The organism is Clostridium sp. 1001275B_160808_H3 (assembly GCF_015550425.1).
Classification (GTDB): domain Bacteria; phylum Bacillota; class Clostridia; order Clostridiales; family Clostridiaceae; genus Clostridium.
On record NZ_JADNAT010000001.1, the window covers coordinates 1 to 115343 of the forward strand.

The 115343-nt window shown below is 26.6% G+C and carries 102 protein-coding genes, 1 pseudogene, 1 riboswitch and 1 other annotated feature; of the genes and pseudogenes, 14 read left to right on the forward strand and 89 right to left on the reverse strand.

The window, feature by feature from the left end; translation table 11 throughout:
- The 17 genes from I2A75_RS00005 to I2A75_RS00085 form a co-directional block, all read right to left on the reverse strand.
- Positions 1-72 (reverse strand): rubredoxin-like domain-containing protein (locus tag I2A75_RS00005; protein ID WP_347707743.1); only part of this gene is annotated, 72 nt, incomplete at its 3' end.
- Positions 73-288: 216 nt separating this feature from the next.
- The gene (locus tag I2A75_RS00010; protein WP_195262432.1) at positions 289-996 is read right to left on the reverse strand and encodes a phosphatase PAP2 family protein; all 708 of its coding nucleotides are present in this window, start codon (positions 994-996) and stop codon (positions 289-291) included.
- Between the two features lie 438 nt (positions 997-1434).
- Complete coding sequence (locus I2A75_RS00015; protein WP_195262433.1) at positions 1435-2928, reverse strand: cobyric acid synthase; 1494 nt, start codon at positions 2926-2928, stop codon at positions 1435-1437.
- On the reverse strand, positions 2921-3586 hold the full coding sequence (locus tag I2A75_RS00020) for a diphthine--ammonia ligase (protein ID WP_195262434.1): 666 nt from the start codon (positions 3584-3586) through the stop codon (positions 2921-2923). Before I2A75_RS00020 ends, I2A75_RS00015 begins: the two co-directional genes overlap by 8 nt.
- Positions 3587-3601: 15 nt before the next feature.
- Positions 3602-4357 carry an ABC transporter ATP-binding protein gene (locus I2A75_RS00025; protein WP_195262435.1) on the reverse strand — a complete coding sequence of 252 codons (756 nt, stop codon included), beginning with the start codon at positions 4355-4357 and terminating at the stop codon, positions 3602-3604.
- A gap of 10 nt (positions 4358-4367) precedes the next feature.
- Entirely contained in the window at positions 4368-5402 is a 1035-nt protein-coding gene (locus tag I2A75_RS00030) for an iron ABC transporter permease (protein ID WP_195262436.1), read from the reverse strand.
- The gene (locus tag I2A75_RS00035; protein WP_195262437.1) at positions 5389-6306 is read right to left on the reverse strand and encodes an ABC transporter substrate-binding protein; all 918 of its coding nucleotides are present in this window, start codon (positions 6304-6306) and stop codon (positions 5389-5391) included. The genes I2A75_RS00030 and I2A75_RS00035 overlap by 14 nt, the downstream gene beginning before the upstream one ends.
- Before the next feature lie 203 nt (positions 6307-6509).
- Positions 6510-6687, reverse strand: a riboswitch (cobalamin riboswitch).
- Between the two features lie 55 nt (positions 6688-6742).
- Positions 6743-7816 carry a threonine-phosphate decarboxylase CobD gene (gene cobD, locus I2A75_RS00040; protein ID WP_195262438.1) on the reverse strand — a complete coding sequence of 358 codons (1074 nt, stop codon included), beginning with the start codon at positions 7814-7816 and terminating at the stop codon, positions 6743-6745.
- Entirely contained in the window at positions 7816-8760 is a 945-nt protein-coding gene (locus tag I2A75_RS00045) for a cobalamin biosynthesis protein (RefSeq protein ID WP_195262439.1), read from the reverse strand. The genes cobD and I2A75_RS00045 overlap by 1 nt, the downstream gene beginning before the upstream one ends.
- Positions 8761-8797: 37 nt before the next feature.
- Positions 8798-9406: a histidine phosphatase family protein gene (locus tag I2A75_RS00050; RefSeq protein WP_195262440.1), complete on the reverse strand. Its 609-nt coding sequence runs from the start codon at positions 9404-9406 to the stop codon at positions 8798-8800.
- The gene (locus I2A75_RS00055) at positions 9399-9788 is read right to left on the reverse strand and encodes a bifunctional adenosylcobinamide kinase/adenosylcobinamide-phosphate guanylyltransferase (protein ID WP_195262441.1); all 390 of its coding nucleotides are present in this window, start codon (positions 9786-9788) and stop codon (positions 9399-9401) included. Before I2A75_RS00055 ends, I2A75_RS00050 begins: the two co-directional genes overlap by 8 nt.
- 114 nt (positions 9789-9902) lie before the next feature.
- On the reverse strand, positions 9903-10661 hold the full coding sequence (locus I2A75_RS00060) for an adenosylcobinamide-GDP ribazoletransferase (protein WP_195262442.1): 759 nt from the start codon (positions 10659-10661) through the stop codon (positions 9903-9905).
- Positions 10658-11209, reverse strand: coding sequence for a bifunctional adenosylcobinamide kinase/adenosylcobinamide-phosphate guanylyltransferase (locus I2A75_RS00065; protein ID WP_195262443.1), 552 nt, complete (start codon positions 11207-11209; stop codon positions 10658-10660). The genes I2A75_RS00060 and I2A75_RS00065 overlap by 4 nt, the downstream gene beginning before the upstream one ends.
- Positions 11206-11358, reverse strand: coding sequence for a cob(I)yrinic acid a,c-diamide adenosyltransferase (locus I2A75_RS00070; RefSeq protein WP_195262444.1), 153 nt, complete (start codon positions 11356-11358; stop codon positions 11206-11208). Before I2A75_RS00070 ends, I2A75_RS00065 begins: the two co-directional genes overlap by 4 nt.
- Positions 11359-12468 (reverse strand): nicotinate-nucleotide--dimethylbenzimidazole phosphoribosyltransferase, encoded by a 1110-nt coding sequence (gene cobT, locus I2A75_RS00075; protein ID WP_195262445.1) that lies wholly within the window; start codon positions 12466-12468, stop codon positions 11359-11361. It lies immediately after the preceding gene.
- Between the two features lie 156 nt (positions 12469-12624).
- Entirely contained in the window at positions 12625-13104 is a 480-nt protein-coding gene (locus I2A75_RS00080) for a hypothetical protein (RefSeq protein WP_195262446.1), read from the reverse strand.
- Between the two features lie 185 nt (positions 13105-13289).
- Complete coding sequence (locus tag I2A75_RS00085) at positions 13290-13973, reverse strand: pseudouridine synthase (protein WP_195262447.1); 684 nt, start codon at positions 13971-13973, stop codon at positions 13290-13292.
- 296 nt (positions 13974-14269) lie between these two features.
- Between I2A75_RS00085 and I2A75_RS00090 the strand changes: the two genes are divergently transcribed.
- The gene (locus I2A75_RS00090) at positions 14270-16054 is read left to right on the forward strand and encodes an alpha-amylase family glycosyl hydrolase (RefSeq protein ID WP_195262448.1); all 1785 of its coding nucleotides are present in this window, start codon (positions 14270-14272) and stop codon (positions 16052-16054) included.
- 277 nt (positions 16055-16331) lie between these two features.
- Here I2A75_RS00090 and I2A75_RS00095 read toward each other — a convergent pair whose 3' ends face one another.
- From I2A75_RS00095 to I2A75_RS00105, 3 genes are all read right to left on the reverse strand, one after another.
- On the reverse strand, positions 16332-17117 hold the full coding sequence (locus I2A75_RS00095; RefSeq protein ID WP_195262449.1) for an HAD family hydrolase: 786 nt from the start codon (positions 17115-17117) through the stop codon (positions 16332-16334).
- Positions 17118-17144: 27 nt separating this feature from the next.
- Positions 17145-17903 carry a DeoR/GlpR family DNA-binding transcription regulator gene (locus I2A75_RS00100; protein ID WP_243241924.1) on the reverse strand — a complete coding sequence of 253 codons (759 nt, stop codon included), beginning with the start codon at positions 17901-17903 and terminating at the stop codon, positions 17145-17147.
- A 269-nt stretch (positions 17904-18172) separates the two neighbouring features.
- Positions 18173-19048, reverse strand: coding sequence for a type II CAAX endopeptidase family protein (locus I2A75_RS00105; protein WP_195262451.1), 876 nt, complete (start codon positions 19046-19048; stop codon positions 18173-18175).
- A gap of 612 nt (positions 19049-19660) precedes the next feature.
- On the opposite strand from I2A75_RS00105, the gene I2A75_RS00110 reads away from it, so the two are divergent.
- Complete coding sequence (locus I2A75_RS00110; protein ID WP_195262452.1) at positions 19661-21325, forward strand: glutamine--tRNA ligase/YqeY domain fusion protein; 1665 nt, start codon at positions 19661-19663, stop codon at positions 21323-21325.
- A 387-nt stretch (positions 21326-21712) separates the two neighbouring features.
- Positions 21713-22315 (forward strand): DUF445 family protein, encoded by a 603-nt coding sequence (locus tag I2A75_RS00115; RefSeq protein ID WP_195262453.1) that lies wholly within the window; start codon positions 21713-21715, stop codon positions 22313-22315.
- Positions 22316-22505: 190 nt separating this feature from the next.
- On the opposite strand, the gene rsgA is transcribed toward I2A75_RS00115, so the two are convergent.
- Positions 22506-23564: a ribosome small subunit-dependent GTPase A gene (gene rsgA / locus I2A75_RS00120; RefSeq protein WP_195262454.1), complete on the reverse strand. Its 1059-nt coding sequence runs from the start codon at positions 23562-23564 to the stop codon at positions 22506-22508.
- Positions 23565-23876: 312 nt separating this feature from the next.
- Between rsgA and I2A75_RS00125 the strand changes: the two genes are divergently transcribed.
- Positions 23877-24017 carry a hypothetical protein gene (locus tag I2A75_RS00125; protein WP_243241896.1) on the forward strand — a complete coding sequence of 47 codons (141 nt, stop codon included), beginning with the start codon at positions 23877-23879 and terminating at the stop codon, positions 24015-24017.
- A 149-nt stretch (positions 24018-24166) separates the two neighbouring features.
- On the forward strand, positions 24167-24553 hold the full coding sequence (locus tag I2A75_RS00130) for a VOC family protein (RefSeq protein WP_195262455.1): 387 nt from the start codon (positions 24167-24169) through the stop codon (positions 24551-24553).
- A 64-nt stretch (positions 24554-24617) separates the two neighbouring features.
- On the opposite strand, the gene I2A75_RS00135 is transcribed toward I2A75_RS00130, so the two are convergent.
- The gene (locus tag I2A75_RS00135; RefSeq protein ID WP_195262456.1) at positions 24618-25019 is read right to left on the reverse strand and encodes a hypothetical protein; all 402 of its coding nucleotides are present in this window, start codon (positions 25017-25019) and stop codon (positions 24618-24620) included.
- A 493-nt stretch (positions 25020-25512) separates the two neighbouring features.
- Here I2A75_RS00135 and arr point away from each other — a divergent pair, with 493 nt between their 5' ends.
- Positions 25513-26262 (forward strand): NAD(+)--rifampin ADP-ribosyltransferase, encoded by a 750-nt coding sequence (gene arr, locus I2A75_RS00140; protein ID WP_195262457.1) that lies wholly within the window; start codon positions 25513-25515, stop codon positions 26260-26262.
- Positions 26263-26501: 239 nt separating this feature from the next.
- On the opposite strand, the gene I2A75_RS00145 is transcribed toward arr, so the two are convergent.
- From I2A75_RS00145 to I2A75_RS00160, 4 genes are all read right to left on the reverse strand, one after another.
- Complete coding sequence (locus tag I2A75_RS00145; RefSeq protein WP_195262458.1) at positions 26502-26681, reverse strand: MarR family transcriptional regulator; 180 nt, start codon at positions 26679-26681, stop codon at positions 26502-26504.
- A 353-nt stretch (positions 26682-27034) separates the two neighbouring features.
- Complete coding sequence (gltX, locus tag I2A75_RS00150) at positions 27035-28696, reverse strand: glutamate--tRNA ligase (RefSeq protein WP_195262459.1); 1662 nt, start codon at positions 28694-28696, stop codon at positions 27035-27037.
- Between the two features lie 206 nt (positions 28697-28902).
- Positions 28903-29134 (reverse strand) — a binding site (T-box leader).
- 82 nt (positions 29135-29216) lie between these two features.
- On the reverse strand, positions 29217-29750 hold the full coding sequence (locus tag I2A75_RS00155; protein ID WP_195262460.1) for a permease: 534 nt from the start codon (positions 29748-29750) through the stop codon (positions 29217-29219).
- Positions 29747-30232, reverse strand: a complete 486-nt coding sequence (locus tag I2A75_RS00160) for a permease (protein WP_195262461.1) — start codon at positions 30230-30232, stop codon at positions 29747-29749. The genes I2A75_RS00155 and I2A75_RS00160 overlap by 4 nt, the downstream gene beginning before the upstream one ends.
- Before the next feature lie 341 nt (positions 30233-30573).
- Between I2A75_RS00160 and I2A75_RS00165 the strand changes: the two genes are divergently transcribed.
- Complete coding sequence (locus I2A75_RS00165) at positions 30574-31770, forward strand: glycoside hydrolase family 3 N-terminal domain-containing protein (RefSeq protein WP_195262462.1); 1197 nt, start codon at positions 30574-30576, stop codon at positions 31768-31770.
- 175 nt (positions 31771-31945) lie between these two features.
- On the opposite strand, the gene I2A75_RS00170 is transcribed toward I2A75_RS00165, so the two are convergent.
- The 6 genes from I2A75_RS00170 to I2A75_RS00195 form a co-directional block, all read right to left on the reverse strand.
- Positions 31946-32626: a hypothetical protein gene (locus I2A75_RS00170; RefSeq protein ID WP_195262463.1), complete on the reverse strand. Its 681-nt coding sequence runs from the start codon at positions 32624-32626 to the stop codon at positions 31946-31948.
- Between the two features lie 179 nt (positions 32627-32805).
- Complete coding sequence (locus I2A75_RS00175; protein WP_195262464.1) at positions 32806-34659, reverse strand: DUF4173 domain-containing protein; 1854 nt, start codon at positions 34657-34659, stop codon at positions 32806-32808.
- 16 nt (positions 34660-34675) lie between these two features.
- Positions 34676-34882: a helix-turn-helix transcriptional regulator gene (locus I2A75_RS00180; protein ID WP_195262465.1), complete on the reverse strand. Its 207-nt coding sequence runs from the start codon at positions 34880-34882 to the stop codon at positions 34676-34678.
- A gap of 14 nt (positions 34883-34896) precedes the next feature.
- On the reverse strand, positions 34897-35391 hold the full coding sequence (locus tag I2A75_RS00185) for a DUF2975 domain-containing protein (protein ID WP_195262466.1): 495 nt from the start codon (positions 35389-35391) through the stop codon (positions 34897-34899).
- 395 nt (positions 35392-35786) lie between these two features.
- Complete coding sequence (locus I2A75_RS00190) at positions 35787-36974, reverse strand: pentapeptide repeat-containing protein (RefSeq protein ID WP_195262467.1); 1188 nt, start codon at positions 36972-36974, stop codon at positions 35787-35789.
- Positions 36975-37052: 78 nt separating this feature from the next.
- Complete coding sequence (locus I2A75_RS00195) at positions 37053-38447, reverse strand: PLP-dependent aminotransferase family protein (RefSeq protein WP_195262468.1); 1395 nt, start codon at positions 38445-38447, stop codon at positions 37053-37055.
- A gap of 310 nt (positions 38448-38757) precedes the next feature.
- Here I2A75_RS00195 and alr point away from each other — a divergent pair, with 310 nt between their 5' ends.
- Positions 38758-39915, forward strand: a complete 1158-nt coding sequence (alr, locus tag I2A75_RS00200; protein ID WP_195262469.1) for an alanine racemase — start codon at positions 38758-38760, stop codon at positions 39913-39915.
- Between the two features lie 181 nt (positions 39916-40096).
- On the opposite strand, the gene I2A75_RS00205 is transcribed toward alr, so the two are convergent.
- The 11 genes from I2A75_RS00205 to asnB all read right to left on the reverse strand — a co-directional run bounded on the left by I2A75_RS00205 (position 40097) and on the right by asnB (position 52994).
- The gene (locus I2A75_RS00205) at positions 40097-41227 is read right to left on the reverse strand and encodes a hypothetical protein (RefSeq protein ID WP_195262470.1); all 1131 of its coding nucleotides are present in this window, start codon (positions 41225-41227) and stop codon (positions 40097-40099) included.
- Entirely contained in the window at positions 41217-42632 is a 1416-nt protein-coding gene (locus I2A75_RS00210; RefSeq protein WP_195262471.1) for a glycosyltransferase, read from the reverse strand. The genes I2A75_RS00205 and I2A75_RS00210 overlap by 11 nt, the downstream gene beginning before the upstream one ends.
- On the reverse strand, positions 42629-43780 hold the full coding sequence (locus tag I2A75_RS00215; protein ID WP_195262472.1) for a hypothetical protein: 1152 nt from the start codon (positions 43778-43780) through the stop codon (positions 42629-42631). The genes I2A75_RS00210 and I2A75_RS00215 overlap by 4 nt, the downstream gene beginning before the upstream one ends.
- Positions 43781-43803: 23 nt before the next feature.
- Positions 43804-45954 (reverse strand): family 2 glycosyl transferase, encoded by a 2151-nt coding sequence (locus I2A75_RS00220; RefSeq protein WP_195262473.1) that lies wholly within the window; start codon positions 45952-45954, stop codon positions 43804-43806.
- A 12-nt stretch (positions 45955-45966) separates the two neighbouring features.
- A complete protein-coding gene (locus tag I2A75_RS00225) occupies positions 45967-47406 on the reverse strand; it encodes a CotH kinase family protein (RefSeq protein WP_195262474.1) in 1440 nt (479 codons plus the stop codon).
- 2 nt (positions 47407-47408) lie between these two features.
- Positions 47409-48077: a DUF4956 domain-containing protein gene (locus I2A75_RS00230; protein ID WP_195262475.1), complete on the reverse strand. Its 669-nt coding sequence runs from the start codon at positions 48075-48077 to the stop codon at positions 47409-47411.
- A 15-nt stretch (positions 48078-48092) separates the two neighbouring features.
- Positions 48093-48797 (reverse strand): polyphosphate polymerase domain-containing protein, encoded by a 705-nt coding sequence (locus tag I2A75_RS00235; protein ID WP_195262476.1) that lies wholly within the window; start codon positions 48795-48797, stop codon positions 48093-48095.
- A gap of 30 nt (positions 48798-48827) precedes the next feature.
- Positions 48828-49646 carry an MBL fold metallo-hydrolase gene (locus I2A75_RS00240; RefSeq protein WP_195262477.1) on the reverse strand — a complete coding sequence of 273 codons (819 nt, stop codon included), beginning with the start codon at positions 49644-49646 and terminating at the stop codon, positions 48828-48830.
- A gap of 175 nt (positions 49647-49821) precedes the next feature.
- Entirely contained in the window at positions 49822-50109 is a 288-nt protein-coding gene (locus I2A75_RS00245; RefSeq protein ID WP_195262478.1) for a CorA family divalent cation transporter, read from the reverse strand.
- An 84-nt stretch (positions 50110-50193) separates the two neighbouring features.
- Positions 50194-50991, reverse strand: a complete 798-nt coding sequence (locus I2A75_RS00250; protein ID WP_195262479.1) for a DUF4037 domain-containing protein — start codon at positions 50989-50991, stop codon at positions 50194-50196.
- 164 nt (positions 50992-51155) lie between these two features.
- Positions 51156-52994, reverse strand: coding sequence for an asparagine synthase (glutamine-hydrolyzing) (asnB, locus tag I2A75_RS00255; RefSeq protein WP_195262480.1), 1839 nt, complete (start codon positions 52992-52994; stop codon positions 51156-51158).
- Positions 52995-53372: 378 nt separating this feature from the next.
- On the opposite strand from asnB, the gene I2A75_RS00260 reads away from it, so the two are divergent.
- Positions 53373-54404: an IS1 family transposase gene (locus I2A75_RS00260; RefSeq protein ID WP_195262481.1), complete on the forward strand. Its 1032-nt coding sequence runs from the start codon at positions 53373-53375 to the stop codon at positions 54402-54404.
- Between the two features lie 355 nt (positions 54405-54759).
- Here the strand turns inward: I2A75_RS00260 and yidA are convergent, their stop codons facing one another.
- The 8 genes from yidA to I2A75_RS00300 all read right to left on the reverse strand — a co-directional run bounded on the left by yidA (position 54760) and on the right by I2A75_RS00300 (position 65070).
- A complete protein-coding gene (yidA, locus tag I2A75_RS00265) occupies positions 54760-55572 on the reverse strand; it encodes a sugar-phosphatase (RefSeq protein WP_195262482.1) in 813 nt (270 codons plus the stop codon).
- A gap of 100 nt (positions 55573-55672) precedes the next feature.
- Entirely contained in the window at positions 55673-55942 is a 270-nt protein-coding gene (locus tag I2A75_RS00270; protein WP_195262483.1) for an ATP cone domain-containing protein, read from the reverse strand.
- 62 nt (positions 55943-56004) lie between these two features.
- Complete coding sequence (locus I2A75_RS00275; protein ID WP_195262484.1) at positions 56005-58065, reverse strand: bifunctional diguanylate cyclase/phosphodiesterase; 2061 nt, start codon at positions 58063-58065, stop codon at positions 56005-56007.
- A 255-nt stretch (positions 58066-58320) separates the two neighbouring features.
- Positions 58321-59766 carry a DEAD/DEAH box helicase gene (locus I2A75_RS00280; protein ID WP_195262485.1) on the reverse strand — a complete coding sequence of 482 codons (1446 nt, stop codon included), beginning with the start codon at positions 59764-59766 and terminating at the stop codon, positions 58321-58323.
- A 184-nt stretch (positions 59767-59950) separates the two neighbouring features.
- The gene (locus tag I2A75_RS00285) at positions 59951-61612 is read right to left on the reverse strand and encodes a multicopper oxidase (protein ID WP_243241899.1); all 1662 of its coding nucleotides are present in this window, start codon (positions 61610-61612) and stop codon (positions 59951-59953) included.
- An 84-nt stretch (positions 61613-61696) separates the two neighbouring features.
- Complete coding sequence (locus tag I2A75_RS00290; RefSeq protein ID WP_195262486.1) at positions 61697-62197, reverse strand: DedA family protein; 501 nt, start codon at positions 62195-62197, stop codon at positions 61697-61699.
- A 109-nt stretch (positions 62198-62306) separates the two neighbouring features.
- Positions 62307-63344, reverse strand: a complete 1038-nt coding sequence (locus tag I2A75_RS00295; protein ID WP_195262778.1) for a M42 family metallopeptidase — start codon at positions 63342-63344, stop codon at positions 62307-62309.
- A 328-nt stretch (positions 63345-63672) separates the two neighbouring features.
- Positions 63673-65070 (reverse strand): glycoside hydrolase family 1 protein, encoded by a 1398-nt coding sequence (locus I2A75_RS00300; protein ID WP_195262487.1) that lies wholly within the window; start codon positions 65068-65070, stop codon positions 63673-63675.
- Positions 65071-65273: 203 nt separating this feature from the next.
- On the opposite strand from I2A75_RS00300, the gene I2A75_RS00305 reads away from it, so the two are divergent.
- Positions 65274-65600 (forward strand): PTS lactose/cellobiose transporter subunit IIA, encoded by a 327-nt coding sequence (locus tag I2A75_RS00305; RefSeq protein ID WP_243241901.1) that lies wholly within the window; start codon positions 65274-65276, stop codon positions 65598-65600.
- A 139-nt stretch (positions 65601-65739) separates the two neighbouring features.
- On the opposite strand, the gene I2A75_RS00310 is transcribed toward I2A75_RS00305, so the two are convergent.
- The 10 genes and pseudogenes from I2A75_RS00310 to I2A75_RS00355 form a co-directional block, all read right to left on the reverse strand.
- On the reverse strand, positions 65740-66054 hold the full coding sequence (locus I2A75_RS00310; protein ID WP_195262488.1) for a PTS sugar transporter subunit IIB: 315 nt from the start codon (positions 66052-66054) through the stop codon (positions 65740-65742).
- Positions 66055-66113: 59 nt separating this feature from the next.
- Positions 66114-67472, reverse strand: coding sequence for a PTS cellobiose transporter subunit IIC (celB, locus tag I2A75_RS00315; RefSeq protein ID WP_195262489.1), 1359 nt, complete (start codon positions 67470-67472; stop codon positions 66114-66116).
- Positions 67473-67678: 206 nt separating this feature from the next.
- Positions 67679-68389, reverse strand: coding sequence for a GntR family transcriptional regulator (locus I2A75_RS00320; RefSeq protein WP_195262490.1), 711 nt, complete (start codon positions 68387-68389; stop codon positions 67679-67681).
- 244 nt (positions 68390-68633) lie between these two features.
- Positions 68634-70943 (reverse strand): bifunctional glutamate--cysteine ligase GshA/glutathione synthetase GshB, encoded by a 2310-nt coding sequence (gshAB, locus tag I2A75_RS00325; RefSeq protein ID WP_195262491.1) that lies wholly within the window; start codon positions 70941-70943, stop codon positions 68634-68636.
- A complete protein-coding gene (locus I2A75_RS00330; RefSeq protein ID WP_195262492.1) occupies positions 70927-72255 on the reverse strand; it encodes an MATE family efflux transporter in 1329 nt (442 codons plus the stop codon). The genes gshAB and I2A75_RS00330 overlap by 17 nt, the downstream gene beginning before the upstream one ends.
- A 20-nt stretch (positions 72256-72275) precedes the next feature.
- Positions 72276-72599, reverse strand: coding sequence for a metalloregulator ArsR/SmtB family transcription factor (locus tag I2A75_RS00335; protein WP_195262493.1), 324 nt, complete (start codon positions 72597-72599; stop codon positions 72276-72278).
- 635 nt (positions 72600-73234) lie between these two features.
- Positions 73235-73483 (reverse strand): annotated as a pseudogene (locus tag I2A75_RS17895) (HI0074 family nucleotidyltransferase substrate-binding subunit); the annotation flags it as partial.
- 12 nt (positions 73484-73495) lie between these two features.
- Positions 73496-73624: a hypothetical protein gene (locus I2A75_RS18070; RefSeq protein WP_279325018.1), complete on the reverse strand. Its 129-nt coding sequence runs from the start codon at positions 73622-73624 to the stop codon at positions 73496-73498.
- A gap of 25 nt (positions 73625-73649) precedes the next feature.
- Positions 73650-74447 (reverse strand): RelA/SpoT domain-containing protein, encoded by a 798-nt coding sequence (locus I2A75_RS00350; protein ID WP_195262494.1) that lies wholly within the window; start codon positions 74445-74447, stop codon positions 73650-73652.
- 45 nt (positions 74448-74492) lie between these two features.
- Positions 74493-76526, reverse strand: coding sequence for a YgiQ family radical SAM protein (locus tag I2A75_RS00355; protein WP_195262495.1), 2034 nt, complete (start codon positions 76524-76526; stop codon positions 74493-74495).
- A 592-nt stretch (positions 76527-77118) separates the two neighbouring features.
- On the opposite strand from I2A75_RS00355, the gene I2A75_RS00360 reads away from it, so the two are divergent.
- Positions 77119-77274 carry a hypothetical protein gene (locus tag I2A75_RS00360; protein ID WP_195262496.1) on the forward strand — a complete coding sequence of 52 codons (156 nt, stop codon included), beginning with the start codon at positions 77119-77121 and terminating at the stop codon, positions 77272-77274.
- A gap of 179 nt (positions 77275-77453) precedes the next feature.
- Here I2A75_RS00360 and I2A75_RS00365 read toward each other — a convergent pair whose 3' ends face one another.
- The 17 genes from I2A75_RS00365 to I2A75_RS00445 all read right to left on the reverse strand — a co-directional run bounded on the left by I2A75_RS00365 (position 77454) and on the right by I2A75_RS00445 (position 100813).
- Positions 77454-78443 carry an Rpn family recombination-promoting nuclease/putative transposase gene (locus I2A75_RS00365; protein WP_195262497.1) on the reverse strand — a complete coding sequence of 330 codons (990 nt, stop codon included), beginning with the start codon at positions 78441-78443 and terminating at the stop codon, positions 77454-77456.
- Positions 78444-78715: 272 nt separating this feature from the next.
- Positions 78716-80044: an MATE family efflux transporter gene (locus I2A75_RS00370; protein WP_195262780.1), complete on the reverse strand. Its 1329-nt coding sequence runs from the start codon at positions 80042-80044 to the stop codon at positions 78716-78718.
- Between the two features lie 198 nt (positions 80045-80242).
- On the reverse strand, positions 80243-80932 hold the full coding sequence (locus I2A75_RS00375; RefSeq protein ID WP_195262498.1) for a hypothetical protein: 690 nt from the start codon (positions 80930-80932) through the stop codon (positions 80243-80245).
- Positions 80933-81175: 243 nt separating this feature from the next.
- Positions 81176-82903 carry an FUSC family protein gene (locus tag I2A75_RS00380; protein ID WP_195262499.1) on the reverse strand — a complete coding sequence of 576 codons (1728 nt, stop codon included), beginning with the start codon at positions 82901-82903 and terminating at the stop codon, positions 81176-81178.
- Positions 82904-83153: 250 nt separating this feature from the next.
- Entirely contained in the window at positions 83154-86036 is a 2883-nt protein-coding gene (locus I2A75_RS00385) for a VWA domain-containing protein (RefSeq protein WP_195262500.1), read from the reverse strand.
- A 14-nt stretch (positions 86037-86050) separates the two neighbouring features.
- Positions 86051-87838 (reverse strand): BatA and WFA domain-containing protein, encoded by a 1788-nt coding sequence (locus I2A75_RS00390; protein WP_195262501.1) that lies wholly within the window; start codon positions 87836-87838, stop codon positions 86051-86053.
- A gap of 12 nt (positions 87839-87850) precedes the next feature.
- Entirely contained in the window at positions 87851-88735 is an 885-nt protein-coding gene (locus tag I2A75_RS00395) for a DUF58 domain-containing protein (RefSeq protein WP_195262502.1), read from the reverse strand.
- Positions 88736-88738: 3 nt separating this feature from the next.
- Positions 88739-89722: a MoxR family ATPase gene (locus tag I2A75_RS00400; RefSeq protein ID WP_195262503.1), complete on the reverse strand. Its 984-nt coding sequence runs from the start codon at positions 89720-89722 to the stop codon at positions 88739-88741.
- 12 nt (positions 89723-89734) lie between these two features.
- Positions 89735-91294 carry a pectinesterase gene (locus tag I2A75_RS00405; RefSeq protein WP_195262504.1) on the reverse strand — a complete coding sequence of 520 codons (1560 nt, stop codon included), beginning with the start codon at positions 91292-91294 and terminating at the stop codon, positions 89735-89737.
- A 4-nt stretch (positions 91295-91298) separates the two neighbouring features.
- Positions 91299-92192: an ABC transporter permease gene (locus tag I2A75_RS00410; protein WP_195262505.1), complete on the reverse strand. Its 894-nt coding sequence runs from the start codon at positions 92190-92192 to the stop codon at positions 91299-91301.
- 15 nt (positions 92193-92207) lie between these two features.
- Positions 92208-93131, reverse strand: a complete 924-nt coding sequence (locus I2A75_RS00415) for an ABC transporter ATP-binding protein (protein WP_195262506.1) — start codon at positions 93129-93131, stop codon at positions 92208-92210.
- The gene (locus I2A75_RS00420; RefSeq protein ID WP_195262507.1) at positions 93131-95527 is read right to left on the reverse strand and encodes a hypothetical protein; all 2397 of its coding nucleotides are present in this window, start codon (positions 95525-95527) and stop codon (positions 93131-93133) included. The genes I2A75_RS00415 and I2A75_RS00420 overlap by 1 nt, the downstream gene beginning before the upstream one ends.
- Positions 95528-95932: 405 nt before the next feature.
- Positions 95933-97132, reverse strand: a complete 1200-nt coding sequence (locus tag I2A75_RS00425) for a cyclopropane-fatty-acyl-phospholipid synthase family protein (protein WP_195262508.1) — start codon at positions 97130-97132, stop codon at positions 95933-95935.
- A 436-nt stretch (positions 97133-97568) separates the two neighbouring features.
- On the reverse strand, positions 97569-97787 hold the full coding sequence (locus tag I2A75_RS00430) for a hypothetical protein (protein WP_195262509.1): 219 nt from the start codon (positions 97785-97787) through the stop codon (positions 97569-97571).
- A 158-nt stretch (positions 97788-97945) separates the two neighbouring features.
- Entirely contained in the window at positions 97946-98653 is a 708-nt protein-coding gene (locus tag I2A75_RS00435) for a hypothetical protein (protein WP_195262510.1), read from the reverse strand.
- Positions 98654-98906: 253 nt separating this feature from the next.
- Positions 98907-99824, reverse strand: a complete 918-nt coding sequence (locus I2A75_RS00440) for a DUF2935 domain-containing protein (protein WP_195262511.1) — start codon at positions 99822-99824, stop codon at positions 98907-98909.
- Between the two features lie 176 nt (positions 99825-100000).
- Positions 100001-100813, reverse strand: coding sequence for an arginine deiminase family protein (locus I2A75_RS00445; protein ID WP_195262512.1), 813 nt, complete (start codon positions 100811-100813; stop codon positions 100001-100003).
- Between the two features lie 184 nt (positions 100814-100997).
- On the opposite strand from I2A75_RS00445, the gene I2A75_RS00450 reads away from it, so the two are divergent.
- Complete coding sequence (locus I2A75_RS00450; protein ID WP_195262513.1) at positions 100998-101813, forward strand: alpha/beta hydrolase; 816 nt, start codon at positions 100998-101000, stop codon at positions 101811-101813.
- Positions 101814-102009: 196 nt separating this feature from the next.
- Here the strand turns inward: I2A75_RS00450 and I2A75_RS00455 are convergent, their stop codons facing one another.
- On the reverse strand, positions 102010-102834 hold the full coding sequence (locus I2A75_RS00455) for a MerR family transcriptional regulator (RefSeq protein WP_195262514.1): 825 nt from the start codon (positions 102832-102834) through the stop codon (positions 102010-102012).
- A gap of 89 nt (positions 102835-102923) precedes the next feature.
- Here I2A75_RS00455 and I2A75_RS00460 point away from each other — a divergent pair, with 89 nt between their 5' ends.
- Positions 102924-104276 (forward strand): MATE family efflux transporter, encoded by a 1353-nt coding sequence (locus I2A75_RS00460; protein WP_195262515.1) that lies wholly within the window; start codon positions 102924-102926, stop codon positions 104274-104276.
- 73 nt (positions 104277-104349) lie between these two features.
- On the opposite strand, the gene I2A75_RS00465 is transcribed toward I2A75_RS00460, so the two are convergent.
- The 5 genes from I2A75_RS00465 to I2A75_RS00485 form a co-directional block, all read right to left on the reverse strand.
- The gene (locus I2A75_RS00465; protein WP_195262516.1) at positions 104350-105075 is read right to left on the reverse strand and encodes a glycerophosphodiester phosphodiesterase; all 726 of its coding nucleotides are present in this window, start codon (positions 105073-105075) and stop codon (positions 104350-104352) included.
- A gap of 30 nt (positions 105076-105105) precedes the next feature.
- On the reverse strand, positions 105106-105537 hold the full coding sequence (locus tag I2A75_RS00470) for a DUF2809 domain-containing protein (protein ID WP_195262517.1): 432 nt from the start codon (positions 105535-105537) through the stop codon (positions 105106-105108).
- Positions 105534-106634, reverse strand: coding sequence for a peptidase S41 (locus I2A75_RS00475; protein WP_195262518.1), 1101 nt, complete (start codon positions 106632-106634; stop codon positions 105534-105536). Before I2A75_RS00475 ends, I2A75_RS00470 begins: the two co-directional genes overlap by 4 nt.
- A gap of 265 nt (positions 106635-106899) precedes the next feature.
- Positions 106900-108369, reverse strand: coding sequence for a multicopper oxidase domain-containing protein (locus tag I2A75_RS00480; protein ID WP_195262519.1), 1470 nt, complete (start codon positions 108367-108369; stop codon positions 106900-106902).
- Between the two features lie 255 nt (positions 108370-108624).
- On the reverse strand, positions 108625-109242 hold the full coding sequence (locus tag I2A75_RS00485; RefSeq protein ID WP_195262520.1) for a superoxide dismutase: 618 nt from the start codon (positions 109240-109242) through the stop codon (positions 108625-108627).
- A 375-nt stretch (positions 109243-109617) separates the two neighbouring features.
- Here I2A75_RS00485 and I2A75_RS00490 point away from each other — a divergent pair, with 375 nt between their 5' ends.
- The gene (locus I2A75_RS00490) at positions 109618-111384 is read left to right on the forward strand and encodes a sulfite exporter TauE/SafE family protein (RefSeq protein ID WP_195262521.1); all 1767 of its coding nucleotides are present in this window, start codon (positions 109618-109620) and stop codon (positions 111382-111384) included.
- A 190-nt stretch (positions 111385-111574) separates the two neighbouring features.
- Here I2A75_RS00490 and I2A75_RS00495 read toward each other — a convergent pair whose 3' ends face one another.
- The 5 genes from I2A75_RS00495 to I2A75_RS00515 form a co-directional block, all read right to left on the reverse strand.
- The gene (locus I2A75_RS00495) at positions 111575-112948 is read right to left on the reverse strand and encodes a HAMP domain-containing sensor histidine kinase (protein WP_195262522.1); all 1374 of its coding nucleotides are present in this window, start codon (positions 112946-112948) and stop codon (positions 111575-111577) included.
- Positions 112949-113632 (reverse strand): response regulator transcription factor, encoded by a 684-nt coding sequence (locus tag I2A75_RS00500; protein WP_195262523.1) that lies wholly within the window; start codon positions 113630-113632, stop codon positions 112949-112951. It abuts the gene before it with no gap.
- 89 nt (positions 113633-113721) lie between these two features.
- Positions 113722-114111: a zinc-ribbon domain-containing protein gene (locus I2A75_RS00505; RefSeq protein ID WP_195262524.1), complete on the reverse strand. Its 390-nt coding sequence runs from the start codon at positions 114109-114111 to the stop codon at positions 113722-113724.
- Between the two features lie 328 nt (positions 114112-114439).
- Positions 114440-114637: a hypothetical protein gene (locus I2A75_RS00510; RefSeq protein WP_195262525.1), complete on the reverse strand. Its 198-nt coding sequence runs from the start codon at positions 114635-114637 to the stop codon at positions 114440-114442.
- 273 nt (positions 114638-114910) lie between these two features.
- Positions 114911-115084: a (2Fe-2S)-binding protein gene (locus I2A75_RS00515; RefSeq protein WP_008677056.1), complete on the reverse strand. Its 174-nt coding sequence runs from the start codon at positions 115082-115084 to the stop codon at positions 114911-114913.
- Positions 115085-115343: the final 259 nt, after the last annotated feature.

Consider the following 115343-nt stretch of genomic DNA (forward strand, 5'->3'; position numbering starts at 1 on the left):
TACTGGACATACTTCTGGTGCTGCATCTCCTTCATGAACGTATCCACATACTGTACAAACAAATTTCTTCATAATTTAAACTCCTCCTAAATTCCACATTATTTATATACTTGATTTATGTATAACTTAATTTGATGTTTTTATTATATAATAATAATTATTAGTTGTAAATAGTTTTTTATAATTTATTTTAAAATTATTTATAGCTAATAATAAAAAAAATAAGAATGAGAGTTTATAATAAAAAATCCTCATTCTTATTTATTTTAAAAGTAAACTTCAAAAAAATTAGTTTATAGGAATATCATTTTTACCTTTTATTCTATCGATTAATTTATACGGTAATAATAAAATATTATCTATATGCTTGTCTTCTATTTTCTTAGAAATTAATATTGCTATTTCTCCTAATATCATAGCCGCTATTCCATCTAATATAAAGTGTTGTTTTATAAATAGAGTAGATAAAATTATCATAACACCAACTATTATAGTATAGTAAAACCATGATTTGCTTTCTTTTCTATTTGTGTATCTCATAACTATATAAGTGTTTAATACATGTATAGATGGAAAACAGTTAAATGGTCTATCATTTTGATAAATAATATTAACAAGCTTATTAGGTAAATTATTGTTAACAACTGTTGGTCGTACTATTTCTACAGGAAATAAATAATAAATAAAATAGCATACAAACATTCCCACATACACTGCTAAAAGAGCCCTTATATATTTTCTACGGTCTTTTAATAAAATAAATATTAATCCTATAAAAATATAAACATACCAATATATATATGGAAAAATAAACATAGCTACAAACGGAATTTCTTTATCTAAAAACAAACTAAGGTCTTTTCCTTTTTCTGCTATTGACCCTGCAATGACATAGTTTATATTTATTATTGGAAATAAAGCAAGCCATGCTAAATCTAGCCACCTTAATTCATTTAACTTGTATTTTAATATAAACCTTTTTAATGCATCCCTCACTTTTAATCACACCCCTATAAAACATAGTTTATATAAAATATGTTATTATATATATTCTTCAATTAATTATCTACATAACACAAAATAATATAATATTAAATAGTTACTTAATTTATTTATTAAAAACGTTAAATTGAAATTATATATACTATTTGGATCTTTATATAATTAAAAAACTATTTTTCTTAAATATTATCAATTGTTTTTTATAATAAATATACTATTATTACTATAAATTATATAAATTTATTCCTTACTAACTATTTTACAATATTTAAATTATATTGTGCATTTAAGTAAGGAAGTTTAAGAATTTTATAAGGTTTCCTTTAGATATTCTTTAAAAAAAGATGATGTAACAAACATCTCCTTAATTTAATGATCGATTTTTAATTATATGATTTTTAATTATACGAGAGTAATATCTTTAAATATACATTATATATTTATTATTTTTTCTACCATTTTCATATCTATATTATTCTCTAAAATTTTAGAAAGCTCATCAAACTGCTTTAGTTTATATTCATCATAACTTGTTGTATCTTCAATGATATCTTCCATGTTATTTAATTCTAATAAATACTTTATAAAATAATTTAGAAATTCTCCGTTATCAAATATACCATGAAGATAGGTTCCAAAAACTGTAGAATCTTTATTTGTAACACCTGCTATTTCTCCATTATTTAGCTTAATGAATGGAATCGCATTTTTATTTACATTACTAATGCCATTATGAATTTCGTATCCAAATACTTTTATATCTTTAATAAGACTAATTTTATCTAAAACTACCTTTCCTTCAGATTGTTTTGTTATTTTAGTTTTATTAAATCTAGTACATATATCTAAAAATCCAAATCCAGTTTCTGATGTTATATATCCTTCTACTCCTAAATCATCTTCAATAATGTTACCAAGCATTTGGTATCCACCACAAATCCCTAAAATCAAAGTTCCACTTTTTTCAAGTTCCATGATCTTATTAAATATTCCATTTTTCTTTATGGCTCTTAAATCTTCTATTGTGTTTTTACTACCTGGTATTATTAAAAGATCAGGGTTCCCAATATCCTTTGCACTTTCTACATATCTTAGCGATACTTGATTTAATCTTCCTAATGAATTAAAATCTGTAAAGTTTGACATATAATGTAGTCTTACTACCGCAATATCTAACTTTCCATTATTATTATCTTTATTTTTTATTCTTTCTGTTACACTATCTTCATCTTCTATATCTAAATCAAAATAAGGCATAGCTCCAAGTACAGGTATTTTTATAATATCTTCTAGCTGCTTCATTGCAGACTTAAAATATTCTACATTTCCTCTAAATTTATTTATTATTACACCTTTAATTCTCTTTCTTTCATCTTCACCTAAAAGCATTATAGTTCCTACTACTGATGCAAATACCCCTCCCCTATCAATATCAGCAATTAATATGACAGGTGAGTCACTTATCTTCGCCATAGACATATTTGCTATATCAGTATCTTTTAAATTTATTTCTGCGCAACTTCCTGAACCTTCAAGAATTATTAAATCATAACTTTTAGATGAATTATTAAAAGTCTCTTTAATTATATCTTTTAATTCTACATTTAAATCTTTATATTTATATGAATCCATATCACATTTTACTTTCCCGTTTACTATAACTTGTGTTTTAATATTTCCACTTGGCTTTAAAAGAATTGGATTCATCCAAGCTTTTGGTTTTATTTCACAAGCCTCAGCTTGAACAACCTGTGCCCTTCCCATTTCAAGACCTTCTTCTGTTACATATGAATTTAAAGAAATATTTAATGCCTTAAATGGAGCTACCTTTAAACCTTTATTTTTAAAATATCTACAAAATGCTGTTGCAATTGTACTTTTACCTACTGATGATGCTGTTCCAAGCAACATAATACTTTTACTCATTAATAACACCTACTATATCTAAAAATCCATGAGTTTCATTAGTAATTATACCATTTTCTTTAAATTTAATTGGATATTTAAATATTGGTCCATCAAACACAAAAGTATGATACTCACCATTTTCTCCACATGCATCTGACCCTGTTTTAATTATATTTTCAACTACTTTATGCGTTAGTTCTTTTCCTAAAAAGTCAGTTGATAATGCATCTAACCTAACATTTTTTATAACTGTTTTAAATCCAGTATCTATAAATTCATAGGTTAACTTTTCTCTATCTTCAAGCCAAAGTGGAAATATAGCTTCTATTCCTGCTTCATTACATCTATCTGTACACCATGTTCTATGTTCTTCTAAATCTATATCTCCAAAAACACAAGCTTCTGCCCCTAATTCATTTTTAGCTTTATGTAATGCTTTTTTAAAAGCTTCTGAATATTCTTCTCCCTCACATTTCACTAATAAAAGAGGAATACCTAAAGATTGAGATACCTCATTTAATAAATCATTTGTTACTCCATGAAACCAGGATCTTAAAACCTTTTTATCAATAGTGATAAGTAAGGCAACTGGCTTATGTCCATTCTTTATCATTCTGTATAAAGATAATGTGCTGTCTTTTCCGCAACTATATGACATAACAAACTCTTTCTTCATTTAAATTACTCCTTTCTACTTCCACTTTTCTAATGTTCTTACCATAAAAGTTTTTATATCTATTCCATAAACTTCTTCTAAATCATTACTATTTAATACTTCTTTTGTGTTTCCATTCCCTTTTATGACTCCATCATTAAGCATCAATACTCTATCTCCATAATTTTGAACTAAATTTAAATCATGCAATACAGCTATAACAATCTTATTTTTTTCTTTAGCCCAGTTTTTAAGATAATCTAATATTTCAATTTGATATCTTAAATCTAAATGATTTGTTGGCTCATCTAAAAGTATAACTTCTGGGTCTTGCGCAAAAGCTCTTGCTAAAAATACTCTTTGAAGCTGTCCTCCAGATAACTCACTTATAAGTTTATCTTTTATATCTAATATTCCAACCATCTTTAAGCTTTCATTTATAATTACTTCATCTTTTTTAGTTAATCTTGAAAAAATACTATTTAAATGAGCATATCTTCCTAATGCCACTGTTTCATAAATAGTATAAGGAAATTGTATGTTCGAACTTTGTGTCATTAATGCAATCTTAGTTGCAAGTTCTTTTCTTTTTAAAGTATTTATATTTTTTCCATCTAGCTTAATTTCTCCATTAAAAGAAATCAAATTAGATATAGCTTTTAACAAAGTACTCTTGCCACATCCATTAGGACCAACTATACATAAGTTTTCTCCCCTATTTATGTTAAAACTAACTTGTTTTACAATGTCTATTCCATTATAGCCACAATAAACATTTTTAACTTCTAGCATATTAAATCACCTACTTTGATTTTTTAAAGTATAAATAAGCAAAAAATGGAGCTCCTATTATAGCTGTTACTGCACCTACTGGAAGTTCTGATGGCACAATTATAGTTCTTGAGATTAAATCAGTAACCACCATAAGACATCCCCCAAATACAATTGACATAGGAATAACATATGAATGCTTTGATCCAAATATCTTTCTCACTATATGCGGAGCAATTAAGTCCACAAATCCTATAGTTCCACTTATTGATACTGCTGCTCCTGTTAATACTGCCACAAATAAAAAAAGATACTTCTTAACTTTTTCAGCTTCAACACCAATAGCTTTTGCTTGTTCTTCTCCAAATGTTAATACATCCATTTCTTTAGAAAATACCATTACTCCAATTATTCCAATTAGAAAAAATGGAATTCCTGCTTTAAGATAGCTCCATCCTCTCATAGAAAATGATCCCATTTGCCACATTGTTATAGATTCTATCTTATCAGTAAATAAAGCCGTTATAGTTGTTAGTGCAGCATTAAAGAATAAAGAAAAAACCATTCCCGATAATATAATTGTACTATTTGATAATTCCTTATCTACTTTACTTGCAAATAGTAATACTATTATCATTGTTAATAAACTACTTATAAACCCCACTAGAGGTAGTGAAAAGTTTCCAAGGAAAGGGATAGATATTCCTGAAACTATTAACAATCCTACTCCTAAAGATGCTCCTGATGATACCCCTAAAGTATAAGGTGATGCTAATGGATTTTTTAAAACCGATTGTACTACAGCCCCACTTGCTGCAAGTGCTCCTCCAACAGTAAATGCTAATAGTACTCTTGGCAATCTAATACTCCAAATTATTGCAACATCCTTTGATTCAATACCTTCTAGTAAATTTGTATTAAATATTTTATGAAGTATTATCGAAATAATATCCATAATACTAATATTGGAACTTCCAATGGAAGTTCCAATACAAATTATTAATATAACTATCGGTATTGATAGTATCATCAATGTTTTACTTTTTTTATCTTTACTTATATTCATTTGGATAAATAGCCTTAGCCATTTCTTTCAAAGCTTTTATAACATTTTGAGACGGTCTTGATGATTCGTTTGTATCTATCCCATAAACTTGACCTTCCCTTATAGCTGTTATACTATCCCATCCATCACGGCTCTTTATATCATCAACAGCTTTTACTCCATTTATATCTGGCATATTTGTTAATATAACATCTGGATTAGCTGAAATTATTGATTCTGGTGCTGGTGATATCCATGATTTTTCATTAGCAAATATGTTTTCTGCTCCAATTATTTCAATCATTTCATTTAAGAAAGTATCTTGACCAAAACTACTTAATTGAGCACCTGATCCTACTTCAAAATATACTTTCTTCTTATCTGTTATTTTATCTCCAATAGCTTTTATAGCCTCAACTTCCTTTTTCATGTTATCAACAATTTCTTTACCTTTATTTTGAGTTTTAGTTATTTCAGCTATAAACTCTATATCTCCATATATTCCATCCATGCTAAAACTACTTGGAATATAAACAACTGGAATTCCAGCATCTTTAACTAATTGGAATGAATCATTATCTCCTGCTTTATTATGTCCTGATGCAATTATTATATCTGGCTCTAATGCTATTATAGTTTCTGCATCTGGATTTCTAAAATCTATCTTAGGTAGATCTTGATTTATTCCTTCTACATCTACTGAATAATTATCTACTGCGACCAATTTATCTGCCAGTCCTAACTCCACCAATACTTCTGTATTAGATGGTGCAGTGGATATAATTTTTTCTATTTTCTTTGGTAGAGTGAATTCATTTCCCTCTCTGTCTGTCATAGTTTTTGTAGTTTCTGAACATCCCGCAAATAATGCTAAAGAAAATAACATTGCAAAAACTAATGAAAGAATTTTACTTCTCTTTTTCATAATAATCTCCTCCTAATTTTTATTAGGGCTCATTTTATAGAAATTAATTTTTATTTTTCTATAAAATAAAAAGACATACTAAGAGTATGTCTAAAATACATATTTAATAATCTTAAGTTATTGAAAATAGAAATAGCTTGTATTATCTATTAAAAACAACTTAAGACTATGATAGTATTCCTATTATCTCACCCTCAGAAGATAACAGTCCGTCTATAAAAGGCAGGTCTCCCGGCTTTACTTCATCCTACTTTCTAACCTTCCCGCGCATTTTGCAGTGGTGTTAATAGATTTCGTCCATTTCACGGTTACTGGGGTAGCTCAGGCATTGCACCTGATTCCCTATTAAGCTTTAAAAGCACCTTATATAGCTAATATAGTCTAAATTTCAAATAGAATTATATTATTAATGATATAATATGTCAATTAAAATATGCTATTTTATTATCTCTTTTAAAGTACTTATGAACTTTTCATTTTCCTCTCTAGTTCTAACTGCAATCCTAAAATAATTTTTATCTAACCCTTTATAGTTACTACAACTTCTAATAATTATATTTTTACTTAACATTTTTTCCTTTAAATCTATAAGCTCTGTAGTCTTAAACATTATAAAATTTACCGTAGGTCTAAATATATTTATTTGTTCTATTTTACTTAGCTCATTAAATAAAAAGTTTTTTTCCTCTTCTATGTATTTTATTGTATCTTCCATATATTCTTTTTCTTCTAAAGCAACTATAGCTGCCCTTTCAGCAATAACATTAACATTCCATGGAACAGATATATCATTTATCTTTTTCATAATATCTTGATTTTTTGATATCCCATATCCTATTCTAATTCCAGGTATAGCAAAAAATTTGGTCATAGACTTCAAGATAAATATATTTTTGTATTCATTTAATGACTCTACTATTGTATAGTTTTTACTATCTTTAACGAAATCTAAAAAGGATTCATCTATAACTACTATTGTATTAGTTTTCAAAGCTTTCTTTGCAATCTCTAATATTATATCTTTATTTGTTAAATTTCCTGTTGGATTATTTGGATTGCATATAAAAACCATGTCTATATCTTCAGTAATGTAATTTAATATATCTTCGTCTATATTCCATTTATTATTTTCTCTTAAATAATAATATTCTATTCTACCTTTAACACTTAAAACTGCTTCTTCGTATTCTCCAAATGTTGGTACTGGAATAAGAACCTTTCTAGGATTTAAAGCTCTAACTAAATTAAATATAACTTCAGCTGCCCCATTTCCTAATACTAAATCTTCAATTTCTATACCTTCAAACTTGCTTATTGATGATTTTAAATCATAATATGTTATATCTGGATACCTTTCAATCTTATCTATAGCTTTCATAATCTCCATCTTAACATTTTTATTTATTCCAATAGGGTTTATATTTGCTGAAAAATCTATAAGTTTTTCCTTATTTAAATTATATTTTCTTGATAATTCATCTATATTTCCACCATGAACTACTTTGCTCATTATAAAAGCCCTCCAATCAAAGATAAAAGCATTGCTACTAAATAACTAAGAAATGATACTAAATATAAAATATTATTAGTTTTATAAACATCTAAAACCTCTATTTTTTTAATTTCATCTCCTATAGTTGGCTTTTTTACTAACTTTCCAAAATAATAATTTGCTCCGCCTAACTTAAGCCCTATGGCCCCTGCAACTGCAGCTTCTGGATGTGCGCTATTGGGACTACTATGATTACTCTTATCTCTTATGTAAATTTTAAAACTATTTTTATAATTTAATTTTAATATCCAAGATGCAATTACTATGAGAATACCACTTAACCTAGCTGGTATATAATTAAATAAATCATCTAACTTTGCTGGAAAAAATCCAAAATCTTTATATTTTTCATTTTTATATCCAAACATTGAATCCATTGTATTAACTGCTTTATATACCATTGCAAATGGAGCACCTAAAACTCCTGCATAAAATATAGGCGCTACTATACCATCAGACATATTTTCTGCAATTGTCTCAACTACTGCTCGTAAAATTGCTTCTTTATCTAACTCTTTAGTATCTCTACCAACAATATATGAAAGTTGATTTCTTGCTCCTTCTATATCGTTTTTTAATATATATGATACTACCTTCAATCCTTCTACTTTTAAAGCTTTTGTTGAGATACAAAAATATACTATTACACCGCTTATAATAATCCCTAAAATATAATTAATATTAAAACTAATTTTAATTATATAGACATTAACAAAGTACACTATTAAAATACTAAATATCCATGTTAGTAATCCAGCTATCTTTAAAGTATTTTTGCATAGTTTTCTAAATATATTTTCTAAAAATCTACAAGTATTACCTATTAATCTTATTGGATGAATGGGGTTTTGAGGATCTCCTATTATTAAATCCAAAATATATCCTATAGTTAGTTGTATCATCTTATTACCTCTTTGATAATTTTACCTTTATCTATTTTTAACTCTTTATTTTTGAAACTTCTTTTATTGTAAAGTTTTGCTCCTGAAATTCTATTTTAAGCTTATATCCTTCTCCACATTTAGGTTGCCAGCTATAAAAATTTTTACTATCATCATAAAAGCATTCTAATATACTTCCTATTGTTCCGCCATGTGAAATTAACAAAACTGATTTATAGTTGTTTTTCTTTATATATTTTATAAAACTAATAAACTCTTCTTTAATACGGTTTTTATATTGATTTTTACTTTCACCATTTGGACATCTTACCTCTCCAATTTCATCCATTATCCAATTTATATAGAGCTTATCCTCTTTCAAATCTTCATATGATTTCATTTCAAAGTCTCCAAAATCATATTCAAAAAATCCTGATAATTCTTCATAAGCTTCATCCTTATAAATAATATTAAAAGTTTCATTAGCCCTAGCTGCACCACTAGTAAAATATTTATCACACTTAGGATAGTTAATTCTAGATTTCAAATAATTTAACTCTTCTATTCCTCTATCACTTAAACTTATATCAGTTTTACCACAATATAATCTTTTTTCATTACAAATAGTCTTACCATGCCTAAATAAATAAACTTCCATACTACTCATTTTTAATCACCATTGGAATTCCACAGAAAACTCTATATACTTCTTTAGAATTATTACTTAAGTACTGAAGACATCTTCCTGTGCTTTCTCGCCATATTCTATCTTCTTTCTTTAATGGAACTATCCCTTCACATATATCATCACTAATAATTATCTTATCTTTAAATAAACTTTCATTTTCTAAAATATATTTTAATGGATCTTTATTTTCTAAAGACATCTTATAAGTAAACTTATGAAATTTATTTATTACCTTTTTTGAAAAATCTATTTCTAAATTATCTATATTATTTAAATTTAATACCTCTTCATCAGAAATATTAAACTTCTCTTTAACAAAGCTTAACTTTCCACTATAAGCTCCACCAAATACAAGAATCAAAATTAAACACACCCTCCGTAATAAATTGCGAAGCAATTCAAATTGATAATATACAATTGATAATGGATAATTATTGTCCATTGTGCATTATCCATTATAAAAATGTTCGCATTTTTATATTATTATTGCTAAACATAGTATTCCTATTAACTCTGAGATCACAAGGCCATACCCAGCACTGTCTCCTGACATACCACCCAATTCTTTCGAACTCTTATTAACTGAAATTATTGCTGAAATTATCATAGCTAATGAAACTATCAGCCCCTTAGCGCCAATAAAATATATGAAGCTTAAACTTGTTATAAGTAAAAATAAATATAAAACAAGTATATCAATTTTTCCTGTTCCTTTTTTAAAGTATGATCCAAGTGAACTTTCTTTCATTGATTCCTTTTTTAATAACATAAGTCCCATTAAACTTCTTGAAATAATAGGTATAATAATTAATCCAATTATGTTTTCTTTTTTATCTACTAATGTGTAAATAGCTGAAAAATCAATTATAAATAAAATTGCTAATGATATTACTGCAAAGGCTCCTGTATTAGGATCTTTTAATATCCTTACTTTTTCCTTTTGATCTCTTCTTGATAATAAAGCATCACATACGTCCATATAACCATCTAAATGTAACATCCCCGTTATAATAAATGGAGTTATCATAGTAATTGCTGCTGTTAAAATGGTAGATATATTAAAAATGCTAACAATTTTATAGACAGTATAATGTATTAATCCTACAACAAGTCCTACTAATGGATAAAGCTTCATCATATGCTTTACTCCATTATCATCCCACTTCTTATAAGGCATAGGTAATATTGTAAACATACTTAAAGCCATTATAAAAGCATTTATTAATTTAATCATATTAAATCACCTATATATTTTCTTCCTTTATGAATTATCTTATTATTATAACAACACTCTATAACAACATCTGAAATTTTAGCTAAACTTATATTTATTTTTCCCATCTCTCTTCTAAAAGCTTCTGTAAAATCATCATATACTATAGAATCACTAAACAAATAATCTGTTACTATGACTAAGTTTATATCTTTACTAGATAAATTTCTTATTCCATCAAATATTTTCCCACTCACATCCATTATAACTTGCTCTTCAATAAACATTTCATTAGTAACTATTGATGTAACACTATCTAATAGAAGTGTATCTCCTTTTTTTACTTTTGCTGCTACTTCTTCTATATTCCTACTTTGCTCAATTGTTTTAAAACCCCAGCCATCCCTTTCCATTAAATGATTATTAATTCTTTTTATATCTTCTTTATCGTAAGGCTGCATTGTAGCAATGTAGTATAAATCACAATCTTTATCTTCTAATTTTTTCGATAGATGCTGCCCAAGCATTGACTTTCCACTTTTTGATCCGCCAACTATTAATATAATCATTTTTCTATTCCAATCCTTACTAGAACTTTTTTATCTATAAATTTAGTAAGCAATGCCTTATTTCCTCTATCGGCGTCCTTTACTCCTACTCCCATTGCGGCAGTTGTTTTTCCACTTCCACAATACATATGAATAAATCCTAAATTCATTTAATTTCTCCTATCTACAATATAATTCTTTTTATTTTTAACTTTTTCTAAATAACTTGGATCTATTTCAGCTTCACTAAAGGTTGCCATATTATTCATCATAGCACATGAATATTGAACTATGGAAAAAGCTATTGGGCACCCACTGCCTTCTCCAAGTCGCATATCTAAATTAAGCATAGGTTCTAATCCTATATTACCCATTGCAATATTGTATCCAATTTCCTTTGAGCAATGAGATGATATAAGATAATCTTTAACATCTTTATTTAGCTTAGTAGCTACTAAGGCTGCAACAGCTGATATAAAGCCATCTATTACAACTGGTATTTTATAATATGAAGCTCCTAAAAAAACTCCTACCATTCCAGCTAAATCAAATCCACCAACTTTAGCTACAACATCAATTGGATCATTAAAATTTGGCTTATTTACCTCTATAGCCTGCTTTACTACTTTCTTCTTCTTTTCAAAAGCATCATCTGTTAAACCTGCACCTTTTCCTACAACATCTTCAATTTCACAGTTTATTAAAGCTGCCAAAACAGCACTACTAGTAGTTGTATTACCTATTCCCATTTCTCCAACACCAACTATGTCATATCCATTTTGCTTAGCTTCTTTAACCATATCAATCCCTATGTAAATACCTTCAATACACTCTTCATAAGTCATTGCCTCTTCTTTAGCTATGTTATTGGTCCCTCTTCTAATTTTTCTACTTATTGCCCCTGGTATATCTCCCTCACAATCAACACCAATATCGACTACTAATAAATCAGTTTTATTTTCTTTTGCAAGAACAGCAACACCTGTTAGTCCTTTTGAAAAATTGATAGTTTGTGCTAAAGTAACATATTTAGGGGCAGATGCAACTCCCTCTTCCACAACTCCATTATCTGACGAAAAAATTATTATGCATTTTTTATCTATTCTATTTTTTATTTTTCCTGTTATACCAGCCAATTGAATAGCAATCTCCTCAAGTTTACCTAAACTTCCTAAAGGCTTTGCTAAAGAATCTACTCTTCCCCTTGCTTCATCTTTAACCTTATAATCTATTTCTTCAATATTTCTTATTACTTCCTCAACTACTTCTCTGTGACCCACTGCCCTTCCCCCTTAATCTACTTCTTTTTTTGTTATAATATATTAAAATTTATCTAAAAGTCAATAAAGGCATATTTCTTTATAAAACAAAAAAATCCACAGTTAAATATATTTAATCTGTGAATTCATCTTTAATAGCCTCTAATAGTATAAATCTTATATATGTTTTTCAAAAATAATTTCTGAAGAGTTTGGCCAAATATTAGTTTTATTTGCAAGCTTTATTTTTATATTCTTTAAACTAACGCCATTTAAAAATATTTCTATAAAATCCTCATTATTTCCTGTATATGAACCAAATAGTATTAATTTATCAATTTCATTTTCAAAATCTATTATTTCATAAACCTCATAATACATAAGCTCTCTTCCTTGTGAAGAATATTTTATTTTATCAATTGAAATATACTCATTAAACTTATATATAAATTCTCTTGAAAATGAATCTCCAATACTTTTTAAATATACTTCATTTTTATTTAAGTCCAAATCACTACAATGACTTTTATACTTATTAGCTATATATAAAATCTTATTTATACTCTCTTTCGATATTTTAAAAAATTCATTATAATTAAAAAAACCTTCATACAACACTGTAGTTGATAGAATTTCATCTATTCCAATACAATCCATATTAAGCCTCCTTTAATTTAAAATATAGTTATAGCAAATGCTTTGTATTGAATAATATTATCTACTTATATTCTTATACTTTTTTATTTAATTTAAAAGTCCTATTTTCTTCAAAAATAGTCATAAAAAAAATAGGACCATAGTCCCATTTTGGAAATATTTTTTAAAATTAATTAAATATTACATTAAACTTCTTCTATAATCTTATTTATAATTTTCTTATCTATAAGTTTCCATTGCCCTATCCCTATATCATCTAGCGCAATATTCATTATTCTTATTCGCTCTAACTTGGTAACATTATATCCAAAAACTTTGCTCATTCTTCTTATTTGTCTATTCAATCCTTGAGTTAAAATAATACTAAACACATTTCTATCTATTCTTCTTAATTTACATGGTCTAGTAACAGTCCCTAATATCTCAACACCTTTAGACATGCCTTCAATGAAGCTATCATCAAAATCTTTATCTAAAGTTACAATATATTCTTTTTCATGATAACTTTCTGAAGATAATATTTTATTTGCTAACTCTCCATCGTTTGTCATTAAGATTAGCCCCTGAGAGTCCTTATCTAATCTTCCAACTGGAAAAACATAATCCTTATAATTTAAAAAGTCAATTATATTATTATCTATTTCTCTTGCAGAGGTACAAACTATTCCTGGTGGCTTATTTAATGCTATATATACCTTTTCCTTTGGCTTTACCTTTTCACCGTCTAATAATATCTCATCATTTTCCTCAACCCATTGACCTTGTTCACATAGTTTTCCATTAACAATTATTCTTTTATCTTCAATCCATCTACTTACTTCTTTTCTTGAGCAATATCCATAGTTACTTAGTAGCTTATTTATCCTCAATGTACAAATTATCCTTTCTGTTTCTTATTTCTATATTATATATTTGTTTCAATTAATAATCCATATTTATATTTTGCAAATATAAAGGCTACGCTAACTAGATATGTATTAAATTGGAGATATTATATGAAAATCGGAAAGTTAATACATATCATTAAGTTTAATTCGAAAATACTACAAAATTGAATTTATATTTTTGTACTCCCGTACAAATATATCTAATACTCAACATTTGTAATTGTTGTCATAAATGAACTGTGTTAAATTCAACTTATGAAACTTCTAGGAGGGGTAAAATGAAGAAGAAAAAAATATTTTATTTATCTATATCAATAATTTTAGCTTTAACTGCTATAATAGTTTCCTTTAATCTATTGACAAAAAATAATAATAAACTTGAAAACAAACCATTCTCATGGGATAATGTTAGTCTTTATTTTGTAATGACTGATAGGTTTTATGATGGTGATAAATCTAATAATAATTCATATGGAAGAGTTAGTGTAGATTCTAAAGGATCAACCGTTGGAACTTTTCATGGTGGAGATATTAAGGGTTTAACTAAAAAATTGAAGGAAGGATATTTTGATGATTTAGGAATCAATGCAATTTGGCTTACATCTCCAGTAGAACAAATACATGGATTTATATCTGGAGACTCAAACGGTTCCTTTGCTCATTATGGTTATCACGGCTACTATGCTTTGGATTGGACTTCAATAGATAAGAATATGGGGACTGCTCAAGAAATGAGAGAATTTGTTGACTTAGCTCATTCAAAGGGAATAAGAATTGTTTTAGATGTTGTAATGAATCATACTGGATTTTCTACTTTAAAAGATATGTCTGACTATGATTTTTATCCAATAAAAAATGATACAGTTGATATTTCTAATTGGATTCCTGATGAAAATGAAAACTTTGATACTTATAATAAAACCATAGTTGATTATACTGCTCATAAAGAGGAGTGGTCCAAATGGTGGGGACCTGATTGGATAAGAGCTGGTATCCCTGGATACACTCCTGGTGGTTCAAATGATATAACAATGAATCTTTCGGGGTTACCCGATATAAAAACAGAATCTACAAATCCTGTAGATATTCCTCCAATACTTAAAGTAAAGTGGGGAAAAGATGCCACAGAAAAAAATGATAAATGGATAATTCCAGCTGCTGAAAAATATAGAGAAAACTTAAATATAGCACCTTCAGAGTATATAATAAAATGGCTATCAGCTTGGGTAGAGGAATTTGGAATAGATGGCTTTAGATGTGATACTGCTAAACATATAGATATGTACAGATGGCAAGAATTAAAAGAAGAATCAAATAAAGCTCTAACAATTTGGAGAGAAAAAAATCCTAATAAACCTGGTGCTAAATGGACAGATGATTTTTGGATGACAGGTGAAGTTTTCGGACAAGGTCTTGATAAAAATGAATACTATAATAATGGCTTTGATTCAATAATAAACTTTAAATTTCCAAAAGGTGATAGTATAGATTCATTAGAGGAAATTTATTCTGAATATGCTAATAAAATAAATTCTGACTCTTCATTTAATGTCTTAAGTTATATATCCTCACATGATACTGGATTAACTAGAGGAAATATGATTAATTTAGGGACAAAGCTTATTTTGTCTCCTGGTGGTATAGAAATTTATTATGGTGATGAATCAAATCGTAAACCTTCAACTAATACTATAACTACCGCTAAAGATCAACCTTCAAGATCAGATATGAATTGGGATAATATAGATAAGGATGTGTTATCTCACTGGCAAAAACTTGGTAAGTTTAGGTCAAACCATATTTCAATAGGTGCAGGAGAACATAAAGAAATCCAAACTTGTCCTTATGCTTTTAGTAGAATTTATAATAAAAATGATTTTAATGATAAAGTTGTTGTTGCAACTGGCGTTTCTAATGAAGCTACTATAGATGTATCATCTATATGGGAAAACTCCACATCTATAAGAGATTTTTATACTGGAAAGAAATATACAGTTAAGGATGGTAAAGTTGCTGTCAAAGCTAATAGTAATGGTATTGTATTATTAGAAGAAGTAAAGTAAAAAGTATCGTAGTCTCAGAAATCTATTTAATATAAAATTTATTCAATTTTAAGTAAGCTTTATTACCTTTAAAAGTTAATTTCTTATTTTTATAAAGGGTCTCACGAAACGTGAGATCCTTTTAAACCATTGATTTTACTTACTTAAAGGCGTTTTTAAACTTAAATAGAGATTTTGTCTATTATTTACATACATGCAAAAATGTAAGCTCTAATTAGAACTTACATTTTTACTAGCTAATATAAAAATTTATTTTGATACAAACCCTGTATAAATTTTATACACCTACAACTTCTTTTATTGCTTCTACTACTCCATTATCATTATTACTTTTTGCAATAAATCTTGATACCTTCTTTAAATCATCATGTGCATTTTCCATTGCAAAGCTATAATAAGCGCTACCCATCATTTCTAAATCATTAAGATAATCTCCAAATACCATTGTTTCTTTATGATCTATCTCTAGCATATCTTGAATTTTATTTATTGCAACTCCTTTATTAACACCTTTAGCAGTTATATCAAGCCAAATTTCTCCTGATACTGTTACTTGAAGCTTGTCTTTATATTCATTATAGTAATTATTACTATTAAATTCAGAACCAGAAAAATCACATATTGTTACTTTTAATATATCATCTTCAACTTTAGTTAAATCATCAATTATTTCATATCTCTCATAATATTTCTTTGTTTCTTTTACTAATCTCTCTTCATTACTTTCTATATAAGCCGATTTTTTACCACATACTATAACATGAGCATTTTCTATAGTTCTACCTATTTTAATAAGCTCTATTGCAACATTTTTATCTAAAGAATTAACTAAAATTTCTTCACCTTTATATACTACAAATGTTCCATTCTCGGCTATAAACATCATATTATCTTTTATTTTTTCAAATCTTTTTAATAAGTTATAATATTGTCTTCCACTTGCAGCTGCAAATATTATGTCCTTTTCAACAAGCTTATGAAAAATATCAAAAAACTCCTTGTTTATTTCATTATTCCCATTTAGCAATGTTCCATCCATATCTGATGCTATAAATTTTATCATATGCTTGATCACTCCTAATTATTATATTTAATATATCACTTTAACATTATATTTTGATAATCCGTCAACTATATTTTCTTCTGGTTTCTTATCTGTAATTATATAATCAATATCTCCTAATTCACAAAACTTATATGATCCATCATTATAAAACTTGTCATTAATAGTAATTAAATATTTCTTTTTACTCATTTTAATAATTGATTCTTTTGTACTAACTTCATCTAGGTTAAAATTGCTGACAAAATTATCTTCTATATTAATTCCACCAGCTCCAATAAAAGCTTTATCAATTTTAAATTTTTTAATTTCATTTGAAGTAAATGCTCCAACAGTTCCACCTATTTTTTTATTATACATACCTCCTATTTGGATTATGTCTATATTAGGTATTGAATCAAAAGCCATTGCAATTCTATTCATATTTGTTATTAATGTTATATTCTTTTTAAATCCTGCCATCATTGTTGCAACAGTATAATTAGTACTTGAAATATCCATAAATATTACATCATTTTCTTCAATTTCATCCATAACTAAACTTGCAATTTTTTCTTTTTCATTAATATTGCTTATTATTCTTGAAGTTGTATTGTCATTATGAATTATTTTTCTTTCTAAAATTGCCCCGCCATATGTTCTTTTGATATTACCACATTGTTCTAGCTTACTTAAATCTTTACGAATCATACCTTCAGAAACATTAAATTTTTCACTTAAGTCTCTTACTCTTACTTTACCATCTCTCTTAAGCATTTCTAATATATCTTCTAGCCTTTCTTCCATAAACAAACAAATCCCCTCCTTTACCCTACAAGACTAATCTCATTTATTATCGTTTGTTATCACTCATTATCTTTTAATATCATTTTATAACATTTATTATTATTATTCAAGGATAATAAATTGGATTTATAGTTTATAAAGAAAAGTGGATATATATATTTGCTTACTATATGACTTCTCTCCAAGTCAATACCACATACATAGTCACTTAAAAACTTAAGAAAGAAAATTATAAAAGGAGCTATTTAAAAAATAACTCCTACTAGATACTAATTTAAATCTCTATAATCATTAAAATTAATTGTTACATCTTCATAGCTAATATTTTTCTTTTTAACAAAGTAAAGTGATGTTATTAACCCTATAGCTCCAACTACTACAAAGCCTATAAGAATACTTGTTAAATCTGGAACATTTTTTAAGATATATGGTGATAAAGTAGCTATACTATTATTAATCATATGCATAATTATAGATGGCCATAATGATTTTGTTTTGTATGTTATATAACCAAATACCAAACCTAATAGTGTAGCGTATGTCCCTTGAATTAAATTTCCGTGGAAAATACCAAAGAATAATGCTTGTATAATTATTGTCCATAAAATAGATATATTCTTATTTAAAGTCTTAAATATAACACCTCTAAACATAAATTCTTCTGTAAATGGTGCTATTATTCCTACTGTTAATAAAGCAATAAATATATTACCTTGGTTTAATGGTGCAAGAAGATTTTCCATCATAGAAAAATTATCTTTGAATAATCCTGCTTCTTGAACTAAACTTAATGCACCAGAGTTGAATAACCACGCACTTATACCTAAAGTAATTCCAATTATAAGATTTACTTTAGCAGTCTTAACTATTTGTAACTCTTCCTTAAAGTTCTTCTTTCTTATCTTGTATATTAATAAAAATACTAGCACCGTTATTATTGAAGATGCTAATAGAATATAATTTGTTAATCCTAATATCTTATTAGTTAGCTCTTCAGGATTAAATCCATTTAATTCATTTAAATTATTCATTGCATATATAACTCCAATTATTCCCCCTCCCACTATTGATACTATTAACTGAATTCCAAATGTTAAAAATAAATACCCAACTGCTGCAAAAAAACTTTTTAATTTTTCTTTCATTTTCATACCCTCTTTCTAATAAACTTTTATACCATATTTTCCCTAATATAATTATATATTACATTTGTACATTTAACTATAATCATATAAGAAAATAAGATTTTTGCATAAATAAAAAAACATATTTTTATAAATTTATACTACTCTTATCATAAATTTATTTATATACTTTATAAATTCTTTAACTTTTTGGTTAAATACTCATAAAAAACTCATTTTTACCATACTTATATCTTTATTTTTTTTCATCCTTAGTTTAAAATTAGAAGTAAAACTAACATATTATTATCTAGATATATACATAAATTTATTAAAATCACGAATATATAAGTTATAGTAATAATTTAACTTATTAATAAAAAATATCAGTAATTGATAGAATATAGATAAGTTAATATTTTAGTAACTTATATAAAAATTACATACTATATATAGTTTCAATTTTGCTATTTTAATTAACTAAGAATATAATCTCTTTAATGCACTTATAATCTCAATTGTTTTATTATTAATTGAAACATATATATGATAAATTGATTTAAAAGTAAAAAAATAGTATATAACTAATATATAAGCATTAAAAAGATAAATTTATATAGGAGAGGTATTCGTATGTCAAATGAAATTAATTCATCAAATTTTATAAGAAATATAATAATTGAAGATTTAGAAAACAAAAAACACGATGAGATTATAACTCGTTTTCCACCTGAACCAAATGGATATTTACACATAGGTCATGCTAAATCAATAGTTTTAAATTCAGGTCTTGCAAAAGAATTTAACGGAAAGTTCAACTTAAGATTTGATGATACAAATCCAACTAAAGAAGATACTGAGTATGTTGAATCTATTAAAGAAGATGTTAAATGGCTTGGCGGAGATTGGGATAGTATTTACTTTGCTTCAAACTACTTTGATATAATGTATGATAAAGCAAAACTTTTAATAAGAAAAGGATTAGCTTACGTATGTGATTTAACAGCTGAAGAAATAAAAGAATATAGAGGAACTTTAACTGAACCAGGAAAAGAAAGTCCTTATAGAAATAGATCGGTTGAAGAAAATCTAGATTTATTAGAAAGAATGAAAAAAGGTGAATTTAAAGATGGAGAAAAAGTATTAAGAGCTAAAATTGATATGTCTTCTCCTAATATAAATATGAGAGATCCTATTATATATAGAATTGCACATGCTACTCATCATAATACTGGTGATAATTGGTGTATATATCCTATGTATGATTTTGCTCATCCACTTGAGGATGCAATAGAAGGTATAACTCATTCAATTTGTACTTTAGAATTCGAAGATCACAGACCTCTTTATGATTGGTTTGTAAGAGAATGTGAAATGGAAAGCACTCCAAGACAAATAGAATTTGCTAGACTTAACATGACTAACACTGTTATGAGTAAGAGAAAACTTAAACAACTAGTAGATGAAAATATAGTTGATGGTTGGGATGACCCAAGAATGCCTACTGTATCTGGTTTGAGAAGAAAGGGATATACTCCTGAAGCTATCAGAAATTTCTGTAGTGCAATTGGTGTTTCTAAAGCTAATTCAGTTGTAGATTCTCAAATGCTTGAATATTTTATAAGAGAAGATTTACAACTTAAAGCAAATGCTGCTATGGCTGTTATGAGACCATTAAAAGTTGTTATTACTAACTATCCAGAAGGTCAAACTGAAATGCTACCAGTTCCAAACAATGCTAAAAATGAAGATGCTGGTACAAGAGAAGTTCCATTCTCAAGAGAAATATATATAGAACAAGATGACTTTATGGAAGTACCTGTTAAAAAGTATTTCAGATTATTCCCAGGTAACGAAGTTAGATTAATCGGTGCTTATTTTATAAAATGTAACGATGTTATAAAAGATGAAAATGGAAATGTAGTTGAATTACATTGCACTTATGATCCAGAAACTAAGAGTGGTTCTGGATTTACTGGAAGAAAAGTTAAAGGAACTATTCACTGGGTAGATGCAAAAACTGCTAAACCTGCTGAATTTAGACTTTATGAACCATTAATATTAGATGATGCTCCTGAAAATGAAGGTAAGCACTTCTTAGAACAAATAAATCCTAATTCATTAGAAGTATTACAAGGATTTATTGAAGAAACTACTGCTAAGATTGCAAAACCACAAGATAAATTCCAATTAGTAAGAAATGGTTTCTTTAATGTAGATCCTAAGTACACTACTGATGATAAATTAGTATTTAATAGAATAGTATCTTTAAAGAGTTCATTTAAAATTAATAATTAAAGAATGAAAAAGTGAAAAATTATGGATATAATTCAGCTATGCTGAATTAATTTAAAAGAGTTGCATCGCAACTCTTTTTCTATTTTATATAAATTATATTTTAAATATCTTCAAACTTTTTATCTTTTTTAAACTTTTTATCTATTTTAAACTTTTTATCTATTTTAAACTTTTTATCTATTTTAAATTCTTTATTCTTTTTAAATTCTTTATTCTTTAAAATATTTTTGTTTCTTATATAATTTTATACTAATTAGTCAATTTTCTATTGAAATAATTCTATATTCCTTATAAAATTATGTATGAATTTAAATACTCTTTATATTAAATCTAATTATAAACTTTTATAAATTATGCTATTATACTTTACATAACTAGGAGGTACTTATGAATAATTTTATTACTATTTTAATATTAACGATTGTTGGTGGGCTTATTGGATGGATAACTAATATCTTGGCAATAAAGCTTTTGTTTAGACCAATTAAACCTGTTAAAATTCCTATTTTAAATATTGAAATATTAGGATTAATTCCTAAAAGGAAAAATGAAATTGCTGCTAATATTGGTGAAGTAATTTCTAATGAGTTACTTTCAATAGATGACATATTAGATCAAGCTTTAAGTAGTTCAAATGGAGAAAATTTCAACTCTTACATAATAGATAAAATAAAAAACATTATAAATGAAAAGCTAAATATAATTCCTATGCCGTTTAGAATGATGGCTTCTCCGTATATTGATGATATTTTAAACAAGGAAGTACCTAATGCAGTTGATGAAATTAGCGTTGACCTATTAGATAAAGCTAAAGAAAATGTTAATATTCAAGAAATTGTTGAAGAAAAAATTAATCAATTAGATTTGGAAAAACTAGAAGATATAATAATTAGTGTTGCTAAAAAAGAGCTAAAGCATATTGAAATTCTAGGCCTTGTACTAGGTGCTATTATTGGAGTACTTCAAGGTGTTTTAGTTATTTTTCTTTAATAAAAAAAAGAGCATATCATATTATAGTTGAGAGAATAGATAATTACACAGAATTATCTATTCTCTCATCACGGGACAGTAGTTAGTTTTGTTTTACAAAAAACTAACTACTGTCCCTTATGATTTGCTCTCTTCTATAATTAACTTAATCTATAGTTAATTTAAATAATTATTCATTTGCCTCTTACCTCTAATTATATTTCTTTCTTTTATCTTCAGACTTACTTCCATGCATATTTTTTAGTTTTTGTTTTTCTTGTCGCTTAGATTTTAATAAATTATAAGCTTCTTCTTTTTTAAGCTTTCTATATCTTTCTAGCCTTTCTGGATCTAAATTTCCATTTTCTATAGCTTCTCTTACTGCGCATTTAGGTTCATTTTTATGAGTACAATCAGAAAATTTACATTGTTTTTCTAACTCTTCAATATTACTAAAGGATTTATCTACATCTGCTGATATTAATCCAAGTTCTCTCATTCCAGGTGTATCAATAATTACTCCACCAGACTCTATAACAAAGAGTTCTCTATGTGTTGTAGTATGTCTCCCTTTATCATTTTCACTAATTGAATTGGTCTTTAAAACTTCTTTATTCATTATCTTATTAATAAGAGTTGACTTCCCTACCCCTGATGATCCTATAAATGCTATTGTTACTCCAGTTTTTATATATTTTCTTATTTCATCATATCCATCTTCATTAATACTTGATGTTACCACTATATCTATTCCTATAGCTATCTCTTCTATTTGTTTTACTTTATCATTTATATCTTCGCATAAATCTGATTTAGTCAATATTATAACTGGAGTAGCCATACTATCCCAAGCTACTGCAATATATCTTTCTAGCCTTTTTATATTAAAATCATTATTTAATGACATACATATAAAAACAAAATCTATATTAGATGCAACTATTTGCTTATCATACCTAGTACCTGCTACCTTTCTTGAAAAATAGCTTTTTCTATTTAATATATTATGAATTATTGCATCTCCATTTTTATTATTTATCCTATCTAATAGTACCCAATCTCCAACAACAGGATAATCAAAAGTACTATTTGAAGAATATGATAATTTCCCAGATACTCTTGCAAGTACTTCTCCTTCTTCAGTAAAAACCTTATAAATATCTTTATATTGTACTGAAACTCTCCCTAAATAAAAGTTTTCATTATAAATACTTGCTTCCTTTACGTATCCTTCATTTACTCCTAATTCTAGTAAGTTTTTATTATTCATTTTTCCTCCCGAAACTAAAACATATTGGGAAGGATATCTAATTCATTACTATACTGTAGTCACCTTCCCATTAACAACAATATAGGTTTTATTTTTTCTTACTAAACTCATCATAAAACATCACATCCTTTCAGATAATTAATGGTAAAACAAAACTTACCATTATATTCATTATATATTAATATTCATAATTTTTGCATAATTTATTAAATATTTTTGTAATTTCAACCTCTAATTAATGTATGATAAAAATATACATTAATTAACAATATTATTAATAGTGTAAGTAAATTTTATTGGAAGAATAAACTTATGGTTAATACTTTAAATTGGTTTAAATCCTATTCAATAACTGATATACAAATAAATGTAGTATATGCAAATGATGAAGCAATACCATTTTATAACCGTTATGGATTTTATATTGGAAATTATATCTTAAAAAGAACTTGATACTTAAGACTCAATTTAAAATTATTATGAATTAATAAAAATATCAATTAGAACTTTATTAATAAAATACTATGCTAAATACTGTAATCTCTTTGTAATGGCATGATAAGTTAAATTATATGTTAAATTAGTAAAGTGGGAAATATACGATGAAAGCACAAATTAATCTTATTACTATTTTGACAAATGGTATAGATAAAATGAAAGCATTCTATAATAAAGTCCTAGGATTTAGAATTGAAAATGACCTTGGTAATTATGTTGAATTTGAAAATGATGGAATAAGATTTGCTATTTGCATGAGAGACGTTATGTATGATCAAAGTAGTGAATATAGGAAAGAGTCATCTGGACAAGGGTTCGAACTTGCTTTTCCATGTGAAAGTCCTAAGGATGTTGAGGAATTATTTAATATGTTAATCAGCAAAAGAACAACTTCTGTTCATGAACCACAAGATATGACTTGGAATCAAAGAACAGCATTATTTGCTGACCCCGATGTAAATATACATGAAATTTTTGCAGAAATTAAATAGTTAATAGTTTTAAACTATTACAAATTAAAAGTTGATAAATTTAATTATCAACTTTTATACTTTATTAGTTAGATATAACCTCACCATTTTCATCTAATAAATATATTGCAAAAACTATCTCAATTTTCATTGGATCTTCTTTAACACTTTCACCATTATAAACAATTCTTATTCTATCACCCTTATTTAATTGTGGAAGATTCCCAATAGATATGTTATTTAAATCTATGATAATACTATCTGCATCAATAATATCTTTATCTGAATTAACACTTTCATTATCTATGGGACTAACATCAAGACTTTCCTCTGTAATATCATTAACCACTGCATTCATATAGTTTTCTGCTTTACACTTACTACATCCTGTTATTAATAGAATTAAACAAAAAGCCCTAATAAAGAAAATTAATTTTTTCATAGGATACTTATACTGACTCCTACTATTGACTAAATTATTTAACATGATAATTCCCCCACTCACTTAAAAATAATTAATACCTAATAGAATAAATGCTTCTTATAAGACTATATTATGCTTACTAATATAAATATACAATTATTTACTTTTGAATGTATAGGAATTTAATGAAGATGCACTTAAATTTTACGAGTCAATTGGGATGTGTACAAGAAAGCGAAAAATAGAATTTAACTTATAATAGTTTGTTACTTAATCTTAAATCTATTATGAGGTTATTAATTTATTCGAATTGAATAATTGTATTATAATACAAATTGAATAAGAGTTAGATTAGCGTACACACCTAGAAAAGTGGAAGCCATTACCTAATGAGCTGCTTTGTTAAAAATAACAAAAAAGAGAGTAATCCTATTTAGTAAAAATCACTCCCTATAATTTAATTATACCATGTATAAAATGAAAATATAAGTATACATTTATTATTATATATATGTTAAGATAATGTACCTATAATAATAAGAGGAGGGTACATTAAATGAGCACTAAATTTGATCCAAAAAACAAAATTATAAGACTATGTATGTTGGGAATGAATATGGAAGATCAAGGTAACTCTGAAGAAGCAAGTGCATTATTTCTTCAAGCTTTGAATGAATCAGTAAATGACTTTGAAAGATTTATTGCAGCCTACCAAGTAGCTAAACATAAAAAAGATATTTCAGATAAATTAAAATGGATGGAAAAAGCTTTAGAGTATGCCATAAAATCAAATGATGATAGTGTTAAGAGTGCTTTTCCCACAATATATTTAAGCATTTCAAAATGCTATGAAGAATTAGGTGATTCTGATAAGGCGAAAGCAAATTATGAATTGTCAAATTCATCTAATACTGAACCTTATGATAAAGGACCTTTTTATCATGGAACTAGAGCAGATTTAAAGATTGGTGATTTGCTTGTAGCAGGTCGAAATTCAAATTATAATTCTGAAGTTAAGATGAATCACATTTATTTCACATCCAATCTTAATGGTGCAGGACTTGCAGCTGGATTAGCAAAAGGAGAAGGTAGAGAACATGTTTATATTGTAGAGCCAACAGGAGCCTTTGAAAATGATCCAAATGTAACTGATAAGAAATTTCCAGGAAACTTAACATGTTCTTATCGCTCTCAAGCACCTTTAAGAATTGTAGGTGAAAAAACAGACTGGATGGAACAGACACCTGAAGAACTTAGCCAATGGAGTAAAAAATTAGCTAATACCAAAGGTGAAATTATTAATTAAAGATATCTTTAGTTGATATTCTCCTATCTACTGGCTACATTTTTCGTGAAGAAATCTATTATGTAATAAAAAAAGAAATTCCACCAAAAGTGGAATTTCAATCTAATCTCTTCTCTTTAACTTTCTCACTAAAAATAGAGAATCATATCTAACTAATTTTACACTATAACTTTCAAAACTACTTCTAGTAGTTTTCACTATAATTATGCATTATCAATTATGCATTGTTATAGCACCTCTTATCTTTTTATTTGCCAATAACATCTTTTTGGTGAATAAATTTTTTCTTCCTTTTTAAGTTTATCCATAACTTTTGAAACTTCTTTTTTGTCTACCCCTGTTCCTTCTGCAACTGCAGTAGCATTTAGTGGTTTATCATTTTTAGTAAAGAAATCTAAAACTAAATCATAATTTTCCATATGTTCATCTCCTTTTGTATTTGTTACTATAATTTTACATAATACTATATATCAATTTCAATAATTATTTTTAATTTTTTTAAATTATTAACTAATATTTAATATCTGTAATTGAAATCTTATAAAATTAATTGTTTTATACTCCATTTTAATATTTCTGATAACCTTTTATATTTCATAATATTAATATTTAAATTATATACAAATAAAAACATTTTTAAACTTCATTGTAAAATTATTTTTATATCTACTTTAGTCTATATAGAATATTCAAAAAGGACGTCGCGTAACGCGACGTCCTTTTTATTATAATCAGAAATCAAAATATCTTGATCCCTTTTCAAGTATTTATTTTATAGGTTTAAAAATGCTTCAAATCTAGCTCTTACTTTATCTTCACCTAATATTTGCATAATAGTATAAAGATCTGGAGTATTGCTTCTATGAGATAGAGCGGCTCTTACAGCTCCAGCAACATCAGAAATCATTCCCTTAAATGCATCTGGATTTGCTTTATATTCTTTTCTATTTGCACAGTATCCAAGTTCTGCTCCAATAACCTTTAACTCTTCAAACCAATTTTCTTGGCTTCCAGAATTGAAGTTGAATTTATCTTTATATACTTTAATTATTTCTTTGGCATTTTCTAAGCTTAAAGTCTTTGGAAGTTCAACATTTTCTGCTGTTTCCTTATTGAATAATTCATCAAAGAAGTAATCCACTTTTCCTCTTACTTCATCCCACTTAGCAAAATCTTTTCTTGGCTTTGGACCTTCCTTATCTATATTGAAGATTTCTTTTGACATCTTTTCATTAGATGTTACTAAATCGTACATTTCCTTATCGAACTCTTTAGCCCAAGCTGTATAGTAATCATAAACTACATCTGCTTTCATTTTGCAAATAACTTCTTTACTTACATCATTTAACTTAACTATATCAAATAATGCTCCTGACTTACTCATCTTGTCTAAAGCAACTTTAAATTCATGATAATCTACAGTTGGATTTTCTGCTCTCCAATCTTCAAATGTAGAGTTTATTATATTTAATAAGTATTCTATTACTGATACCATTGGATATCCAACTTCTTTGTAATATGAAACTGCTGCTTCAGCATCTTTTCTCTTTGATAATTTTCTCTTAGAACCATTATCATTTTTCATTATTGTTGGGATATGTGCATAGTTTGGTCTATCTAATCCTAATACATCAAATAATTGAACATGTATTGGAAGTGATGATAACCATTCTTCACCTCTTATAACATGAGTAGTTCTCATTAAAGCATCATCTACAACGTGTGCAAAATGATATGTTGGAAGTCCATCACCCTTTATGATAACTATATCTTGATTATTTTCTGGGAAACTTATATCTCCTTTTATTAAATCATGGAACTCTACTCTATTTTCTATATTACCTGGTGACTTGAATCTAATTATGTAGCTTTCACCATTATTTATTTTTTCCATAGCTTCCTCAGGAGTTAAGTTTCTATCCTTAGCAAATTCTCCATAATATCCTGGTGTTATTTTAGCTGCTGTTTGCTTTTCTCTAAGTTCTGCTAATTCTTCTGGTGTATCAAATGCTGGATATGCTAATCCTTTTTTAATTAAATCTTTTGCAAAAGTTCTATAAATATCAGCTCTCTCACTTTGTCTATATGGACCATATTCACCCTTAGATGTTTTATCTCCAGTCATTCCTTCATTAAAGTCCATTCCAAAGTTATGCATTGTTTGAATTGTATCTGCTATAGCACCTTCAACTTCTCTTTTTTGATCAGTATCTTCTATTCTTAAGAAGAAAACACCTTCACTTTGACTTGCTAATCTTTCATTTATTAATGCTGCAAAAACACCTCCAATATGTTGGAAACCTGTTGGTGATGGTGCATATCTTGAAACAACAGCACCTTCTTTTAAATTTCTTTTTGGATACTTTGCAATATAATATTCTGGTGTTTTATCAACATTTGGAAATATTAATTCTGCTAATTTTTCAAAACTCATATTCATCTTCCTTCCGTAGTTTAAAATTTTATATAAATAAAAAAGTTGGCATATGTAAATTTACTTATTCCGTCGCTTCTCTCCAAGTCAACGCAAACTTACATATGCCAACTTGAAAACTAAAGGATGGAAATTATAAAATGTTATTAATACGGGTAACATTTTTATAATTTCCTATACATAAAAAAAGCCCTTCATCCTATAAATATTAGGACGAAAGACAAAATTCCGCGTTACCACCTAAATTGATTAATTAAAATTAATCCACTCATTCTCTTTAAGGGGAGAATCCCACAAACTTACTTGCAATTTTTTTAATATGCTGTTTCAGTTTATAGCTCTAGAGCTTCTTCAATAGGATCAAATTTTAAGCTTCCACCTATACTTAAATCTCTGTTAAATGACTATCTATCTACTTTTCTCTTTCATTGCTTATTATTTATAGTTTATCATAAACATTATAACTATACATTTAGCATTTGTAAATAATTTTATACTATTCACTTCATTAGGATAATTTTCAATCTAAATTCTCACTATAAAGTCTATCTAATTCATCCTTTGGCATTAAAACTTGAACTAAATATCCCATTATTATTACTCCAGGTATGTCAATCAAAAGCCTTGCTAAAGTAAATTCATAACCAAGTGACGAGAACTCAAACATCAATGTAGATATTTTAGTTACGCACCAAGCATTCATAAATATTATTATATTACTAAATTTAACACCTTTTTTAAGGAGGACTTTTGTAAATGGGAAAGCTGCATACATTGGTCCTGCCGCTATTGATCCTATTAATATTGCAAGAGAAATTCCTTTTATTCCTGAATCGTCTCCCATGTATTTCATCATAGTTTCTCTTGGAATCCAAACATCCATAAGCCCAAGCATTATCATTATTGGTGGTACCACCTCAATCATTTGTTTAAAACTTGAAAAAGCTGTGCTAAATGATTTTAAACCTAACTCTTTATTAAAAATTGTTACAATTACTGTTACTATAAGTAATATAATAAAAAAGGAATATCTTTTAACTAAAGCTTTTATCATATCATTGTCACCACCATTTCAACAAAAAATGCTACTATTATTGAAAAAACAAAAGCTATTATATTCCTATAAATAGCTGCTTTTTTACCTATATGTTTAGCTTCTAATGGAATAGTAATTATGCCAATTAAAGTAAGAGTTGATATAAGTGCTGCAACTTGTGCTATCCCTGCTCCACTTTTAAGTAGCATATCTCCAGTAGAAAATGCAACAAAAGTAGGCATCATTGCAATACTTCCTAAAACTGCAGATAAAATCACTCCAAATATACCACTATTACTTCCTATTATATTTGATATTGTCTCTGGTTTTAATATTGAAAGAGTCAACCCAACAACTAAGATTATTCCTAAGAATTGAGGCAGTATATTTTCTATTGACTTCCACCCTTTTAATAATGCCTTCTTAGTTTTTTTCTTATCTTTTCTATATGATATTAAAAACAATATAGCTATTGCTAAATAAAGAATTATACTACTCATACTACTTCACTTCTAAAAAATTATTATTAATATTATTATATAATTCAAACTTAATTAGGTGAAAACTCTGATTTTGAATTAAAATTTAAAATATTAATTTTATAAATAGTTAATAAAAATTGCCTAATTGTGTATAGATACATATAATATAGCTATAATTATTAATATATAAGTTACACTAAGGATTTAACAGTAATTAAACTATATAAATTAATAAAACTTAAATAAAACTAGTACTCTAGCAACTTATATTAAAATTATCACTTATTTATATGTTTAGGATAAAGTTAAAATCTTTATTAAAAACTTTTTTAAAACTTTATTTGTATTGGAGACTTATTATGAAAAAATTAATTTTAATAATTTCTATTATTTTATTGTTTATAGCTTCTTTTGCTCTAAGTTATAGATATTTTAATTCTAAAAAAATTAATGAAACTCCAGGAGGAGAAAGTTCTGATTCAATTATAGACAATAGCAATTCAAATAATGACTCAAATAATAATTCAAATAAACCATCTACTGAAGAAATTAATTCAAAAAAGGCAAAGGATTTATTATCTAATATGACCTTAGAAGAAAAAGTTGGACAAATGTTCTTTATTAGATGCCGAAAAGAAACTGCACTTGAAGATTTACAAAATTATAAAGTTGGTGGATTTATTCTATTTGATAATAATATAAAGGATGAAACTAAAGAATCCTTAACTCAAACATTATTAAGCTATCAAAACAATTCTAAAATAAAACTTCTAATTGGAATAGATGAAGAAGGCGGTATTGTTAATAGATTAAGCTGGTATCCTGAATTTAGGGCTGTTCCTTTTTATTCACCTCAAGAATTATATAATGAAGGTGGATATCCATTAATAGCTAGCGATACTAAAGAAAAAGCAGAGCTATTAAAAAGTATGGGAATTAATATGAATTTAGCCCCAGTATGTGATGTATCAGTAGATCCAAACGATTTTATTTACCCTAGAACCTTTGGAATGAATGCTTTAGAAACATCTGAATATATAAAAACAGTAGTGAATACTATGAACGAAAATAAAATAGGGTCTGCATTAAAACACTTTCCTGGCTATGGAAATAATGTAGATACTCATACTGGAATATCTATTGATGAGAGAAGTTATGAAAGCTTTCAAAAATCCGATTTTCTACCATTTAAAGCTGGGATAGAGGCTGGTGCTAGTAGCATATTAGTATCTCATAATATAGTAAAGTCTATGGATGCAAATCTTCCTGCATCACTTTCTCCAAGTGTTAATAAAATCATTAGAGATGAATTAAGATTTGATGGAGTAATAATGACTGATGACTTACAAATGAGTGCCATAAAAGAATATATAGGTGATTCTACATCAGCAGTACTTGCTATAATTGCTGGTAATGATTTAATAATAGCATCTGATTTTGATATACAAATACCATCTGTATTAGAAGCTATAAGAAATGGAGAAATTAAAGAAGATCGTATAAATGAATCTGTATTAAGAATTCTTAAACTAAAACTTGATTTAGGTATAATTTAAGAATATATTTCTACACTTTGGCAGATATTACTTCTTACTATAACAATAAAATGATAAATAAAAAGTGGGCATATATAAGCTTGATTTCATCCCTTCCTTGAAGGTAAATGCAACCTTACATATGTCCACTTAAAAATTATAAGAAAAGAAAATAACTTCGTAAATAATGCATTTTTTATTCTTCTCTGTTTTTATCTTTAAAAGCTTCTTTATCTTTATAATTATCATTAGATTCTTTATTAGCTGTTCCTACTTCATATAAGATTCTATTTTCTAATCCTTTTATTCCTTTAGTTAATTTAGCGTATTGCTTATCAACAAAAGAGTTTTCTTTCCCAGTAATCTCTAGATGTCCCCTTTCTACTTCCATTGCTGCTTTAGTTTTTCCAAAATCATTTGTATTTCTTAATTTATTATTAGCTGAAATTAACTTCTTCAGACTATCTTCAACTATTATTCCGCCACTATTTTCATAAAAGTTTATTTTATTTTTAGAGTTAATGCTTTCATCCTTTTTATTTTTTTCTTCTAGCTTACGCTGATTTTCTAAAGCTTCTTTCTCTTTTTCCACTAATTTCATTTGTTGTATTTCAGCTTCTACTTCAGCTATTTTTTTATTTATCTCTTCAAGCTTCATTCTTTTTTCCTTAGGATCCATTTCAGTTTCTTGAAGCTTTATTTTTTGTTCCTTAAAATTTTCTTTTAGTTGCTGTAAGTTTTTTATTATTTGATTCGAACTTTTTTCTACAGTTATACTTTTTTCTTTTTCTGCTTTTTCTTTCTTTTGATTTTCTGAAGCTTCTTTAAGCCTATTATATATTGGATTATCCCAATTATTTATTCTTTGAATCTGCATAAGATCTCCCCCTTAACTTAATTAGATTATCGTTTCAATTGGGAAGTTCTTTATCGTTTATTCATCGTTTATATCTTCTAACTAAGTTTTCAACTCATTATATTTAACTTTAAAACTCAATAACTTTAAAACTTAGTAAATTCAAAACTTAATAAATTTAATTTAAAATAATTAACTTTTTATTTAAATATTCTATTATTAAAGTAATTATATTCGTACCAGTGCTTAGTAATAACCCTTTTATTATACCAATCATAATAATACTTACTTTCTATTAAGCCTTTATCATAACCATCTTTTACTGCATCTTGAGCATCTAATGATAATCTAGTCAAATATCTATCATCCATTTCATGTTTAGTATTAATTATATTTATATTTTGTTTTGCTATATAATTATCTATATTAATATAATTTAAAAATAAATATATAGTTAATCCTACAATTGCCATTGGCTTAAGTAAGTACTTCCCTCTCCATATAAATACAAGTAATATAATTAAAGAAATAAATAAAAAAACTGTAAATGCTTGAACTAAAATTCTTAGTCTAGTATATCCAAACTCCCCTATATATAAGTTCATTTTATATATAGCAGAAGCTCCCATATTCATTGTTAATACTGTTATTACGCTATATAAAGTATTTAATGAATTTTTAACGTTTTTACTATTTGTTGCTGTTTTGAAATTCATTATTGTTATCATTGATAAGTTTACTATTACAAGTGCAACTAGTTGGAAAAATCCAGTTCTAGCATAATCCGCAAAATTAAATCCAGCTGGTAAAGCTTTATTTAGATATAAATATGAAATCTGTATTTTAGTAAATACTAAATAAAGTATAGTTATTGAAATTAATATTGTGATTATTGTTGTTGAATTAAAATCTTTTTTTATTAAATTACTTTCTACATCTCTTACCTCTGTGCAATTTAAACTATAGTATAAACCAAATACTAAAAACATTACTATTATTGCTATAAAGGCTTTTAATATAAAGTCATAAATATTCTCTATATTAAGATATCTCCATATATTTGCCAAGTAATAACTAAATATCTCATCTGCACCTGCCAGTAAGATTCCCAGTATTATAATTAAAGGTATTGATATAGCTAACCCAATTAATATAGATTTAACATGATCATTTTCTTTTTTAATGTTTCCTTTTTTCAATGCTTTGTTTAATATTGAAGGAATTTTAGTTGAATTCCCCAAAGATTGCCCTATAATTATTTCTAAAAATGATGCTCCAAAGCTTATTAACTTAAATTCAATATTTTTAAATGTTAATAACAAAAATCCTGAAAATAGTGAAATAGGTATAACTATTAAATTTAATACTCTAAAAAATTCATTTGTAAAAATGCCATAAGTAAATGATAAAATTATACTAGATGCTACAAAGAAATATCCAAGAAAGCTTTTATTTTTTACTCCTATGATTAACATAAATATCACTGTCATTAAAATAGTTAAAATAGCAACTGAAATACCTAGATAACCAAAAATAAACCTTGAAACTAATATTCCTATACCTAAAGAAAAAGCTATAAGAATCAATGCTTTATTAGTATCAATGCTTTGTTTTTCAACATCTATCTTAGAATTTCTTACTTTATATTTACTATTCATATTTATAAATTCTTTTAATGCCTCAACTGCAAAAGATTGATAATTATTTATACTACACTCAGTTAAAACATTTATAAGCAAATCATTTTCTACTTTATTAATATTATTTGCCCATCTACATTCTTCAAATACCAAGCTTTCATCTATTAATTTAACTTCTGAATTTGTCACATCGATAAACATTAAATTAACATTATAATCTTCTATATTGATTTTCTTGCTATAATTGATAATTGGAGAATCTTCAAATTCTATTCTTCCTTCTTTCCATCTCTCAATACACTCTTCTGGTTTTTCTTCGTTTTTCATACTTATTATAGGTAACCTATTTTTTGATCGTTTTAATAAAAGGATTTTATCTCCTTTCATTAAAACTAAAGCTACAGTATTGACCATATTTTCTCTCCCTCCATTATTCATCTATATATTCTAATATATCTCCTGGTTGGCAATTAAGTTCTCTACAAATAGCTTCTAATGTAGAAAATCTAACTGCCTTTGCTTTGTTATTTTTTAATATAGAAAGGTTAGCATTAGTTATACCAACTCTTTCTGCTAATTCATTTAATGAAATTTTTCTTTTTGCCATCATAACATCTAAATTTACGACTATTCCCATATTGTGCTCCTTCATCATATAGTTAAATCATTTTCTTCTTTGAACGTAACTGCCTTATCAAAAACCTTCGCTAATATAAATATAAAAGCTGAAGCAAATAAAAATATAAATACTTCCATATCTGTATGAATACCCATATTATCAACATATATAAATTTAAATTCCTTAAAATTAGAATTTACAAATAAATTAATTAAATAACAGACTGATATTATTAATGATGATACTGATATTTTCTTGAAAGCAATTGCATTTGATCTAACAAATGGGTCTCCAATTATTAATGTCTTTATTATTCCTTTAAGCTGAAATACTATATAAAACAAGCTAGCTATACCAACAATTAATAGTATTGTAACTAAGACTTCATTAATAACAATGTCTTGTATTCCTCTTTTATAGAATGTCATATAAAATACCATAGCCGTAAGAATTATTCCAAATACTATAGTAATATTAAGAATAATTGATAATACCTTCGATAAAGTTTTTTCATCTTTTAACTTCATGGTAATCTCTCCTTTTCTAATAATTATATTAACATTCACAAAATTGTTTATCAAGCTATTTTTATCGAAAAACAATATATTTTTATTTTATATTATGAATAAGCTATATATATTCTTAAATTAATCTGATGTAATATTTTATAAGAATTATTTTAAATTATGCATATGCATTATACTTAATTCTATGAGTATGAAACTATATCAAATTAAAATTTTAACATTTTAAAAAATTAGGCACCCAACTAAGAGAAATCATAAAAATTTCATATTACAAATAAAAAAAAGAGATGTATAAAATATCTCTTTTTCTATTTGTAATATTATTTATTTTTTCTCAGTTATGTAGGTGCTATAAATTTCTTTTCAGTACCTACATAGATTTTATATTTTTTAATTTACCTTACTATCTTTTTAACTAATGCTCCTATTCCTATCCCCATCATTAAAACGCCTAGTAGCATTTCTATATTACTTAGCATATATGAAATTGGGGCTGGTTGAGCTTCATTAAGTCCCACTCCAGCAAACATACCTACACTTAAATTTAAGCTTTCGTTATAATCCTTTAATAATTGTCTAAATGTAAAACCTTTTTCTAAAAATGTGTATCTAATAATTTCTTCATCTACCTTTATTCCAAAAATCAAATATATAATTGAAAATACAAATATTACAAAAAGTGAAAAATATGCTGCATACAATGGTCTTTCGCCATATCCGCAAGTTACAAATCCCAAAAAAGACATTATTCTTGGTATAGGCTTTAAAACCTTTCTTTGTGTTTTTCTACATAAAAAATAATACTCCCCGAAATTATTAACTAAGTTGTTTTCCTTAAATTTATCTGCTATATTTTCATATACTGTATATATTCCTTCGTATTCATCTCTATTTTTCTTTCTTAATTTTATTTTATCTATAAATGTTTTTTCATCTAACTTACTTTTATACTTATCCCTAAATTCTAAGTCTTCTATATAAGATTTTACTATTTTAGCACCAGATAAATCAGTATCTATTATTATTACTTTCTTTAAATCACAATCAAATATAATTCCACTTGTCATATCACTTAATTCAAAATTAGTGTTATTCAAAAGGCACTTATTAAATACTATGTGACCTAAATCACAATTTAAGAACTTTGCATATATATTACATTCATTAAATTCACATGACAAATTGTCTTCCTTATTTAAATTAGGCTTTGTATCGCTTTCTTGCTTAATGAAGATACATTCATCAAATACTGCGCCACCACCTATGAAATTACAATTTATAAAATAGCATCCTATAAACTTACATCCTTTAAATTTTATATTTGAAAATCTACAGTTTATAAATTTCGCACAAATTATATCTGTATAACTTATCTCCTGAAATTCATCTTCACTTTGTGGATGACCTCCACCTAAAACAATGTCGTTAAACTCTTTAAAACTATATTTTTCATTTGGGTTATAGTTACTAGATATATTTTTATATTGCTTAATTTGATTGAATAACTTTTCATTGTTATCAATTCTATTCTGTAATTGTATTTTAGCTACACATACTTCTTCTTTAAAATTAATATAAGACATAGTACAAACTCCTTATAAATAGGTATTTTATTTACCTGTATTATTATGCCTATATATTATTTTATTAATTCCTTTTTATTATAGTTTCCAAGCTTCTTTTAATAATATTACAGCTTCCTCTATTTCTTTATGCGTTAAACTAGCATATCCTAGAAAAACTATACTAATCTTATCTTTCATTTTAAAATATGAATTAGATAAGCCTAAAATTTTTATTTCTTTTTCTTCTGCTTTTTGAATTAATTCATCTTCTGTCATTCCATTGTTAACCCTTAGTAACAAATGTAATCCCGAATTAGTTCCTATTATTTCAGTTCCTTTAAGATATTTTTTTATTAATGAAACTAAAAATTCTCTTTTTTTCTTATATATATTTCTCATTTTATTTAGATGCCTTTCAAAATATCCTTCTTCCATGAATCTAAATAAAGATTGTTGATCTATTCTCGAAACTGTACAAGTAAGAAAACTAAAATTTTCTCTATATATTTTAATTAACTCATTAGGTAAAACCATATATCCTATTCTAATTGAAGGAGCAAAGCATTTTGAAAAAGTACCTAAATATATAACTTTTTCCTTAGTATCTAAACTTTGCAGAGCTGGTATTGGTTTACCTTCAAACCTAAACTCACTATCATAATCATCTTCAATTATATATCTATTACTCTTTTCATTTGCCCAAGATAAAAGCTGCATTCTTCTACTTATTGGCATTATAACTCCCGTAGGAAATTGATGGGATGGTGTTATATGAATTATTTCTACATTACTTTTACTAAGATTCTCTACATCTATTCCTTGGGTATCTATCTTTATAGGCTTAACTTCTATATTATGAGTTTTTAATATTTTTCTTATCTTGTAATAACCTGGGTCTTCCATGCCATAAATCTTATCGTTACATAAAATATTTATTAATATTTGAACTAAATATTCTGTTCCTGCTCCAATAACTATGTTATCTGCACTTGAATTTACTCCTCTAGAAAATTTTAAATAATTCGAAATAGCTTCTCTTAAATTTCTATCGCCTTGAGAATGTCCTATTTGTAATAAATTTTTATTTTCCTCATTTATTATATCTTTATTTATTTTTCTCCATGCTGTATAAGGAAAACTTTCCAAATCTACTCTACTTGAAAAAAATTCATATTTATACTTCTTCCCAACTGTTTTTTTATTATCATATTTATCATTGATTGAACTAATATTTATTACTCCTTGAAATTCTGATACATAATACCCTTTCTTAGGTTTTGATATTATATATCCTTCAGTAATAAGTTGCTCATATGCTGATTCTATCGTATTTTGACTAATCTCTAAATGTTTAGAGAGCTTTCTTTTTGATGGTAACTTACTATTCGATTCTAACTTTCCGCTTTGAATTTCCTTCTTTATAAAATTATATAATTGTATATATAAAGGAACACTACTGTTAGTATCTAAATTAATATTAATAAAATCCACAATAAACACCTCTTTCGAATTAACCGTAATGATATATATTAATTTTTCGATTTTTATATAACACCTCCAATTTAATACATATCATTAATGTTAATATTTCTTAATTTAGCAATAGTAACTGATAAATATAAGTTAGCGAAGATAAATAGAATATACAAAATAAACACATCTAGTTATGGTAGCCTTTATATTATCTTCAAAACTGGCATCATTAAATTAATACAAACTGACACTTATCAAAGTTTCAGTTTATGTATATAATAGTATCAGTGGTAGTACTAATAAGTCAATGATAGCGAGGGGTTTAGATATGAATTTATTACATCCAATTTGGGCAGAAATTAATTTAAATAATTTAATATATAACATAGAGCAAATCAAGAATAAATCTGGTAATAGTGAAATAATTGGAGTCGTAAAAGCAAATGCATATGGTCATGGTGCAGTAGAAATATCAAAGGTTTTACTTAATCATGGTATTAATAGACTTGCAGTTGCTAATATAGTTGAAGCAATTGAACTTAGAGAAAATGAAATATCAGCTCCTATAATGCTACTTGGTATTAGTGAAGATTATGCGATAGACGCTTTAGTAGAATATGATGTTGAACCTACAATATCAACTTATGAATTTGCTATAAATCTTAATAAAAAAGCAAAAGCCTTAAATAAAACTATTAATATTCATATAGCTATAGACTCTGGAATGGGTAGAATTGGCTTTAGAAAAACTGATAAGGGCTTAGAAGATATACTAAATATTTCTAAATTAAGCAATCTTAAAATTGAAAGTATTTTTTCTCATTTTTCCACTGCTGATTGTAAGGATAAGAGTTACTCTTTAAAACAAATTGAAATTTATAATACTTTCTTGGATAAACTTCAAGAAGCCGGTGTTTATATAAATAAAAAGAATTTATCTAATAGTGCTGCTATAATTGATTTGCCAGAAAGTCATTATGATTGTGTAAGACCTGGTATAATTCAATATGGTTATTATCCCTCAAATGAAGTTGATAAAGAGCATTTTGATATAAAGCCAGTTTTAACATGGAAAACTAAAATCATTCACATAAAAGAAGTTGAAGCAAATGAATATATAGGATATGGTAAAACCTTCAAAACAACTAGAAAAACCATAGTTGCAACACTACCTGTTGGTTATGCAGATGGATATTCTAGGGGACTTTCAAACAAAGGAAAAGTTATTATAAACGGTCAGTTAGCACCTATTATAGGCAATGTTTGTATGGATCAGTTTATGGTTGATATTACTGATATAGAAAATGTTCATCTTGGAAATGAAGTTATATTACTAGGATCTGATGGAAGTGTTAAATTTGATGCTGATGATATGGCTAAATTAATAAATACAATAAGCTATGAAGTTCTTTGCCTTATTGGTAGAAGGGCTCCAAGAATATATATAAAAGATTATAAGACTATAGGGATTAGATATCTAATGTAAAAAGTTCTATTTTGAAAATAAAAATGCAAAATACAAAATATTTATATATAAAATATTAAATATAATTTTCATTTTGCATCAAATTTCATATTTAATAGTATAAAGTTATTAAAATTAGTAAATTTAATAAAATATAAATGGGGGGCGCGAAACGCGACCCCCGTTATATTTTATTATTATTTTAATCCACTATCTCATCTAAAATTTTATTAAAAAATGGATAGTAACATTTCCAGAAAAAGTTTTTATTACTAATCGTATTATCTATTGATAGTTTATTCATAAAAGGTGCATAAAACTCTACTTTATAGTTGTTTAAAATTTTATTGTTATCAGAAGCATCACAAGCCATGTAATATGAGTTATAATCTCCTTTTTTCTCTATAAATGCAGGATATGATGTATCTAAGCCATATTTGCTTAATACCTTACTTCCTTCTTCTGTAACATCTATATTAAAGCTTCCTAATACTTTAGCATTATCTTTTACTGTTATCACTTCATACCAATAATAATATTTAACATTATCTTTTAAATTATATTGGCTTTTTGCCTGGTCAGTAAATGAAAGATAAACATAATTTTCATTTAAATGTTTTTTATCTTCTAGAACAATAACTTGCCCATCTTCATGAACATATACTATTCCTGTTCCTTCCTTGCTCCATTCTTCTTGATATTGCTTTTCATAATTTTGAATTATCCAGTTCGGTACTTCTCCATAAGACCTACTTAAATCTTTAAAATATCTTGCTATCCATCCAGACCATTCAACTCCGAAGATATCCATAGTCCTTTCCCTTGCTTCTCCTTGAGTTGGAGAATTAAATATATTAAATTCTCCAACTATTGTCTTTCCATTTAATACATCATATATTGCATCTAATTCTTTATCAGTAATTCCTCCATAAGATAAATCCTTATATTTAAAATTATCAAGTTCATAATCATTGCTGTGAACTCCATAAGTATCAGCTAAATATATTAAATCTAAGTCATTATCTAATTCTTCTGGAATCTCTTTAATAAAATAATCCTCTGTAGAATCTTCCTTTAATTTATATGGGAAAAATCCATAATAATCTTCATTATACTGAAATGCTGCATTTGTGTACTTATTTAATATCTTCTTATTATTAAGTATCCACATAATATTTTTGTGTTCCCTATATTCTTCGGTAGGTACTGTCTTATCTAAGATTATAGCCTTTATATCACTACTGCCCTTAAGTTTCCATAGATAAAAAGGCATTGTTACAATTAATAAAATAACTATTATGATTATTATTTTAATTAATCTTTTATTTTTCATCTATACCCCCACTCATATTGATTCTTGTAATTTTTCCCCATTGATATCTATTCTTCCTATAATTTATAAAAGCACTTATTCTATAAAGAGAACATAATTGTCTAAAGCCAATACACTCTAAAATACTAAATAAATATAGTTTTACTGATATTTTTCTCCTAAACTTATAGTCAAATAAAAAGTTATTTAAAGTTATAGAGACCCAAGAAACAATTACGTTATAAAAAATAAATAAGAATAAATATAAAAGCATAAATTTTATATTTACAACTTCCATTATAAAAGCTAAAAATATAGATAATAAACCTAATATCTCTATAATTGGAGATATAACCTCAAAAACTAAATAATAAATATATGATATAAAGCTTAATGCTCCATATTTAATATTTAAAAATACGTATTTATGCCTCCATATACTTTGAATTAAACCCATATGCCATCTTCTTCTTTGCTTTTTAAGATCGGAATATCTTTCTGGTACTTGTGAAAAACAAATTGCATCTGGAACATATTCTATCTTATATTTTTTCTTATTTTTAAGACAATAGGTATGAAGCTTAACAACAAGTTCCATATCTTCACCTACAGTTTTAGAGTTATATCCCCCCGTAGAAATAACTATTGATTTATTAAACAATCCAAAAGCACCTGAAATTATCATATTTAAATTAAACTTATTAAATGCAACTCTAGATGCTATGAATACCCTTATATACTCTATAATTTGAAATAAAACGATAAACTTTTTAGGTGTTACTTCTTTTATTACTTTCCCCTCTTTTATTGTTAATCCATTAGCAACTTGAATACTTCCTCCAGCAGCTACAGTTCTATCATCTTCTATAAAAGGCTCAACTATTTTTAAAAGTGAATCTTTTTGTAGCATAGAATCTGCATCTAGTGAAATAAATAAAGGATATTTACTTACATTTATCCCCATATTCAAGGCATCTGCTTTTCCTCCATTCATCTTGTTTACAAGAACAATTCTTATATTGTCTATTGTATTTTCATAAACAGATATAACATCCTTACAATCAATTTGCTTTCTGATAGGTGTAATTATTCTTTTTAAATTAAAAGTATCTATAACATATTTTTCTGTATTATCTGTAGAACCATCATTTACAACTACTATCTCATATTCAGGATAATCTAAGTTTAAAAGGGATTTTATACTATCTATTATAGTTACATCCTCATTATAAGCTGGAACTAATATAGAAATTGGAATATAATTTTCATTCTTATTTAAAGTTAAAGATGATACAAATTTTCTCCTCTTAATAAATTTCTCTATATCCACAGTTGATAATAATGTTGTTATGAAGAAAATTACTGAATAAATAAACATGTAGTAAAAAAATATTTTATTTAATACTATAACTATACTTTCAATCATTTAAAGCCCCCCTCAACTAATGAATTATTCTCTTTTACTGTAAGATTTATATATTCATTATAAGTTATAAGCTTTTTATTAAATAAGCTATACAGCATAATATCTCTAGCATACTTATCATCAAGCTTCATGGCTTTTTCAATTAGTAAAGTATTATTATCAAAATTTATAATGGACATTGCCGAATTGTATCTTACAAACCAATTTGAATCGCATAATGTTTTTAACAGCCCTTCTTTTATTACTTTAGAACTATAATTTACTGCTATTTTTGCTGCTAATGCTCTTATTTCCCATCTTTCATTATTTAATAAATTTATTAATTCTATCTCCATATAAGCATACTTAATTCTTCCAAAATATTTTATTATAGCTAACTTAACTTCTGTACTCTCATCATTACTTTTTAACTTATTAAATAGCTGCTTATTTACCTCTTCAAATTTATTATTCGTAAAGTGATTTATAACTAAAATCTTTATTCTTTCTGAGAAGCTATCTATATTTTTACCTAATTCCTCATTAAAATCTTTTTTATCGCCTTCGAATATATCCATTGAATCAATTAAAATCTTATCATTTATATATATGTTTCTATCTGAAATAATTTTTAGTGAATTTATAAATTTATCTTTATCTCCTATTTTTGCTAAAGCCCTTATAGAATTTATTTTTACATAATTTGATTCACTATTTAATCCCTCGATCAATCTATCAACAATTCTAATATCGTGATATCTATATTCACCATAAACAAAAATACTATGTGCATATTTTAAATAGTCATCTTTGTCTAGCATCTTAAACTCTTGAACAAATCTTTTTCTAAAGTTATCTAGGAAAGCATTTACTGCCTCCTTGTCTTCCTTTTTACTTCTAAGTTCTATAATCTTATCATTAAATACGTCTAGATAAATTGGATTATTTATTCTATCATTTATTTTTATAATAGCATCATTATCTATCTTATTATTTAATTTAATATTTTCTATTTGTTTATCAATTAATGGATTTATTTCTTTTCGTGCCTTAATAACCATTTTCATATTCTTTCTTTTTATCAATCTAGATAAAAATACAAATATTATAATGCTTAACATTATATATGCAAGAAGCCCCACTATAAAAAACACTATTTTTACATTCATTGAAATCTATCACCCCTTTTTTATTACTCATCTTCAAACATCTTTTGAACACTATAATATGCAGGTTTCAACCTTTCATGATAACTTGGAGTATTCCACTCTTTCCAACTATATGATTGTAGATTACTACTATATACTAGCTCCTCACCCCTCTTTACATTGATGCCCGAATATATTTTACTAATTCTAATTGGTTTTGGATTTAATCCTTCAACACAATAATCTCCTGCTACTTTTTGTTTTGATGGATCATAGAAATTTAATAACTGCCATGGTATTCTAATTTCTATTTCATCGCCCACTATAAAGAAATCTGCTAAAGAATTATATTCATCTGAATTAGGATTTCCATTACCATAAATCAGCTTTCCACTCTCAAAAATTTGTTCATCCTTAATTAATTTTTGCTTAGTCTCTTTTATATAAATATCTACATTTTCCATTAAGTATTGATATATATAATTAAAGTTATCCATATCCTTAGTTCTTTCTTCAGTAAACTTTTGTATTGAAGGTAAACTTTTAGCTCTATATCTTAAATAATCATAATAATCATGTATATATACTCTTGAATTTTCTTTTCCCTTTATTTCTATTATAAAATCAACACCTCTATCAAATTCTAATCCAAATAGACTACTTTTATATGCTCCTGAATTAGGTGTTACATCTATAGGTATATACACGCTATCATTTTCTAAATCCAAATCCTTTATATTAAGTTTAAAGTATATATAACTTTCATCGCTATCCATATAAAGCTTAGCTTCATCATCATTTATTATTGCTTTACTATTTTCCCATTCACTAAAATTTCCATCTGGATATGATTTAACATGTTCTTCTCCTGTATCAAATGATAATAAACCATAAAACTGTTCATTGGTTTGTTCATCTAACCAATAGGCTGTTCTTTCTGTATCTATTAAGTCATTTGTATTCCATGATGTTTTAAACCACTCATCTTGCCAAGAAAAAACTATTGCACCTGCCATGTTTTCCTTAACTATATCCTCATATAATTCTGGAATAATTTCTGCTTGTTCATTTTCACTTAAATTTCCTTGATCAAATCCTCTTGTTGAATCGAAATGGGCTATTCCACGTGAACTTGGAACTCCAAATTCCGTAACAATTACTGGAATCTCATGATGATTATTTATCTTTTTTAGATATGCTCTATATGAATTATTTTTTCCTTCATCATCAATGAATTCAGTATATTCTGGTTCCATATTTAAGAAATTTGGATAATTAGGATATATGTGATATGAAGCAAACATTCCTGTTTCAAATTTTTCTGTTCCCTTTATTTTATCTACATCTATTTGGGCAATATCATTATAATCTTCTGGTTCATAGGGTTGTATTAATGGATCTGTAGGAGGCCAATTAGCAAAAGCAATTATTCTTTGTTCTTCATACTTCTCACTTTCATATTCAACAGCATAATCCCCAACTTGAGCTAAAAATGCTTCAAATGGAGTTCCTTCTTCTAATTTCAAATATTCACCATCATAGGAAGTTATCTCTTCATTAAATAAATCTGTTCCATAGACAAAGTATCCTTCCCACTCAATCCCCAGTATAAATCCTAGTACATACTGTGATATATCATATTTATACTTTCCTGATGCATGTGTGGAGTTTTGAGGAATATATGCATTACCATGGACTACATCAATTAATGAAGTTATATCTCTTTTCATATTTTTTATTATCCTATCATCATATGCATTCATAGTTTCTTCGATTGAATTATCATTGACCCACATTCCATGTATTATATATAACGGATTTTCCCTATCTTTATTAAATTCATATAACGCTTCATAAAATTCTGGTTTTAATATTGTATATACTCTTATTGTATTAGCATTCATTTCTGCTATAAGATTGAACCATCTTAGATACTCTTCTTTAGTAACACCATATTCATTTGGAAAATATCCCGGTTTTGATGCTCCTAAATTAACTCCCTTTACAAAAAAGTTTTCCCATTCTCCATTTTTATTTACTAATATATTTTTCTCTTCAGTTTTAGTAGAAAAGTTTATTGTTCCTGTTTTTTTAGTAAATCTTTTCTTATCTTGAAATATATATAATGCTGATATAATAATTAATATTATCATTGTTATTATTAAAACTCTTTTTAAAAAAACTTTTATACTCATAACTTCACCTTACTACTTTTCACTCTTTACCTCATATATATTTTCATCCATCCACTTACCTCTCTTATTAATAAACTTTTTCATAGCTTCTATTTCCTCTTCATGATTTTCTGTTGCTGGATCATTTGGATTAGGCCATACATTTTCTCCGTATACTTCAGGCCATCTAGCAAAATTCCTTTCTATTGCATCTCCTAATGATAATACAGTATTATCTATTAACTTATATAAATAATCCTCACTTAAATAAGTTTTTCTTAGCTCTCTATATTTTTTCACAAAACTTTCAACAAAGTAATCATCTTGAACTAGTTGATCAAACCATGGCATATCTTCAAGTTCAAACCCTTCTGGGACCCATGCATCACTATAAGTTGCATTTCCCATAGAAAAATTATAATCCCAAACTGGCCCAGCCTTAAGCTTTCCACCTATCTCCTTGTAGTAATAAGCACTTCTCGCTCCTTGGTCAACATTTCTAAAAAACTCATTTATAACTGCATAAGTAGTGAAACTATCTATATCTATATAGTTTCTATATCCTAACTCTGAATCTGTAAAGAATGGTGAATACAACCTCTTTTCAAATTCATCAACATCCTTTGTAATATAATCTAACTTTTCTTGAGTTAAGTTTTCCAATGATGGATATGCGCATATTAATTCATTTGTATATCTTCCATTTTCTGTTTTTAACCTTTGAGAATATGTGTCTAATAAAATATCGTCATCTTTTATAGCATCCCTTAAAATCATATAACTTGTTTCTTTTAAATAGGAAATTGGCTTTGATAAATTAACTCTATTATCATCTACTTTAATTTTTTCTATCATTATATATAAGCCAATATAATCTTCTTCTTTTAATTCCTCATCTTCTCCAGAAGTTTTCAAAAATACTTCGCAATATTTTGTTCTAGGTGCATAATCCATAATTTCTCTACTTACACTATAAACAATATGGTTTCTTATTAATGATTTATCCATATATGGACCATTTAAAACCCAATCACTTTCTACTGGCATATCGAGAATTTCTTTTGGATTATTATTTCCATTATCATCTATAAGTGTCACTGAATATTGTTTTTTAGGTTTACTTGATGTACTATTTCCTCTAATTTTTATTAAAATATCGCTTTCTAATTGAACTTCATCGGAAAGCTTATTATATTCTTTTCTACTATCATATATTTTCATATCTGCAACTATAGTGTCTTCTTTAATTATCTCTTTCCCATTAGTGTCTATTACTATTAACGGCAATTCACTTTGAAAATCAAAATTATACTTAACAAACTCCTCATTATCTGTAATATAATAATCTTTAAAAGATACTTTAAATAGGAAAAGTAAACTAACTATAACTATACAACTTATAGCAATAGCCTTTATGCTATTTAAAATAATCGTCTTATAATTTGGTTTTGAGGTTCTTTTTCCACTTCTCATACTTATCCTATCATTTCACCACTTTGTGAAACTAAATTCATAGATTTTATTCCTTCTATACTACTTAACCTATTAATAAGTCTTATATCTTCATCTTTCTTTAATCTCACTTCACAAACAATTTCCATATTTTCATTATTTATAGTTCTTGATCTAACCTTATAATATTTAACTTGCTTAAAAATTACAGAATATATCTTTTCTTCAACCCCTAATTTTCCACGTATTACCAAGAGATATTTTTCTCTTGAATTAGTATTTATACTAAATATAAATACTATTGCTGCTATAAATAATGAGCCAATAACTGCAATATCATATATTTCTACACCACAAGCAAGTCCAACTGATATACTCCAAAAAATATAAACAGTATCCCTTGGATCCTTTACTGCTGTTCTAAATCTTACTATAGATAATGCTCCTACCATTCCAAGAGATAAAGCTATATTACTTCCAATAACCATCATTACTACAGATGTTACTAAGCTCATCATAATAAGAGACAAATTGAAATTTTTACTATATGAAACTCCTCTATAACAATACTTATAAGTTACATAAATTAATAATGATAAAATTAATGTTACTGTCATTCCTATTATTATAGGTAAAACTCTCTCCATAATTGCATTGTCCATAAGATAATAATAAAATGTACTAATATTCATATTTTTTCTCCCCCTCTAAATGAAATAACCTTCAAATATTGATCTTGATAAGCAATATTTACTTACTGATTTTTGAACAGTTTCACATTCTGATATAATTTCTGTAAGCCACTTGTGAATATAAGTTCCATGCTTTACCTCTAATACTGTATATGGGTATAGAAATATTGGCTCCATAACAATATCACTACTAAACAAATCAAAGTTTGTTTCACTTTTTCTAATGTTAAAATCTAACGTAACTCTAATATCACTAAAATCATGATAAAATGCTATTCTTTCATATTCAATCATAACTACAGGTCTATAATTACCAGAAGTCATTATAGTATATATTTCATTTGCTAAGGGTTCATCATAATTTAATAATGAAGAAAAATCTCCATCAATTATTTTTTCAGCTATCTCCCTTGTTATTATTAGAGTATCCTTTCTTTGATTTATGTTAAATTTTCTTTTTACTTCTAACTTAACATTTTTATCATTTACTCCATAAACTCTAAGTCTTATTTTTTTCCTATTTTTTTCGCCATTCATCTTACTAAAATAATCTCTATTATCTACGCTATCAAAATATAGACTTCTTACACTATATCCAGCCTCATTATTATGATTATCTTCATTTAGTGTAGCCTTTAAAGCCGATAATAAATATTGCTTATTAAATTCATTTACTAAATACTTTAGTTCCTTTCTTTCTACGTTTAAAGATTTTCCCATTGCTCCCTCCCTTAATTCTTTTAAATAAAATTACTGGTTTATATTTATTTTAATGCCATTACAAGTAACATGGATTTCTCCATCTCCCGTAATGAATACATTACTCTTTATACCATTTAATGATTTTATAAGTTTTTTACTTGGCTTATGCTCAATATTATCAGTTGTTATTATAGAAGTACTCGGTCTAACTTTAGCCAAGAAATCAGCCATAAAATCATTATTTCTACCATGATGGGGAATTTTTAACAAATCATAATTCTTAGTTTCTAAATTTTTCAATAAATTCTCTGTAGATTTTTCTTCTATATCTCCTGTGAATAAAAATTTACTTTTCCCATATCTTACGCTTAATACTAAAGAATTATCATTTTCATTTATATAATTTTCCTTCGGTGCTAGAACCTCTACTTTTAAATCTCCATCAAATATCTTTTCTCCTACTTCTGTTCTTCTAATTTCTATATTTTTTTTATTTGCTACCTCTAACATTTCCTTATATTGCTTTTTTTCTTCATTTATATAAGATGTTAAAATCTCTCCTACTTCTATTTTTTCTAATATTTTATCTGCTCCACCAACATGATCTTTATCAAGATGAGTTATTATCATATAATCTAGTTTTTCAATACCTAAGTCATTTAATCTTTCTGCTATATATTCTCCACTTTCATCTCGAGCTGAATCAATTAAAATATTAACTTCATCACTTTTAATTAAAATACTATCTGCCTTCCCAACATTTAAAAAATATATATCCATTTCGTTAAGTTCTTCAACTTTAACATCGCATGATGCAAAAGTAAAAAATGGGATAATAAATAAAACTATAAATTTTAAGTTTTTCATTTTAACTCCTTTTTAACTTTATGATAACTATATTTCAACATATCCCTTCCATATTTTTACTATTTATATATCATTATTATATATCTATGCAAAAAAAAATATTTAGATAACTAATTTAGTTTATCCAAATATTTCATATTTCTTACAAAAAATAATTATTCATTAACCACTTCTATTAAATATATCTATTTTTCCTAAAGTATGCTATTTCTAATAATATAATTACTAAATTAACTATAATTGATATTAAGAATTCATAGTCATTATTTAATAATGGCATGTTTTTAAAATTCATACCGAATATTCCTGACACTATTGTCACTGATAATGTCGATACTGTTATAACTGTTAAAAGTTGCATAGTTTTTTTCATCTTATTTGATAACTCTGAATTATAAATATCTATACAAGAATATATTGAAGCTTCAATGTTATCTACTAAACTTAAAGTATTATCTAACACTAAAAATACTTTATTATAAAGATCTAATTCATATAAATCCTATAAAAATTTATGTTTAATTTCCCTTTGAAAATTTATTATAACTTACATAATTCTATTTAAATTATTTATGAGTGAGTCTAAATACATCAACAAATCTTTATTTCCACTTCCAGATAATTTGAAAATATTATTTATATCCTCTTCAAAATTTCTAGGTATCTTATCGCATGTATTTTTAATTATATTTATTAATCTTTTTTCTCCTGGATGAGGAATCTCATTAATAGCAAATATTATATCAAAATAACTTGCTAGAAATCCTGATAATCTATGATTGATGCTATTTAAATCCTCTCTTTTTATTGCTTTACTTATTTGATTATAGTAAGAAGATATATTTCTTTTTAATAAAGGATAATTTAGTTCTATTATATTTTCCTTCAGCCTTCTAGGGTATTTACACTTTGTACTTTCTTTTAACTTAGTTAATTTTCCATCTCTATCAAAGATTATATTTGATTTTTTTACATTATGCCAAAAGCATGTACTGTAACCTATTGATGCATTATGATTAACTAATATACCATTTATTACATCTTCTATCCAAGACAATCCAAAATAAGCTATGTCTATTGGAGTATTTGTATCCCTTAGTATAAGTTCATCACCTTGTCCCCAATAATCATTTCCAACTTCCTTATAACTTGCATATTTACTAATTATTTTTTCTCTTATTTCAATTGGAATATCTGAGTACGTGAATATATCAATATCTATATCTGATAAATTATCATTTCTTTGTGATGTAGAAGAACCTGCAAAACTTATAGCTGCTACCTCTTTTATATCTTTGAAATCACTTATTATTTCCTCTAAAATTAATTCTAATTCCTTATTCATTATCTCTCCCCCTTTTATCCTTTATTAAATATTACTACTAATATATTTATTAATAAATTGGAAAAAAGAACAAAAATAAGTATCTCAAAAATTTAAATTTACGAGATACTTATTAAAACTATATAAGATTCTATTTTAATATAGTTATATAGATAATTATAAAACTATATTAATTTTACGTTATAAAATTCCAACCAATTATTTACTTGTATTAAATATGCTATCATTTGTGGTCCAGTCATTAATTGTCCATACCAAGGTGTTTTATATGATGCACCTTTTGTATCAACTATTTCTTTTACTTTTGTTTTATCTATTATATCTAAAATAGGTGAAGATTTATCATTTAATATCTTAGTCATAGCATTACAAACCATATCTGTATATATTGGGTTATGAGTTTTTGGATATGGACTCTTTTTTCTATATATTATAGACTCAGGCAATATTCCTTCCAAAGACTTTCTTAATAATCCTTTTTCTCTACCATCTAATAATTTTATATTTGATGGTATATTAAATGCATACTCTACTAATCTATAATCTGCAAAAGGAACTCTAACCTCTAGACTATTTGCCATACTCATTCTGTCTTTTCTATTCAATAAATTAACCATAAACCATCTTAAATTCAAATAAAATAATTCTCTCATTCTATGCTCTAACTTACTTTCTCCACTTAGATGAGGAACTTCCTTTAAAGTATCATTATAAGCAGTTTGAGCAACTTCTTCTATTTTTAAGTTTTTTAAATCTGGACTTAAAATTGCCTTTCTTTCACCTATGAATCCAGACCAAGGAAAAGTATTAGCATTTATCATATCTTCATTAGTAAACCATGGATATCCTCCAAACAATTCATCAGCACATTCTCCAGATAATGCTATAACAAAATCCTTTTTAACTTCCTTGCAGAATAAATATAAAGATGAATCTACATCAGCCATTCCTGGTAAATCTCTTCCAATAACTGCATCATCCAATGCATTTACTAAATCTCTGTGATTTAATACAACAGTCCTATGGTCACTACCAATATAATCAGCCATTATCTCTGCAAAATGTTGGTCAGATGTTGGCTGGAATAATGATGATTTAAAGAACTTTTCATTATCTTCATAATCTATTGAATAAGTTGTAAGTGTCTTGTTTCTTCTCTTATATTCATTTGCAGCTATTGCTGATATAGCTGATGAATCTAACCCACCTGATAAGAAAGTGCAAAGTGGAACATCACCTACTAATTGCCTATTAATTGAATCAATAAGTAGTTCTCTAACATGTTCTACTGCTTCTTCTTTGCTTTCATTAAATTCTTCAGCTTTTAATTCCCAGTACATATCTTTCTTAATTCCATCTTCATTAACAATTATATATTGTGCTGGTTTGACTTCTTCAATTCCTTTATATACTGTTGTTCCTGGTATAACTGCTGGTCCAAGTGCAAATAGTTCTGTTAATCCATCTTTATCTACTACTGGTTCAACATACGGATGCTTAAATAAAGCTTTTATTTCTGATCCAAATATAAATGTACCATTTTTTATTGTATAAAATAACGGCTTAACTCCCATGACATCTCTTGCAAGTACAACTCTCTTTTCTTTTTCATCATAAATTGCAAATGCAAATATACCATTAAATTTTTTAATACAATCTAGTCCCCATCTAATGTAAGAAGTAAGTAATACTTCGGTATCTGAATACCCTTCAAAAGTATATCCGTCATTTATTAGCTCTTTTCTTAAATCTTCTGTATTATATAATTCACCATTATATACCACTACATATTCTTTTCCATTAACAACCTTTTTCATTGGTTGCTTTCCACCTTCTGGATCAACTACAATAAGTCTTCTATGTCCAAACATTACATTATTGGATATATAAGTACCTTCGGCATTAGGTCCTCTATTAATTAGTGTATCTGTCATTTCTTTTAAGGTTTTTATATTATTTTTGATGCTTCCCTTAAAATTCACAAATCCTGTTATTCCACACATAATCATCCTTCTTTCTCTATTTGTCTATTATATATAGTTATATGATTATGTTTTGACAATAGTTCGTTAAAAATACTCAATGAAAATAAAGAAATGAAATAAATAAAAATGATACTTTAAATCAAAAGGTGTATCACTTAAAGTTTACTTTTTACATTGAGTACATAATTAATTGACAAATAAATTTAATTCTTATTCTTACTTACATATATATCCCATTTTATCATATACATATGTGTTTTAAAAACGTGTTGTTTTTAAATATAATGTCTACTAGTTGATTAAACTATAACCTATTTGTCTAGAATAAAAATACATATTATATGCATTTAAACTATGATTATTTTTTATATCTTAATAAAATTAAGGGTGAGTGAAATGGAGTACATTATTAAACAAAGTTTAGAATCTAATAATACTTTAATAAAAGAAAATAACTTTAAAAGAAATTTTAAATTAATAGATGATCATTTAAATCAACTTAATTTAATAGATTTATTTAAAGATAAAGAAATTAATGCTTGCCCTCATTGCAATAGTACAAATTTTATTAAAAATGGTAAATTTAAAAGTATTCAACGCTATAAATGTAAAAACAAAGATTGTTCTAAAACTTTTTCTACAAAAACTAATTCACCTTTTAGCTATTCAAAAAAAGATATTACCTTATGGATGAAATACCTAGCTCTTATGAATAGCGGCTTCTCTTTACGAGATTGTTCAAGTATTTTAAGTATAAACCTAGCTACATCATTTTATTGGAGACATAAAATTCTTGTAGCAGCTGCTTCTAATAATAATTTTAAAACCTTAAAAAATTATGTTGAAGTTAACAAAATAATGCTAAAAGAAAATTTCAAGGGAAATAGAGAAGCTAAATTCTTAAGTAAAGAAAAAATATTTATAGTTTGTGCTATTGATAATAGTAATTCAATTCTATCCAAAGCAATAGGCAGATACTCTATTTCATTGACATCAATATCTAAAAATTTCTATCCTAATTTAGATAAATCAGCATTTTTATCTGCTTTTAATGATAGATGTTTAATTGCTTTCGCTAAAAATCATAACTCTAAGTTGTCTAAAAATGATTTAAAAAGGTTTACTAAAAATACCTTAGAAAATTTTAATGACGAAAATACTACTAGCTATTATGATAGATTACCACTAGTATCTAAATTTACTTTTAACATTCATAGATGGCTTATTAGATTTAGGGGCGTTGCAACTAAATACTTAGAAAACTATTTAAGTTGGTATATACTTGATTATAAATTCAACTTTTCTCTTAACTGTGCTAACCAAATTTTATTATTTAAAAAGTTAAATTGTGAAAATATATTATTAAAAGTGAAAGACTTTCAAAATTTCAAATTATCATATCAATATAATTGTATTGGTAATTATTAATTTTACATTGAATTATTATACACTTATATCTCATCATTATACATTTCTGTTTTTATTATTAAAAGATACTTTTTAAGCTATTTTTTTGTTAACAACATCTTTTTAAAACATATATGTATATGTTTTAAAATGAATATATAGTATTGTTATAAATTACTAATTGATATTAATAATAAAATATAATTTTCGGTATATTTTTTATCTATACTTAAATTAAGCGATGAATCTGTAAGTAATTTTATTTAATTATAATATTACTTAATTAATGCATTTTAAAAGTCGAAAACGGGCTACAGTTAAGGGATTTTTTATCCGCTAATACTACAACCCGTTATAATTAAATAATTTTCATTTTTTAATTATTTTCTAGTATAAACTTTTCTATTACCTTAGCAACTCCATCGTTTTCGTTTGTATCTGTAATATAATCAGCCATTTCCTTTATTTCGTCAAAGGCATTACCCATAGCTACTCCAAGTCCTGCGTATTCTAACATATGTATATCATTACCTGCATCACCTAAAGTTATTATTTCTTCTCTCTTTATTCCTAGATGTTTTGCTAATAATTCAACTCCGACACCTTTATTTGCATCTTTATTTAAGAATTCTAAGAAATATGGTGTACTTCTTACAACCGTATATTTTTCATATACTTCTTTTGGTAATTTTTCTATAGCTGGTCCTAATATTTCAGGCTCATCTATCATCATAATTTTTATCATAACCTCATCATCAGCTATAGAATCTATATTCATTTCATGAATCTCTATATTATTAATTTGAGCTTCAACTTCTGTATATTTGCTATTTTTAGGAGTAATTAACCCTTTCTTTTCCCAAAAGGCATGAATATTAACCCCTAATTCATCACTTAAATTTTTTAAGTAATGTAAATCAGCACCATTTAATGCTACCTTATTTATTGCCTCTTTACTTTTTGTTTTTTGTACTAAAGCTCCATTATAGCTAAGTACATAATCATTTTCTGTTAGCATATCTAATTCTTCTAAATATCTTGAAACACCTTCTATTGGTCTTCCAGTTGCTAAAACTACTGTAACTCCATTATCTCTTGCTGCTTGGATAGCCTTCTTAGTTCTATCAGATATACTTTTATCTTCTCTAAGTAAAGTTCCATCCATGTCCATAGCTACTAACTTATACATTCTTAATCCTCCGTTTATAATTAAAGTTAATTAAATTATATCATAACAATAACTATAAATGAATTTATTATATTCATCTTAAGTTGTTCTACATTACATTTTACTTATCAAATTCAACATAAGCTCTTAAAATTGAATTAAAACCATCCCTTTTTAATACTTCAAAAATTACACCTATTACCTCATAACTAGAAGTAATTAAAGAATCTTTTCTAATCTTTAATAATAGTTTTTCAACATCACCTACTAATATATTTAAATCTGATTCATTTACCATTGCACCACAATCTCTTGCAGCATTTTCTATACTAGTTTTAACTTTTCTTATATTAAATTTTTCAAGTCTTCCGTCCTTTTTTATTATATTCATAAAAAACCTTCTTTCTATAATATAAATTAATTTAAACTTTATTAAAACTTATTTATTAAAGTTTAAAATAAATTTGTTACTGCTACTTCTTTAAAACAAGATTCTATATTATTAAAATTTAATATAAATTTATTAAAATCATTTAAATTCAAAGGTTTACTTATATAATACCCTTGTATTTTATCACACTCTATATCCGTAAGTAGTTCAATTTGATTTTTTATTTCAGCTCCTTCACAAACTACATCTAAATTTAAAGTATGCGCTAAGTTAATTAGAGTTTTAATAATAGCAAATGTTTTTTGGTCATTTTCTACACTTATAAGTAAACTTCTATCTATTTTTAGAGTATCTAATGGTAAAGTTTTTACATAATTAAAGGAAGAGTATCCTACGCCAAAATCATCTAAAGCTATGTTAAAGCCAAGTTTTCGCAACTGATTTAATATATTTACAGTAAATTCAATATTATCTATTATTTCATCTTCAGTAATTTCTATCTTTATAAAATTAGGATTTACATCACATTCATTTACTATACTTATAATTCTCTCTAAAAAGTTAATTTGCTTTAAAGCGGTATATGATATATTTACTGAAACTTTAAAATCAGCTTCAGTTAAGTTTCTCATTTTTTTGCAAAATTCACATGACTCTTTTAGTACAAATTCATCTATTCTAATTATATCTCCATTTTTTTTAGCTAATGGTATAAACTTTATTGGTGAAATTATTCCAGTAGGGGTAATCCATCTACTTAAAGCTTCTGCACCTACTATCTTTTTAGATTTAACATCATATACTGGCTGATAATATACTTCAATTTCCTCATTATCTATAGCCATACTCAGTCTGCTTTCTAGATTTAAATTTTCTAACATTTCTTCTGAAAATATCTTATATATATTTCCACCTTTTTGTTTTCCTTCATACATAGATATATCAGCATACTTTAATAAAGTAAATACATCTTCAGCATGATCTGGATAACAGCTTATTCCTATACTTGCTTTTAAACTAAAATTATATCTACTAAATTCAATATTTTTATTTAATAGTTTTAATATCTCTTCTGCTATGTCCTTTATATTATCTAAATCACTTTCTCCTCTTTTAACTACTATAAATTCATCTCCACCCAGTCTACCAACAGTTATATCTTCAGAGCATAATTCCGTTAATCTATCAGCTACACCCCTTAGAATCTCATCTCCTGTATTATGTCCTAAAGTATCATTTATATTTTTAAAATCGTCAAGATCTATAAAATAAATGCTAAACTTTTCATTTCTACTTATTAATTCTATTAAATACTCAAGCAAGTTATGCCTATTTAATAAATTAGTCAAAGTATCATAATTAGCCAAATAGGTCATATCTTCAGCATATTTTTTTATTTCTGTAACGTCATTTACTATTATTGAAAAGTATCCCTCATTAAGTGAGTATACTGATACAACTCCCCACTTGTCATCTATTATGTTTATTTCCTGTGCAATGCATTCTGATTTTGAATTTTTTATTCTTGTTAAAATTTCTAATATCTGATTTTTATCTCTAGAAAAATTTATATATATATCCGACAATTTATTATTTATTACTGCTTCTTGGGTAAAACCCAATAACTCTGCTCCAGCAAAATTAACATCTATAATAACTCCGTCTATATATTCTCCTTCATCATTTTCTATTGCTTTTAAATGAAAAAATGAATTAGACATTGCATTTAATATATTTGTATAATTTTTTTCTTCTTGCTGTAAATAAATTTCTGTGTTCACAAGTTTATCTAATACTATATTAATTTCATCACCTAACTTACTTATTTCATCATTTTTAAGCTTACTATTATTTTTATCAGTTGATATTATAAGTTTCCTTATAGATTTTTCAATTAACTTTAATCTTTTTATTATGTGTCTATTAACAAATAAATAAATTCCTATATTTACTGAGATTAATAAGAATAATATTAATAATAATGTTAATCTATAATTTATAATTGCTTCTAGTGAACTCTCTTCTAATTTATAAACTATAAACATGAATATTGCACTAATAATAATAGATATTAATAAAGTGGAATAGAATAACAGCATCGCTATCTTTTGTGAAAGCTTCAATTTATTCACCATCCCAAATTTATTATTTTATTCTTGCTATAATTATACAATTTTTTGTACGTACCATTCAAGTTTTTTAAATTTATATTTAAATATATTAATTATATATTGTTTGATTAATCTTACGATAAATTTTTAATAAATTACAAATATAATTAATCTAAAAATAAAAAAATAAGGTGATGCCTCATAAATTACTTTTAGATTTTACGAGTCATCACCTTATTAACATATACCTACTAATAATTATAGTCTTTAATTTTTAGCTTTGCTTAACTTAGCAACTTTTCCTTTTATTTTTATTTCTTTATATTTTTTTAATATTAAATTACCTTTGCCATTTAGAATATCAACAAATGAATGACCATCTTGCACATCTATAATTCCTATATCCTCACCTGTTACCTCATCTAAATTACTAAATGCCCCTAATATATCTATATTTCTTATTTTTTTCTTCTTCCCTGCTGTTATATGTATTTTAGTAACTTCGTTATGAATATTCTTTTTAATACTTGTTTTGTTACTATAATCACTTTTCTGACTTTCAAAAAATCTATTTCTTCCTTCTACTATTTCTTCATATGCTGGAAGACTAGCTTCTTCTATGTTGTAACCTATATATTCTTCGATTTCGGTCAAAAATCTTTTTTCTCCTTTAGACACTAAAGAGATTGCAAATCCTTTTTTCTCGCCTCTTCCACTTCTTCCTATTCTATGTACATAACTTTCTTTTTCCATTGGAACTTCATAATTAAATACATTAGTTATATGGTCTATATGAATTCCTCTAGCTGCAACATCAGTTGCTACAAGCACTTTAAATTCCTTATTTTTAAAACTTTCCATAGTTGCTAGTCTATCTTTTTGCTCCATATCTCCATGCAATTCTCTAACACTAATTTTTTCTTTTTTTAATAAAGAACTTAAGTTCCTAACTGAATCCTTAGTATTACAGAAAATTATTGCTGATTCATCTGTAAATGCATAAAGAGATTTTAATAAATATTTAAACTTTTCTTCTCTATCTACAGTTATATAGTTTTCAGATATTTTATCCCTATTAAACACCTTTGACTTTATACTAAGTACAGTTGGATTATTCATATAATTTAAATATAACCCCTCTATTTCCTTTGGAATTGTCGCTGAAAATAAAGCTACATTTTTTGATTTTGGTAATTTATCTAATACATCTGTAATTTGATCTATAAATCCCATATTAAGCATTTTATCAGCTTCGTCTATTACTACAAGGTCTATATCCTGAGTATTTAAGTTTCCCCTTTCTATATGATCTATAACCCTTCCAGGAGTTCCACATACTATATGTACTCTTTGCTTAAGTTCTCTTACTTGCTCATTGAAAGGCTGCTTTCCAAATATAGCTGCACACCTAACCTTCTTTAATCTTCCTATATTTGATATATCTTCTTTTACTTGCATTGCAAGCTCTCTTGTTGGAACTAATATTAAAGCTTTTACCTTATTTTCTTCTACATTCACTAGCTCACATATTGGAATTCCAAAACTAGCTGTTTTTCCACTCCCCGTTTGAGATTTCACAACTAAATCCTTTTTATTTAACATATATGGAATAACCTCTTGTTGAACTTCAGATGGTTTTTCAAACCCTAAATTCTTTAGTGCTTTAAGAATTTCTTCACTTAACTTCATATCCTCAAATTTATCTATATTCATTAGAATACCTCTCTTTTTAAAATTCTGTTATTTAAACTAAATTTCTAATAAAACTATTTACTACTATTAAATAGCATTATTTATTTTACCCTATAGCACTAATTTTAACAATGTTAGATATTTTATAAAAAACAGTAGATAGATACCTATCTACTGCTTAATTATTTTAGATAACATTATTATATTATTTTACACAATCGCATTCTACAACTTTTAAAGGTCTCATCATTTCATGATCCTCATGTTCTAGGAAATGACAATGCCATACATAATTGCCTGCATAGCCTTTAAATTGCATTATGATTCTAGTTACTTTTCCAGCCTCTGAATCAACTGTATCTTTAAAGCCTCTTTCATAATCATGAGGCTCTTCTTTTGGTCCAGTATAAATTACTTCACCTGTATTATTATAAGCATCTACATCAAAAGGTCTTCTCCAAAGAATCTTAAACTGTACTAAATGAATGTGAATTGGATGTGGCAAAGCCATTGGATTAATTAAATTCCATATTTCAATACTATCTAGTTCAGGTTTCTCAGTAACAGGATCACTCCAAGTCATATTATCAATCATAAGCATTGGTCTACCATAACTATCAGTCATAGCTCCAAAAGATACTTTTCTTTTTTTTCTTACTAAATCCTTATTTAATGGATGCACTACTCTAAGGGTACTAGGAACAACACTTGTATCCTCGCCTTGTAATGGCTCTACAACATTAAATCTCATAATCATATTAGTACCTGATATATCTGAATCAGCATCATCATTCATTAATATAATTCTTTCTCCAACATGTTGTGAAAAATCTATTATTATATCAATTCTTTCAGATGGCATTAACTTAAATGATGTTAGGTTGACAGGTTCTTCTAATAATCCTCCATCAGTACCTATTTGAATAAATTCTTCATCATTAGAAAGTCTCATAATATATTGACGTCTATTTGAAGCATTTACTATTCTAAATCTATACTTACGAGGCTCAACATCTAAATACGGCCATACTTTACCATTAACTAATATTGTATCCCCAAAGAATCCAGGTACTATTGATGGAGATACACTAACTGGAAATGGTGGGTCTGCCGGATAAAATAATTCTCCTTCTTCAGTAAATGATTTATCTTGTACTAAAAGAGGAATTTCATATTTACCCTTAGGCAAATTTAATCTTTCCTCTAATAAATCTCTAAGAATATACATACCTGCAAGACCTGCATATACATTTAATCTTGTTTGACCCATAGCATGATCATGGTACCATAGTGTAGTACCTGATTGATAATTTGTATATTTATAAGTTTTTCTAATAAACTCCGGTCCTGTAATTTTAAATCCATTAGTGAACCAAGCTTCTGGATGTCCATCACTACTACTTTCTACCTTTGCTCCATGCAAATGAACTACTGTTTTTGATTCTGGATCATCTACAGTTCCATGCAAGGTTTTATCATAAGGTAAAAAATGTTTATCAGGCAATTTGTTATCCCATAATACATAAGTGGGAATATTTTTAAATGCTTCTATTATTGGACCAGGATATAATCCATTATATCCCCAAATCTTGGTTGGTGGAAAATATGATGAAAAATAATGCTCTGCTTCTTCCATACTAATATGATATCTTTTTTCATTATCTTTAGAATCATTGTTATCATCATATATAGGTTTTGCCACTTCCATAATTGGCAATTTATCTATAAATTTTGGAATTGTAAACGGATCAGATGGATTAACTATAAAACATATATTATCATTACAACTTTTTACTTCTACTTCATCTTTTGAATTTTCTTCTAGCTCATTTTTCGAAGTATTTATATCTAGTTCACTTGAAACCATACTCTTCACTCCTTAAGCTAAGTTATAATATAATATATTCACCCTTATGTTAAATGTTCTTTTTATAGTTACCTTTTTTATTTTTTAAATAAACCAACTTCCAAATGCATATCCTACATATATAAATACTGCATTCCATATTGCTATACCAATAGTTGAATAAATAGAAAACCTTATTACATTCATTCTGAACATTCCAGCAACAAAAGGTATTAAAGTTCTTCCTACTGGAATTAATCTAGTTATTAAAACTCCCTTATCCCCATAATTTTCTATGTATAAGCATACCTTATCAATAGATTTACGCGACTTAGGAAACTTATTGTATACCTTAGTTAATATTGGCTTACCAAACCAATAAGATATTCCGAATAAAACATAACTTGCTAATGCCCCTGCTAAAACAGATATTCCTAATGCTACAAAAAAGTTAATTCCTGACTTTGCCACAGCAATTCCTATAGCTGGCATTATTATAGCAGCTCCTAATCCAGGAAAGTTTAAGTATTCTAAAAATATAATTATAAATAAAAATATTAAGCCATATCTTGCAAAATATTCTATTACTATTTGAATATTGTCCATTTCATCTCCACTCCAAGCTATATATGTTGATGACTTTTATTTTACCCCATCTTTCTTAAAATTAAATATTGTTTTTCTTAATTTTTACTTAATTATACTTTTATTTCATTTAGTTCATTAGATATGCTAACAGTAACTTTATTGTATTTTCTAACCCTTCATAGTGTGTTCTTTCCATTCCATGTGATGCATGAACTCCAGGTCCTATAAGTGCCCCTCTTATATCATTTCCACCTCTTAATGCAGCTCCTACATCAGATCCATACATTGGATAAATATCTACTGCATACTTTATATTATTTGCTTTAGCTAATTCTATAAGAGATGTAACCATATTATAATCATAAGGTCCACCAGAGTCCTTAGCACAAATTGATACATCATACTCTGTACAACTTAAATCATCTCCAATACACCCCATATCTACTGCTATCATTTCAGTTATATCATTTGGAATATATGAAGCTCCATGTCCAACTTCCTCATATATAGAAATAAATAACTTTGTTGTGTACTTAGGAGTTATTTTTTCTCTATTAAAGATTTCTAATAATCCCATCAATGCAGCTACACTACCCTTATCATCTATAAATCTTGATTTTATAAAACCACTTTCAGTTATTGTTGTCTTAGGATCTATAAAAATAAAATCTCCAGGACATATTCCAATATCTTCAACATCTTTCTTTGAAAGTACTTTTTCATCAATTCTTACTTCCATATTTTCTGGATCACGCTTTTTTTCCTTACTATCTGGATAAACATGAGCTGCTGGGCTTGTACTTAAAAATGTTCCTGTATATATTCTTCCATCCCTAGTTCTTATCTTACAATATTCACTATCTAAAGTTGGTGGAATTGGACCTCCAAGTAAAGTGAACTTTAGTGTTCCATTATTAGTAATAGATCTAACCATTGCCCCTAATGTATCTACATGAGCTGCAAGTCCTATAACCTTATCATTACTTTTTCCTGGAATTGTTATTATTCCACATCCCTTATTTGTTGTTTCAAACTTATATCCAAAGCTATTAGAAATTTCTTCAATAATCTTAATTATATCGAAACAAAATCCTGTTGGACTATCAAACTCCAATATTCTTTTAGCAGTACTTAATACGTATTCCTTATTAATACTATATTGCATCATTATCACACTCCTCACTTTTTATAGCGCTAAAATCTATCATTTAAATCTTAACGATACAAAGTAAACTATATTCTTTATCAATTTATTTTACTATATTTTCTTATGGTATTTCCATATTTATATAATAATTATACATACTTTCTATTTCTGATATTATCACAAATCTATTTAATATTATTCTTTAATTTATCTATAAAGAGTAATTAACTTATAAAACTCTTATTGTAAATAAATTTATAGCTTAAAACTAATTTATCTTTATAAATTTAATTCTGAATATATTAGAATTAGAAAAGGAATACCTAAACGGTATTCCTCTTATAAATTAAAAGCCATTATTTTCAGATACTTCCTTAATCCATCTTCCTGACTTCTTTATTGATTTTTTTAATGTCTTTAAGTCTAAAGCAATATATCCATATCTATTCTTATATGCATTACTCCAAGACCAACAATCTATAGGTGTCCATGAATGGAATCCAAAACAATTTGAACCTTCTTCTATCCCCTTATGAAGATATTCTAAATGTTCCTTAAAGAAATCTATTCTATAGTCATCTTCAACAATTCCATTTTCATTTATATATATTTCTTCTCCTTCAACACCCATACCATTTTCAGATATATACCATGGAATATTATTATAGTTATCTCTTATATTCATTGCTATATCATACATAGCCTTAGGATATATTTCCCATCCCCTATATGGATTCATTCTCTTATTTGGCATATCATAGTTATCAAAATATTTATCTGGCATCCATCCATTACTTTCATCGAACTCTGACTCTTTAGCCATTACTCTCCTTGGTTGATAGTAATTTACACCTAGAAAATCTATTGTATTTTCTTTTATTATTTTTAATTCTTCTTTAGTGGACTCCCATAATACATTATCTTTAGTTAATATATCAACTAAAATTTCTGGGAATTCTCCTTTTACTGCAGGATTTAAAAATGAATTGTTAAATACGCTATCTGCAATTTTAGCCGCTCTTAAATCCTCTTCACTATTACTTCTTGGATATGCAGGAGTTAAATTTAGTATGATTCCAATTTTCCCTCCATCTTTATTGCATCCTAGTTCTCTATATTTTTTAATAGCTTTAGCAGAAGCTAAGTTTAGATTATATAAAACTTGCATTGCTTTTTTTCCATCTACTAATTTAGGATAATGGAATTGATATAAATATTCCCCTTCAACTACAACTATTGGTTCGTTAAAGGTTGTCCAATGTTTTACTCTATCTGAAAATAGTTTAAATGCTGTTTCTGCAAATTTAACAAATAAATCAACTACATGCTTTGATTCCCAACCACCATATTTATTGTATAACTCTACAGGTATATCAAAGTGATGAAGATTCATTACTGGAATCATCCCATTCTTTATAGTTTCATCAATTACATCATTATAAAATCTTACTGCATCCTCATCAGGTTCACCAGTTTCTAAATCTTTTATAAGTCTAGTCCATTGAATAGAAGTTCTAAAACTATTTAAGCCGATTTCTTTAAGCATAGCTAAATCTTCTTTATAACTATTATAAAAATTTGATGTTACTGATGGCCCTACTTTATCAAAGAAAGCTTCTGGTTCAACTTCATACCAGTAATCGAATACACTCTTGTGAGGTTTATTGAAATCCCCTTCAGATTGTGGCCCTGATGTTGCAGATCCCCACCAGAAGTTTTCAGGAAAATTATATTTTATTGTCATGATTATTCCTCCTATAAATATCTTAATCGCCTATATTATCTCTTTAAATCTAAATTATTTCACAACACCATTATATATATTATTAAATTATTTGTCTATACTTTTAATATAAACAATTATATCTTTTATTACTCGATTAATATTGAAATATATAATACCTTTCTGTATAATAAGTATATACTTATTAATGGAGGGGATTTTTCATGGAACTTAATAATGAAACTAATATGGAAGCAATAGCATTTGAATTAATTAGTAATGTAGGTGAAGCAAGATCTTTATTAATGGAAGCTTTAATGCTAGCTAGAGAAGAAAATTTCGATGCAGCAGATGAAAAAGTTAAAGAAGCATCTAAGTTCTTAACTAACGGTCACCATAGCCATTTTGGATTAATACAAAAAGAAGCTGATGGTGAAAACCTACAATTTTCATTAATTTTAATGCATGCCGAAGATCAATTGATGACTACAGAAACATTAAAATTAGTTGTTGAAGAATTGATTTTAACTCATAAAAAATATTCAAAATAATATATAGTAAATAAGGTATAATAAAAAATATTTAATAGATTTATTATACCTTATTTTTTTATAAAAATTTATAAAAAAACAATTAGCAATTAAGAAATTAATCTATATTTGCTAATTGTTTTTTAATTATCTCAAATATTTATTTTTGAAAGGCATCTATAACATCATATGCTTGTTCTAATACAGCCAATCCATCAACTCTACCATAAGTAACAACATCAATTACTGCTACTGGTATTTTACCTTTAACCATTGTTTTAATTTTTGATTCTATAAAGCGTACTTGAGGTCCTAATAAAATAACATCAGCTTTTTCCCAATTAGATTCAGCTTCACTTTGTGATACTGCCCATATATTGCATTGTACATCATTTTCCTCTGCTGCTTTTTTCATCTTTGTAACTAATAAACTTGTTGACATTCCTGCTGAACAAACTAATAATATATTTTCCATATATATCCCTCCAATTATACTTTAATTACTATATCAATTTAATTCTATTTTATTTTCTACTAATTTTCTGCTGCTTCTACTGTTTCTGCTTTTTTCTTAAAACGATTAGATTTTTTATTTTCTGAATTTTTAGCTTCTTTTTCTGCTTTAAGTGCTTGTATATCTAAAACTCTTATAAATGGTACCCATATTAATAATACTACTGCTAATTCAACTAATTGTAAAATACCACCACGAATTGAGTTTGTAGCTAACATACCACTAAAGAATATTGGAACTGTCCAAGGAACAGATACCCCTGTAGTCATAGGAACTAATCCTATTCTCATTGCTAAATATGCTATAACTACTGCTGCCATTGGTGCCAATATCCAAGGAATAAGTATTGCTGGATTCATAACTATTGGTAATCCAAATATAACTGGTTCGTTAACATTAAATATACCTGCTGGTGCTGCTATTTTAGCAACCTGTCTTAATTGTTTACTTCTAGCTATTATAAATATTCCAATTATAACAGCTAAAGTCATACCAGTACCACCTATACCAACTGTATAAGTTTCCATAAATTGCTTAGTTATTATATTAGGTACATCTTTATGAGCTATAAAAGCTTCATAATTTTGTAATGATAAAGTATTCCAAATTGGATCTAAAACTGAATTAACTATAATTTGTCCATGTAATCCAAAGAACCATAAAATTTGTATTGCAAATATAGCAATTATAGTTGCAAATAATCCACTACCTAATGACATTAATGGCATTTGTATTATTTCATATATAAAGTCATGAATATTTCCCCATGGTGTAGCTGTAAATATCATTCTTATTACTAAAAATAATCCTAATACAATAAATGAAGGTATTAAAGCTGCAAATGATTTTGCTACTGTTGGTGGAACACCATCTGGCATCTTTATTGTCCAATTTTTATTAAGTATCCAAACATAAACTCTTGTTGCAAGAAAGGCTGTTAGTATTCCAACAAACATTCCCTTAGCTCCTAATCTTGCTATTGGAATTACATCGTTTACTATTTCGCCAGCTTCAGTTGTAACCATAAGTGGTGTCAATACAAGGAATGCTGCTACAGATATAGCTGCTGGGAATATGGCATCAACGTCATAACTCTTAGCCAAATAATACCCTATACCTAATACTACAAATAATGTAGCTATACTCATAGTTGCTGATGGTAATATATTTAGTATATTACCTAGTGCAGTTTTTCCCTCTTCACCAATTAATTTATCTAAGTAAGGTAAATTTACTAAAACAACTGCAAATGACCCTACTATTGTTAGAGGAAAACTTAGCATAAATGCATCACGTAAAACTGTCAAGATACGGCTTGTACTAAGTTTGCCTGCAAAAGGTAACATGTACTTCTCAATAAATTCATTAAATTTTGACATACAATCTCATCTCCCTAAAATTTATAATTACTTTATGAAATCTATTACAATACTTATTATACATAAAGATATATCTTTTGTAAAGCAAAAGTATATCCTTTTACAAAAATATTTTTATACTTTTTTTCTTGATAAGTTTTAAAATCAAAAAAAGTGCAATCTGCAAGCTACGATTACACTTTAAATTCAACTATTTTATTTACTTTCTATCTAACGCTTATACTTTTAAATTCAAATTTATCATTTCTATGACGTGATTTTGAATATTCAAAAGGTTGTCCGTTATCTAGAAATGCAATTTGTTCAACTTCTAATAATGGTGTATATTTACTTGCTTCTAAATATTTTTGTTCAAGTTCTGTTGGCAATAAAGCCCTTATAGTTCTATGGGCACTCTTTATTTTTAACTTAAGTTCTTTTTCTATGTATTCATATATCGACTTTTCTAAAATTCCCATTTTAAGTCCAATTATTATATCTATTGGCATATATGTATATTCAATAACATAAGGTTCATTATCTGCATATCTTACACGACAAATGTAGTATACGAAATCAGATTGATTTACTTTTAACTTTTTTGCTATTTCTTCTGATGGATTTACAACTTTAAACTCAAGTACTTTAGAAGTAACTTTTTTACATAAAGATGTATTAGTAAATCCTGCAAATTGCCTTGACTTACTTATTTCGTTTACATTTTCATTATCAACACTTTTTACAAATGTTCCTGCACCTCTTCTTTTAAAAACCAATCCACTCATAACAAGTTTATCTACAGCCTTCTTTACAGTTATTCTACTTACATTATAATATTCACACATTTCTTTTTCTAAAGGCAATTGTTCATTTTCTTTATACTTACCACTTAATATCTTATCTTGTAAATCTAATGCTATTTGCTCATACTTTAGCATGTTAATATTTCACCTCATATAATATTTTAATAATATTATAACATTTACATAATAAAATATTAATTAATTTATTATAAACATAGATTTGTATTTTATAAATTTATATAAAATTTTAATAAAGGCTTAATAATAATATAGAACCTAGTGATATTAAAAATATTTTATACCTTCATCCCTTATAATAAAATAAATAAAAGAACTTCTCTATAACAATTAAGTTAAGAAAAGTTCCTTTTATTAATATCTATTTATTTAATAATTCAAGAATATCTAGTATTTCCTTTGCAATTTCTCTTTCTTCTCCTTTATAAGGATATGAATGTATATGAATAGCAGGATTAAAGTTAAGTTCAATTATTGCATAACTTGAATTTTCATCATTATAATCTTCTATCATCATATCAACACCACAGATATTAGCACCAACTGACTTTGCTGATTCTACAGCTATATCTTTAAACTTTTTAGGTATTAAATCTGTATAATCTATACTATCTCCACCTGTACTAATATTAGAGTTTTCTCTTAGATAGACAATTTCATATTCATTAGGAATATAATCAAAGTCCTTACCTTCTTGTTTTAAAAATAACTTAGCATGATCATCTAAATTTATTTTTTCTAATGGAGTTTTATAGCCCTTTCCTCTTAAGGAACTTTTATTTTTTTCTTCAACAAGTTCTTTAATTGTACTAATTCCATTTCCAATAACATTTGCTGGCACTCTATGAAGAATTCCAGGAACTTTATCTCCTATTACTAAAAATCTATACTCTTTTCCTTTAATAAACTCTTCTACTAAAACTGTATTGTCATTTGCAAAAGCAATTTCAAAAGCCTCTTTAAGATCATCTTCCTTAGCTCCATCTTTAAATATTGATATACCAATTCCAAAGTTAGTTGACTTTGGCTTTACTACTATAGGTTTATCAATAAATTTATTAATATTTTCAAAAGCCTCTTCTAAGGAAAAGAACTCAAACCCACTCGGAACTTTTATATTATTTTTATTTAAAATTTCCTTTGTAACAACTTTATTTTCCATCATTAAAACTGTTATATAGCTGTCTTTAGAAGTTTTAGTTGCTTGCTTTACATATTCAATATGGTCGCCTTTCTTTAATGAAATAAAGTTTTCACTTCTATCTATTACATCAACTTTAATTCCTCTTTTCATAGCTTCCTTCATTAATATTTGAGTTGAAAGCTCTAAATCTTCAAATCCTTCTAACTTAAATCTATTTTTATAAGCATCTTCACGATATGTTTTAGCTAGTTTTAAATGACTTTCTATAAATCCTTCTTCTTTTACCATTTCAGAAATTCTATAAGCATAAGTTAATTTAGGATTTAATATCTTTTCCATCATATTATTTATTATTTCTTCTTTTCCTAAACATAGCTCATCATTCATATCTTTAATTTCATTTAATATTTGCATAGCCCAATCATTTTTAGATATAGTTTTTCCATCTTTATATAAAGTTACATCCATTTGTCCATACATAGAAATTATATTTTGATTATTTTGAGCTTCTTCTTGCCAGTTCTTATAATCACTTTCTTCTTTAATAAGTAAGTATATAGTAAATATATTTATAAAGTTTAAATCATCTAGTGATATACCAGCTTTATTAAATGGATTTATATCTATGCTTCTTATTTCAAGATAATTTATTCCATCATCTAATAATGAATCTAAAAATCTAGTGTTATCTATTGCTTTTAGCCTTATTTGTGTATATAACTCTTTATGACTATCTATAAGTTTATCATCTATAAATCTATATACGCTTGAAACGTAATCCTTAACCGAAGTATATTCTGGATGTAAATCTATAGGATTCTTATATCCGCATTCACTATTTCTATAAGATATGGCTCCATCATTAGTAAAACTATCATTTGATATCTTATTTAAATCTACTACACATTTATCACCAAAAGTCTTATGCATAATAGTAGTTCCACCTAAAAGATATATAAGTAACCATCTGTATCTTAAATAATTTCTAACTACTTTTAAATATATATTATCTCTAAAGTCTCTGTAACTTTCTTCTTTTCCAAGAACTCTATATAAATCTTTTATTAATTCTTCATTAAAAGAAAAATTATAATGTATTCCAGATATTAATTGTTTTTTTCCACCATACTTTTTCAAAAGTTTTTTTCTATAATCACTTGCTCCCTTGCCAGTATCACACTTACCATAATCTGCAACAGGAATTAAATCATCCTCTGGAATATCACATGGCATAGATTGTGGCCAAAGATATTCATCCTTAAGCTCTAATGCTGTAATATCATAAAGAGAATTTAAAAAACTATGAACCTCTTCTAAAGTATTTAAAGTTGGTGTTATAAGTTCAATTTGACTTTCAGAAAAATCAGTAGTTATATACGGATGGCTTATCTTACATTCAAACACTTCTGGATGTTTAGTTAAAGCTAACTCACCATTTTCATTTACTCTTAATGTTTCACGCTCAATTCCAAAATTTCCTCTTAATAATTTATTTTTATATTCAAGTGATTTAATCACATCTAACATCTTGATACTCCTTCCATATCTTAAATTTATAAATCGAATAAGCTGTAGTCCCTTTTAAAATACTTGATATCGATATTCCCCACCAGATTCCACTTACTCCTATATATCTTGTAAGAACTAATGCTAGTGGAATTCTAAGTATAGTAAAAATTATACTTATAAGCGCTGGTATTTTAGGCACTCCAAGCCCTGTAAATACACCGTTAGATATCATTTCTATGCTTGCAAATATTTGTGAAAATCCTATTATTCTTAAATAATCACTTGCAATTACGATAGTATTATTTTCTCTAATAAATATCTTTACTAATACTTCCGGAACAAATATAAATATTACACTTACAAATAAAGCATAAATAATTCCTATTCCTACTGCTGTATTATAACCTTCATTTATTCTATCATACCTTTTAGCTCCATAATTTTGGCCAACAAAACCAGCAATAGCTCCATTTAATCCACCTACAACCATATAAACTATAGATTCTATTTGTAGACCTATTTTTTGAGCTGCTATTGCATCTGAACCAAATCCCCCTATTATTCTAGCTAAAATTATATTTACTAAAGTAAATAATACTCTTTGAAAAGACATAGGAAGTCCTAAAACAGTTATTTCTTTAATCTTACTATAATCTAATCCATTTTTTAAATTAATACTAAATAAACTCCTTGCCTTCACTATAAATAATAAAAACATTATACCATTTGCTATTAAAGTTCCAAGTGCAGCACCTGTAACACCTAACTTTGCTCCGTATATAAATAAAGGATCTAGGATCATATTTATAACTACTCCAATTGCACTTATATTAAGAGCACTTTTGTTAACACCAAAACTATTAAAAATTCTGATAAATAAAGTATTAAAGAAGGAAAAGAAAAGCATTGGCGAACTTATAGCTAAATAAATATACGCTTCTTTCTCAACTATAGTATTACCTAAATTTAAAAACTGTATAAAGTTCTTTCCAAAAAAGATCAATACTAAACAATATATTAAACTAACAATTCCATTTAATATTACTCCATTAGATATATACTCTTCTACTGCTTTATTATCTTTTTTTCCTATAGAATGTGCAACTTTTATTCCTGTCCCTATTACAACAAAAGCATTAATTGAATATCCAAGTCCAATAAAAAAGCTAGAGGATCCTATACTTGCTACTGCATCACTACCAAGTCCCCCTACCCATAACATATCTATTAAGTTATAAGTAAATTGTAATAGAGAACTTCCTATTATAGGTATTGCTAAAGTAATTAATACCTTTAACACATTACCCTTAGTTAAATCAACTTTTTTCATATTTTTCTCCATTTTCAAAGTTATTCACATTTATCCATACACTTTGAACTACATATACATTTTTGATTATCAGTCAAAATACTATTTAAAAATCTCATAACTTCATCACATGATTCTATATCCAAACTATAATACATCCATGTACCTTCTTTTCTGCATTTTACTATCCCACAATCCATCAATACTTTCATATGATGTGATAATGTTGGTTGGGTAAAATGAAAACTTTCTAATATTATACAAGCACATTTTTCTCCTGTAGATAGCATATCTACTATTTTTACTCTATTTATTTCACCTAGTGCTTTAAATATCTTTGTATTCTTCTCATAGTTTTTAATCATAACACCCTCCTTACATAGATAGTTGTCTATATATAGTTTATAAATTATATAGATGATTATCTATATACAACATATTTAAATATAGATTATTATCTATGTTTAGTCAATATATAATCTGTAATATTTTGCGAAGCAAAATGGTGAAAGAATGAAAAAATAAAAGAATGAAAAAATTAAGGTGAAAAATACTTAAAGGATTTTTAAAGAAAGTAGTATCACCAAAAGAAAAATATCTTCTGCTAATATCCTAAGATAAAAGAAGCACCTTGGCTTCTCAAGGTGCTTTTAAAAATAAAAACATATTTATAGAATTAATTTAAATTAACTATTCTTTATATAAATAACTTTGCCTGATCTATCAATATGCGCTTTTAACTCATCATCATTTAAATGTATATAATCTACTATATCAAATAAATATGGTAATGGACCTTGATCTTCTAATAAGGAATGTAATCTTGAAACAGTATCAAAATTAATATTTTCTCCTATAATAGCTAAATCTATATCTGATCCTGGCTTGTAATTTCCCTTAGCCCTAGAGGCAAAAATAATTGTTTTTTCAATTTCATTAAATTTACTAAGCTTTTCTCTTATATAATTTAAATCAAATTCTTTTAATCAAAACTCCATAATTATTCCTCTAACTTTTCTAATAATTCTTTTATTATAGGATAATATGCTGATTTTATTAATTCTTCTGCTTGCTTAGCAACTTCTTCATCATAAGTATGTGCCATTAAATTTCTTTTTTCTAATGCATCAATCCATATATGTCCTTCTATAATTAACTGTGTTTGAAAAGCTATTTGAATTGTTGATCGTGGACTTTTGACTTCATATCCTTCAAATTCTAGATAATCCTTCATTGTTTTCCATGCTAATTCAAAAGTATATTAAAAACATTGAATTAATCCTTGTACTTCAAATTTATTAAGGTCACCTTTTTTTATAAACTCGCTTAATTGAGCTGCTGCCTTTTTAAAATTTGAAAATCTTTGCTTCCAGCGTATATCTTGATTCATATTTAACACCTACTTCCTTATGACTTTATTTTAAACTTCTTAATTTTTCTATTTCTTCTTTTTGCTCTTTTATTACTCTTAAATATTCCTCTTCTTTATTAAACCATTCCTTACTTAAATCATTTATTAAAGAAGCCATTTCATCAGCACTACCTGCAATTCTGTTAAATAAAAGAAGATTTGACTTTAGTATTTCTGGTATTTCTACATGAGAATATCTAAGTCTATGATCAATTTCACCATAACCTTCTTCAAATATTGTTCTAACTTGAATTTCAGCTATAACTTTTTCGTTAGTTGGATAAAACTCAACTAAGTAATGAACTGATCTATATCCTGATATTCTTGATCTAACCTCAATATCTAGTTCTTCAAACTTTTTAGTATTATCTCCTTCTCTAACATTTGCAGTAACCTCTATAACCTTCCAAGTCTTAGTGATAAATTCATGAATATCCTGCCACTGATCTTTAAATATATGTATAACTCTAATTCCAATTAAATCATTTATTTCATTTTTATAATTATCTAAAGTAAATTGAAAGTCTTCGCCATATTTTAATTTTCTATCTTCAGTTTTTCTTATTATTTTTTCAATTAATCTATCTGGATCTTTTATCCTTGATTTAACTGAATGAATCATTGGCTGAGAACGTAAAATATTAGATATAAAATCTGCTTGATTCTCATAAGATATTTCATAATCTACAAAATCATTATAAATATCTTTTAAAACTTCGATATCTATATTATTTTCTTTTATTATCTCTTCTACCTGTGGATATTTTAATATGAATTCATCTATCCTAAAACTCTTTTTCATTTCCTTATTCCCCTTTGGCTATAGGATTATTATAGTAGTTTAATTTTATCTACCTTTTCTACTATTACTCTTGCTATTTCTTGACTTTGATCCCTTACCTTTAAAATCTCCAAATTTTTCTTTTGCCGCACCTTTGTTATTTGTAGACTTTGAATTTGATTTACTATTCATTTTTGAAGATGACTTTGAAGAAGATTTTGACTTAGGGCCTTGTTTACCTCTATTAGAACTTCCTCTTGCTATTGCTTCTTCCTTTTTCATCTTAGCCATATATCTATCAGCTTTTGATTTTATTAAGCATTTAGGACCATTTCCTATTAAGTCTTCTCTTCCTGCTTTAACTAAAGCATCATGAACTAAGTTATAGTTCTTAGGATTTTTAAATTGAAGAAGTGCTCTTTGCATAGCTTTTTCTTCTCTTGTCTTTGGAATATAAACCTCTACACCAGTTATAGGATCTACTCCTGTATAGAACATAGCAGTTGATAATGTTCCTGGTGTTGGATAGAAATCTTGAACTTGCTCTGGCTGATATTTTGTATCTCTTAAATATTCAGCTAATTCTATAGCTTCATTTAATCCACTACCTGGATGACTTGACATTAGGTATGGAATTAAATATTGTTCTTTACCTAATTGCTTGTTAATCTTAAAGAACTTTTCTCTAAATCTATCATAAGTATCACCGGAAGGCTTACCCATATATTTTAAAGTATTAGCTGCAACGTGTTCTGGAGCAACTTTTAATTGTCCACTAACATGGTGTTCAACAAGTTCTCTAAAGAAAGTATCATCTTTATCTGCCATTATGTAGTCATATCTTAATCCTGAACGAACAAATGCCTTCTTTACTTTAGGAAGTTTTCTTATCTTTCTAAGTAATCCTAAGAATTCACTATGATCTACTATTAAGTTTTTACATGGCTTTGGAGTTAAACATTGTTTACTCTTACATGCACCTATAGTAAGCTGTGTTTTACAAGCTGGTTTTCTAAAGTTTGCAGTTGGGCCTCCAACATCATGTATATATCCCTTAAAATCTTTAAGATTAGTTATTTCAACAGCTTCATCTAATATAGACGCTTCACTTCTACTTTGAACAGCTCTTCCTTGATGGAAAGTAATTGCACAAAATGAACAGTTACCAAAACATCCTCTTGAGCTTACTATACTAAACTTAACTTCTTCTAAAGCTGCAATTCCGCCAAATTCATCATATATAGGATGACATTCTTTAGTGTATGGAAGTGCATAAACTTTGTCTAATTCTTCTCTTGTAAGAGGCATTTCTGGAGTATTACAAACTACATATCTATCTCCATGCTTTTGTACAAGTACTTTCCCTCTTACAGGATCTTGTTCTTCATATTGTATTTTAAAAGCCTCTGCATATTTCATTTTATCTTTTGTAACTTCTTCTCTTGAAGGTAATAACTTATAATCACCATAAATTTCATCTAATGAATCTATAGTATATGTAGTTCCATTTATATGCCTTATGTATTTTGCTTCAAATCCATCATTTAAAGCATTTGCAACTTCTACAATTTGCTTTTCACTCATTCCATATGTTATAAGATCTGCTCCACTATCTATAAGTATTGAATTTCTTACATTATTATCCCAATAATCATAGTGAGCTAGTCTTCTTAAACTTGCTTCAAGTCCACCTATAACAATATTTATATTTTTATAAGCTTCTCTTATTTTATTACAATAAACTATTGTAGCTCTATCTGGTCTTGCTCCCATTTTCCCACCAGGAGTATAAAGATCTTTTTCCCTTCTTCTCTTGCTTACAGTATAATGGTTAACCATAGGATCCATATTCCCACCATTAACTAAGAAAGCAAGCCTTGGTCTTCCAAGCTTCATAAAATCGTCTGTACTATGCCAATCTGGCTGTGGGATTATACCAACTTTATATCCTGCATCTTCTAATACTCTTGAAATAATTGCTGTTCCAAAACTATGATGATCTATATAGGCATCCCCTGTTACTATAATGAAATCACATTGTTCCCATCCACGTTCTTGCATATCTTCTTTACTGATTGGTAAAAATCTGTTATTTGACATTTAAACACCCACTTTTTTAAAATTGACAATTGATACTTGAAATCTTCGTATTAATCCCCTACATATCAATATTAACGTTACGTCTAATGATTATAACATTTTAAATCAATTAAATCATTTATTTTTTGTAAATTGGAATTAAAATTAATGATATGTATTAACTTTCCGATTTTTATATAATTTCTAACATAATTCTAAATTTAAGATATATAAGATGACTAAATTTTTATAACTCACTTCACTGGCCCAATCAAAATTCTTAATGCTATATTACTATCTTAAATAATGGTTATATCTTCTAATTATAATAAAGTACATAATTTAATATATATCATTACTTAAGTTAATTTTTTATTTAAAAATTTTAAAACTTATCGCTTTTTGCATATTTAAATAATAGATAAAAAAACTACTTAATAAGCCCTCAAAAGCAGTAAATTCAATACTTTAAAAGGATATAACAAAACGTGATACCCTTTAGAAATCAAAATATGGATAATATTAAATTTATTTCTTCTTACCTTAATGAACTAATAATTTTTATTAATCTCCTAATACTATAAAGGTAATATTATTTTAGGAGGGAAAATTTATGAAAAATGATAACAGAAGAACTCATTCAAAAGAAAATGTACTAAGAAATGGGACAAAAACTCAAAATCAACAAGCAAATAGTTCATATAATTTTACAGTTGAAGAACCTGCTCTTAATGAAAGTGGAGTTGAAGCAAAGAAAAGAGGATTTTAGGTGCTATCGCACAATTAAGAATTAAAAATGTATAATTGATAATTCATGTGAAAATAACTTAAAATAGTAAAGAGTAGTTATTTTTGTTTAAAACAAAAATAACTACTTTTCTATGCAATTTAAAAGTTTATGAATCTTAGGGTGCTTGTGGGTGCTTTATATCCCACTTACTATTTAAATTAATGATTTAATTTTCTTAACTCCTTAACTGTTTCAATATCTAATCCTGTCTTTTCTGAAATAATTTCATCATCTAATATATCAAGTAATTTTATAGCTAACTCTTTTCTTGCCTCTTCTCTTCCCTCTGCTCTTCCTTCCGCTCTTCCTTCTGCTCTTCCTTCTGCTTTTCCCTCTTCTTTTGCCTTGTCTTTCATATCTTCTAATATAAAAGCATTTCTTGCAACCATAAGCTCAACCTCCATTTTATCCGCTTCTAATATCTTTATAGCTGAATCTGCTAACTCTTTAACTACGGTATTCTTAATCCAATTCTTAATTGCTTTAATTTCAGTTTCTGAAAGAGAATTAAAATATAAAGCTATAACCTTTATTCTTTCTAAAAACTCTAACGCATCTACTTTTTGATCTAATAAAAATATTGCAGATGTAACATTTTTACTTATTACAAGATTTTCTTTATTAAATTTCTCATCATTACTTATATCAAAAACATCATAAGTAAAATTTAAAATATTACTTCCAAAAAGTTCTTCATTATAAATCATTTTTCTAAATTCTTTTGGAACTTCCCATTTCTCTTCTCCATTATATAAAACAACAGGAATTACAGCTGGTATTTTTATATTCTTATCATACTTTTTATGCTTTGCATTAACAGCATGTTCTCTTAATATTTCACACATATAAAAAAGTAATCTAAGAGGCATTCTGTAATCTACTGTTGATTGAAATTCTAAAAGTATATAAAAATATACTTCGGTATTATTAATATTAGCTTTATAAACAATATCAGACTCTAGTTCTTCATAATCTGCTGTTATATATGATTTATTTACTAAAGTTAGATTTTCAACAACTAAATACTTAGTCCACTCCTTATCTACTAAAGATTTAAATAAATCTACTGCTATCTCCTTTTTCGAATATAAATCTTTATAGCTCTTATCATGTATATGATGAATATCCTTTTTTATATTTTCACTCATTATCTTTTATTCCTCGTTTATCTTTTGTTTAATTTATTACCTTTATTATATTAAATTATTCATTTCTCATCAATAATTACTGCACTTGTTAAGTATTATATCATATTTTATAATGCCAAACCTGCCCTTATTTTAATTAGTAAATTAACGCTAATTAACGCTATTTTTAATATATTTATATAAAAATATATCAAAAAAAGTTGTAGTTTTCACTACAACCTTCAACAAACTAAAATTATCTTACATTTTTCTTCTTTTATCTATTGCTACAGCTAAATTTCAATAGATTTCATTTTTTTAAAGTAATAAATTCCAAGTGGAATTGATGCTGAAAGCCATGCAACTGGGTCAGCTAAACATATTCCTGTATATCCTATAAAACTAGGTAATGCAAAAGCAACCACTGCTCTTGCTATAAGCTCGAAAGCCCCTGCCATCATTGGAACAAAGGATTCCCCCATACCTTGAAGTGCATTTCTATATATAAATATTAGCCCTAATGGTATAAAGAATATAGCAGAATAATTAAGACATTCTTGAGCATATGCTAAAATACTTGCATCTGGATTTTCAATGAATAATCCTACGAAGAATTTACCTCCAAATACTAATATTATACCCGCAATAATACTTGTAATTACAGATATCTCAGTACATTTTTTTACACCTTGTTTTATACGTGCATAGTTCTTAGCTCCTAGATTTTGTCCACAATATGTTGCCATAGTAACACCAAAAGTTATAGCTGGTTGCATTACTATTTGTAATACCTTTGATGCTGCTGTATAAGCTGCAATAGCTGAAGAACCAAAGACATTTAAAGCTCCTTGAACTGTCATAATACCAATAGCTGTTATAGAAAATTGTAGAGCCATAGGAATTCCAATTTTTAAATGTTTTTTATAAACCCTACTCTTAACTTTAAAATCTTCCTTTTTCAATCTTAAAATCTTATATTTTTTATATGTATAAATTAGACATAGTAATCCAGAAACTCCTTGAGAAATAATTGTTGCCCACGCTGCTCCAGCTACTCCCATTGAAAAGTTAACTATAAATACTATGTCTAGAACTATATTTAATATAGAAGCAACTATTAAAAAGTACAAAGGAGTTTTACTATCTCCTAAAGCTCTTAATATACCTGCTATAATATTATAAACTACTGTAGCTATAGTTCCTCCATAAATTATTATTATGTATGAATTTGCATCATCTATTATATTCTCTGGAGTATTCATTAAATGAAGCAAAGGTTTTGCTAGTACAACACTTACTAAAGTAATTATAATAGTTGCTATTACAGATAATACTAATGCACTTGCCACTGCTTTTTTCAAGCCTTCTTCATCTTTAGCTCCAAACTTTTGAGATACTAAAACAGCAAATCCACTTGTTAAGCCAACAACAAAACCATTTATTAAAAATGACATAGAACCTGTAGATCCAACTGCTGCTAGTGCATCTACACCTATAAATCTACCAACTATGATAGTATCCACCATGCTATAAAACTGCTGAAATATATTTCCTATAAGTAGTGGTATTGAAAATAATAGTATTAATTTAACTGGATTTCCAGTCGTCATATCTTTTGTCATATTTCTTGCCATAACTCTACTAATCTCCTATAAATTTATTCTCGATTATATAGAATACCATCTTTCTTAAGAATTATAAAGTCTTTTAATTTTTCCATGTAAAATATTTCTTTTATAAACTTTTATATTATGTTAAGTAATTTAAAATAAGTATTAACTCAGTTGAGCTAATACTTACTTTAATGCTTAAATATTAAATTATCTTCTACTTCTATGGTGTTTACTATGTGAAGAACGTCTTCTACCATTATTTGAATTTGAATTAACATTATTATTCATACCGCCACCATTCATAGCATTAAAAAGCATAGCTAATGGATCCATTTGTTGGTTTCCATTATTATTCATATTATTAGCATTATTATTTGAAGTAGGATTATTTTGACTGCCTCCACCCATTAACATACTCATTAACTGGTTCATATCTACGCTACCATTACCTGAACTTCTTTGCTGATTTCCTGCTCCTGCAGAATTCATACCGCCTAATCCATTCATGAGCATTGATAAGGGATTATTTGCATTAGGATTTTGAGAACCAGCATTTCCTCTATTGTTAGTATTTCCTCCATTTTGATTTGGCATATTCATACCATTTCCGCCCATAAGCATACTTAACAATTGGTTCATACCATTTCCCTGACCATTCATTCCATTACCTGCTCCATTCATTCCTCCCATTCCATTCATTAACATAGATAAAGGATTATTATTGGCACCGTTCATTTGATTTTGTCCACCCATAGGTCCACCCATCATAGAACCTAATAGCATATTAATAAGTGGGTTTCCTCCTCCACCTAATCCGCCTAGTGGATTTCCGCCTCCACCCATATTAGGCATTCCGCCTCCCATAAGGCCCCTAAAAAGCATATCCATCATTTGCATATGGTTTTCTCCTATTAAATTATTGTTACTATATAAGTATTTCACTATAATTCATTTTGCTACAACTATTTTAAAGTTAATATACTATTTAATTAAAATATTCTATAAAAATAAACACCTTCTAATTAGCCCACTAATTATACAAGGTGTTTATTTCACTAATGTTTTTACTATATTACTATGAATCAAGAGTAATCTTGCTTCTTTTATTTGTGTTTATTTTCATTAATACTTTTACTACATCTACTGAAGCTTAAATCCATTAATTAGCTTATTATAATCAAGTTCATTCCCATTACTCATATTTATATAACAATCATATATATTATTTACAAACATTTTTCTATTTTCAAGAAACTCCTTGGCTCCTAGAAATTCCTTTTGGAACATAGTGATTTTCATTTTATCTTCTATAAATCCAGTTATTAAGTATAAGTTTCTTATACTATAATCACTATGAACTTTTGATAAATCTTCTATCATTTGCTTTATTATTGAATCATAGGTTTCAACTAAATATTTATTAGCATCTTTAATTTTATATGGAAGAATATATTTATCTGCAAATATTGTTAATACTGCTCCAACAATTACAAATATTATTCTATATAAAGCAAGCTTAATTGTACCGCCTGTAATAGCAGCAGATGCAATTGCAGATATAGTAACAAGAACAATAGTATTTCTATATCCATTTGCAAATGGGTTTAAATATCCTACTACTAGCAATATAGCTCCTCTTGCTGCCTGATTTTTTATTAAACTAAAAGCAATTAATACAATTACTACTCCAATTAAAGTACCTTCAACTCTTTCCTTAATTCTTGTTTTTGATATTTCTGAATAAGGTTGAATTAGCGAAAAAATTGTAAATGCCATCCATCGCCCTTCTGACAAATTAAAATATTGTGTTAAAAATACTGTTATTGAACCAATTATTCCAAGTCTTATTGAATATCTTACTTTTGCAGAATCTATATTAAAGTTCTTTTTGTGAATATATATATTATGAAAATGATGTGGAATTTCATAATCTCTTTTTATAGAATCCTTTTCTCTCCTATTTAAATCACTAATATGCTCAAATTCATCATTTAGACATCTAATTAAATTAGTGAACTCTTCTACATAATAATTATCTATTTCTTTATCATACATTTTATTTTTAAATATATTTATATTGCTTGAAGTAAAATCTCTATTTTTTATAATTTCAACTTCCCTATAAATATCATCTAATAGTGAACCGTATATTTCCTTATTAGTTAAATTATTTATTGAATCTAATAATATATTTATACGCTCTAAAGCCCACAAAATATCAGTTGATATACTGGCATCATTAGTTAAATAGTAATCCTGAACTCTCTTATCATATATTATTCTTTTTAAGGAATTTATAGATTCACCTATTTTAATATTTTCTTCATGAAAATTTTTATTTTCTTTTATTAGTCTAATTTTAGATAAAGTCATTCCACTAATTCCATCTAATATTTTCCCACCAGTAGTAAATATTCTATCCCTATTTACTACAAACTGTACGATCATTACAAATACAGCACCAAAAATCAATGATAAAAGTCTATTAAATAAAACTTCTCCGTAGGCTGGATAAAACAACATAAAGAAATATTGAAGTCCAAATGGAACAACAATAGATTTTTTTAAATTATAGCTAAATAAATATCCAATTATAAATAGTGCTATAAAATTTATAAATATTCCAATCCATATATTTTGAATTGCTAAAACTGAAAAAAGTAAACTAAATAAATTTACAAGTAATACTTTAATAAAATTTTTAAATGGTGCTATAGTTAAATCTCTTTCCATCAAAGTTAGTGCTGCAGTTATTACTGTAACTCCAACTAAAGTATTTTCTTGCCCAAACATAACCTTAAAAAGACTAATAAAGGAAATAATAAATATAAATATTATTGTATTTGATATTATCTTCTTTTTATCCATTATCCTCTCTCCTTTTTTACATACAAGAAAAAATACTATCATAACAAAATAGCAAATTCAATAACGTAAAAATTTTAAACTTTTCTTTAATATTATCAACAATATAAAAAAATATATTATTTTTTATTTGTAAAACTATTTAATTAATATATCTTAAAATAATAAAGATGACTTTCTAATTCTTTTATAGTTATTAGTAAAAAAATAATGGATATATGATTTAAATACAAAAATCATATATCCTTTATAACTATATCTTCTTTCTATCGCTCTTTTTCTTAAGAAGAGCACTTGTATCTAACGATTCTTTCTTTGGAGCTTCTTTATCTAACTTTTTCTTTGATTTTTTATTATCTATTTCTTTACCTTTTTTATCTTTACTTTCATTTTCCTTAGTTGAATCTTGCTCCAAAGCTTCAACATTCATTCTAACATTAACCTTATTTTTTGACTTACTATTTTCTGATGATATAGTATTTTCTTTAATAATTTTCTTTTCTTCTTTTATATTAATCTCATTATTTTTTATAGAATTAGAATTTTTAGCTACTTTTTCTTTTTTAACTTTATCTTTTCTCTTCTTAAAAAATCTAACTAAATCTATATTTAATCTTCTATAAGCTATATCAAGCATAAATAATAAAATACTTATTACTATTAATGGAGTTGTTAAATTTATCTTTTTATATTCTCTTTGAAGCTTTCCTTCAAAAACTTCTTCTGGCTTGTTTATAAAACTTCCCTTTGTTTCTTTAACTACTACATCTAACTTTTCTCCATTAGTATTAAATTTATATTCATCTGAATATTGAAGAGCAAATGCTCCTTTATAATTATTTTTTACCTCTCCACTTTCCTCTTCTCTTATACTAAAATTATAAAATCCTAATGAGTCTAGTGGAATATTAGCTTCAAATTTTCCTGGCTCAACTTGACTTAATTCGAATTCCCCTTCTTCGCCATTTTCACCATTGTATATCCCTTTAACCTTTGCATCTTTAGATATCTTATCATTATAAAATTCTACTTTTGCTTCATTTCCTTCTTGGCTAATATTAAGTTTTCCTTCTTCTCCATACTTTGGAATAGTAAAGTAAACCATATTTTTTATAAGCTGTGGGCCATACTCCCAAGCTAAATAGTTTTTACTCCACTCACCACTAACGTCTGATGTAAAGCTTACTGTTTTTCCTATTCCATATTGCATAGCTGCAAGTATTGGCTCATCATGATTAGAGCTTAATATTTCAACTGCATTTTCTTTTATAGAGGTTCCTATATATCCAAGTAAACTTGGAATTCCATCTGATGTTTTAACTCCTGCTAATATTTCATGGTTACTTAATATCTTAGGGGTAAATTCTTCATTTATTATATATGTCCCTGCTGATAAAAGAACTTCCTTTGCAAATATTCTAGGAATATCAGTATATATATCTGTATAATAACTTCTTCCTTTTCCTATTGAAGCAAGCTGATTCAGAAGATCAGCATTAGCACCTTCACCAACTGCAACTGTTGATAAAGTAATATTATTATCATTAAAGTTTTGAAGAAGATTAGCATAATTATCAAATCCATATCCATCTTGACCATCAGTTAATAATATTGTGTGCTTTATCTTTGCACTACTTTGCATTTGCATATTATAACCTTGTTCAAGTGCTGGATAAATTGATGTTCCTCCTCTTATTTGAATTCCAGATATAAGTTCCTTTATAGCTTCTTTATCTCCAACCTTTTGCAGAGGCACAACCTCATCATAAGTATCATCAAATGCTATTACTGATATCTCATCTACTTCTCTTAAGTTTTCTAATGCCTTCATTGCAGCTTCCTTAGCTAAAGTTAATTTACTAACTCCACCACCTTCAGCACTCATACTACCTGATTTATCTATTATTAAATTGATACTTATTGCAGGAACTTCATTTTTTCCTCTCTTATCCATATAAACAGGCAATACTTTTTCAAGTGAAGTATCTTTATATCCTCCAAGAGCATAAGAATCTTCACCACCAAAGGTTATTAATCCACCACCATAGTCTTTTACATAAGCTTCTATATTATCCATAAAGCCATTGCTCAAATCATCTCTATGGACATCATTTAAAACTATTGATTTGTATTCCAATAATTCATTTAAAGTACTTGGTGATCCACTTGGAGCTATTTTCTTAATATTAGCACCTGAATTTGATAATATTCCTTCTAAAGCTTCAGAATCACCTTTAACTCCATTAATAAGAAGAATATTAGGCTTATCCATTACGTTTGTAAAAGTACTAAATTCATTATTAACTTTGTTTGTGTCTCCATCTGCTTCTATTAAAACTCTATATCCTTTAAATCCACCAGAACTTTGCTTATCTTTAAATACAAAAGAATTCTTTCCTTTTTGTATTTGTACCTGCTGTTCTCCTACTTTATTTCTTCCTGAAAATAATGTTAGCTTAGCCTTTGTTGCATAATTTGATTTTATATCAATAGAAACTGAAAACTCCTCGCCTACTGATATATTATCTGGTACTTTAACATTATCAACGTAAATTTCTTCTCCCTTTTCTCCAGTAATCTTATAAATTTTAAAATCTATTTTTTGTTCATTAATTAACGGTATAGATTTTAATATATCGCCTTGATTTTCTTCTCCATCAGTTATTAAAACTATTCTTTTAGAGCCACCTCTTTCAAATAATCCTAAAGCACTTTCTACTGCTTCTTGAATATTTGTTGCTGTTACAACTGGCTTTTCGTCTATAGATTTATATTCTTTTTTCTTATTTAACACTTTATCAATTTTTGAATCATCTCCAAATAAAACTACTCCAGCTTTATTTCCTTTAGGCATTGACTCTATAGCTGTAGATATAAAATCCTTCCCTGATTCTTCAAAGTCACTTGTACTTTCTGATACATCTAGTAAAAATACAGTTGATATATTTCTTCCCTTTAAATTTATAGTTATATTTCCAAATGCAAATATTAAAAGTGTAAAAATCACTATTCTACTTATAAATATTGCAATTTCATTTTTACTCCATGGTTTATATTTTTTAAAGCTATAATACATAAAGGCAAAAATAATTGGAATCAATATTAAAAAGTACAAATTTCCTATTTCTATCTTCATCTCTTCTTTGCCTCCTAATTTCCTCTCTTATACATAATCCACTCGAAAGCTACTACTGAAATAGCTAATATTATAAGTAATGGAGAAATATTTAAGCCTCGTTTTAAATCAGCTTTTGCATCACTTATATTTTCACTTTCACCAATATTATTTATATTAGTGTTACTTTCCTTTTCTGATGGAAAGTTAACTGAAAATAATTCTTTTTCTTCTAAGACATTTAGCTTATAAATCCCAAGTTCACTATCTTCTTTTATTTCATCACCTGACTTTATTTCTAATGTATTTCCACTTGGATATGTTAAAGTAATATTATTATCTAATGACACGCCTTTAGCTATTATCTTTTCTCCAACTTTAAAGTTACTTTTATATACCATTCCACTTGATATTAAATTTTCTCCAAGCTCATACATTAATACAGGAAATTCCTTTTTAAGTGCAAAATCACTATTGTGAAGATCAAAAGATAAAGCAGCTATTTTTCTTCCATCAACTTCTCCTTTAAATCCTATATAACTTTCATCTATATTTAAGAAGCCTCTTCCGTAATAAGGAATTTCTATTGCATTATACTTAGCAGCAGTAAATGTTGTATCTTCTAAGTACTTTGAAAGTTCTCCTATAACAGCTTTAGCCTCTCCCCCTTCTCCCCCTGAAACAACATTAAAGAATTCATTTGAAGCTGGATTAATAAATAGTATGCTTCCTTTCGATGGCATTATATCAGGAGTAACATTATCAAATACATATAAATCATATGCATCTGCACTTGTTAAGTTTGATGCATCATTAGTCTTATATACTTCTGTATTTTCAATGCTGCCAAAGGCTCTTTCTAAAAATAGATTTTGTTCTGTAACTATAAGAACCTTATTTACTTTTTTCTTTCCTACAACATGGTTATAAGTGTTGTCACCAAGGATCATATCTTTTCTAGATAATTCTCCCTTTAAAACTTCACCATTTATTTTAGGCAAGTCAAAAGTTAATGTTTTATTTTCTCCTTCTTGTAATTGCAAGCTTTCAACAGCAGCAAGTTCTTCTCCATCATAAAGAGAAAAATCACCTTCATAAACCCCTGTACCCCTATTTGTTATAGTTGCTATAACTCTTACTTTATCTTCTAAAAACTTATGAGATACATTGTCAACAGATGCATTTACTCCTGAATTGGCTAATGATACAACCTTTCCATTTACATCGCCTAATGAAAGTTCTTTATCTGTAAAAGCAATAACTTCGTATTCTTCTTCAATACCTTGGCCTATTGCTTTTATAAAAGATAAAGTATCATTTATATCTCCAGTATTATAACTTTGAGGTATTGATTCAATTATTTCATTAGAAACTTCTTTATTAAAATCTCCATTTTGTAGTAAGTTACTACTTCCATCAAAGCTTATTATAAAAGTATTAGTATCATCCTTTGTTGATTGTAAAAACTCCTTAGCAAGGACTTTACTTTCATCTAGCCTAGTATTATTACCATATTCAGCACTCATGCTTGCAGTATTATCTAATACTAAAATAATATTTTTATAACTCTTACCTCCAAAGTTTAAAAAAGGTTTCATTAAACTTAAAATAAGTAAAAGTAATATTATTATTTGCAAAAGTAACAAAATATTTTTTCTTAGCTTTTCCCATGGAGTGTTTGCTCTAGTATTTTTATAAACTTCATTCCACAAAAGTGTTGAAGATATAACCTCTTCTTTATACTTTCTTTTTAATATATAAAGCATTATTAAAAGAGGAATTGTTATTAATAAAAATAAGGGCCATAAATTTGTGAATCCCATAACATAATCCTCCTAATACAATACTCTTTTCTTGCTAAACTCACCTAATATTATTTCTTCTATTTCCATAGATGAATTTACACTTATAAATTTACCACCATATTTTCTTGTAATATCCTCAATAGACTTTTTATAAGACTTTAAAGTATTTTTATACTCTTTTATCAAACTTGGAGTTAAACTCATTTTTACATTTTCACCTGTCTCACTATCTATAAATGTAATTTCATTATTGAACTCTGGATCGATTTCCTCATTTGATAATATTTGAACCAATATTATATCTTGCTTTTTAAAAGCTAAATACTTAAGAGCATCTTCTAAATCTTTTAATCCTTCATTATTTAAGAAATCAGATACAACTACCGATACACCCCTAGGAGTTAATGGTCTCTTTTTTATACTGCTCGTAATATCTGTTTTACCATCAAATTCAATATTTTCTAACTCTCTTAATATCCTTTGAAATGCTTTGTTTCCAGCTGCTGATTTTATACTTTGTATATCCCCGTTATCCATAGTGCTTATATTCACTCTATCTAAATTATTTAAGGCAATATAGCTTAAAGCAGCAACAACTTTTAATGCTGTATCTTTTTTATTTTCACTTCCATAGTCCATTGATTTACTTTTATCAACAAAGAAATTAAAAACACCTTCTCTTTCTTCCATAAAAACCTTTATAAAAAACTTATCAAATCTACCATATGCATTCCAATCTATTCGCCTAAAATCATCACCTGGAGCATATTCTCTATAATCAGAAAACTCTACAGAAACTCCTTTTGCTTTTGACTTTCTTCCTCCTTGTGTTCCCGAGGAAAGCTTAAAATTTATATGCATATTTATTTTATTTAGCTTTTTAAAAAAGTCCTCATTAAATATCCTTTCACTCATTTTTTACACAACCTTTAAATCTTCTAGTATCTTATCTATAATACTTTCTTCTGTTAAGCCTTCTGTTATAGCATCAAAATTTAGTATTATTCTATGTCTTAAAACAGGATAAGCTAAAGCCTTAATATCCTCAAATGATACATTTAACCTACCTTCCATAACGGCTCTTACTTTTGCTCCACTAATAATACCTTGTGCAGCTCTTGGACTTGCCCCTGCTTCTACATATCTCTTAACAAACTCTGAAGCTTCTGGAATTTCTGGATGAGTTGCTAATATAAGCTTTAATGCAAATTCTTTAACTGCTTCTGCAAGTTTTATTTCTCTAATTGCTTCTCTTATCTTTAATATTTCATCGCCTTCAAGAACAGCATCAAATTCAACTTTGTTATTAGTTAATGTTAAATCCATAATAGCCTTAAGCTCTTCTAGATTTGGAAAATCTACATTTAACTTAAATAGAAATCTATCTAATTGTGCTTCTGGAAGTGGATATGTTCCTTCTTGTTCTATTGGGTTTTGAGTTGCAAGCACCATAAATGGTTTTGACATTTCATATGTTGTCTTACCAACTGTTACTGTTTTTTCTCCCATAGCTTCAAGTAATGCAGATTGAGTTTTAGGAGTTGCTCTATTTATTTCATCTGCTAACAGTAAATTTGTAAATACAGGTCCCTTTTCAAATTTAAATAAAGTTTTATCATTTTCTTTAACTACTATATTTGTTCCAACTACGTCTGCTGGCATTAAATCTGGTGTAAACTGTATTCTTGAAAAGCTTAAATTTAGTACCTTCCCAATTGTTTTTACTAACTGAGTTTTTCCCATTCCAGGCATACCCTCTAAAAGTACATTACCATCTGCAAAAATAGCAATTAAAACATTTCTAATTATATCCTTTTGTCCTATTATTCCTTTAGATATTTCTTCTTCACATCTTCTTATTTTCTCTGAAACTTCTATTATTTCTTTTTCACTTATTTCCATACTTTTCACCTCTTAGTTTAATCCTTCAAAATAATCCTTTATAAGATCTTTTAAACTTTCTGGAAGATTACTATTATTTGCACCTTCTAATGCACTGTTAGTATAATCTCCTATTACCTTATCGTAATTTATTTTATTTCCATCTAAATTAAATCCATTTTCAGTTTCTATAGTTTGGGAATTTCCATCTTGATTTTTATTTCCAGTTAGATTTTCATCATTTCCAACGTCTCTTCCTGGAATATATATTTGCTCTCCCTCTTTATTTTCTAAATCATTTTCTTTGCCTTCATCACTTCCTGTATTCCAACCTGTTCCACTTCCATTTCCACTTTCATTCCCGTTTCCACTTCCTGATCCACTACCTGATCCATTTCCTTCGCCTTCACCTTCGCCTTCGCCCTCTCCTTGACCTTCGCCTTCGCCTTCTCCTTCGCCTTCTTTATCTCCAGGCTTCTTTCCACTACTATTACTTTGTGAATTTTGAATAGCATCCTTTAGACTTTCTGCATCAAGCTTTCCATCTAGAACTGAGTTTGAAGCTTCACTTAAGGCTTCTGAAAGATTTTCATCACTTACGCTATTAGAGGCATTTGCAAGAGCTTTTGATAAATTATTTAGCTCACTACTACTCATATTTCCCAGGGATTTTTTTAAGTTTCCTAAAGCCTTTTCTAATTTTTCCTTATCCTTAGACAATATTGCATCTGCAAGCTCTTTACCTTCCTTCTTTTTCATAAGCTCATTAGTCAATTTATTTAAGTCTTTCTTTGCGCCTTCTTCTTTATCTTTATTAAACTCATCTAATAAATTCTTTTGAGTCTTTTCTATAGCAGATTTACTTTTATCATTCTTTGCTTCATTCTTTTTATCTTCTAGCTTCTTTTCCATTCTTTCTAAAGTTTTATTTACATCAAGCTTCTTTTCGCTTTCCTTTAACTCCTTCTTTGCATCTTCTAATATCTTTTTTATAGCCTCTTTTTCTTCTTCAGTTAATTCTTCTGATTTTTCAACTAACTTCTTTTCTTCTTCGATTTTTTTAATAAATTCCTGTTGATATTTATTAAATTCTCTAATTGAATTAGCTTCTTTTTTAGCTGAAGTATCTATAAATGAAGTCATAAAACACATTATTATTAATCCTAAAACTATAAGTATTTGCTTTTTATCTACAGTTATTTTCAAATTATCTTTTATGCTAAAACTTTTAATAAATGATACAGTGTCCTTCTTTTGAGCAATTGAAATATTATCTTCTTCATTTATTAATTCTAAAGAAGTAGTAACTCTTTCATTTAATCCTTTTGAATCAACTATTAAAGCAACACTTTTTTTATCAGGTGATTTTATAAATCCATATATTATTATTGAAATTAATCCTAAAGCTAAAACACTAAGAGAAACTTCTTCTACATATGGAAATGTTATAAATAAAGATACTAATAATAAGCATAAGATTGAGCATAGTAGGTATTTTAAACCTACTATGCTCAAGTTTATTATGAAGTTCGCCCTAATTCTTTTTGATGCCTTTTTTATAAAGGTTAATATTTCATTATTTAAAGAATTCATAGCTTTACTCCTTTACTTTTTTCTTTGTCTTAATCTTTACCTTCTTATTTCTTTTTCTATTTAGTGGATTTAATCTTCTAGCTGCAAATCCTATAAATATGCAACTTAATACTATTTGAATTCCTACAGAAATATATTCAGTGTACTTAGACATTCCAATTTGTCCTATGAAATAAAAAGAATTTCCTCCAAATCCTACTTGATTAGATAACATTACAAAAAATCCAGTAGCTGGGCTTAAATATGCAATTGGTGATATAGATGGAGGTGTTGTTACTCCACTATATATTCCTCTTGATGCATTAATCAACAAGATAATATATGCTATAACTACAGTTCCAACAAAAATGAATAATACTAATGCATAACATAAAGCTGTTGCTGCTTTAGATGTCTTTGAATAGGTTGAAATAAACACTCCAATAGAACCAACAAATATTGTATTAATAATAAAGGAGCCAATTAAAACCAATATATTACTTAATTTTATCCCTCCGACTAACCCACATATCGCATATAATGGTATTGTACAAATTATAAGCATTATTACCTTTAATGAAGATGCTGAAAGCTTTCCTAATATAATTTGAAGTGGTTTTAATCTTGTTGATAATAATATATCTAATGTTTGCTTTTCTCTTTCTGAACATATTGAAGTTGCTGTTAATGATGGCACAATAAACATCAATAGTATTGCCTGAATTACTGCCATAATAATATAAAGAGAAACTGCATTTTGTGGATTTATTCCTGAAGCATAAACTTCACTACTATAGCTATTATAAAAAATCAATGTCCCTACAGATAATACAGCTATATATATTAATAACATTAGTGAAAATCTAGCTGTTCTAACAGATAGCTTGCTTTCATTTCTTAAAACTGGATTTAATCTCATCTTTTCATCCCCCTTCTAATTATCTTCCTCTGTTATTTGTATAAATACATCTTCTAAATTTCCTACAGCTTTAGCAAATCCGATTACAGATACCTCTTGTGTAACTAAAGCTTTTAATATTTCCTTAGCTTCCTTATCGCCTCCTGCGACATTTGCTGTAATTTTATTCCCGTCTAATGAAATTTCCTTAACATCTGGTATTTCTTTTAGAACCTTTATTGCTTTTTCAGGATCTTCAATTACAGTTATATTAATAGGCGCACTACCTGATGCTCGAAGCATAACATCCTCAACAGTTCCTTCACATACAATAGCTCCATTTTTAATTATTCCAATTCTAGTACATATTTCACCAAGTTCAGAAAGTATATGAGAGGATACTATAATTGTCTTTCCCATTTCTTTAAGATTTTTTAATATCCCCTTCATTTCAAATCTTGCTCTTGGATCCATACCTGAAGCTGGCTCATCTAATATTAATAACTCTGGATTATGAACTAAGCACCTTGCTAAACATAACCTTTGCTTCATTCCCCTTGATAACCCATCTACATTTGCATCCCACTTATCTTGTAAGTTAACTAATTCTAACAAGTCCATAGATAATTTCCTTGCTTCTTCTCCAACAATTCCATAAATAGAAGCATAAAACTCTAGGTATTCTATTGCTCTTAAATTATCATAAACCCCAAAGAAATCTGGCATATATCCTATTTTATCTTTTAATGCTTTATTATTTTTTATTGCATCTATTCCATCTACATAAACTTCACCACTATCTGGGGAAAGTAAGCCTGATACAATTTTCATTGTAGTACTTTTCCCAGCTCCATTTGGACCTATAAATCCAAATATCTCGCCTTTCTCAATTTCTAAGTTTAATCCATTCAATGCCTTAAACTTACCATAAGATTTTTCAAGATTTTTTATAACTAGCATTATCTTTCCCTCCCCTTAACAGTAATTCTTGGAATCATTGACTGGCCTTTTGAATCATCAACTATAAACTTAATTTTTACTGTGTTATCTTTTATATAGTTATCTAAGTCTTTAATCTTTTCGTAACCTTGAGACATTTTGATTTCATCGTAGCTTTCAGTCTTATAATTATAAATATATTTTTCTGAGTTATCTGGTATATTGTTTCCATATCTATCTACACCTTGTTTTACGATTAAATCTAATACTTCAAAGTTTTTATCTATTTCATAACTAAATTTAACTTCCCCTTGACCATAAATATATCCACCATATTCATCTATGTGTACATTAGCTGCAGATGACTCTATCACACCTTCAAAGTATCCATCAGGAAAATTATAATTTCCATCCTTATCTTTGAAATCTAATACTGCATCTTGAATTATTACAGTAGTGTCAAATTTAGAAACTGATTTCTTTCCAAAGTCTACATCATATTCTACTGGCATATCAGTTATTGCAACTAATTTAATATCTTTATTAATTGATATCTCACTAGAAACTGTTGAAATAATAGCTGAAGTTCTAAGTATTCCATTAAACTCTTCTGTTTTTATATTCTTATTTTTATCATACTTTGCATTATAATACTTTTGATTTAATGTATCTCCATACGCTTCTAGTCCCCCTGAACTAGCAATCACTAATTTAGAAATTTCCTTTTCTTGCCCCTTTTCAAGTGAGCCCATATCCCAAATATTTCTTCCAGCTACCAATAACAATTTTTTTATATCGTAATCTAAATTATTTTTTACTTTACCATTTAAATTTCCATCATCTAAATTAAATGAAGAGTCAATAGTTGTAATTACTTGTTCCTTACCAATAACTTCAAATGATTTCATATCTAATGCATTACTATCTTTAAAAGTAAAATAGGAGTTATTCCCACTATAAGTAGTTTTTACTCTAAGCATATCAGCTACATCTTGTTCTTGATTACCATAAAAATAATTGTCTTGAGTAGAATAATTCATAGTTAAATCTTCTGGTTTTTTTATAATTACATCATCTTTATATTTTGTTCCTATTCCTAAATATCCCTTTGCTATTCCCTTACCATCTTTATCTAATGAAATAATATTATTTTGATTTAATATAATATCATTTACTCTTGTTAAGCTTCCCATAAAATAAATAACTAAAGTAAATACTATTGATATAACTGGAACTGCTATCCAAGTTAAATCTCTCTTATTAATCTTCTTTAATATAATATAAAGTAATACTCCAACTACTAATGCATATAATCCAAGTACAACTGCTAAAGACTTAACCCCTACAATTTCATTTATAGGAATATTTCTAGTTAGCTCATGCATTCTATAATATCCTGGCATATATTTACCGTTCATTCCATTATTAAATAGGCTTGAATATGAATCTGATAATATAGTACTTAAAAACTTTCCAGCATCCTTTGATGATATTAATGGCTCTAATCCTAAATCAAAAGTTGATACTAATATTTCTCCCTTACCTCTTTCTAGAGAATAGACTAATGGAATTTCCTCAGTTCCTTGCTTAATCTTAGCATCTTTAATTTCTAAATTAGAAAATATAAGTTTTAAATTATCATCTACTAATTTTATAGCTTTCTCTGAATTCCCATTAGATTTTATATTTAAAAAGTCTTTATCTATACTACTAATAGTTTTACTTTCATTAGCTCCAGCACCAATTATTAATGTTCCGCCTTTATTTATCCAAGAGTTCAAAGATTGATACTGCTCTTTTTTCAAATTAGACATATTGTAATTATTAATAAGTATTACATCTAATCCCTCTATATTTAAGTTACTTTCACCTATAATATCTTTGTCTAATTGAACCCTTTCAATTACACCTTTAATCTCTTTAGATTCAAGAGAAATTGATCCTATATAATTTAAAGATGACGCATCATCAGTTAATATACCTATAAATAAATTAGAATCATTTACTCTACCATTTGATATTAAACTCTTTTTTTCAAATAATACTTTCCCATTTTCAATAAGGTTAACAGTTATTTTACTTGATCCTTCTAAAAGCTTAATTGGGATAACTACTTTAGTAGTTTCTCCTTTAGCTATTGAAACCTCTTTACTATAAGCATCATAAGTTGATGAATAAGAACCAGTTGTTCTAATTTCTACCTCACCATTGAAATCCTTTTCCAAACTAGTAAATTCTACTGTCACAGGTATATATTTTAAAGCCCTAAACTTTCCTTCAATACCTGATGTAATTTTCAATTCATATGGATCTGTTTTTGTATCTTCAGCCTTTGTTATTAAACTTATACTAGGTAACGCAATAATCATTAAAACTAAACTAATAATTACTGCAACCTTTCTAAAAAGCGACTTCATTATTCTTCCCCCTAAGTTACATATTTTTAATCATATATTTTAATTGTATCCTAATTACTATAATTTTCCCTTAACAAATTCTTAAAAATTTCTTATTTTTAACAAATTTAGCAATAATATAACTATAATATAGACTTATTATTTAAGATTTCAAAAATAACTAATATCTAACGACTTATACTATATATAATTTTTACAACACACTTCTTTACTTGAGATTATATTCAATAAAATACTTGATAAAAGTTTTATATTTTATTTTTAAAAGATAAAAATCCATATTTTAAATTAAAACAACTCAAAATATGGATAATTTTCTTTTTCATCTATAATATTTATTTTTAGTTATTATTCTTTAAATGTATATTAATAATAATAATTTTATTAACATAATTTATTGTATCATTATCTATACATATACTCTCTAGTCATTGGTAAATTATTATTTATATCTTTTACAAAAACTATTTGATGTAGATCAATAACTCCATTGTTAAAAGATGCTGCACAGCAATATAAATACATTCTCCACATTCTTATAAATCTTTCATCAAATACTCTGCCATTACTATCATGCATTTTTCTAACCTTATCTATATTTTTATCAAAATTTTCTGCCCAATGTAATAATGTATTTTTATAATGTAATCTTAGACTTTCAACATCTATTGTATAAAATTTATACTCTGCTGATAATGATATTATTTCCCTAAGTGTTGGTATTACCCCACCTGGGAATATGTATTTCTTTATCCATGCATCTCCTTGTGATTCTTTTAAACCACTTATATAATGAAGCACAAAAACTCCACCTTTATTCAATACAGAATTTACATTTTCAAAAAATAAATTATAATTTTCACGTCCTACATGCTCAAGCATTCCAACACTAACAATTCTATCAAAGTTTAATTTTGATTTCTTTAGATCTCTATAATCCATTATTTTTACATCTAAATAATTTTCTAATCCTTCTTCTTTTATTCTCTTTTTAAACTCATCATGTTGTTCCTTACTTAAAGTTATTCCAAGACCTTTAACCTTATATAATTTAGCAGCTTCTATAAGAAGTCCACCCCATCCACATCCTATATCTAATAAAGTCAATCCTTCTTTTAGATTTAATTTTTTTAATAGATGATGAATCTTATTCATTTGAGCATCATATAAAGTATCTGTTGGATTTTTAAAATATCCGCAAGAATAGCTCATGGTATCATCTAGCCATAATTTATAGAAATCATTTCCTATATCATAATGATATGATATTTCTTCTTTTTGATGTTTTTCAGATGTTGAACTTTTAAATATCTTTGGTAAGCCTTTAAAATCAGTCGAAAACTTATCTATACACTTTAACAACTCATCAAATACAGTAAATAAATCTCCATCTATTTCTATATTTTCATCCATATAAGCTTCCCCAAAAGCTAATGAAGTACTAGTTAATAATGCTTTCTTTGGTATTGGCTTTTTTAAATGTAGCTTAAATAAAGGCTCCTCTTTTCCAACTTTAATAACCTCATCATCCCAAAACTTTACTTCAAATGATAAGTCTTCAAAATTCTTTAAAAATGTTTTAAAGAATATTTTTTCCATATCCATAAATCTCCTCCTAAATACATTAATCTTGTGAACTTGTTAACTCTTAATGTAGCAAAATATTATTTCATGAGTTTATATATCACCATAAATAAGATCAACTAATAACGTCTTAAATTTAGAAATAAATTTACTTTTGCTTTCACAAATTAAATCACTTTAACTAAACTAATCTAGTTGAGATTATAGACAATACAAAGGAAAAATATACTTATAAGCTTTCACATTAGCCTTTAAAAGTTATCCTATCGTACTTTTAAAATCTTTAATCTTATAATTTTCTAACAAAAAAACAAGGCTCTGTTACGCAACTAAAAATGTAAATTTATAATGTAAATTTAAGTATTTCAGTATGAAATATCACTTTAAATTTTACATTCTACATTTTTCTTAAATAGCTTTCTGCGATAGATCCTTGTTTTTTTATTTTATTATATTATTATTTACTATATCTTTTTTCCAACTTGTTTATATCTTCTTTATTATCTACCCATTCTTCCATGTATCCACAATTGCAACATAAATATCTTGAAATATTTACAGTACCATTTAGAAACCCTGCTGGAATATTATTCCCCGTTCCATATATACCAGTTTCACCAGGTATTCTTAAGATTTTCTCACCGTTACATTTAGGACATATCTTTTTATTTTTCATAGCTTAAGACTCCTTTTAAATTTATTTATATAATTATTCTTTTAATAAACAAACATAAAAACCATTTATAATAGCTGATAAAATAAATCTATTTCTAATTAAACTTTTTTCTATAAAACTCATATAAAATTTCTAGATATTATTTAATATTAATTTAGTTAATTACTAATATTAAATAACTCATACATATCATTTTTTCTGTCTTCACCAAAATCTATTGTATAAATATCAAGATATGTCTTGTCTATATTTCTAATAATGTCCTTTTGTGAAAGAATATTATTAACTTCGATCAATTTCTTTAAATCATAATTGTCTCCAAATACTCCGTTTGTAATATTAACTTTATATTCATCGTTAAAATTAATGTAATAATACCAACTTGGATATTTTCTATTTCTCCACTTTATACCTATATCCCCTTCTTTTATATCAGAATAACTATATTCCTTTTCCAGAGGCTTTATAATATTATGTTTTATAATTTTATTTTCATAAAAGATCGTATATTTATTTAAGCTATAGATAAAAACTAATATTAAAGAAAGTAAAATAGAATAGAAGATTATAGAACCTCTTTTATTTCTTTTCCTATAAATTATATCTCTTGTCATCCTTTTTATTTTAATTCTAAAGTAAATCATTGCTAATATTATTACTGGAATTAATAAACATACAATATTATCAAATATCTTCGTTGTTATTAATAAGTAGTTATAATTAAATGCTTTAATAAAACTATCAATTAAATAAGATACTCCAATAAAATGTAAAACAAATATTATTACTATTAAAATAAAAATCCCTAATCTCTTAAAAAATTCTCCTATTGATTGTGCTTCAAAAAGCCAATTGTATTGATACATAAATAACTCCTATTTTAAATAAGTTTATTTTATTTTCCTTCAGTATATGCTTATTTTAAAGTAATATTTATTCATTGTAAATGATTTAAATAAATTCAATTATTTGGAATGAATCTTAAAGTTTCTATATTTATTTTTTATAATTAAAATAACCACCCTAAAAAGGTGGTTACTAAACTATATTCTTTATAAGATTTTCTTGTTAGCTCTTCTTATGTATATTATTATTTTCCTTCATTAAAATATTATTTATCTAAATTCTATTTTCAAAACTTTTAAGTAATCTTATATAATGATTAGCTTCTCTTAAAACATGATCAGCCATAAGTGGAAGCATCATGGACTTTATTTTACACTCATCAATTCCTTCTGTACCTGACTTTTTAAAATCCCTGAAATTAATAGTTTCTGTTAATGTATTATCAGTAACACTCAGCATTGCTATATTGTCCATATTGATAGTCTTTTGAATTAAATCGTTATATTTTTTTATAAACTCATCTGCTGTTCTTATTAGAGTTCCTTCGGAAGGATCTAATAAACCTCTTATAAAGGAAGCATGTTCAAGCATAATATGGTCCCAAAATAACTCAGCATCCTTAATATTTTTCTCTTCGATATCTTGATCATTTTCCAAAGAGTAAACATATGAACGGTATAATTTTGCTTCATGTATTAAGTGATCTAAGAATGTAGGATAACTTGCAGTAAATAAATTACATGATAGTACTTCATTTAAAACTTTTGTTTTTAAGTCTATTATTCCATCAAGTAATTTTATAGCCCTACAATTAAGTTTTTTCACAGAATCCATTATTTTTTTATCATGTTCCTTATCACCTTTAGGCTGTAATTTTGTTTCCATAATTGTTATTTTAGAATTTATTTCTATACCAGTATAGTATTCTGTTTTTCTTTCTGTACTTAAAGTGTAATCTGTGTAAAGCTCCCCAGAATCTAATACTTCTTGCCTAACTCTTCCATTACTTATTTTTATAGTATCTAATAAAAGTTTTTCTAATTGTAATTTATATTCATCTGCTTCTTTAGCAAGCTTAGTATTTTTAGGCGTAAATCCTGCCTCCAAAAAAATAGCATGCTCTTTCATAATTCTTGCATAAAATAAATGTAACTCTAAAGATAAGAAAATATATCTTTTACGGCCTAGCATAGTTTTTCCTCCATAAGAATTTTATTATAGTATATTTATAAAATTCTTTTTATGTTCATGCTAAGCACTAATTTAATCAAATAATAAATTTTGTTTTTTTAATTTATTCTGCATGAAAGTTATATCCGTGTAAATATTTTACAAGCCAAAAAATATTCTCTAATACTACACATAAACTATTCTCTTAAACTAAACATACATGAACACCCTAAACTTCCTTCGCTTTTCATTATTTCACTATATTCTATAAATTCAACTTCATAGCCTTTTTCTTTAAGCATTTCAGTTACAGATTTATTACTGCTTAATAACTTCTTATTTCCTAAATATACATAGTTAGTTCCTAAATCATCTGCATCCCTTTTTGATATTTCATATAAATTGTTTATGTATTTCTCTATTATCTTTTTATCATAAACATAAGGTGATATAATTGCACTTCCTTTGTCTAAGGTATTGAAAACACAATCTAAATGTATTTTACTATTATCAAAATTAATTGGAACAACTTTAGACTTATTTCCCATATTTATCAAAACTTCTTGAAGTTCATTGGCGGCCTGGATATTTGTTCTGCTGCTCATTCCAACAAAAATAACATCTTGATACTTTATAACATCTCCACCTTCTATGTTATTCTTCATTGCATAATATTTAATATTATTATCCTTTATAAAATTCATAAAATTTTCAGTCTCAATTTTTCTATCTTCATTTCTCATTTTGCTAACAAACATTATATTATCTATTATAAATCCAATATCTTGGGTGAACACTTGCTGAGTTGCATTTTTATTTATATCTATAAAGTATAAATTAATATTATTTTTACTCATTGAATTTATAAAATTATTATATTGACTATAAAGCAAATCATAATTTACTTTATTATAATACTCACTACTTTTATCTATTATTTTAAAGTTTACTGGATAGCATAATATACAAGATTTTAAATTATCACTTTGGCAATAATTTTGTACCTTCATCTTTATCTCCTTATCTATTAAACATTATATATTTATAATTTCAAAATCACATCTATAATATTCACTTTTAAAATTACAATAAAAAACATTTTAAAACACATCTTATTTGAACATTTTAAATTATTAACAGAAGCTGTAATTTTTGAATATATTATTAGAGATAAACTATATACGGGAGATCCTTATGAAATATTTTGTTAAAACAAGTGACAATACTCGAATTGCTATTGAAGATATAAATACTGAAGCTGAAAAAACTATATTATTTATACATGGATGGCCACTTAATCATGAAATATACGAATATCAACTAACGTTCTTCCCAGGTAAGGGCTATAGATGCGTTGGGATTGATTTAAGGGGATTTTTAGCCTCTGATAGACCATACAAAGGTTATGATTATAATACTATGGCTGCAGACATCAAAAAAATAATAGATGTTCTTAAATTAGATAATATAACTTTAGTAGGACACTCTATGGGTGCTGCAATATCAATAAGATATATGTCTAATTATAATGGACATGGTGTATCTAAACTTTGTTTAATAGGAGCTGCTGCTCCTAGCTGGGTAAAAACAAAAGGTTTTCCTTATGGCTATACTGAAGAAGATGTTATTAGGTTTATAAACAACTCTCTTAACGATCGACCTAATTTTATTAGGAATATTTCTAATTCATTCTTCTATAAGTATATATCTCCAGAGCTTTTAAATTGGTTTAATGAGTTAGCATTGTCATCTTCACCATGGTCAACTACTCAATGTTTAATTAGCTTAAAAAATGAAAGACTATTTAATGATATACCTAAAATAAATATTCCAACATTAATTTTACACGGAACCCATGATGAAGTTTGTCCTTATGAATTTGCTAAGTATTTAAATGAAAATATTAAAAGTTCTACATTAATTCCTTTAACAGAAAGTGGTCATGTACCATTTATTGAAGAAAAAATTAAAGTAAATGATAATATTCTAAAATTTATAGAAAATAATTAAGATAAATAGGATATCTCAAAACTATACTTAAAAACTAATTTAGAGATTTTAAATAAATAGCACCTAATAAGATATAAATATTTTTATTAGGTGCTTTTAGGTTGTAACTACATTCTATTTAATTTGCAGACTAAAAGCTATTTTAAGTCCTAACTATTTAGAGATAGTCCCGTTATAAATTCAAATATTACTATAATTAATTTCTTTCAACTTTTATTGAAACTTTAATAACAATATCCTCACCATTACTACTGGCTATTTCATCTATTAATACTTCTTCATAAGAATATCCACTAATTCTTAAATTATTTTCTTCTATGTATTTTATCATTTTTTCATATATCTTATAGACTTTATCGTAATATCCACGTGAATAACCTACTAAATAAAGACCTTTTGGCTTTATAACTAAATCCTTATATTTTTTCTTTCCTATTACCTTACTAAAATAATAACTATAATTATCAAATCTTTTATTAAGTAAATTTTCTTTACTTATCATAGATCCAACTGGATAACCATAATCCAAATCATTATCAATACAGTATTTTATAAGTTGTGTATATGTTTCTATATCATAATCATCTTCAGTTTCCTTTACTGGATTGCTTAATACTATATACTCTTCATCTTTTTCTTCTAAAGATAGTTCATTTGGAGCATTTATCCCAACATTTATTAATCTCAATTTAACTTCTAAAAGTTTTTGAATTCTTTTTAAATTTTTTATCTCCTTCTCAACTTCTTCTTTTTCATATTTAAATAATTCTAAAGTGCTTTCAGGAGTTCTTTTATCTAAAAACTTTTTAATTTCCTTTAATGGCATGCCAATTTCCTTTAATACTGATATAACATTAAAAACTTCTAATTGGTGCTTTGAATAATACCTATATCCATTATTCATAATTTTTTCAGGCTTAAATAAATCAATATTATCATAATGAAAAAGAGTTTTCTTTTTTATACCCCAAATCTCTGCAAATTCCCCTGTTGTATAATATTTTTTATATCTTTTTTCCATAAATAATAAACCTCCTATTGACTATTCCCTTACTGGATACTTTATTATAAGAAAAGGAAAAAATCAATTAATACTTAGGAGGGGGAGACATGAATAATTCACTTGGAAAGAAAATTACTTTTTTTAATCTTATAAAATTTACCTTGCCAACAATTATAATGATGGTATTTTTCTCACTATACACAATTATTGATGGTATATTTGTCTCTAGATATATTGGATCAACTGCTCTTTCTGCAATAAATATAGTATATCCAATTATTTGCATATTAATAGGAATAAGCGTTATGATGGCTACTGGTGGAAGTGCTATTGTTGCAAAGTTAATGGGAGAAGGAAAAAATAAAGAAGCAAAAGAAAGCTTTACTCTTATAACAATTTCTTCAATAGTATTTGGGCTAATAATAGCTATATTTTCTTTACTATTTATAAAACAAATTATTTACTTATTAGGCTCAACTGATAGTTTATATGAAAACTCCCATAAATACTTGTTTACGATGTTACTTTTTACTCCTGTAATTATACTTAAAATGCTTTTTGATTATTTTTTAATTACAGCAGGTAATCCAAACTTAGGTTTATTAAGTGCAATAATAGGAGGAATAACAAATATTATTTTAGATTATGTACTTATTGTACCTTTAAATATGGGAATTGTTGGTGCTGCATTAGCAACATGTATAGGTTATTTACTTCCATCAATAATTGGAATTGTGTATTTCTTTAATAAGAAAAACATCTTACATTTTGTTAAGCCTAAATTCAATTTTAAAACAATACTATATAGTTGTAGCAATGGTTCTTCAGAAATGGTAACTCAAATATCATCAGCTGTTACAACATTTTTATATAATATAATAATGTTAAAGCTTTTAGGTGAAAATGGTGTTGCTTCTATAACTATAGTTTTATATACTCAATTTTTATTAGTTTCTGCTTTAATAGGCTTTACTTCTGGGGTATCACCTCGTATAAGCTATAACTTTGGCAGTAAAGATAAAAAACAGCTTACTAAAATAATTAAATATAGTTATATATTCATAATGTTATTTTCTATTTTCACTTTTATAATTTCAAAATACTTATCTCCATCATTAGTTTCTATATTTGCTGGGAAAGGAAATGAAATTTATGATATTACTTTAAATGGATTTAATTTATTCCAAATAAGCTTCTTATTATGTGGGGTAAATATATTTACATCTGGAATGTTTACTGCATTTTCTAATGGTAAAGTATCTGCTTTACTTTCACTTTTAAGAACATTTGTATTCTTATCAACTGGAATAATATTTTTACCATCATTAATAGGTGTAAATGGTGTTTGGCTTGCTGTTCCTCTTGCGGAAACCTTAACTTTAGTGTTTTCTTTATTTTATGTTTATAAACACAAAAATACCTATGGATATAGCTATAAAAACTTAGAACCCTATGCTTAAACAAAAAAGTTAAATTAATCTACAGTATATTCCGAAATAAGAAAACACTATGGATTAATTTAACTTTTTCTTTTTATATTTCTTCTTTTAATATTTCTCTTAATAACTCTGGATAATCAGTAAATAATCCATCTGCTTTATTTTTAATAAGTAATCTCATATATATTGGATTATTAACAGTATATATATTAACCTTCAGATTATTTTCATGTGCTTCTTGAATTAACTCTCTTGATACAAGTCTTAAATCAGGATGAATTGCATCTACCTCTAACTCTTTAGCATATTTAATTACATCCTCTATTGGCTTATCATATAATATCCCTGTCTTTATACTACTATCTAATCTTTTAGCAATTTTTATAGAATCATGATTAAAGCTTGATAAAATTATTTGTTTATTTAATTTATATTCATTTATTAAACTAATTACATCTGATTCAATTCCCCTATAATGAATCTCATCTGTCTTTAATTCTATATTTAATGTTATGTCTTTACCTTTAATTAGTTCTAGTACTTCCTCTAATGTAGGTATATGACAATCTATATTATCTGTAAATAATTTTTTTCTATTTTTAAGTTTTATTAACTCATCAAGATTAAAATCCTTAACTAAACCCCTCCCTAAATAAGTACGCTCTACATCTTCATCATGAATTACAACAAGTTTATTATCTTTTGTCTTATGCACATCTATTTCTAGACCATTTGCCCCAGATTTGATTCCTTCCTTTAATGAAAGCATCGTATTTTCTGGATAATTAAAACTTGCTCCCCTATGTGCAAAATTTATCATCATTCTCCTCCTTATATATCATACCTAATATCAATCAAACTTAATTCTAAATATAAATTTATCTATTATTATTCCTATAAATATCCCAACAGTATAACAAATCAAATCAGAAAATAAAAATCCATGACCTAATATTAATGATCCTATTAGAGTATTTCTTATTTCATTAAGCCACGCTCCTTGATATAGTTGTGAAATTTCTATTCCATAAGAGAATATTAAAGATAATATTGTAATTTTTCTTATATTAAACCTATTAAATAGAACGGCTAATCCTAAATAGACCATAGTTGCCCATAAGGTATCTCCTGCATACTTTCCTAAAAAACTAGGCAAATAATTAATATACTTTCTTGAGACTAATCCAAAGCACATTGTAGTTAAAGTTAATAATAAATAAATTGCTCTACTTCTACTAAAATTACTTTCTTTATTTTTAAAGAAAGTTCCAAGCTTTATCATTTTATATAATCCTCTATTTTTCTATAAACTATTTCTTCTGGATATAATGCCATAACTGAATCATCATCTATTAACTTGTAATATTTTGTTGAGTAAGTAACAATAAATTTACTATTTGGTAATTCAAATTTTAATATTTCACCATAACAGTTAGGTTTTCCTCCAGATGGTTCTCCTACTATCTTTGCATTAGTTTCATTTATAAATTCATAGGCATTTAAAAGGGCTGATGAGAAAGTTCTTCTACCAATTATGACTTTTAAATTTTCACGTTTATTTATATATTTATTTGTTTTTATAAAATCTATAAGTGTTCTAATTAATCTAGAATCGCCTCCAAGATTATCACTTAAATCCAATGTTAATTTTTCAATGGAATTTTTATTAATATATTCAACTACATCATTTATCTTTTGACTTAATTTTATATCTCCATCTTCTCTACATGAATTATATTTTATATATATTTCTTTTGAATCTATCAAATGTTCATACCAAAAGTTTTCAAATTCATTTTTTGCATATATAGGTAATTTATATTCTTCTGTATATATCAATTCCTCTAAGGATAAAGTCTCTACAATACACTCAAAATCATTTACTTTAATCTTAACTTTATCTACTGAATCTATTAATAATAATCCATATAGTACATCAGCTGCTTGAAGATATTTCATGCTTTGCTCTTTAAATAAAAACTCATTTTCATATGAGATTATTTCTTTTAGTTCTTCTATAATTTCATATATTGATATACCCTCAATTGAGCTTACCTTTTTATACAACAAACTTTTATATTTTTCATTAGTCTTTATTATATAAATTCCATCATTAAACCAATAAAACTTAAATGGTAAATACTTTTTAACTGGAAAAATAATAGAAGTATGTGCGTCCTTTACTGATGCAACAATTCTACTTAGCTCAACTTTCATATCATCGTAATCTAAATTATTTACTATTGATTTTAAATAATTTATTTTTTCTTGAAACTCATTTCTTGATATATGAAAAAATAAATTTTTATGTCTCTCTATTAAGTTTTCTTTTAAATACTCTATATCTTCAAACCACTTTTCTTCCCATGTATTACTCATTATAGCTCCTTTATGTTATTAAATTTATTATATTATTGTTATTATAAATTATTTTTTACTATCTTTTGTATAATAAATTCAATTTATATCCTTATTATTCACTATACCATTATTAAAGAATAAAGAGGCGAATTTATTTGAACTAAACTTTTACTAGTTAGCTAAATAACCACGCCTCTTTCTTTTTAAGATTATCAACTTATTAAACATTAATATTATTAATACTTTTAATACCTATCAAAATAAAATATTTTCTAATATGATTTTACTCTATTTTTATTTGCCCCATCATACCTTCTTCTTCATGTTCTAGTATGTGGCAATGATACATATATGCTCCTACATTATTAAACCTTACGATAAGTTTTACTTCTTCATCAGGATTAATAAACACAGTATCTTTCCATCCCATTTCCTCTGGTAAAGGTTCTTTTCCATTCCTTGTTAAGATTTGAAATTGTGTTCCATGTATATGGAATGGATGCCCCATAGAATGCATCATTGTAGCTGGATTAGTAATTGTCCAAATTTCTGTTTCTCCATATTTACCTACTTCATTTATTATATCCATATCAAATTTTTCATTATTTATTGATACCATATGCCCCATACCTCTAAGTTCAAAACTTCTTTCTTTAGTTACAGTATCCTTTGTCATTCTATCTATAGTAGTTAAGCTATTAGGTATTTCAGTTTTATCTTCCACTTTTTCATTAACATTAAAGGTCATTATACTTTTGTTATCGCTTTTTAATTCTATTTTGGTTCCAATTTCATACTTTGAAAAATCAACTATTATTTCGCCTCTTTCCCCAGGTGATAGGAAAATGCTATTTTGTTTTACTGGCGCTTCTAAAAATCCTCCATCTGAAGCAATTTGATAGAATTCATCATTATTACTTAACTTCAAATCAAAATTACTTGAATTAGCTCCATTTACTATCCTAAATCTAACTTTTTCTGTTTTAACATCTAAAGTTGGATTAATTGAACCATTAATAATTATTGTGTCTCCTACTGCTCCATCCATCATATTTGGATCATATATAAAGCTTCCATCTTTATTAAAGCTTCTATCTTGAATAACTAATGGTATATCATTTATTCCATAGTCCTTAGGAATATTTAAACTTTTGGATACTTCATCTTCAATATAAAATAATCCTGCTAGACCTTTATAAACTTGTGTTGCTGTACTTCCAATAAAATGTGGATGATACCATAAAGTTGCTGCTGGCTGATTTATAGTAAAGCTTGGACTCCACGTCTCTCCTGATTGTATTCCTTGATGAGGACCTCCATCATTTTTACCCTCTACCTCTAATCCGTGCCAATGAATAGTTGTTGCTTCTTTCAACTTATTATTAACATGGATATTTACCTTTTCTCCTTTATTTACTCTTATTACTGGCCCTAGAAAACTTCCATTATACCCCATAGTATTTGTTTGCTTATTATCTATAAATGAAGTTTTTCCTTCTTGTGGCTCTAAAGTAAATTCAGCTATATTTTCATCTGGATTTGTATCCTCTAAAAGCTCAGGTATTGGCAATTTATTTTTAGACTCATCTATATTATTATCATTATTAGTATTATTAGTTATATTTGTCTTTTCTTCTCTATCTGTATTATTAATTAAAGATTCATTAAAAGGATTCATCAATAAAGCATATGCAATTATTATTGCTAATGCAATGACTCCTATTATTATATATTTACTATTTTTGCTCTTCATCTTACTCCTCCTAATTAAAATTAATTATTATTTAATATATACTATAAATTAGATTTGTGTAGAAAGTATGAAGATTTTTAATATCCACTTACTTTGAAGAATATGCTTTTTAACTTAAGGTTAATTAAAAGCACATCAAATTTAACTGCCCTTTTATATTAACAGCTTTATTATTATATCTGTTTACTATAAAAGGAAGCATATTAAATAATGATGTGCTTTTTTCTAATATTGTTTTGAATCTAATTCAATTTTTTAAATGTTATGACAATCTTCATAAAGACCTTCAACTTTTTCCCAGTCTATTACATTCCAAATATTTTTAGCATAGTCTGCTCTTAAGTTTTTATATTTTAAGTAATAAGCATGTTCCCATACATCTATTGTTAAAATAGGAATAAGATTATCCATGACTGGTGAATTTTGATTAGCTCTCTTTACTACTGATAATTTTCCATCCTTATCTTTAACTAAGAATCCATAACCAGATCCAAACTGAGAAATAGCTGCATTTGTTAATTCTTCTTTTAGCTTTTCTACACTTCCAAAAGTTTTATTTATTTCTTCAAGTAATTTTCCTTCTGGTGCTTTCTTTGGAGTTGGAGAAAGTATTGAAAAATATAGGTTATGGTTTGATACTCCACCACCATTATTTACTACTGCTACTCTTATTTCTTCTGGTAAATCTTCTACATCTTTTATTAATTGATCTAAAGTTTTTCCTTTTGTATATTCTTCATAACCTTCTAAAGCTTTATTTAAATTAGTTTCATATGTTTGAAGGTGCTTTCCATAGTGTGTTTTAACTGTTTCTTCATCTATATATGGTTCTAATGCATCAAATGCATATGGTAAATTAATTTTGTTATACATAAGTCATTTCTCCTTTTCTATATTCCTACTATATTTTTTATTAGGTTAAAATAACAACTTATTTATTTAAATTACTAGATATACTAATAAATTAAATAAATAGTTTATTACCCATTATATTAATCAATTTTAATTTACCCCTATTTCATAATTATTATGTATTTATAACTATATATTTTTCATACTCTTGTTTATGATTTTTCTATTTTACATAAATCAACTTCTAAATTTCATAAACAACCACAAATAAAGTCCACATCTTATATAATCAAATAAATTACCTATCTTCTTGGAGCTTCTTAATAATGATTATCTTCATAAAAATAACATAATTATTTCATATACTTTTTTTAACTAGTAATTAGGAGGATATCTATGGGTATTAAAAGAGAAAAAATTAAAGTTTATGAAATGACTTGTACATCATGTGAAAAAAGAATTGAAAACACTGTAAAAAAAATTAATGGCGTAATAAGTGCCAAAGCAAACTATACTAAGGAAACTCTAGACATTGAATATGATACTGACCTGTGCAATCTAGATGAAATAAAAAAAGCTATAAATAAAGCTGGATATTCCACTGAATCTTCAAGCAATTTGGGGACTATAGGAATACTTGTAATAATATTTATTATATTAATTCTTGGATTCAGAACTAGTGGTTTTGATATGGAATCAAAGCTTAGTAATGCTTCGTATGCTTTTCTTTTTATAGTTGGTATATTTACTTCCATTCACTGTGTAGGAATGTGTGGAGGTATAATGCTTTCTCAAAGTTTATCTTTTGCTAAAGAAAGTAAATCCAAACTTGAATCAATTAAACCTTCACTATTATACAATATTGGAAGAGTTATCTCTTATACTATTTTAGGAGGAATAATCGGTGGAATAGGTTCAATATTTTCATTATCAATTACTGCTAAAGCTTTTATTCAAATCTTTGCAGGAATTTTTATGATTATAATGGGTTTAAACATATCAGGCTTTAAATTTTTTAGAAAGTTTAGCATAAAAATCCCGAGCTTTCTATCTCAATATAAAAGAAAATTTAATTCACCTTTTATTGTAGGACTTTTAAATGGATTTATGCCTTGTGGTCCACTACAAACTATGCAACTCTTTGCTCTTGGTACTGGCAGTGCATTTAAAGGTGCTTTATCAATGTTCATATTTGCTTTAGGTACTGTTCCTCTAATGCTTACTTTTGGTGCAATTTCTGGCTTCTTAAGCAAAGGTTACACTAAGAAACTTCTTAAACTTAGTGGTGTTCTTATCATAGTTTTAGGAGTGATAATGGGTAATAGAGGCCTAGCTCTTTCTGGAGTTAATCTAAATCCATTAGGCTTTATGATGAAAGGTTCTTATGCATCAAATGCTAGTACAGATTCCACTATCGCTGTTATGGAAGATGGAGTTCAAGTTATAAATATGACTGCTAATAATAATGGTTATAGTCCTAATGTATTTTATGTTCAAAAAGGAGTACCTGTTAAATGGATAATTGAAGGTGAAAGTCTTAACTATTGTAATAATTCAATCGTGGCTAATTCATTAAATCTTCAACAAAAACTTAAAAGTGGAGAAAATGTAATAGAATTTACACCTGATGATAAAGATATAAATTTCAGCTGTTGGATGGGAATGATTAGAGGAGTAATTAAGGTAGTTGATGACTTAGCTTCAGTAGATACATCTAAGTATGATCCTTCACTTCCTAGTTCAAGTAATGGCCCTAGTTGTTGTGCTATTCCACTAAATGATTCTCCGGCTTATCCAGAAACTTTAATTACTACTTCAAAAGTAACTGAAGAGTTCCAAACAGCTATTATCAATGGTGTAGGCAACGAATTTCAACCACTAATATTAGTTGCGAAAAGTAATCTTAATTTTAATCTTACAATAGATTTAAGTAATTATACTAATTATGAAGGTGAATTTATAATATCTAGTGTTAAAGATGGGAGCACAGTAAGTTCCTTTATCGGACAGAAAGGAATATTTGAAATTCCATTAAACTTAACTTCTACTGGAGGATATGCAATAACAAAAAATGGAGAAATTCTTTGTATAATTGAATCAGTTAATGATATTGATAATGTAGATTATGATGGAATTGTAAATAAATATCTTCGTTTTAACTAAAGCCTTTTAAACTAATAATTATATATTCTCTCAGTATATAAAAATCAAGGGGGTCGCGTTTCGCGACCCCCTTGATTTATTAGTAACTCTACCAATTTATAATAACTTTCTACTATTAATATATGCAATATAAAAATATTTTTTAATATATTCTTCTAATAAATATAATTATTTATTATTTTTCTATTATTTAAATTTTAAAACTATCAAAAATAATCCTAAATGTTGTTCCTATACCCTCATTGGATTTTACTTCTATATTAGCACAATGTAAACTTAGTATTCTCTTTACTATAGTTAATCCTATACCATTACCTTCTATTTTTTGACGGCTCTTATCCCCTCTATATAATCTTTCAAATATGAATGGTAAATCATCTTCTTTTATTCCTATTCCTGTATCTGCAACTTCTACTATAATTTTATTATTATCTTTATATAAATTAATACTTACACTTCCTTCATTCTCTGTAAACTTAATTGCATTAGTTATTAAATTTATAAACACTTGTCTTAACTTATCTTTATCTCCAGGAATAATGTAAGTTTCATTTTTTTCTACACTATAATCAAAATTTATATTTTTACTCTTAGCTTCTAAATAAAAATCTTCAACTAATTCAATAATAAATTCGTCTAATAAAATATTTTCAAATTCTAAATTTATGCTTTCATCTTCAAACTCTTTTAATACATCTAAGTTATTTAATAACTTTCCAAATCTTATTACTTCATCATTTAAAGAAGATAATCTTTGATTTGATACTGGGAAAATTCCATCTATCATTGCTTCTAAATTATTTTGAAGAACATTAAGTGGCGTTCTTATTTCATGTGATATGTCTGATACAAGTCGCTTTCTTAACATATCTTGATTTTTTAGCTTCTCACCTAATATATTTATACTTTCTCTTAGTTCTTCAATTTCTTCTATATCACTTTTTGCATTAGACTTTGCCTCAAAATCTCCTCTTGAAAGTTTCTTTGATATACTTGCTATCTTTTTTATTGGAATTGATAATTGCTTTGAAATATATAAAATTATTATGCTTATAATTAATAATGTTACTATTCCACTTAATATAATACTTTTATTTATAGATGATTTAAATTCCAAATCCTCTTCTGTCAATAATACAGATGAATACTGACCGACTTCTACATTTCCCACAGCTTCTCCATCTACAACTATATCAAAATTTTTAGTAACATATACTCCACTATTTTCTGTATTCATATTATTGAAATGACTAATCTCTCTTATATCTGATGGATCCATTCCCCAAATTACATTTCCATTAGCATCTCTTAAAGTTAAGCAATAATTACTCATATAAGCTTCATGCATTACCTCAATAGCAGAATTTCCAGTCCATTTTTTATCCCTTTTATAAGCTTCTTCAAAATAAGAAACTATTCTCTCATTTCTTTTATCTTGAATATCTATCATATACTTATTAAACTTAGTATTAATAGTGATATTAACAAACAATATAATTAAAATAATTGCTGAAATAGATGATATTAAAAATGATATACTCAGCCTTTTTCTAATACTCTGCATTTATATATCACCACCAAATTTATATCCAACTTTTGTAACTGTTATTATATACTTTGGATTTTTAGTATCTTCCTCAATTTTCTTTCTTATATTTTTTATATGTACATCTATGGTTCTATCATATCCATCAAAATCTATTCCAAACACAATTTCAATTAATTGCTCTCTAGATAAAACTTTTCCTCTATTAATTAATAAAGTATATAAAATATCAAATTCACTTGGTGTAAATGGTACTTCTTCTCCTCTAAGTTTTACCATTCTTTTTTCATAATCTATCCTTAATATTCCATCATTATAAATATCACTTATTTTTTCACTTGTATTTATTCTTCTAAATAAAGCATTTACCCTTGCTGTAAGTTCTCTCGGGCTAAATGGTTTAACTAAATATTCATCTGCCCCAATATCCAAACCAGTAACTCTATCGTTTAAACTAGCTTTTGATGTTAACATAAATATATATACATCAGAAGTTCTTCTTATAGTTTTACATATTTCTTCTCCATCTATATCTGGTAACATTAAATCTAATATAATAAGCTGAAATTCTATTTTCTTAAAAATTTCTAATGCTTTAATTCCAGAACTACATACTTTTACATTGTAATTATCTTTTTCTAAATATGCTTTTATTACATTAGCTACGCTTTCTTCATCTTCAATTATTAAAATATTATTCATGCAAGCCCTCCCTTTCTTAATATTAAGTCATGTATAATCATACAAACTTTATCAAATTATTTTGAAGGTATTATGAAGATAATTTATCATTATTTAATTTCGTGTCCGCAATATGGGCAATATTTATATTCTGAATCAACTACTTTGCCACAACTTTTACAAACACTATTTATGTTATAATCATATCCATAAGTGCTATTAACTTCATTTAAATCCCAATATGTTATATCTATATTTTCTCCTTTTTCTATCATCTTTCCCTTTTCCTTGGAAATAGAAAATATTTTCTTACAACTTTCACATTCTACATAGTACTTTTCATTCCACTTAAATATAGGTATAAAAAAGAAATGGAAAAATTCATATTGCTTTATAACTCTTGCCATACTTAATCTATTGCAACTTTTGCATGTTAAATTATTTATTATTTTAATTTCTTTTTCTTTGTTTTCTATACCAAAAATCCCTATAAAGAACATAGCTATTCTCCTTCATAAAATACTTAAATTATTATATTTATTATATTTATTTTATTAGTTTTATTATATTTGACTTATTATATTTGACTTATTATATTTATTTTATCATCTTTAAAATAAATAAGAAGTCAGAATTTATAATAACTCTAACTTCTTATCAAAAATAATATTCGCTTATATTCATATTCCCTCTTATGGCATTGTTTCTATTGTGATTCTTTTCACTTATTACTAAAATTCTAGCTTCTATAGGAGCTTCAATCACATAATATATCATTTAATAGTCTCCTCTTTGACTTTTATTATTATTTTAGTATAACTACAAATCTTATTTTCCATTAGTTTCAAAGCTATATCTTATCATTTTCCATGTATTGTAAATATCCTTTTCTATTTCTCTTGTTAAAACTTTCTTTTCCTCTTCAGTATAAAAAATTGAATTGTTTATATTTTGCTTTTTATAAAATAAGTTTCTTACTGACTTATTCAAGCTACAATGTTTATTTATGTCTATATTAGCAACCATAATCTCACCTCCTTAAATTATATTCTACTACTATCATAAAATGATTTATTGTCAATTTCGTTACAAAATATTCTAACTTTAGTATATTTAATGAAATCTTAAGAATTAAAATAAGAACTTACCGTTTCGTGAACCCATTATTTCAATTTTTAAGTTAAAAGGAGGAATCTTATAATTTTTACACTTTAAATTAATAATCATATAATTTCTATACTTTAAACTAAAGGAGCTGTTCACTGATTATTTAGTGAGACAGCCCCTTTATTTATATTTTTATTTATTTTCTTCTATTAGTGCTTCTATTTTACCTCTGCATCTACTTGCACCGCAAAATCCTGTTCCTGCACCTGTTGCTTCTTGAATTTTTTCAAATGTATCAGCACCATCTTTAATAGCTTGAACTATTACATCCTTTGATACACCCTTACAAAGACAAATTATATCCATATTATCCACCTCTTTATAACTATTATATTCTTCTATATGCTTCAATTAATAATTTAAATAATTAAACTTGATAGTATATTTAATTACAATATACTTATTAATTAAAACTAAAATTGAAATCATACATTATTTTTTCATATAAGCTATTAAAATAATAACTTTAGTTATATAATAACAATTATTTTTACATTATACAAACATTAATTTTATATTAGCTTATATATTATCATTAATATTATCTTCAAAAGTTGGACTTTTA

Bases quoted from the DNA above. Each gene is read 5' to 3' on its own strand.
- I2A75_RS00240 (WP_195262477.1), bottom strand. From the start codon at position 49,646: ATGAAAAACTTAAAATTTATAGTTTTATTTATTATCCCATTTTTTACT.
- I2A75_RS00115 (WP_195262453.1), top strand. From the start codon at position 21,713: ATGAATAATTTTATTACTATTTTAATATTAACGATTGTTGGTGGGCTT.
- I2A75_RS00370 (WP_195262780.1), bottom strand. From the start codon at position 80,044: ATGACAAAAGATATGACGACTGGAAATCCAGTTAAATTAATACTATTA.
- I2A75_RS00355 (WP_195262495.1), bottom strand. From the start codon at position 76,526: ATGTCAAATAACAGATTTTTACCAATCAGTAAAGAAGATATGCAAGAA.
- I2A75_RS00450 (WP_195262513.1), top strand. From the start codon at position 100,998: ATGAAATATTTTGTTAAAACAAGTGACAATACTCGAATTGCTATTGAA.
- I2A75_RS00190 (WP_195262467.1), bottom strand. From the start codon at position 36,974: ATGTCTTATATTAATTTTAAAGAAGAAGTATGTGTAGCTAAAATACAA.
- I2A75_RS18070 (WP_279325018.1), bottom strand. From the start codon at position 73,624: ATGAATCAAGATATACGCTGGAAGCAAAGATTTTCAAATTTTAAAAAG.
- I2A75_RS00420 (WP_195262507.1), bottom strand. From the start codon at position 95,527: ATGAAGTCGCTTTTTAGAAAGGTTGCAGTAATTATTAGTTTAGTTTTA.
- I2A75_RS00080 (WP_195262446.1), bottom strand. From the start codon at position 13,104: ATGGATTGTATTGGAATAGATGAAATTCTATCAACTACAGTGTTGTAT.
- I2A75_RS00500 (WP_195262523.1), bottom strand. From the start codon at position 113,632: ATGAATAATATTTTAATAATTGAAGATGAAGAAAGCGTAGCTAATGTA.
- I2A75_RS00105 (WP_195262451.1), bottom strand. From the start codon at position 19,048: ATGAAAGAAAAATTAAAAAGTTTTTTTGCAGCAGTTGGGTATTTATTT.
- I2A75_RS00320 (WP_195262490.1), bottom strand. From the start codon at position 68,389: ATGCTAAAGTATGAGCAAATAGCATTAGATTTACAAGATAAGATATTA.
- I2A75_RS00455 (WP_195262514.1), bottom strand. From the start codon at position 102,834: ATGGAAAAAAGATATAAAAAATATTATACAACAGGGGAATTTGCAGAG.
- arr (WP_195262457.1), top strand. From the start codon at position 25,513: ATGAGCACTAAATTTGATCCAAAAAACAAAATTATAAGACTATGTATG.
- I2A75_RS00365 (WP_195262497.1), bottom strand. From the start codon at position 78,443: ATGAGTGAAAATATAAAAAAGGATATTCATCATATACATGATAAGAGC.
- I2A75_RS00130 (WP_195262455.1), top strand. From the start codon at position 24,167: ATGAAAGCACAAATTAATCTTATTACTATTTTGACAAATGGTATAGAT.
- I2A75_RS00280 (WP_195262485.1), bottom strand. From the start codon at position 59,766: ATGAATATAGATAAATTTGAGGATATGAAGTTAAGTGAAGAAATTCTT.
- I2A75_RS00330 (WP_195262492.1), bottom strand. From the start codon at position 72,255: ATGAAAAAAGTTGATTTAACTAAGGGTAATGTGTTAAAGGTATTAATT.
- celB (WP_195262489.1), bottom strand. From the start codon at position 67,472: ATGTCAAAATTTAATGAATTTATTGAGAAGTACATGTTACCTTTTGCA.
- cobD (WP_195262438.1), bottom strand. From the start codon at position 7,816: ATGAGCAAAGTAGTTCATGGTGGAAATATAGATGAATTATCAAGAAAA.
- I2A75_RS00210 (WP_195262471.1), bottom strand. From the start codon at position 42,632: ATGATTGAAAGTATAGTTATAGTATTAAATAAAATATTTTTTTACTAC.
- I2A75_RS00310 (WP_195262488.1), bottom strand. From the start codon at position 66,054: ATGGAAAATATATTATTAGTTTGTTCAGCAGGAATGTCAACAAGTTTA.
- I2A75_RS00435 (WP_195262510.1), bottom strand. From the start codon at position 98,653: ATGTATCAATACAATTGGCTTTTTGAAGCACAATCAATAGGAGAATTT.
- I2A75_RS00495 (WP_195262522.1), bottom strand. From the start codon at position 112,948: ATGCAGAGTATTAGAAAAAGGCTGAGTATATCATTTTTAATATCATCT.
- I2A75_RS00145 (WP_195262458.1), bottom strand. From the start codon at position 26,681: ATGGAAAATTATGATTTAGTTTTAGATTTCTTTACTAAAAATGATAAA.
- I2A75_RS00515 (WP_008677056.1), bottom strand. From the start codon at position 115,084: ATGGATATAATTTGTCTTTGTAAGGGTGTATCAAAGGATGTAATAGTT.
- I2A75_RS00480 (WP_195262519.1), bottom strand. From the start codon at position 108,369: ATGAAGAGCAAAAATAGTAAATATATAATAATAGGAGTCATTGCATTA.
- yidA (WP_195262482.1), bottom strand. From the start codon at position 55,572: ATGTATAAGTTAGTAGCTATGGACATGGATGGAACTTTACTTAGAGAA.
- I2A75_RS00090 (WP_195262448.1), top strand. From the start codon at position 14,270: ATGAAGAAGAAAAAAATATTTTATTTATCTATATCAATAATTTTAGCT.
- I2A75_RS00465 (WP_195262516.1), bottom strand. From the start codon at position 105,075: ATGATAAATTTTGCACATAGGGGAGCAAGTTTTAATTATCCAGAAAAT.
- I2A75_RS00375 (WP_195262498.1), bottom strand. From the start codon at position 80,932: ATGCAAATGATGGATATGCTTTTTAGGGGCCTTATGGGAGGCGGAATG.
- rsgA (WP_195262454.1), bottom strand. From the start codon at position 23,564: ATGAATAATAAAAACTTACTAGAATTAGGAGTAAATGAAGGATACGTA.
- I2A75_RS00180 (WP_195262465.1), bottom strand. From the start codon at position 34,882: ATGGGAATAGTCGTAAATTTAGATGTTATGATGGCAAAAAGAAAAATT.
- I2A75_RS00205 (WP_195262470.1), bottom strand. From the start codon at position 41,227: ATGAAAAATAAAAGATTAATTAAAATAATAATCATAATAGTTATTTTA.
- I2A75_RS00045 (WP_195262439.1), bottom strand. From the start codon at position 8,760: ATGATACAACTAACTATAGGATATATTTTGGATTTAATAATAGGAGAT.
- I2A75_RS00430 (WP_195262509.1), bottom strand. From the start codon at position 97,787: ATGAAAAATAAAAAGATATGTCCTAAATGTAACGGTGAGAAAATCTTA.
- I2A75_RS00490 (WP_195262521.1), top strand. From the start codon at position 109,618: ATGGGTATTAAAAGAGAAAAAATTAAAGTTTATGAAATGACTTGTACA.
- I2A75_RS00380 (WP_195262499.1), bottom strand. From the start codon at position 82,903: ATGGATAAAAAGAAGATAATATCAAATACAATAATATTTATATTTATT.
- I2A75_RS00335 (WP_195262493.1), bottom strand. From the start codon at position 72,599: ATGATTAAAAACTATGAGAAGAATACAAAGATATTTAAAGCACTAGGT.
- I2A75_RS00100 (WP_243241924.1), bottom strand. From the start codon at position 17,903: ATGGAAGAAAGGCTAGAAGATATATTAGAAATGCTTAAGAGAGATGGT.
- I2A75_RS00025 (WP_195262435.1), bottom strand. From the start codon at position 4,357: ATGCTAGAAGTTAAAAATGTTTATTGTGGCTATAATGGAATAGACATT.
- I2A75_RS00395 (WP_195262502.1), bottom strand. From the start codon at position 88,735: ATGAGTGAAAGGATATTTAATGAGGACTTTTTTAAAAAGCTAAATAAA.
- I2A75_RS00510 (WP_195262525.1), bottom strand. From the start codon at position 114,637: ATGGTTGCTAATATAGACATAAATAAACATTGTAGCTTGAATAAGTCA.
- I2A75_RS00185 (WP_195262466.1), bottom strand. From the start codon at position 35,391: ATGAAGTTAAAAGATGAAAAAACTTTATCGAAGGTATTATCAATTATT.
- gltX (WP_195262459.1), bottom strand. From the start codon at position 28,696: ATGAGTTTTGAAAAATTAGCAGAATTAATATTTCCAAATGTTGATAAA.
- I2A75_RS00390 (WP_195262501.1), bottom strand. From the start codon at position 87,838: ATGGGATTCACAAATTTATGGCCCTTATTTTTATTAATAACAATTCCT.
- I2A75_RS00295 (WP_195262778.1), bottom strand. From the start codon at position 63,344: ATGCAATATAGTATTAATAAGGAATACGTATTAAGTACTGCTAAAAGA.
- I2A75_RS00425 (WP_195262508.1), bottom strand. From the start codon at position 97,132: ATGGATATGGAAAAAATATTCTTTAAAACATTTTTAAAGAATTTTGAA.
- I2A75_RS00065 (WP_195262443.1), bottom strand. From the start codon at position 11,209: ATGATTATATTAATAGTTGGCGGATCAAAAAGTGGAAAGTCAATGCTT.
- I2A75_RS00015 (WP_195262433.1), bottom strand. From the start codon at position 2,928: ATGAGTAAAAGTATTATGTTGCTTGGAACAGCATCATCAGTAGGTAAA.
- I2A75_RS00035 (WP_195262437.1), bottom strand. From the start codon at position 6,306: ATGAAAAAGAGAAGTAAAATTCTTTCATTAGTTTTTGCAATGTTATTT.
- I2A75_RS00170 (WP_195262463.1), bottom strand. From the start codon at position 32,626: ATGCAGATTCAAAGAATAAATAATTGGGATAATCCAATATATAATAGG.
- I2A75_RS00135 (WP_195262456.1), bottom strand. From the start codon at position 25,019: ATGTTAAATAATTTAGTCAATAGTAGGAGTCAGTATAAGTATCCTATG.
- I2A75_RS00095 (WP_195262449.1), bottom strand. From the start codon at position 17,117: ATGATAAAATTTATAGCATCAGATATGGATGGAACATTGCTAAATGGG.
- I2A75_RS00020 (WP_195262434.1), bottom strand. From the start codon at position 3,586: ATGAAGAAAGAGTTTGTTATGTCATATAGTTGCGGAAAAGACAGCACA.
- I2A75_RS00505 (WP_195262524.1), bottom strand. From the start codon at position 114,111: ATGTTCTTTATAGGGATTTTTGGTATAGAAAACAAAGAAAAAGAAATT.
- asnB (WP_195262480.1), bottom strand. From the start codon at position 52,994: ATGTGTGGAATAACAGGATTTGTGAATTTTAAGGGAAGCATCAAAAAT.
- I2A75_RS00160 (WP_195262461.1), bottom strand. From the start codon at position 30,232: ATGAGTAGTATAATTCTTTATTTAGCAATAGCTATATTGTTTTTAATA.
- I2A75_RS00050 (WP_195262440.1), bottom strand. From the start codon at position 9,406: ATGAGTAGTATGGAAGTTTATTTATTTAGGCATGGTAAGACTATTTGT.
- alr (WP_195262469.1), top strand. From the start codon at position 38,758: ATGAATTTATTACATCCAATTTGGGCAGAAATTAATTTAAATAATTTA.
- gshAB (WP_195262491.1), bottom strand. From the start codon at position 70,943: ATGTTAGATGTGATTAAATCACTTGAATATAAAAATAAATTATTAAGA.
- I2A75_RS00030 (WP_195262436.1), bottom strand. From the start codon at position 5,402: ATGAATATAAGTAAAGATAAAAAAAGTAAAACATTGATGATACTATCA.
- I2A75_RS00445 (WP_195262512.1), bottom strand. From the start codon at position 100,813: ATGAAGGTACAAAATTATTGCCAAAGTGATAATTTAAAATCTTGTATA.
- I2A75_RS00230 (WP_195262475.1), bottom strand. From the start codon at position 48,077: ATGAATATTAGTACATTTTATTATTATCTTATGGACAATGCAATTATG.
- I2A75_RS00385 (WP_195262500.1), bottom strand. From the start codon at position 86,036: ATGAAGATAGAAATAGGAAATTTGTACTTTTTAATATTGATTCCAATT.
- I2A75_RS00260 (WP_195262481.1), top strand. From the start codon at position 53,373: ATGGAGTACATTATTAAACAAAGTTTAGAATCTAATAATACTTTAATA.
- I2A75_RS00070 (WP_195262444.1), bottom strand. From the start codon at position 11,358: ATGAATTTAGGATTTATTCATATGTATTGTGGAAGTGGAAAAACAACT.
- I2A75_RS00405 (WP_195262504.1), bottom strand. From the start codon at position 91,294: ATGAATTCTTTAAATAATGAAATATTAACCTTTATAAAAAAGGCATCA.
- I2A75_RS00440 (WP_195262511.1), bottom strand. From the start codon at position 99,824: ATGCTAGGCCGTAAAAGATATATTTTCTTATCTTTAGAGTTACATTTA.
- I2A75_RS00470 (WP_195262517.1), bottom strand. From the start codon at position 105,537: ATGATAAAGCTTGGAACTTTCTTTAAAAATAAAGAAAGTAATTTTAGT.
- I2A75_RS00175 (WP_195262464.1), bottom strand. From the start codon at position 34,659: ATGGTCAATACTGTAGCTTTAGTTTTAATGAAAGGAGATAAAATCCTT.
- I2A75_RS00235 (WP_195262476.1), bottom strand. From the start codon at position 48,797: ATGGGAAAATCTTTAAACGTAGAAAGAAAGGAACTAAAGTATTTAGTA.
- I2A75_RS00125 (WP_243241896.1), top strand. From the start codon at position 23,877: ATGGTTAATACTTTAAATTGGTTTAAATCCTATTCAATAACTGATATA.
- I2A75_RS00350 (WP_195262494.1), bottom strand. From the start codon at position 74,447: ATGAAAAAGAGTTTTAGGATAGATGAATTCATATTAAAATATCCACAG.
- I2A75_RS00410 (WP_195262505.1), bottom strand. From the start codon at position 92,192: ATGAGATTAAATCCAGTTTTAAGAAATGAAAGCAAGCTATCTGTTAGA.
- I2A75_RS00400 (WP_195262503.1), bottom strand. From the start codon at position 89,722: ATGGAAATAAGTGAAAAAGAAATAATAGAAGTTTCAGAGAAAATAAGA.
- I2A75_RS00305 (WP_243241901.1), top strand. From the start codon at position 65,274: ATGGAACTTAATAATGAAACTAATATGGAAGCAATAGCATTTGAATTA.
- I2A75_RS00460 (WP_195262515.1), top strand. From the start codon at position 102,924: ATGAATAATTCACTTGGAAAGAAAATTACTTTTTTTAATCTTATAAAA.
- I2A75_RS00060 (WP_195262442.1), bottom strand. From the start codon at position 10,661: ATGATTAAATTAATAAATGCTTTTATAATGGCTTTAAGTATGTTTACA.
- I2A75_RS00300 (WP_195262487.1), bottom strand. From the start codon at position 65,070: ATGACAATAAAATATAATTTTCCTGAAAACTTCTGGTGGGGATCTGCA.
- I2A75_RS00415 (WP_195262506.1), bottom strand. From the start codon at position 93,131: ATGCTAGTTATAAAAAATCTTGAAAAATCTTATGGTAAGTTTAAGGCA.
- I2A75_RS00290 (WP_195262486.1), bottom strand. From the start codon at position 62,197: ATGGACAATATTCAAATAGTAATAGAATATTTTGCAAGATATGGCTTA.
- I2A75_RS00110 (WP_195262452.1), top strand. From the start codon at position 19,661: ATGTCAAATGAAATTAATTCATCAAATTTTATAAGAAATATAATAATT.
- I2A75_RS00475 (WP_195262518.1), bottom strand. From the start codon at position 106,634: ATGAGTAATACATGGGAAGAAAAGTGGTTTGAAGATATAGAGTATTTA.
- I2A75_RS00285 (WP_243241899.1), bottom strand. From the start codon at position 61,612: ATGGTTTCAAGTGAACTAGATATAAATACTTCGAAAAATGAGCTAGAA.
- I2A75_RS00165 (WP_195262462.1), top strand. From the start codon at position 30,574: ATGAAAAAATTAATTTTAATAATTTCTATTATTTTATTGTTTATAGCT.
- I2A75_RS00360 (WP_195262496.1), top strand. From the start codon at position 77,119: ATGAAAAATGATAACAGAAGAACTCATTCAAAAGAAAATGTACTAAGA.
- I2A75_RS00250 (WP_195262479.1), bottom strand. From the start codon at position 50,991: ATGAATAAGGAATTAGAATTAATTTTAGAGGAAATAATAAGTGATTTC.
- I2A75_RS00155 (WP_195262460.1), bottom strand. From the start codon at position 29,750: ATGATAAAAGCTTTAGTTAAAAGATATTCCTTTTTTATTATATTACTT.
- I2A75_RS00225 (WP_195262474.1), bottom strand. From the start codon at position 47,406: ATGAGAAGTGGAAAAAGAACCTCAAAACCAAATTATAAGACGATTATT.
- I2A75_RS00485 (WP_195262520.1), bottom strand. From the start codon at position 109,242: ATGTATAACAAAATTAATTTACCATATGCATTTGATGCATTAGAACCA.
- I2A75_RS00215 (WP_195262472.1), bottom strand. From the start codon at position 43,780: ATGAATGTAAAAATAGTGTTTTTTATAGTGGGGCTTCTTGCATATATA.
- I2A75_RS00220 (WP_195262473.1), bottom strand. From the start codon at position 45,954: ATGAGTATAAAAGTTTTTTTAAAAAGAGTTTTAATAATAACAATGATA.
- I2A75_RS00270 (WP_195262483.1), bottom strand. From the start codon at position 55,942: ATGAATATAATAAAAAAGGACGGAAGACTTGAAAAATTTAATATAAGA.